114 protein-coding genes and 1 pseudogene (1 of these 115 cut by a window edge) are annotated in these 115,343 nt (G+C 43.3%); 49 read left to right on the top strand and 66 right to left on the bottom strand.

Going from position 1 to position 115,343, the window contains the following annotated elements:
• The 6 genes from LYZ37_RS18960 to LYZ37_RS19000 all read left to right on the top strand — a co-directional run.
• Positions 1-90, top strand: the 3' portion of a protein-coding gene (locus LYZ37_RS18960) for a hypothetical protein (RefSeq protein ID WP_272788353.1). It extends 66 nt beyond the left edge of the window; only the last 90 of its 156 coding nucleotides appear in the window; the start codon falls outside the window, past its left edge; it ends in the stop codon at positions 88-90.
• Between the two features lie 374 nt (positions 91-464).
• Positions 465-1,004, top strand: coding sequence for a hypothetical protein (locus tag LYZ37_RS18965; protein WP_272788354.1), 540 nt, complete (start codon positions 465-467; stop codon positions 1,002-1,004).
• 140 nt (positions 1,005-1,144) lie between these two features.
• A complete protein-coding gene (locus LYZ37_RS18975) occupies positions 1,145-1,408 on the top strand; it encodes a hypothetical protein (protein ID WP_053350853.1) in 264 nt (87 codons plus the stop codon).
• A gap of 148 nt (positions 1,409-1,556) precedes the next feature.
• Positions 1,557-1,961 (top strand): hypothetical protein, encoded by a 405-nt coding sequence (locus LYZ37_RS18985; protein ID WP_272788356.1) that lies wholly within the window; start codon positions 1,557-1,559, stop codon positions 1,959-1,961.
• Between the two features lie 134 nt (positions 1,962-2,095).
• The gene (locus tag LYZ37_RS18995; RefSeq protein ID WP_272788357.1) at positions 2,096-2,773 is read left to right on the top strand and encodes a hypothetical protein; all 678 of its coding nucleotides are present in this window, start codon (positions 2,096-2,098) and stop codon (positions 2,771-2,773) included.
• Positions 2,774-2,912: 139 nt separating this feature from the next.
• Positions 2,913-4,499: a HEPN domain-containing protein gene (locus LYZ37_RS19000; protein WP_272788358.1), complete on the top strand. Its 1,587-nt coding sequence runs from the start codon at positions 2,913-2,915 to the stop codon at positions 4,497-4,499.
• Positions 4,500-4,563: 64 nt separating this feature from the next.
• On the opposite strand, the gene LYZ37_RS19005 is transcribed toward LYZ37_RS19000, so the two are convergent.
• Both LYZ37_RS19005 and LYZ37_RS19010 read right to left on the bottom strand, forming a co-directional pair.
• A complete protein-coding gene (locus LYZ37_RS19005; RefSeq protein WP_272788359.1) occupies positions 4,564-4,923 on the bottom strand; it encodes a hypothetical protein in 360 nt (119 codons plus the stop codon).
• Between the two features lie 4 nt (positions 4,924-4,927).
• Positions 4,928-5,221 (bottom strand): hypothetical protein, encoded by a 294-nt coding sequence (locus LYZ37_RS19010; RefSeq protein WP_272788360.1) that lies wholly within the window; start codon positions 5,219-5,221, stop codon positions 4,928-4,930.
• Positions 5,222-5,449: 228 nt separating this feature from the next.
• On the opposite strand from LYZ37_RS19010, the gene LYZ37_RS19015 reads away from it, so the two are divergent.
• Positions 5,450-6,025: a hypothetical protein gene (locus tag LYZ37_RS19015; RefSeq protein ID WP_272788361.1), complete on the top strand. Its 576-nt coding sequence runs from the start codon at positions 5,450-5,452 to the stop codon at positions 6,023-6,025.
• A 210-nt stretch (positions 6,026-6,235) separates the two neighbouring features.
• Here LYZ37_RS19015 and LYZ37_RS19020 read toward each other — a convergent pair whose 3' ends face one another.
• The gene (locus LYZ37_RS19020) at positions 6,236-6,616 is read right to left on the bottom strand and encodes a phage protein (protein WP_272788362.1); all 381 of its coding nucleotides are present in this window, start codon (positions 6,614-6,616) and stop codon (positions 6,236-6,238) included.
• A gap of 164 nt (positions 6,617-6,780) precedes the next feature.
• Between LYZ37_RS19020 and LYZ37_RS19025 the strand changes: the two genes are divergently transcribed.
• Positions 6,781-7,152 carry a regulator gene (locus tag LYZ37_RS19025; protein ID WP_272788363.1) on the top strand — a complete coding sequence of 124 codons (372 nt, stop codon included), beginning with the start codon at positions 6,781-6,783 and terminating at the stop codon, positions 7,150-7,152.
• A 37-nt stretch (positions 7,153-7,189) separates the two neighbouring features.
• Here LYZ37_RS19025 and LYZ37_RS19030 read toward each other — a convergent pair whose 3' ends face one another.
• Positions 7,190-8,776, bottom strand: coding sequence for a DNA cytosine methyltransferase (locus tag LYZ37_RS19030; RefSeq protein WP_272788364.1), 1,587 nt, complete (start codon positions 8,774-8,776; stop codon positions 7,190-7,192).
• Between the two features lie 309 nt (positions 8,777-9,085).
• Between LYZ37_RS19030 and LYZ37_RS19035 the strand changes: the two genes are divergently transcribed.
• Positions 9,086-10,426, top strand: a complete 1,341-nt coding sequence (locus LYZ37_RS19035) for an MvaI/BcnI family restriction endonuclease (protein WP_272788365.1) — start codon at positions 9,086-9,088, stop codon at positions 10,424-10,426.
• Positions 10,427-10,468: 42 nt separating this feature from the next.
• Here the strand turns inward: LYZ37_RS19035 and LYZ37_RS19040 are convergent, their stop codons facing one another.
• The 11 genes from LYZ37_RS19040 to LYZ37_RS19090 all read right to left on the bottom strand — a co-directional run bounded on the left by LYZ37_RS19040 (position 10,469) and on the right by LYZ37_RS19090 (position 17,116).
• Positions 10,469-10,930 (bottom strand): hypothetical protein, encoded by a 462-nt coding sequence (locus tag LYZ37_RS19040; RefSeq protein ID WP_069666299.1) that lies wholly within the window; start codon positions 10,928-10,930, stop codon positions 10,469-10,471.
• A gap of 296 nt (positions 10,931-11,226) precedes the next feature.
• A complete protein-coding gene (locus LYZ37_RS19045) occupies positions 11,227-11,409 on the bottom strand; it encodes a hypothetical protein (RefSeq protein WP_272788366.1) in 183 nt (60 codons plus the stop codon).
• A gap of 46 nt (positions 11,410-11,455) precedes the next feature.
• Positions 11,456-11,647, bottom strand: coding sequence for a hypothetical protein (locus LYZ37_RS19050; protein ID WP_272788367.1), 192 nt, complete (start codon positions 11,645-11,647; stop codon positions 11,456-11,458).
• 2 nt (positions 11,648-11,649) lie between these two features.
• Complete coding sequence (locus LYZ37_RS19055) at positions 11,650-13,068, bottom strand: zonular occludens toxin domain-containing protein (protein ID WP_272788368.1); 1,419 nt, start codon at positions 13,066-13,068, stop codon at positions 11,650-11,652.
• A 2-nt stretch (positions 13,069-13,070) separates the two neighbouring features.
• Positions 13,071-13,415: a hypothetical protein gene (locus LYZ37_RS19060; protein ID WP_272788369.1), complete on the bottom strand. Its 345-nt coding sequence runs from the start codon at positions 13,413-13,415 to the stop codon at positions 13,071-13,073.
• Positions 13,416-13,423: 8 nt separating this feature from the next.
• The gene (locus tag LYZ37_RS19065; protein WP_272788370.1) at positions 13,424-14,743 is read right to left on the bottom strand and encodes a hypothetical protein; all 1,320 of its coding nucleotides are present in this window, start codon (positions 14,741-14,743) and stop codon (positions 13,424-13,426) included.
• 116 nt (positions 14,744-14,859) lie between these two features.
• Entirely contained in the window at positions 14,860-15,093 is a 234-nt protein-coding gene (locus LYZ37_RS19070) for a hypothetical protein (protein ID WP_272788371.1), read from the bottom strand.
• Positions 15,094-15,103: 10 nt separating this feature from the next.
• On the bottom strand, positions 15,104-15,340 hold the full coding sequence (locus LYZ37_RS19075; RefSeq protein WP_272788372.1) for a transcriptional regulator: 237 nt from the start codon (positions 15,338-15,340) through the stop codon (positions 15,104-15,106).
• A gap of 3 nt (positions 15,341-15,343) precedes the next feature.
• Complete coding sequence (locus LYZ37_RS19080; protein ID WP_272788373.1) at positions 15,344-15,652, bottom strand: hypothetical protein; 309 nt, start codon at positions 15,650-15,652, stop codon at positions 15,344-15,346.
• Complete coding sequence (locus LYZ37_RS19085; protein WP_272788374.1) at positions 15,643-16,899, bottom strand: replication initiation factor domain-containing protein; 1,257 nt, start codon at positions 16,897-16,899, stop codon at positions 15,643-15,645. Before LYZ37_RS19085 ends, LYZ37_RS19080 begins: the two co-directional genes overlap by 10 nt.
• Complete coding sequence (locus LYZ37_RS19090) at positions 16,892-17,116, bottom strand: hypothetical protein (RefSeq protein WP_069666308.1); 225 nt, start codon at positions 17,114-17,116, stop codon at positions 16,892-16,894. Before LYZ37_RS19090 ends, LYZ37_RS19085 begins: the two co-directional genes overlap by 8 nt.
• 123 nt (positions 17,117-17,239) lie before the next feature.
• On the opposite strand from LYZ37_RS19090, the pseudogene LYZ37_RS19095 reads away from it, so the two are divergent.
• Positions 17,240-17,596, top strand: a pseudogene (locus LYZ37_RS19095) (DUF3693 domain-containing protein); the annotation flags it as partial.
• Between the two features lie 226 nt (positions 17,597-17,822).
• Positions 17,823-18,035 (top strand): regulator, encoded by a 213-nt coding sequence (locus LYZ37_RS24330; RefSeq protein ID WP_336314500.1) that lies wholly within the window; start codon positions 17,823-17,825, stop codon positions 18,033-18,035.
• A 684-nt stretch (positions 18,036-18,719) separates the two neighbouring features.
• Here LYZ37_RS24330 and LYZ37_RS19105 read toward each other — a convergent pair.
• The 10 genes from LYZ37_RS19105 to LYZ37_RS19150 all read right to left on the bottom strand — a co-directional run bounded on the left by LYZ37_RS19105 (position 18,720) and on the right by LYZ37_RS19150 (position 25,033).
• On the bottom strand, positions 18,720-18,926 hold the full coding sequence (locus LYZ37_RS19105; RefSeq protein WP_272788376.1) for a hypothetical protein: 207 nt from the start codon (positions 18,924-18,926) through the stop codon (positions 18,720-18,722).
• Positions 18,927-18,928: 2 nt separating this feature from the next.
• Positions 18,929-20,350: a zonular occludens toxin domain-containing protein gene (locus LYZ37_RS19110; protein WP_272787073.1), complete on the bottom strand. Its 1,422-nt coding sequence runs from the start codon at positions 20,348-20,350 to the stop codon at positions 18,929-18,931.
• A 2-nt stretch (positions 20,351-20,352) separates the two neighbouring features.
• Positions 20,353-20,697 carry a DUF2523 family protein gene (locus LYZ37_RS19115; RefSeq protein ID WP_272787074.1) on the bottom strand — a complete coding sequence of 115 codons (345 nt, stop codon included), beginning with the start codon at positions 20,695-20,697 and terminating at the stop codon, positions 20,353-20,355.
• Between the two features lie 8 nt (positions 20,698-20,705).
• The gene (locus LYZ37_RS19120; RefSeq protein ID WP_272787075.1) at positions 20,706-22,043 is read right to left on the bottom strand and encodes a hypothetical protein; all 1,338 of its coding nucleotides are present in this window, start codon (positions 22,041-22,043) and stop codon (positions 20,706-20,708) included.
• Between the two features lie 183 nt (positions 22,044-22,226).
• Positions 22,227-22,457, bottom strand: coding sequence for a hypothetical protein (locus LYZ37_RS19125; protein ID WP_272787076.1), 231 nt, complete (start codon positions 22,455-22,457; stop codon positions 22,227-22,229).
• An 8-nt stretch (positions 22,458-22,465) separates the two neighbouring features.
• Entirely contained in the window at positions 22,466-22,699 is a 234-nt protein-coding gene (locus LYZ37_RS19130; RefSeq protein WP_272787077.1) for a transcriptional regulator, read from the bottom strand.
• Positions 22,700-22,702: 3 nt separating this feature from the next.
• Positions 22,703-23,011 (bottom strand): hypothetical protein, encoded by a 309-nt coding sequence (locus LYZ37_RS19135; protein WP_272787078.1) that lies wholly within the window; start codon positions 23,009-23,011, stop codon positions 22,703-22,705.
• A gap of 108 nt (positions 23,012-23,119) precedes the next feature.
• The gene (locus LYZ37_RS19140) at positions 23,120-24,259 is read right to left on the bottom strand and encodes a replication initiation factor domain-containing protein (RefSeq protein WP_272787179.1); all 1,140 of its coding nucleotides are present in this window, start codon (positions 24,257-24,259) and stop codon (positions 23,120-23,122) included.
• The gene (locus LYZ37_RS19145; protein WP_195876950.1) at positions 24,252-24,476 is read right to left on the bottom strand and encodes a hypothetical protein; all 225 of its coding nucleotides are present in this window, start codon (positions 24,474-24,476) and stop codon (positions 24,252-24,254) included. Before LYZ37_RS19145 ends, LYZ37_RS19140 begins: the two co-directional genes overlap by 8 nt.
• On the bottom strand, positions 24,473-25,033 hold the full coding sequence (locus LYZ37_RS19150) for a 3'-5' exonuclease (RefSeq protein ID WP_272787081.1): 561 nt from the start codon (positions 25,031-25,033) through the stop codon (positions 24,473-24,475). Before LYZ37_RS19150 ends, LYZ37_RS19145 begins: the two co-directional genes overlap by 4 nt.
• Before the next feature lie 175 nt (positions 25,034-25,208).
• Here LYZ37_RS19150 and LYZ37_RS19155 point away from each other — a divergent pair, with 175 nt between their 5' ends.
• The gene (locus LYZ37_RS19155; RefSeq protein ID WP_272787180.1) at positions 25,209-25,565 is read left to right on the top strand and encodes a DUF3693 domain-containing protein; all 357 of its coding nucleotides are present in this window, start codon (positions 25,209-25,211) and stop codon (positions 25,563-25,565) included.
• 153 nt (positions 25,566-25,718) lie between these two features.
• Here LYZ37_RS19155 and yciH read toward each other — a convergent pair whose 3' ends face one another.
• Positions 25,719-26,030: a stress response translation initiation inhibitor YciH gene (yciH, locus tag LYZ37_RS19160; RefSeq protein ID WP_004742716.1), complete on the bottom strand. Its 312-nt coding sequence runs from the start codon at positions 26,028-26,030 to the stop codon at positions 25,719-25,721.
• 6 nt (positions 26,031-26,036) lie between these two features.
• Entirely contained in the window at positions 26,037-26,414 is a 378-nt protein-coding gene (locus tag LYZ37_RS19165; protein ID WP_272787181.1) for a DUF3319 domain-containing protein, read from the bottom strand.
• A 99-nt stretch (positions 26,415-26,513) separates the two neighbouring features.
• Here LYZ37_RS19165 and LYZ37_RS19170 point away from each other — a divergent pair, with 99 nt between their 5' ends.
• Positions 26,514-27,470 carry a tyrosine-type recombinase/integrase gene (locus tag LYZ37_RS19170; RefSeq protein ID WP_272787182.1) on the top strand — a complete coding sequence of 319 codons (957 nt, stop codon included), beginning with the start codon at positions 26,514-26,516 and terminating at the stop codon, positions 27,468-27,470.
• Here the strand turns inward: LYZ37_RS19170 and LYZ37_RS19175 are convergent.
• On the bottom strand, positions 27,467-28,459 hold the full coding sequence (locus LYZ37_RS19175) for a D-alanine--D-alanine ligase (RefSeq protein WP_272787183.1): 993 nt from the start codon (positions 28,457-28,459) through the stop codon (positions 27,467-27,469). The two genes, LYZ37_RS19170 and LYZ37_RS19175, sit on opposite strands and share 4 nt — an antisense overlap.
• Positions 28,460-28,614: 155 nt before the next feature.
• Positions 28,615-29,190 carry an SPOR domain-containing protein gene (locus tag LYZ37_RS19180; RefSeq protein ID WP_272787184.1) on the bottom strand — a complete coding sequence of 192 codons (576 nt, stop codon included), beginning with the start codon at positions 29,188-29,190 and terminating at the stop codon, positions 28,615-28,617.
• Between the two features lie 218 nt (positions 29,191-29,408).
• Between LYZ37_RS19180 and LYZ37_RS19185 the strand changes: the two genes are divergently transcribed.
• The 3 genes from LYZ37_RS19185 (at position 29,409) to arsB (ending at position 33,744) form a co-directional block, all read left to right on the top strand.
• Complete coding sequence (locus LYZ37_RS19185) at positions 29,409-32,090, top strand: bifunctional acetate--CoA ligase family protein/GNAT family N-acetyltransferase (protein WP_272787185.1); 2,682 nt, start codon at positions 29,409-29,411, stop codon at positions 32,088-32,090.
• A gap of 143 nt (positions 32,091-32,233) precedes the next feature.
• A complete protein-coding gene (locus LYZ37_RS19190; RefSeq protein WP_004742710.1) occupies positions 32,234-32,575 on the top strand; it encodes an ArsR/SmtB family transcription factor in 342 nt (113 codons plus the stop codon).
• A 98-nt stretch (positions 32,576-32,673) separates the two neighbouring features.
• Complete coding sequence (arsB, locus tag LYZ37_RS19195) at positions 32,674-33,744, top strand: ACR3 family arsenite efflux transporter (RefSeq protein WP_272787186.1); 1,071 nt, start codon at positions 32,674-32,676, stop codon at positions 33,742-33,744.
• A gap of 51 nt (positions 33,745-33,795) precedes the next feature.
• On the opposite strand, the gene LYZ37_RS19200 is transcribed toward arsB, so the two are convergent.
• The 6 genes from LYZ37_RS19200 to LYZ37_RS19225 form a co-directional block, all read right to left on the bottom strand.
• Complete coding sequence (locus LYZ37_RS19200) at positions 33,796-34,665, bottom strand: EAL domain-containing protein (protein ID WP_272787187.1); 870 nt, start codon at positions 34,663-34,665, stop codon at positions 33,796-33,798.
• Between the two features lie 262 nt (positions 34,666-34,927).
• On the bottom strand, positions 34,928-35,323 hold the full coding sequence (locus tag LYZ37_RS19205) for a GFA family protein (protein WP_272787188.1): 396 nt from the start codon (positions 35,321-35,323) through the stop codon (positions 34,928-34,930).
• Positions 35,324-35,342: 19 nt separating this feature from the next.
• Entirely contained in the window at positions 35,343-36,200 is an 858-nt protein-coding gene (locus LYZ37_RS19210) for a mechanosensitive ion channel family protein (protein ID WP_272787189.1), read from the bottom strand.
• A 158-nt stretch (positions 36,201-36,358) separates the two neighbouring features.
• A complete protein-coding gene (locus LYZ37_RS19215) occupies positions 36,359-36,826 on the bottom strand; it encodes a DM13 domain-containing protein (RefSeq protein WP_004742705.1) in 468 nt (155 codons plus the stop codon).
• A 76-nt stretch (positions 36,827-36,902) separates the two neighbouring features.
• Positions 36,903-38,132: a peptidase T gene (pepT, locus tag LYZ37_RS19220; RefSeq protein WP_272787190.1), complete on the bottom strand. Its 1,230-nt coding sequence runs from the start codon at positions 38,130-38,132 to the stop codon at positions 36,903-36,905.
• 194 nt (positions 38,133-38,326) lie between these two features.
• Positions 38,327-39,535 carry a NupC/NupG family nucleoside CNT transporter gene (locus LYZ37_RS19225; RefSeq protein ID WP_272787191.1) on the bottom strand — a complete coding sequence of 403 codons (1,209 nt, stop codon included), beginning with the start codon at positions 39,533-39,535 and terminating at the stop codon, positions 38,327-38,329.
• Positions 39,536-40,071: 536 nt separating this feature from the next.
• On the opposite strand from LYZ37_RS19225, the gene LYZ37_RS19230 reads away from it, so the two are divergent.
• Together LYZ37_RS19230 and LYZ37_RS19235 are read left to right on the top strand one after the other, a co-directional pair.
• Positions 40,072-40,518 (top strand): exoribonuclease R, encoded by a 447-nt coding sequence (locus LYZ37_RS19230; protein WP_272787192.1) that lies wholly within the window; start codon positions 40,072-40,074, stop codon positions 40,516-40,518.
• A 122-nt stretch (positions 40,519-40,640) separates the two neighbouring features.
• A complete protein-coding gene (locus LYZ37_RS19235) occupies positions 40,641-41,561 on the top strand; it encodes a hypothetical protein (protein ID WP_272787193.1) in 921 nt (306 codons plus the stop codon).
• A gap of 33 nt (positions 41,562-41,594) precedes the next feature.
• Here the strand turns inward: LYZ37_RS19235 and LYZ37_RS19240 are convergent, their stop codons facing one another.
• From LYZ37_RS19240 to LYZ37_RS19255, 4 genes are all read right to left on the bottom strand, one after another.
• The gene (locus LYZ37_RS19240) at positions 41,595-42,320 is read right to left on the bottom strand and encodes a carbonic anhydrase (RefSeq protein ID WP_272787194.1); all 726 of its coding nucleotides are present in this window, start codon (positions 42,318-42,320) and stop codon (positions 41,595-41,597) included.
• A gap of 161 nt (positions 42,321-42,481) precedes the next feature.
• The gene (locus LYZ37_RS19245) at positions 42,482-43,585 is read right to left on the bottom strand and encodes a Fic family protein (protein WP_272787195.1); all 1,104 of its coding nucleotides are present in this window, start codon (positions 43,583-43,585) and stop codon (positions 42,482-42,484) included.
• 297 nt (positions 43,586-43,882) lie between these two features.
• Complete coding sequence (tdh, locus tag LYZ37_RS19250; protein ID WP_004742698.1) at positions 43,883-44,914, bottom strand: L-threonine 3-dehydrogenase; 1,032 nt, start codon at positions 44,912-44,914, stop codon at positions 43,883-43,885.
• Positions 44,914-46,110 carry a glycine C-acetyltransferase gene (locus LYZ37_RS19255; protein WP_272787196.1) on the bottom strand — a complete coding sequence of 399 codons (1,197 nt, stop codon included), beginning with the start codon at positions 46,108-46,110 and terminating at the stop codon, positions 44,914-44,916. The genes tdh and LYZ37_RS19255 overlap by 1 nt, the downstream gene beginning before the upstream one ends.
• A gap of 218 nt (positions 46,111-46,328) precedes the next feature.
• Between LYZ37_RS19255 and LYZ37_RS19260 the strand changes: the two genes are divergently transcribed.
• A complete protein-coding gene (locus tag LYZ37_RS19260) occupies positions 46,329-47,243 on the top strand; it encodes a LysR family transcriptional regulator (protein ID WP_272787197.1) in 915 nt (304 codons plus the stop codon).
• A 29-nt stretch (positions 47,244-47,272) separates the two neighbouring features.
• On the opposite strand, the gene LYZ37_RS19265 is transcribed toward LYZ37_RS19260, so the two are convergent.
• The 4 genes from LYZ37_RS19265 to LYZ37_RS19280 all read right to left on the bottom strand — a co-directional run bounded on the left by LYZ37_RS19265 (position 47,273) and on the right by LYZ37_RS19280 (position 50,555).
• Complete coding sequence (locus LYZ37_RS19265; protein ID WP_272787198.1) at positions 47,273-48,739, bottom strand: PepSY-associated TM helix domain-containing protein; 1,467 nt, start codon at positions 48,737-48,739, stop codon at positions 47,273-47,275.
• Between the two features lie 119 nt (positions 48,740-48,858).
• Positions 48,859-49,224 (bottom strand): hypothetical protein, encoded by a 366-nt coding sequence (locus LYZ37_RS19270; protein WP_272787199.1) that lies wholly within the window; start codon positions 49,222-49,224, stop codon positions 48,859-48,861.
• A 122-nt stretch (positions 49,225-49,346) separates the two neighbouring features.
• Positions 49,347-49,730, bottom strand: coding sequence for a cytochrome b562 (locus LYZ37_RS19275; protein WP_272787200.1), 384 nt, complete (start codon positions 49,728-49,730; stop codon positions 49,347-49,349).
• 81 nt (positions 49,731-49,811) lie between these two features.
• Entirely contained in the window at positions 49,812-50,555 is a 744-nt protein-coding gene (locus LYZ37_RS19280; RefSeq protein WP_272788390.1) for a phosphatase, read from the bottom strand.
• Positions 50,556-50,724: 169 nt separating this feature from the next.
• On the opposite strand from LYZ37_RS19280, the gene LYZ37_RS19285 reads away from it, so the two are divergent.
• From LYZ37_RS19285 to LYZ37_RS19305, 5 genes are all read left to right on the top strand, one after another.
• On the top strand, positions 50,725-53,601 hold the full coding sequence (locus LYZ37_RS19285) for an HD domain-containing phosphohydrolase (RefSeq protein ID WP_272787201.1): 2,877 nt from the start codon (positions 50,725-50,727) through the stop codon (positions 53,599-53,601).
• A 364-nt stretch (positions 53,602-53,965) separates the two neighbouring features.
• Positions 53,966-55,468 (top strand): glucose-6-phosphate dehydrogenase, encoded by a 1,503-nt coding sequence (gene zwf, locus LYZ37_RS19290; RefSeq protein ID WP_272787202.1) that lies wholly within the window; start codon positions 53,966-53,968, stop codon positions 55,466-55,468.
• Positions 55,465-56,181, top strand: a complete 717-nt coding sequence (gene pgl / locus LYZ37_RS19295) for a 6-phosphogluconolactonase (RefSeq protein ID WP_272787203.1) — start codon at positions 55,465-55,467, stop codon at positions 56,179-56,181. The genes zwf and pgl overlap by 4 nt, the downstream gene beginning before the upstream one ends.
• Before the next feature lie 35 nt (positions 56,182-56,216).
• Positions 56,217-57,665: a decarboxylating NADP(+)-dependent phosphogluconate dehydrogenase gene (gene gnd / locus LYZ37_RS19300; RefSeq protein WP_272787204.1), complete on the top strand. Its 1,449-nt coding sequence runs from the start codon at positions 56,217-56,219 to the stop codon at positions 57,663-57,665.
• Between the two features lie 196 nt (positions 57,666-57,861).
• Positions 57,862-58,005: a hypothetical protein gene (locus tag LYZ37_RS19305; RefSeq protein ID WP_004742687.1), complete on the top strand. Its 144-nt coding sequence runs from the start codon at positions 57,862-57,864 to the stop codon at positions 58,003-58,005.
• Positions 58,006-58,053: 48 nt separating this feature from the next.
• Here the strand turns inward: LYZ37_RS19305 and LYZ37_RS19310 are convergent, their stop codons facing one another.
• The gene (locus LYZ37_RS19310; protein WP_171323524.1) at positions 58,054-58,950 is read right to left on the bottom strand and encodes a LysR family transcriptional regulator; all 897 of its coding nucleotides are present in this window, start codon (positions 58,948-58,950) and stop codon (positions 58,054-58,056) included.
• Positions 58,951-59,202: 252 nt separating this feature from the next.
• On the opposite strand from LYZ37_RS19310, the gene LYZ37_RS19315 reads away from it, so the two are divergent.
• On the top strand, positions 59,203-61,359 hold the full coding sequence (locus LYZ37_RS19315; RefSeq protein WP_272787205.1) for a TonB-dependent hemoglobin/transferrin/lactoferrin family receptor: 2,157 nt from the start codon (positions 59,203-59,205) through the stop codon (positions 61,357-61,359).
• 448 nt (positions 61,360-61,807) lie between these two features.
• On the opposite strand, the gene LYZ37_RS19320 is transcribed toward LYZ37_RS19315, so the two are convergent.
• The 4 genes from LYZ37_RS19320 to LYZ37_RS19335 form a co-directional block, all read right to left on the bottom strand.
• Positions 61,808-62,059, bottom strand: a complete 252-nt coding sequence (locus LYZ37_RS19320; protein ID WP_272787206.1) for a hypothetical protein — start codon at positions 62,057-62,059, stop codon at positions 61,808-61,810.
• Positions 62,059-63,777 (bottom strand): SgrR family transcriptional regulator, encoded by a 1,719-nt coding sequence (locus LYZ37_RS19325; RefSeq protein ID WP_272787207.1) that lies wholly within the window; start codon positions 63,775-63,777, stop codon positions 62,059-62,061. Before LYZ37_RS19325 ends, LYZ37_RS19320 begins: the two co-directional genes overlap by 1 nt.
• 77 nt (positions 63,778-63,854) lie before the next feature.
• Positions 63,855-64,088 carry a DUF3389 family protein gene (locus tag LYZ37_RS19330; protein ID WP_054962862.1) on the bottom strand — a complete coding sequence of 78 codons (234 nt, stop codon included), beginning with the start codon at positions 64,086-64,088 and terminating at the stop codon, positions 63,855-63,857.
• A 2-nt stretch (positions 64,089-64,090) separates the two neighbouring features.
• Positions 64,091-64,537 (bottom strand): hotdog fold thioesterase, encoded by a 447-nt coding sequence (locus LYZ37_RS19335; RefSeq protein WP_004742681.1) that lies wholly within the window; start codon positions 64,535-64,537, stop codon positions 64,091-64,093.
• Positions 64,538-64,641: 104 nt separating this feature from the next.
• Here LYZ37_RS19335 and LYZ37_RS19340 point away from each other — a divergent pair, with 104 nt between their 5' ends.
• The gene (locus LYZ37_RS19340; RefSeq protein ID WP_272787208.1) at positions 64,642-65,430 is read left to right on the top strand and encodes a M48 family metallopeptidase; all 789 of its coding nucleotides are present in this window, start codon (positions 64,642-64,644) and stop codon (positions 65,428-65,430) included.
• 41 nt (positions 65,431-65,471) lie between these two features.
• Here the strand turns inward: LYZ37_RS19340 and LYZ37_RS19345 are convergent, their stop codons facing one another.
• Complete coding sequence (locus LYZ37_RS19345) at positions 65,472-66,554, bottom strand: site-2 protease family protein (RefSeq protein WP_272787209.1); 1,083 nt, start codon at positions 66,552-66,554, stop codon at positions 65,472-65,474.
• 253 nt (positions 66,555-66,807) lie between these two features.
• Here LYZ37_RS19345 and LYZ37_RS19350 point away from each other — a divergent pair, with 253 nt between their 5' ends.
• Complete coding sequence (locus LYZ37_RS19350; RefSeq protein ID WP_272787210.1) at positions 66,808-67,365, top strand: alkylphosphonate utilization protein; 558 nt, start codon at positions 66,808-66,810, stop codon at positions 67,363-67,365.
• Between the two features lie 63 nt (positions 67,366-67,428).
• Here LYZ37_RS19350 and pulA read toward each other — a convergent pair whose 3' ends face one another.
• The 5 genes from pulA to LYZ37_RS19375 all read right to left on the bottom strand — a co-directional run bounded on the left by pulA (position 67,429) and on the right by LYZ37_RS19375 (position 78,309).
• Positions 67,429-73,470: a pullulanase-type alpha-1,6-glucosidase gene (gene pulA / locus LYZ37_RS19355; RefSeq protein WP_272787211.1), complete on the bottom strand. Its 6,042-nt coding sequence runs from the start codon at positions 73,468-73,470 to the stop codon at positions 67,429-67,431.
• A 324-nt stretch (positions 73,471-73,794) separates the two neighbouring features.
• Positions 73,795-74,493 carry a DUF1223 domain-containing protein gene (locus LYZ37_RS19360; RefSeq protein WP_272787212.1) on the bottom strand — a complete coding sequence of 233 codons (699 nt, stop codon included), beginning with the start codon at positions 74,491-74,493 and terminating at the stop codon, positions 73,795-73,797.
• Positions 74,494-74,623: 130 nt separating this feature from the next.
• The gene (locus tag LYZ37_RS19365) at positions 74,624-74,815 is read right to left on the bottom strand and encodes a hypothetical protein (RefSeq protein WP_069669505.1); all 192 of its coding nucleotides are present in this window, start codon (positions 74,813-74,815) and stop codon (positions 74,624-74,626) included.
• 286 nt (positions 74,816-75,101) lie between these two features.
• Entirely contained in the window at positions 75,102-76,061 is a 960-nt protein-coding gene (locus LYZ37_RS19370; RefSeq protein WP_272787213.1) for a TerC/Alx family metal homeostasis membrane protein, read from the bottom strand.
• Positions 76,062-76,557: 496 nt separating this feature from the next.
• The gene (locus LYZ37_RS19375) at positions 76,558-78,309 is read right to left on the bottom strand and encodes a bifunctional metallophosphatase/5'-nucleotidase (protein WP_272787214.1); all 1,752 of its coding nucleotides are present in this window, start codon (positions 78,307-78,309) and stop codon (positions 76,558-76,560) included.
• A gap of 231 nt (positions 78,310-78,540) precedes the next feature.
• On the opposite strand from LYZ37_RS19375, the gene LYZ37_RS19380 reads away from it, so the two are divergent.
• Entirely contained in the window at positions 78,541-80,172 is a 1,632-nt protein-coding gene (locus LYZ37_RS19380) for an ATP-dependent endonuclease (protein ID WP_004742671.1), read from the top strand.
• A gap of 111 nt (positions 80,173-80,283) precedes the next feature.
• On the opposite strand, the gene LYZ37_RS19385 is transcribed toward LYZ37_RS19380, so the two are convergent.
• Together LYZ37_RS19385 and LYZ37_RS19390 are read right to left on the bottom strand one after the other, a co-directional pair.
• On the bottom strand, positions 80,284-80,769 hold the full coding sequence (locus tag LYZ37_RS19385; protein ID WP_004742670.1) for a DUF1097 domain-containing protein: 486 nt from the start codon (positions 80,767-80,769) through the stop codon (positions 80,284-80,286).
• Between the two features lie 165 nt (positions 80,770-80,934).
• Positions 80,935-81,840, bottom strand: a complete 906-nt coding sequence (locus LYZ37_RS19390; protein WP_004742669.1) for a LysR substrate-binding domain-containing protein — start codon at positions 81,838-81,840, stop codon at positions 80,935-80,937.
• A 250-nt stretch (positions 81,841-82,090) separates the two neighbouring features.
• Here LYZ37_RS19390 and focA point away from each other — a divergent pair, with 250 nt between their 5' ends.
• A complete protein-coding gene (gene focA, locus LYZ37_RS19395; protein ID WP_272787215.1) occupies positions 82,091-83,539 on the top strand; it encodes a formate transporter FocA in 1,449 nt (482 codons plus the stop codon).
• 118 nt (positions 83,540-83,657) lie between these two features.
• Here the strand turns inward: focA and LYZ37_RS19400 are convergent, their stop codons facing one another.
• From LYZ37_RS19400 to LYZ37_RS19410, 3 genes are all read right to left on the bottom strand, one after another.
• The gene (locus LYZ37_RS19400) at positions 83,658-84,227 is read right to left on the bottom strand and encodes a YceI family protein (RefSeq protein WP_004748099.1); all 570 of its coding nucleotides are present in this window, start codon (positions 84,225-84,227) and stop codon (positions 83,658-83,660) included.
• Entirely contained in the window at positions 84,224-84,763 is a 540-nt protein-coding gene (locus tag LYZ37_RS19405; RefSeq protein ID WP_239824497.1) for a cytochrome b, read from the bottom strand. The genes LYZ37_RS19400 and LYZ37_RS19405 overlap by 4 nt, the downstream gene beginning before the upstream one ends.
• Positions 84,764-84,903: 140 nt before the next feature.
• Positions 84,904-85,152 carry a DUF2164 domain-containing protein gene (locus tag LYZ37_RS19410; protein ID WP_038197765.1) on the bottom strand — a complete coding sequence of 83 codons (249 nt, stop codon included), beginning with the start codon at positions 85,150-85,152 and terminating at the stop codon, positions 84,904-84,906.
• 103 nt (positions 85,153-85,255) lie between these two features.
• On the opposite strand from LYZ37_RS19410, the gene LYZ37_RS19415 reads away from it, so the two are divergent.
• The 4 genes from LYZ37_RS19415 (at position 85,256) to dcuC (ending at position 89,510) form a co-directional block, all read left to right on the top strand.
• Positions 85,256-85,891, top strand: a complete 636-nt coding sequence (locus tag LYZ37_RS19415; protein ID WP_272788391.1) for a hypothetical protein — start codon at positions 85,256-85,258, stop codon at positions 85,889-85,891.
• 77 nt (positions 85,892-85,968) lie between these two features.
• The gene (locus LYZ37_RS19420; protein ID WP_272787216.1) at positions 85,969-86,757 is read left to right on the top strand and encodes a lipase family protein; all 789 of its coding nucleotides are present in this window, start codon (positions 85,969-85,971) and stop codon (positions 86,755-86,757) included.
• A 284-nt stretch (positions 86,758-87,041) separates the two neighbouring features.
• Positions 87,042-87,887 (top strand): EAL domain-containing protein, encoded by an 846-nt coding sequence (locus LYZ37_RS19425; RefSeq protein WP_272787217.1) that lies wholly within the window; start codon positions 87,042-87,044, stop codon positions 87,885-87,887.
• 255 nt (positions 87,888-88,142) lie between these two features.
• On the top strand, positions 88,143-89,510 hold the full coding sequence (gene dcuC / locus LYZ37_RS19430; RefSeq protein WP_004748089.1) for an anaerobic C4-dicarboxylate transporter DcuC: 1,368 nt from the start codon (positions 88,143-88,145) through the stop codon (positions 89,508-89,510).
• Positions 89,511-89,574: 64 nt separating this feature from the next.
• Here the strand turns inward: dcuC and LYZ37_RS19435 are convergent, their stop codons facing one another.
• Together LYZ37_RS19435 and narQ are read right to left on the bottom strand one after the other, a co-directional pair.
• Positions 89,575-90,207: a response regulator gene (locus LYZ37_RS19435; RefSeq protein WP_171323487.1), complete on the bottom strand. Its 633-nt coding sequence runs from the start codon at positions 90,205-90,207 to the stop codon at positions 89,575-89,577.
• Positions 90,194-91,927 carry a nitrate/nitrite two-component system sensor histidine kinase NarQ gene (gene narQ / locus LYZ37_RS19440; RefSeq protein ID WP_272787218.1) on the bottom strand — a complete coding sequence of 578 codons (1,734 nt, stop codon included), beginning with the start codon at positions 91,925-91,927 and terminating at the stop codon, positions 90,194-90,196. The genes LYZ37_RS19435 and narQ overlap by 14 nt, the downstream gene beginning before the upstream one ends.
• A gap of 242 nt (positions 91,928-92,169) precedes the next feature.
• On the opposite strand from narQ, the gene napF reads away from it, so the two are divergent.
• The 6 genes from napF to LYZ37_RS19470 all read left to right on the top strand — a co-directional run bounded on the left by napF (position 92,170) and on the right by LYZ37_RS19470 (position 96,748).
• Positions 92,170-92,652 (top strand): ferredoxin-type protein NapF, encoded by a 483-nt coding sequence (napF, locus tag LYZ37_RS19445; RefSeq protein ID WP_272787219.1) that lies wholly within the window; start codon positions 92,170-92,172, stop codon positions 92,650-92,652.
• A 14-nt stretch (positions 92,653-92,666) separates the two neighbouring features.
• Positions 92,667-92,978, top strand: coding sequence for a chaperone NapD (locus tag LYZ37_RS19450; RefSeq protein WP_004748082.1), 312 nt, complete (start codon positions 92,667-92,669; stop codon positions 92,976-92,978).
• The gene (napA, locus tag LYZ37_RS19455; RefSeq protein WP_272787220.1) at positions 92,975-95,464 is read left to right on the top strand and encodes a periplasmic nitrate reductase subunit alpha; all 2,490 of its coding nucleotides are present in this window, start codon (positions 92,975-92,977) and stop codon (positions 95,462-95,464) included. Before LYZ37_RS19450 ends, napA begins: the two co-directional genes overlap by 4 nt.
• A gap of 72 nt (positions 95,465-95,536) precedes the next feature.
• A complete protein-coding gene (locus LYZ37_RS19460; protein WP_272787221.1) occupies positions 95,537-95,992 on the top strand; it encodes a nitrate reductase cytochrome c-type subunit in 456 nt (151 codons plus the stop codon).
• A 28-nt stretch (positions 95,993-96,020) separates the two neighbouring features.
• On the top strand, positions 96,021-96,599 hold the full coding sequence (locus tag LYZ37_RS19465; protein ID WP_272787222.1) for a NapC/NirT family cytochrome c: 579 nt from the start codon (positions 96,021-96,023) through the stop codon (positions 96,597-96,599).
• Between the two features lie 11 nt (positions 96,600-96,610).
• Complete coding sequence (locus tag LYZ37_RS19470) at positions 96,611-96,748, top strand: TIGR02808 family protein (RefSeq protein WP_272787223.1); 138 nt, start codon at positions 96,611-96,613, stop codon at positions 96,746-96,748.
• Positions 96,749-96,868: 120 nt separating this feature from the next.
• Here LYZ37_RS19470 and galE read toward each other — a convergent pair whose 3' ends face one another.
• Together galE and LYZ37_RS19480 are read right to left on the bottom strand one after the other, a co-directional pair.
• Positions 96,869-97,882, bottom strand: coding sequence for a UDP-glucose 4-epimerase GalE (gene galE / locus LYZ37_RS19475; protein ID WP_272787224.1), 1,014 nt, complete (start codon positions 97,880-97,882; stop codon positions 96,869-96,871).
• Between the two features lie 61 nt (positions 97,883-97,943).
• Positions 97,944-99,839 (bottom strand): diguanylate cyclase domain-containing protein, encoded by a 1,896-nt coding sequence (locus LYZ37_RS19480; RefSeq protein ID WP_272787225.1) that lies wholly within the window; start codon positions 99,837-99,839, stop codon positions 97,944-97,946.
• A gap of 319 nt (positions 99,840-100,158) precedes the next feature.
• Here LYZ37_RS19480 and LYZ37_RS19485 point away from each other — a divergent pair, with 319 nt between their 5' ends.
• From LYZ37_RS19485 to LYZ37_RS19495, 3 genes are read left to right on the top strand one after another with little or no spacing between them, the layout of a single operon-like run.
• Positions 100,159-100,914, top strand: a complete 756-nt coding sequence (locus LYZ37_RS19485; protein WP_272787226.1) for a 5-oxoprolinase subunit PxpA — start codon at positions 100,159-100,161, stop codon at positions 100,912-100,914.
• Positions 100,911-101,618, top strand: coding sequence for a 5-oxoprolinase subunit B family protein (locus tag LYZ37_RS19490; protein WP_272787227.1), 708 nt, complete (start codon positions 100,911-100,913; stop codon positions 101,616-101,618). Before LYZ37_RS19485 ends, LYZ37_RS19490 begins: the two co-directional genes overlap by 4 nt.
• Positions 101,615-102,547: a biotin-dependent carboxyltransferase family protein gene (locus LYZ37_RS19495; RefSeq protein ID WP_272787228.1), complete on the top strand. Its 933-nt coding sequence runs from the start codon at positions 101,615-101,617 to the stop codon at positions 102,545-102,547. Before LYZ37_RS19490 ends, LYZ37_RS19495 begins: the two co-directional genes overlap by 4 nt.
• 20 nt (positions 102,548-102,567) lie before the next feature.
• Here LYZ37_RS19495 and LYZ37_RS19500 read toward each other — a convergent pair whose 3' ends face one another.
• The 3 genes from LYZ37_RS19500 to LYZ37_RS19510 form a co-directional block, all read right to left on the bottom strand.
• Entirely contained in the window at positions 102,568-104,013 is a 1,446-nt protein-coding gene (locus LYZ37_RS19500; protein ID WP_272787229.1) for an FAD-dependent oxidoreductase, read from the bottom strand.
• Between the two features lie 288 nt (positions 104,014-104,301).
• Complete coding sequence (locus LYZ37_RS19505; protein ID WP_272787230.1) at positions 104,302-106,743, bottom strand: ABC transporter permease; 2,442 nt, start codon at positions 106,741-106,743, stop codon at positions 104,302-104,304.
• A gap of 2 nt (positions 106,744-106,745) precedes the next feature.
• Positions 106,746-107,417, bottom strand: coding sequence for an ABC transporter ATP-binding protein (locus tag LYZ37_RS19510; protein ID WP_272787231.1), 672 nt, complete (start codon positions 107,415-107,417; stop codon positions 106,746-106,748).
• Here LYZ37_RS19510 and tesA point away from each other — a divergent pair.
• The 7 genes from tesA (at position 107,416) to LYZ37_RS19545 (ending at position 115,342) form a co-directional block, all read left to right on the top strand.
• Positions 107,416-108,015 carry a multifunctional acyl-CoA thioesterase I/protease I/lysophospholipase L1 gene (gene tesA, locus LYZ37_RS19515; protein ID WP_272787232.1) on the top strand — a complete coding sequence of 200 codons (600 nt, stop codon included), beginning with the start codon at positions 107,416-107,418 and terminating at the stop codon, positions 108,013-108,015. The two genes, LYZ37_RS19510 and tesA, sit on opposite strands and share 2 nt — an antisense overlap.
• Before the next feature lie 77 nt (positions 108,016-108,092).
• Positions 108,093-109,283: an enoyl-ACP reductase FabV gene (gene fabV, locus LYZ37_RS19520; RefSeq protein ID WP_272787233.1), complete on the top strand. Its 1,191-nt coding sequence runs from the start codon at positions 108,093-108,095 to the stop codon at positions 109,281-109,283.
• A 216-nt stretch (positions 109,284-109,499) separates the two neighbouring features.
• Positions 109,500-111,422, top strand: coding sequence for a bifunctional diguanylate cyclase/phosphodiesterase (locus LYZ37_RS19525; RefSeq protein ID WP_272787234.1), 1,923 nt, complete (start codon positions 109,500-109,502; stop codon positions 111,420-111,422).
• Positions 111,423-111,500: 78 nt separating this feature from the next.
• Complete coding sequence (locus LYZ37_RS19530; RefSeq protein ID WP_272787235.1) at positions 111,501-113,156, top strand: ABC-ATPase domain-containing protein; 1,656 nt, start codon at positions 111,501-111,503, stop codon at positions 113,154-113,156.
• 34 nt (positions 113,157-113,190) lie between these two features.
• Positions 113,191-113,742: a GNAT family N-acetyltransferase gene (locus LYZ37_RS19535; RefSeq protein WP_272787236.1), complete on the top strand. Its 552-nt coding sequence runs from the start codon at positions 113,191-113,193 to the stop codon at positions 113,740-113,742.
• A 153-nt stretch (positions 113,743-113,895) separates the two neighbouring features.
• Positions 113,896-114,657 (top strand): ABC transporter permease, encoded by a 762-nt coding sequence (locus LYZ37_RS19540; RefSeq protein WP_272787237.1) that lies wholly within the window; start codon positions 113,896-113,898, stop codon positions 114,655-114,657.
• Positions 114,641-115,342 carry an ABC transporter ATP-binding protein gene (locus LYZ37_RS19545; protein WP_272787238.1) on the top strand — a complete coding sequence of 234 codons (702 nt, stop codon included), beginning with the start codon at positions 114,641-114,643 and terminating at the stop codon, positions 115,340-115,342. Before LYZ37_RS19540 ends, LYZ37_RS19545 begins: the two co-directional genes overlap by 17 nt.
• Position 115,343: the final 1 nt, after the last annotated feature.

Below are 115,343 nucleotides of genomic sequence, written 5' to 3' on the forward strand. Positions count from 1 at the left end.
GCAGCGCTCAAAACCGACATCAACTGGATAAAGAAAGTGCAGCAAGACCAAGAGCAACGGATACGCAAACTGGAGGATCCTCATGGCTAAACGATGTTGTAAGTGCAAAGGCCGTAAACAAAACGGCCAACTCAAGAAAGGGTATACGCTCAAGGGTGGACGGGTCGTGAAGGCCAGTGCCACACGAAAGCGACGAAAAACCAAACGTAGACGCTAAAGAAAACCGCTCAACATTGGGCGGTTTTTACTTTTCTAACACTCAAATTTTGATTCAAAGCATATTATACAGAATTGATATGCACTTTAACGCACTGATTGATTGCTCTAATTTTAAGCTACTGATAGATTGAAGAAAATAGGGCAATGTTAGCCATGGTAGGGCGAAAAGCAGAAGTACTCTATGACTAAAAAAAGAAACTTTCTGGCTAATAATTGTTAGTTTCTTCGAGGGAATTATTGGCAGTATGAAGCGCGATTTTGATTTTGTAATAGAGTTAGTTGAAGAGTTTTTCAAACAAAAACATATACAAAAACGATTTAAACACATTGAGGATAACAAAATAACTGGTTGGGAAATTTGGTTTCAAATCGAGTTTTCTGTATTTATTGATAGCCATATTTTGGTTTCCCAGTGGGATAGAGAGTTTCCGTACTCAATTGATCGCAGATCTGCTCGTCACCGAAAAAATATGTTAATCGACTTTGTTATACGTAAAAAACACGCTGCGCTTGATCAGTATATAGCGTTAGAGATAAAACAAAACCTAAGTGTTTCTTCATGTATTCGCGGGATGATGGAGGATATTTGTAAAGTATGGTTAGTCAAAAGTTCTGAAGACGATCTGAGAAGTATGTGGTGTCTTGGTATCCATCCAACAATTGATGACGATGAACTATTTATTCAGATTTACGACTATGCGAATGAGTTTGGTATCTCATTGCCTAAGAGTTGTATTATGTCCCAAAATATCAAGGGCACGAATTTGTCATTTACACTGCTTTGAGTCCAAAACTAACAAACTGTTTAAGAGTGATTCGCAACGCGTGGCATTTTCACTATGCGTTGCGTTTAGTGTTTAAGGTGGTATGCGGCGGCATTGGTATTGCGTTGCTCACACCTTAACAGGGCGTTATAAGGTATTTGATGATAGAGCTTACAGATAAGGTTATTGGTCCCAAATACAGAATTCTTAATCCAATTCTTGAATTGCTCTTGGAAAGTGGGAATGAAGTCCTTACTGACTATACGTGGAGTTCTAATCCTACTGGTTATCTTTGTATTTTAAAAAAGCCAATAGACTTTGATTTAATTGAAAGCCGATTTGTACTGCCAAAAAGCATCCACTTAAACAAGCAATTTGGTGAAGTGGATTATGGGTTAGGCACAGTAATCATTCGTTGTGCGTAACCTTATAACAAATTGTTCAAGAGTGATTCGGAACGCGTGGCATTTTTACTATGCGTTAGGTTTAGTGGTTAAGGTGGCATGCGGAAGCTTCGGTATTGCGTGCCTCACACCTTAATTGGGCGTTATATGAATTTGACAGGGAGGTTAAATGTTAACCGAAAATAAAATTGTAGATTTGGTATGTAGCCAACTGGAATTGGATGGTCTTACTATCTCCCAGAAACTAGATACTACTCAAACAGGGATAGACATTGTTGCTGTATCGGAAACCGGTAAGAAGTATTTTGTCGAAGCAAAAGGTGCTACTTCTTCAAAGAAGTCGACTAAGCGATATGGACAAGAGTTCAACAAGTCTCAGGTTAAGACGCACATTGGTATGGCGTTAGTTGCTGCATTTAAGGTTAGGGAAGATAACCCGGACCATGAATCAGTTATAGCTTTACCTAATAACCTCTCTCACAAAGAAATAATTGAGAGTATGGCGACTCCTATAAGATCCTCAGGCATCAAAGTTTGGTTAGTTGATGAAGAGCGAGTCGAAAAATTCATATAACAAACTGTTTAAGAGGGATTTGCAACGCGTAGCATTTTCACTATGCGTTGATTTTAGTGATTAAGGTGGTTTGGTGCGGCTTTTGTATTGCGTTGCTCAAACCTTAACAAGGCGTTAGGCTTTACAGGAAGAAAATGAGTAATAGTAAACAGCGGCTACTAGCCGAAATAGCTAAGGACATTCATAGTCAACACGTTGGCTATATAGAGAAATTAAAATTGGGTCACCATGAGCTTCAACGTCCTGACTTTATTTGGCATTTTCTTTTGCAAAGTTTTGCAACAATGGGAAAATCATCAGGATGGAAAGGTCTAATTGGTAACAAATACAATTACAATAAGATTACTTATGAAGCGCTTACCGCGCTAGACCATAATGGAAGAGCCCAAACAGTTAAAGCTGTTTGTCATGCTTCTAAAGTTAGAATGCCAGAGAAGAAAGCTGATTATATTTTGGGTTGCTATGAGCGTGTACGGGACATTGGCGGACTAGAGTCAGCTAAAACACAATTGCTATCTTGCTCAGGACGCGAAGGAAAAATAAAATTTTTGAAGCAATTTCCTGGCATCGGAGAGAAGTACGCACGCAACATTATGATGGACGTGTATCATGAAGATTTCCACAGTAGTATAGCTATCGATATACGAATTAAGTCAATAACAGAACTGCTTGGCCTTTCATTTAATACATACGAAGAGCAGGAAATTTTCTTACTCGAAGTTGCCAAACTGGCTGATCTTAACGGGTGGGAGCTAGACCGCCTAATGTATCGCTTTAAGTCAGACTTCGAATACGAAATACTTTCTGCCTAACAAACTGTTGAAGAGTGATTCGCAGCGCTTATCATTTTTCATTCTATCGTTGGGTTTAGTGTTTACGGTGGTATGGTGAAGTGTTGTAGTAAACTTACTCACTACTTAATTCGGCGTTAGGTGAATATGAGGAGTCCGAATGCCTACAGTAAATGTGCCACATTTTGTGAAAAATATGGGTCATAGAATTGTTTCATATATTCTGAACATTTCCGAAGAAGATGCTGAAAATGTACTGAATTCAAAGTTTGAACTCATGGAGGATAAGGCCAGCATACTTCAGCAATTCATTGATATTTGCAGGCAACTACGAATGAAAGGTATTGATCATGGGGATGTTGATTTCGCAGTTTTCCATAACCTTCCTAATATTTTTGTAAATGACAAGCATATCTTTAACGTTTGGCATGAACAAATGGGTGGGACTGTAGATGTATATGATAGTGATGATCCAATTGTAAGGATAGTAAACAGAGTGGCATCAAAGTTATATCCTCTGTTTCTGATTAAGATAACTGGCAAGCCAGGTTATTTTAATAAAATGCACAATAATATTAGCTCTACAATTTATTCTCTTCCCGAATACAAAGAGCTTTGTAACGCACTGATGAAAGATGATGTTATTTCGTCTATTTTCACTCAAGTAGGCAAAAATGAGATAGAAACGTATGGTTCATATATGACCTCAACAGGTCATGGAGGTGGAATCCAACTAGCCACTTTACCTGCGACGCTTGTAGTGAATTCATTCGAGCTAATGCGAATGAGAGGAGCGCTAAGTCTCAAGGCGTTTTCTGATGCTGCTGAATTTACTGTTGATACAATTCGACGTTGTATGAATGGAGATATCGTGGATGTGCCTGTATTCTTAGGGTTCAATAATATATCGCTGGATGATGTGGGGGAGATTAAAACTGAATGGGGTACTCTTCGCCCGCTTAGCGAAGGTATATCTGATCTAGCGCCAAATAACACATCTACAACAAGTATTGATGAGAAACGTTACAAGCTTGGTTTTGTCTTAGAGTCTTCATACCCATATAAAGTTAACTTTGGAGATGGTGATAAAAAGGACAAATGGCCGAAAGAACTAGATGGCGCAAGGAATCGACTTACTGAAATAACAGAAAATGTTTCCTTATGCTTTTCTTTAGCCTGCCAAAGAACCCCTCCAGTTGGAATGTCGTTAGCATGGACCATGGTTTTTGACCCAATAAGTCAAGGGACAAATCTATCTTGGAATCCTGAGCCAAGATCACCTGTTACTTTTCATATTTTGGATAAAGATGGAGAAAGTGAAGAGGTAATTGATTGGTGCAAACGATTAAAAGAGATAGAAGATACGAAGATTAGGTTAGCGATAAGGCGCGTTCTATCCGCAATAAATCAAAGAAGAGACCCAATAGATGGATTCGTTGACACTATCATTGCTTGGGAAAATCTATTTGGAGGTAATGCAGAACTGAGCTTTAGAATATCGGTCTCTATTGCCAAATTGTTAGGTAAAACAGATGCCGAAAGAAAAGCGTTACGGAAGTTTGTCAATGAGCATTACAACATACGAAGTAAGTTAGTGCATGGTGTAAAGGAATTAACGCCACAGGAGGCGACTGTTTGCAGAGACAGTTGTTTGGACATTGCTCTTAGAGCGTTAAGGATGCTTTATTTGGAAAGGGTACAATTAATAGAAGATGCGAATAGATCAAAAATCTTAGCTCTTTCTTGACTCACCTAACGAGAAGTTTAATAAAGAATATCGCAACTAATAAAGGCCGCGCTTGCGGCCTTTACTATTTTCGTAGGGAAGTCGGGAGCATGAGCAAAATAATGAAGAGGGCGTACAGAAGCGGCAATAGTGAGACTGCGACACCTGCAAACGTCGCTTGACTGTCAAACACATTGGAAAAGGTGGCGATAGTGCCGGCCACAGTGCCCAATCCCCCAGAAACCAGCGCCGTAACCGATACGGCAGAAAACAGTTTGTCTTTAGAGTAAAGAACACTCCCCACACCAACCAGAAGTGACGGAACAAAGACGGTCATAAACGAAGTGACGTCAACGTAGATCTCGACCCCAGCCAGAACCAACAACGTTGAGACCACATACAGAACGGCCAGAACATAGATACAATAGAAATACTGAAACTTCATACCATCACCACCAATAACCATACATAATGCTATCCGGATCTTTGGGTAATCTCATCATAGAATCTCGGTCTTTTAAATATCTATTCTTGAAATTACGTGCTCTTGCTCCAGAAGGCGGTAAATCAGCGATCGCTTCAATCAGTAACGTCATTTGTGGATCCGATAAAGGCACGTTGGACTCTAACGCCTGGTGAAGCGCAGGGACCAGGACTTTATACAAACGATTCGCCTCAAGCTTACTGGACACTCGGCCATACACTTTATCTAATACTTCCACGAGTAAGGATTGAGCTGACATAGGCACTCCAATTTCAGACAAAGCCAACAAACACCACTGAAACAACGACTAAATAATCAGATTGCTTGATTCAGTTTCGTATCTTATTGTTATCGCATCAATTTTCCCTGAGCGGTGCATTATTTCATTTAATTAATCCTGATTTTCTCTCGCGCGAGCCTCGAAAAAGCCCTTAACTTATTCGCGACCTTGTTCGTCACCACCCACTTAATGAAAGGCGCGAGACCCATGAATAAAACAACGCCAGTACAACGTCAGTCGATTGATGTGCAGTTTCTGCAAGATCTCATCAATCAAACCCATCTTGAATTGAAAGTATGTTCACTCAGTGAGCAGAGTTATCGCTCCTTAGTCTCTGACGATAGCCCCGTCTTGGATTGGCTCAATCATTACAAATTATCCTGTTTGTCCGGCCGCGCCTTTCATATTGGCGTACTGCGCTTTAAAACCCCTCGCTCTGGGCTGCTGATTGGTGTGTACGATAGCCGGGTAGGGAGGCAACATACGCTGTTACTAGAGCCGGAGAACGGGCATGCCGCTCAGGCTATGACTGAGCGCTTGATGTCAGTGATCACCTATATTGCGCTGTATTTTCTGTCGACGTATCCCAACAGTGTCGGCGTTTACCTCGTTGACCCGCCCAAAGCGTTTCTGTCGCATTATGGCTTGTACGGCTACAAAGTGTTGGACAGCTGGCACGAGGTGCCGGTGATGTTTGCCACCTTTGACAGTCTGTTTGAACGTCAGCAAGACGTGCTGTTCGAAATGTTGCTCGATGAAGAACTCGACTTGTTGACGCAATAACGAGGGCTCCAAGCATTATGTTAAATCGACGACGCATACGGCTGCAGCCATCGCAAGGCCAGGTCAAACAAGTGTTGCTTAAAACCGCCAGCGTGTTGCTGCAGGATGAACGCTACAAAATCCCCTTAGACGACACGCCTCAACCCAATTCAACCCGAACCACGCAACCTCGCCGGACTTAACGTCCGGCTTGTTGTTGGTCATGTTACGTCATTTTAATTTGCTCGGTACCCAAGGGATCGGTTCAACCCGGCGACCACCACGAAAAGGCGCAAGATTGGGCACCGGTGGCGTCGGACAAGGATTATGCAGTCGGCCATACAATTTGACCAACTGACGATGTTCATCGCGCCAGTAGACGAAATTCTCAAGCTCTTTGGGGTTAAACTCGCGCCGATCGGGCGTAATGAGCGTGGCGCGCTCTTCATGGACGCGAAAGCCGTCCCAGCGAATATCGAGCGGCAGATAACCGCGGGCTTTAATATTAAGCAGCTTTTCCGCGAGTGGATTGACCGGTGTGATGCCTAATATCCAACGTTTGACGGTGACGGGTTGGACGTGAAAAAACGCGGCGGCTTGGTGCAGATCCATAAATTGTTGGTGAACCAGCTGACGGAAGTTGGGTGTGAGCCTGGGCTGGATTTGGTGGGCTTTTCTGATGCTTTAGTGCGCATTATGCGTGTTTATGTTCAATGAAACTTGTATCACTATAATTTATAGATTTATAAACTCTTTCGGTTTTGAGAGAGTGAATCATGAAGTATCACGAAATGACCAAAAACTTTGTTTTTCGTGAATTTGAGTGCGGTTTAACTGTGGAAGAGACTGCCAAACTTTGTTTTAAAAGTGTGAGGGTTGTCAAAGGTTGGGATAATGGTAATGAGATCCCAAAAGAGTGTAAGCGATTAATGCGGCTTGCCAAAGGGAGGCCTTTATCTGAATGCGATGAATGGATAAATTTCAGAATGCATATGGACAAGTTAGAGTTACCTACTGGCCAAATGGTAAGTGCCCAAGAAATTCTAGCAGGTATAGCTTTACTTGATATACAGTCAGAACTTGAACTCAAGACTACAACTAAAATACTTAAGTACGTTAGAGCTATTAATCAGATAAAGCCTTCATAAAAGAATACGGCACTCTTAGAGAGTGCCGTGTCGAATTTTACTTATATTGCAATAACTCTTTGATACTGTTGCCGACAGCTAAAGCCAGTAATGGTGGCACAGCATTTCCTACTTGAGTGTATTGAGGAACTTCAAATTTTCGCATTTGCCCCCCAGTAGTTGCTTTAGACCTAAACACAAAATTGTCTGGAAATGACTGTATCCTAGCCATCTCTCTTACCGTAAGAACCCTCAGCTCTTTAGGGTCATAATGGCAAGCATCGTCTGGTATAGAAAGTGCAGCAGGAGCAGGTAAATCTGGATCTAGTGCCTTTTGTGTTTGTTTCTTTGTAGGGTGTTGTTTTAAGTAAGTTTCAAGCTCAACTTTATCCGAAAACTTAAGCAATTCGCCTTTTTCACATCTAAATTCACTTTCACGAATAGCCTCCCAAGTAGTCGGCTCTATGTGTTGCTTTGTGCCTTTAAGGACAGAAAACACATCTTTTGTTATTGATTTAGAGTCCAATTCTTGCAGTATTTGGTAGATTCTAAAGCGTCGCTTAACAAGCTCACTATTACTTCGAAGGCCATGGTTGATATCTATAGGGTGTGGCTTTAAGAATGAAAAGGTATCATTTAGCTTGTCCACAAATGATGATTTACCAACGTTGTCAGAAGTTTTTAAGTCATCCAAAGCTTCTCTTACAGATACTTCATCGCATTGATAAAGATGCTGCAAAAATGTCCCTTTAATTAGGTTAGCTCCACTTTCTGCCATTGTGTCGATAACGTCAAGATGACCAAATTCTATATCCCCACCAGAAAGTTGAACTTGTTGGTAGAAATTAATGGACTGCTCGAACAACTTGAAAGACTTTTCTGGTAATTGCTTCTCTAATTTGTCCAACATATCTCGGCGTAAAGCAATCATCAAAAATCGAGGTCTATTTTGAGCAACACCTGCATGTCTAGCATTTACGTGTAAACATAATGGGACATAGCCAATGGTTGCGAATGCCTTTGATACTTCATACCAGGCGTGAAATTGCTTTCCTTTTTCGTCTTTGAAAGCACGTAAAATCCCAGTAACATTTTCAAGCAAAACGATTTTTGGCTTTACGTTTTGAACAAATCTCGCAAACTCCCACGGAAGGCTATTCTTGTCACTATCTTTTTCTCGCTTGCCAGCCATACTAAAACCCTGACATGGCGGTCCACCTGATACGAGGTCAAGCCCACCATCTCGACCAAATGCGCCGCTGATCAACTTCTTAAGCTCAGAATTGGACTCAATAAGATTGTTTAATTCTACGATGCTGCCCACAACAAGCTTACCATTTAAGCTATCGACCTCATTGGCTTTGAAATCACTAAACCCAATCCGTTCGCCACCTAGTTGGGGGTATTCAAAAGGGTTTTCTCTTAACCTCGGTTTTAATTCATTGAATTTTGAACTGAGCCATATTGCTTTATGAGGCATCTGTTTCTTGTCTGCTAGATCTTCGAAATCCTCATCAAAAAAATTATACGCAAATGTTTCTGCGGCCATTGGTGATAGTTCATTCGCTAACACTAGGTCAAAACCTGCTTTGTCGAGACCCAGAGACAAACCGCCACACCCGGCAAACAATTCAACGTGGTTCACTTCATTAATACCAAAAAATCAAAATAGGTGATGATTCTAGTGAAATTGAGAACGATTGTCCAGGGGGAATTTTAATTACTTGATCTATAGGTTAAAGATTGAATAGGATATGCCCCTAGGCCGGGATAAGAGAGGCCTTCATTCTTACCCATAGAATCTAAAAACCTCTTCAGGTTCTCTTTGCCAAATCCATACGTGAGGATTTTGCAGTGAGAGCATGATAATGAGTTTCATTACCACAACTTGATGGTGGTAGTGTTTACAATTCCTCGCCGCATTCCTCATGTAAATGAATTAGTGGAATGCAGAATGCCTATTTCAACAAATAAATTACCTTCTCTTAAAAGGCTCAAGCAGAGAGCAAAAGACCTGCGTCGTAAGAATGATATCCCACATGCTGTAGCACTTGACTTGATAGCCAATGAGCATGCGTTTGAAACTTGGAATGCTCTTTGCGCATATGTTGACAATGAAGCATCACGTGATCTTCAAACTGATGTTGAGAATATAAACAGAGAGTTTCTTGTAGAGAAGGGTATAGATTTCTCAGTATTTTATACAACAGAGACGATTCTCGATAAAAGTATCATAGATGCGACCCAATCAGTTCGGGCTTATTTTGCCGAATTAAATTTCCACGATTATGATGCGCAAGGGTTAGGTGCTAAAGAACATGGTAAGTGGACAGAAGCTTACATTGTTACAGAGAAAGCGCTCATTAAGTCCAAAGGTAGTTTTTACAGACCGAAAACTAAAAAGGGTGACCCGAGAATGTGGTTTACCTCTTTACCAAAGTACTCTAGTGCAGGTCATACAATTGCGATTACTTTTCTTGAAGGCGTACCTTATCTTTTAAATCTTTCTGCTATAGATCTAAAGTCTCTTTATAAAGATGAGTCCGGTATTGTTTACCGTGTAGTAAACGAAATTGTTGATTCAAGGTTAGGTGTATCAGAAGAACTTCTGAAGAAACTCAAAGTTATTGCTAAAGAACCTAGAGTGGCATTGAAAGAGGGTGATACTTCTGTTGGATTTACACTAGAGTCACTTCTTGGCCTTGAGGCTAATTCAAGCAAGTTACCAGACTATAAGGGTATAGAACTTAAGTCCGGAAGAAACACGAAAACACGCATGAACCTTTTTGCTCAAGTTGCAGATTGGAAAAAGAGCCCGTTTACAGGTAGCAAAGAGATTTTGAATGCTTTCGGGTATCCAAAAGAGGATGATTTCAAACTCTACTGCACAATATCGTCAGAAAAACCTAACTCTCAAGGCTTATATTTTAAATGTGATGTTGAAGGAGATGTATTAGAGGAATGGCATATCGAGAGAGGTCTCGTAGCGGTCTGGCCGGGCAGCCTATTAAGACAACGGCTATTAGAAAAACATGCAGAAACTTTCTGGATTAAAGCTGAAAGTTATATGGATGAAGGTAAAGAATACTTCTTATATAAGAAAGTTATACACACGCGTAAACCTCTTCAAAGCCAACTATTACCCTTAATAAAAAGTGGCATCATTACTATGGATCATTTGATCAAAACTAGTGGTAAAACTGGAAAAACTTCAGAAAAGGGACCTCTGTTTAAACTGTCTCCAAAAAACTTACACTTACTGTTCCCTGAGCCAATCGAATACGACCTTGTTTGACTTTGATAAGACTTTCACCCCGTATTACTATACGGGGTGCGACTACAGAGCATTACCACTCGTTTTGACTGTTCTTTCCCAATGCTGCTTAACTGAAGCAAACTTTTTAGTTGAGAACGTGTAGTTTTCACTTTCAAAGACAACCTTTACGTCAGCATTGCGCGAGAACTCCTGCTTAACAAAGTCTTTGCCTTTCTGCGAGTTGGGCATCCAGAAGTTGTCACCACCAATACATTGCGAAACGTAGTTTACCCATTGGTACTGAATCTTTACTTTTTTGTAGACTGCGCGAGAGCGGCAGTAGGTGTAGGGTTCGTGAAAAGCCACAATGGATGAATTATTGCCGACGGCTATTAAGTTAGCTGAAAACCGTTTGTTTTCCTTAGACCTAATATAGTGGGCTAGCCCCTCAACATTCCATTGTTCATTTTTGTTCTTTTCGATTATGTCCGCATGAGCCAGATTTGACGCTAGGGACAAAAACAAAATAGCGTATCTCATCATTCTGTTTACCTTGAATTTTGCGCTCTATTCATTGGGTCAGTCGATGTTCTACATGAAAGGTATTCAAATATCAAACCGATTGCACTTCAATATGAAGTAACGCCCACACTGCTATGCTCGCTGCTCAGTCTTCGCGACTGCGCATAGCGTGTGTGGCTGTTTTATGTGAGTTGCAGGGGCGTTAAGCCCCTTGGTTGTCGTAAGTCTTTGCAGGAATATTCTGGCAGGAAGGAGGGGTATTCAATCTCAAGTATCTGCGCATACTAACCGCGCCAGTTGAGCAGGGCGCATAAACTCTAGTCTGTCGAGTGGCTTGGTGCTTCGTCATCGCTTCGCAATTCCTTATCCCTGCGGGGCTTAGACAGTAAAGCCGTGACAACAGCTTGAAACAAAAATCCAGCCGTAACACCTATAAACACATCGATAGCCATCATTTGGCTAATTGCATCCGCAAACATCAATACTTGTTCATCTGTCATTGTGTCACTCCTTTTATTGAAAATTAAACGTCACCAGTGACGGCACTTATTTGGAAGACATAGAGACAAGCTTGCCCGTAGCGATACTTCGAAGCACGTTGATAGTTAAATCTTCGTTGTCGCACATCATTTGCGCGGCTTGTTTCACCTCACAATCTCTATCTTCAGGAACCCAGAGCGTGATTTTCTTGAGTCCCTTATCTTTTTGGCGTTGTTCATATTCTGAATTACGGCTCATGGTTACGCTTCCTTATTGCCAGAGAGATTGAAGATGTCGACTTGTTTAAGCTCTTGCGTCCGGTCGGGGATAGTAAAGTCATCGGGCTTATCCAGTCCTTGTCTTGGTGGGCAGGTCAGCATCTTGGTTGTGTCGCCTAACTTGACTTGGATGAGACACTCATCAAGCTCAAGGAACTCATAGCCATAGCCAATCAGGACAGGGGAGCTGACATAGTATTCACCATCATCTTTATCAATTCGAAAGCGGTAGTTGGTCAGAGTAATGTCTCCCTCAATTCGCTGTCGAACCACACTGGTTAAATACACCGAGCGAGCTTGATTGAAGATAGGAAAATGTCGATAAAAAGGATTTACAGCATCAATAGCAATTTGAGCACTATCTTGATAGCTATCATTGCCAGAACCCAAGCCATTACTACCTTGCGTAGTCGATGTGTTCGCATCCAGATTCTGGCTATCAATCGACGTATTGCTATCTGAATTGGACTCAGTAACTTGAGCAGTTTCCTGAGTTGGATTTTCAGTATCGCCATAAAATAAAGCATAAGCATCCCATACAAATTTAAACACCGCACCGATACCAATCAGCATGGCTAAGATGAACTTCGGTGACTTGAGCATTGTGGTGTCTGATTTAGACTCGTTAAACTTTCCTGTCCCAGTGGACTTATAGAGCGCAAACACATCAACCGGAATTTTCTTTGAGGTGGTGCTTGCCATGTCTTCGCGTGTACTTGGAGCCGTCTTGGTTGCCTTAGTGGAATGGTTGTAAATGCGCGGCTTACGTTTGCGAAACCACGTATCGGTTGAGCGATGGGAATACGCTTCCTGAGCACAACCCCGTAACCAAGTCGGTATCGATGTCCAATCAGGCGTAAGCATGACCACATCCCATTGATATTTACGATGACGCATGAACGCCCCGTAAAAGTGGTCTGGATAGAGCAAACGTCCCTCATCATCAAGCTGTGTTTCGCCCGTATCGTCGATATCACTATCATCTAAAGTCGATTCATCAACCTTTGTCCAACGGCTATGAAACAGGTCAGCAAAGTCATCGGGCAGGTTTGGCAAGAAGTCCTCAAGAGGGCGCTTGTGCGTTTTCTCTTTCTTGAATCCGGCATCAGCGGTGAAGATATCCTGACACTCATCAATCACCACCAAAGCCCCAATAGGCATCCAGCTAAACCAGTTCTGCCACAGCTCAATACCCGTTAACTTACGAGAAAAGACACGAATCAAACGCGCCCCTGGAGGAAACTTTTCACCCAGAATTTTCTCGATACTTTCAAGCTTTCGTAATCCCTCGATATTCGTAATCACTAAACGACCATTACGCAGAGCAGGAAGGATTTCAAACCACACTGCATAAGCGGATTTATACGCCCCATTGGAGCCATGACGAAAGTAAACAGCCATGATTACGACCCCATAATTCGAAGCACAAAAGCCGTAGCGAACGCATCGATAACAATACGTATCCCGTCGACAATCCCAATGGCATGACAAATCGCCCGTAGGTCTGGTGAGATTTGGTTAAACGCAGCATTGAGCACCGTGTACACCTCGTAATTTTGGAGGAGCATAGTCGCAACCTTATAAGCCATTTCCAGACCCCAGAGCTTAAACGTCAGATAGAACTTAGTGGCGAAGTACCAGAAGTAAGTCACGATGTTCATTAAGAACTCAGGAATACCCGTCACGAAGTGTTTAACGTCACTGCCCACACCTGAAAGAAACTCTAATACTTGATAGATGTAATCCATGATCCCCCCTATGAGTTGCGTCCAGAACTCAAGACGATGAAAGCCGCCATAAGTGTGGCGATAAAGATGATGACCCCTTTGATTAGGTCGAGATGTGGCGCGAGCGTATTTAGCAGGTTAAAACCAACTGAAATACGATGACCATGATGGTCTAAATCGAACTGTGTGCCCTTGTAGCTGCCGCTACTAAAGTTCATGGTGCCCATCTTAAGCGGCGATTGAGCGAGCTTAGTTTCGATGTCTTTTTCGAGTTGGGTAATCTCCGTTTTTAAACCCTCAACCCCATCTTTGAAAGGTGTTTTAAATTCAGGTTTAGCAGGCTTGGTAAACTTCTTACCGCTATCCTTAATCCCTTCCAACGTCTCACCAATCCAGTTAGACATCATTTCGTTTGAGCGCTGCAATCCAAAAATACGACCCGTTGTTAACCCTGTCATATCACTGATTTCTGAGAGGTGTTTGTTGGTTGTGGTTAAATCTGTGCCACCATTACCGCCACCACCTGAGCCGCTACCGTTGCCACTCCCTATACATGGGGTTTCTGTACCATTGGTCGGGTCGATAATTTTTCCTGTTTTGGTACAGTCACTAAGAATCTTTATCCCATCAATCAACTCTTTGAGCGTTTTCTCAGTCCAAGGGGTTTGTTTTCGTGTTGACATGACCGCGGTGAGATTAGAGACGCTACTCGTTAACATGCTCAGAGTAGAGCCTGTTTGAACCATATCCCGATGGATTTGGTCATGTTGCTTTTGGTCTTGTGTTAAACCTGCATAAGCGACGTTTTCTAAACGCTCCCAACCACGTTGAATCTGATTATTAATGGCGTTATGACCACCTTTGATTTGAGCTCCTAACGTGCCAAAGCCCACAACGCTGATATTAGGAATGGATGTGTGATTGTTGTCTGGAATCGGCGGCGGTTTGGGTTCAGGGTCAGGGTCTGGAACAGACGGAACAGTGCCACCGGAAAAGTCAGGACCACTGCACGTTGCCCCTGTATATTTCCATTTGCCTGTACACCTTGTACCTACAATCGTTGAACCATTTTCACCAAGTCCAACACATGCCTGGCTACCTGCAACGGACATAGCACAGCGATTTTCTAAACCATCGCCAACACATGCAGCCTTAGGGTCTTGCCCCCAAATGTAAGCATCCCATGACATAGTACGCGTGCCTGACTGAGCACTCAGGTATTCACAGACATTGCGGCATGTTCCATCCGGTTTAAATCCGAATTCACATTGTTGAGCATGGCTAGGAACAGAGAGCATCAGCGTCATTAACAGCAAAACGCCAAGCAGAAAATTGATAGCAAATCGCATAAGTGCACCTATAAAAAAAGGGGCTGATTTAGCCCCTTATCCTGATATGACGCCCGTATAGACCCCGTAGCAAAACACCAGTCCCATCACGGACGCCATACCAACAGAGACCACCATTACTTACGTCCTAGCCAAGAAACGACCATACCCAGACCGAAGCCCAGAGCCGCAAGACCGATGATGCCTGTTGTGGTCATCTCAACCAGTTTTTTACCGCCTGTGATAGCTGCTGTGATTGCCGTTTCATTAGCGGTAGCGTCAGCCAGTGCAGAGCCAGACATAGTAAGAAGCACACCCATTTGAGCGTAACGATTTTGAACAGTTTGTTTAGCAAAGTTGTAGAATTTCATAGTGTTACCTTTATTTTTTACCTAGATATTTAATGACGCGACCCAGAACGTGACCACCTATGAAGGTCAGTAGTAAGTGACCTAAAAAGAATTCGTACAGCGCAGGGTCAAATTGAAAGAAGGACAAGCTAACTTGCCCATTTTCGACCAGTTGAGCCGCTTCCACCTTGGTTAGTAAAAGGTAATCGCACGTTCCATCAGTGGACTTTGCGAGTAAACCGTGAGTGATAGCGACACAAACAGACACGGTTTAGCCTTTGACTGGCTTGATATCGACCACGATGTTTCGCGCAGGGTTCTGCGGGTCTGCATCCAAGTGCAGCTCACACATCATTGGGAATTGGTTTTCTAATTCTTTGAATGCCATCACCAGTGATGGATTTGGATTCATCGCGATTTGTTTCTTGTCCAGACCGACTGCCTGACATTCGCCTTTTTCAGACTTCCAACCTTCGTTAGTGGCTAGATAGTTCACTTGAGCGAAGTTATACGGACGGTCATCTTTTTTTGATAGACCTTGCGAGTGTTCACACCCGATGACGATTACGGTTAATGGCATGGTATTTCTCCAGTTTTTTCTAGATGTAAGTCCCGACCGACTGGAAAGTTAATCCGGTCGGGGATGTCGTTGAGTTCGAGTCCCTTAGTCAGGGTTTCGAGTATCTGTTTATCGTCGTCGTACAGTTGGCGCATGGCGTTGACCAATTTGCCGTACTGAACACGAGCGTGTTTAACCGCGTTTTCAAACGAGGTCATAAATTTGATTTTGGTGGTCGAGATAGCGATAGGCTCGACATCATCAATCAGAGAGGCAAGGGCAGGGTAAGAGCCTGCAAAGTACGGGTCAGGGTCGATTAACACCTCAAGAGGAATGACCCTGTAACGGTTGCCAATCTGAACTTCAAAACGGTTCCAGTTGGGATACTGTTCGCACTTCATCTGCGCGGCTTTATCGTAGGCGCGGAATACCTTGCCGTTCTCACGCGCACCAACATAAAAGGTATGACCTGCATCCGGTACAAAGCCGCATTTCTTGCGGTCTTGTGGTGACATACTTTGATAGCCACGAAATTCACCGGCACTAGGGGGCGTGCCACGAGTAATAAATTGACCATCAAGGTACTTATCTTTGATGTCTTCGATAGAAACGTTACCCTGTAAGTCATCAAGGGCAATATCCACACGCGTCAATTTGGCGCCAACCATTTGCTGTAGTGCTTTATAAAGCGCTTCCATGTTCACAGCCTCGCAGCCTTTACCGGAAAACGACACGTAATAACCGAAGTTCGCCGCACCCCAAGCGACTAATCCAGCTTGAGTGCCATTGCACAGCAGTTTTGCCGAGTATCGATAACCAGAAAAACCACCGCGACGTTCAAGTGTCCATTCGTTTTGCTCGTAGCTGATTTCGTCTGCTAACACCTCTAGAAACGATTCGATTTCGCCATGACAAAGGGTGTCCAACATATCGATGCCGATATTGCTAATAAGACGTTGATAACATTCATTAAAGGACACATCGGTATCAATGCGCACATCGGCATTGATGAGCTCCTTATCCAGAGCCGCAAAGTACAAATCCTTATTAGCAAAGTCTTCAGACTCAATACAGCCAAGCACTTGAGCAAGGTTTTCCCCAAAGTGAGCAATCTTGGTTTGTTCACGTTGAGCAATCGCAACCACATTTTGAGATTCAAACTCATTGATTTGCTCTAAAGCAAAGCGTTGTTTCGCCATGTCTTTACAGCGCTCAAGCAGTAAAGGCGAACCGGAGAAGCTCACGTAGTCAATGACAGTCTTATTCATCGTGAAATACTCGGTCAAAAGCGCCATTGGCACGCAGTTCAGATTCGTTTTCGTGAGTAATTTCAATCAGTTCACGGTCGGACTCACACGCATAGAGGTACATTTCGTGTTTGGTTTTGAAGTATTCAGGCATGCCATCAATCGAACACCAGAAGCCATCCGAGTGGTGTTCAAAGTACACAGGATTTTTGCGAGTGGGTTTCGAAGCGAAGCTCATGGAATTCTCCAAACGGGCTAATTGAATTACGATTTTTCGTAAGTCTAATTACGGAAAATCGTAACTGCAAGATACGAAAATTCGTAACTAATGAGCTAGAATCGAGTTAAAGGAGGAATTGCCATGTACCAAAGTCAGTTATTAGATGCCTATAAAAAGGCTCAAAACTACTTACAAGACAAACAAATAGCGCATGACCTGAATGTTAAGGCATCTAGGATTAGTGAAATGCGCAAAGGTCGTCGCTATATATCTGATGCAGAAGCAGTTTTTCTTGCTGAGAATGCAGGAATAGACCCAGAGCTTGCATTACTAGGTTGTCACGCTGACCGCAACGATAATCCCGACATCAAAGCGATGTGGGAAAGCATTGCAAAAAAGTTTAACGGGCGCGGTTTACAAGGAATATCAATGGCTTGTGGTGGCTTGGTGATGTGGATTGGCAGCCCTAGCGAAGCTATTGCTAAGTACGCATTATGCGACTTTATGTTGAATGAGGTTTCATATCAATTACATATAGAATCCTTTGATCATAAGGATTTGTATGATGCATTATCGAAAAATGAGAAAGAATTACATTTTTCGTGAATTTGAGTGCGGCTTAAGTGTAGAAGAAGTCGCACAACTTTGTTTTAAAAGTGTGAGTACTGTCAAAAGTTGGGATAATGGCAGCCCTATCCCAAAAGAGTGCAAAAGGCTTATGAGAATGCACAAAAGACTAGAGCTATCTCATGCTGAAGAATGGAAAGGTTTCATGATGCATAGAAACTATCTAGAGCTTCCAACTGGGCAACACATTACCCCACAACAGCTTCTTGCAGGGATAGGGTTGCTTGAGATTAATTCAGAATTGGAAGTGCTAACGTCGACTCGTCTGCTTAAACTAGCCAGAGCATTGAGCAAATTAAAAAGGATTTAAAACAATAATAGAATATACTAATTAGTAACTTATCGACATCAATCGAGGTCAGTTTTGCTTATATTCGACATTCTGCTTTTACTAGTCCCTTTAGTAATTCTGTTTTCTTACAAAAGACTAAATAATCGAAACGGCATTAGCATAATGCTGCATATCTACAAGTTATCATTTGCATTTGTTGTTTTGGAAATTGCATATTCATGGTCAGTTAATATCGGCATAACGGAACCACTATTTGATGTTGGAGATTCATTAATCATCGGCAGTGAGATGATAAACACAGCCTTTAGCACTTTCCTCGTATTTTTCTATGTTACGGCTTTGACATATATAGAAATCACAAAAGAATAGTTTCGTAGGAGTTAGACTTTCACCCCGTATTACTATACGGGGTCGACTCGCTGACGCTCAAACACTGGCGCACTACGTTTGCAGAACGTAGAGAAAGGGGAATCAATCTCGACACTCGATTGATTTGCTTTGAGCAATAGGAACGCCCACACTGCTATGCTCGCTGCTCAGTCTTCGCGACTGCGCATAGCGTGTGTGGCTATTTATGTGGGTTGCAGGGGCGTTAAGCCCCTTTGTTGTGACAGGTCTCTGCGAGGGATATTCTGGCAAGAAGGAGGGGTGTTTTTATCTCAAGCGTCAGCGAAGGCTGACCGCGCCAGTTGATAGAGCATTCTAATTTGAGTCGGTCGAGTGGCTTGGTGCTTCGTCATCGCTTCGCAATTCCTTATCCCTGCGGGGCTTTAGCTTGCCGACTGCCTTAGACAACATCCAAGAAATCGAGTCATACATTGCCAAACCAACAAAAACACCGATAAACACATAAAACAATATCGCTTGATTGAATGCCTCGATAAACACCATTAACTGTTCATTTGTCATATTTACGCTTCCTTATCATTATCTGTTAGTTTGAATATATCGATTTGCTCAAGGTCATCAGCTCGTTCTGACAGCGCCTCATCACTTGATGCAGTCACTTGTTGAATCGGTGGACACGTCAGCATACGTAATGTGTTTTCTAACTCCACTTGGATTAAGCAATCGTCGATAACCTCAAACTGATAACCATAACGTCTTAACACCGTAGAACTGATGTAATAACTGCCTTCTTGTTTATCAATACGGAATCGATAATCAAAGGAGGTGAACTCATCATGGTCACGCACCTTAAGAACACTGGTCAGGTACACTGACTCCGCATTGTTGAATACCGGAAAGTACTGATAAAACGGGTTCACACTATCAATAACAACTTCAAAATTACTTTGAGCACTACCATTGCCAGAAGCCACGCTAACACTACTTTTCGTATTGCCTTGGTTTTCATCCACAGATACGCGAGAGCCATTCTCACCGCTCGATGAACTGGCGCTAACTTCCTCACTAACTGCTTCAGTCGTATCATCAGAATTGCTGCTATATAACGCATACGCTTCCCTTACAAAATTACCTAGAGCCAACAGGCCAATAACAACCACCGCGATAAACTTAGGTGATTTTAAGATCGTGATATCTGCTTTTGATTCGTTGAATCCACCTGTACCCGTCGATTGATAAAGAGCAAATACATCAACAGGAATCTTTTTATTCGTACAAGCTGCTAAGTCCTGTTTCGTACTAGGAGCCGTCTTGGTTGATTTGGGGCGGTGGTTGTAGATACGTGGGCGACGCTTACGGAAAAACGTATCGGTCGAGGTGTGAGAAAATGCATCGGTCGCACAGCCTTGCATCCACTTGGGTATCGAGGTGTAATCCGGTGTCAGTAGAATGACATCCCATTGATATTTACGGTGACGCATAAACGCCCCGTAGAAATTATCGGGATACAATAAGCGCCCCTGGTCATCGAGTTGCGTCTCGCCAGTATCATCCGTATCACCTTCATCCAGATTGGACGTATCTGCCATTGTCCAACGTTCGTAAAACAAATCAGCATGACCATCTGGAAGATGCTCTAAAAAATCCTCTAAGGGACGTTTTAACGACTTCTCACGTTTAAAGCCCACTTCAGGCGCAAAGATATCCTGACATTCATCTATCACAACCAGAGAGTTAACAGGCATCCAGTTAAACCAGTTTTGCCAAAGTTCAATGCCTTGCATCTTACGACTGAATATCCGGATAAGCCGCGCACTGACAGGAAACTTTTCACCGAGAATTCTCTCAAGAGATTCAAGAGGTTTAAGCCCCTCAATATTCGTGACCACTACACGACCAGCACGAAGAGCTGGCACAATCTCAAACCAAACCACATAGGCGGATTTATACGCCCCGTTAGAGCCATGTCGAAAATAAACTGCCATGATTACCACCCCATAACACGAAGCACGAACGCCGTAGCAGCCGCATCGATAATGATGCGAATTGCATCGACAATGCCAATGGCATAACACACATGACGCAAATCTGGAGACAGTTGATTAAACGCCCCATTAAGCACCGTATACACTTCGTAATCTTTGAGCAGCATCGTTGCCACTTTGAACGCAAGCTTAATCATTGATAGCTCAAGATAAAGATAGAGCTTAATCAACCACAACCAAGCGTAAGCAAAAACATTCATGATCATGTCAGGAATAGAAAACAAGAAGTGCTTAACATCACTCCCTATACCTGCTAAGAACTCAATCACTGTATAGATATAATCCATCGTTCCCCCTAAGACACGCGACCAGAACTAAGCACAATTAGCGCACCAATCAAAGTAGCCACCAAAATAATCACACCCCGTATCAAATCGATATGAGGACCTATTTTTTCCATCAGACTAAAATCAACAGACACATTGCGACCGTGATTATCCAGAACAAAATGCGACCCTTTGTAAGAGCCATTATTGAAGTGCATTTCACCCATGTTGAAAGGTGATTTAGATAGGCGAGTTTCGATATCTGACTCGATATCTTTAATATCCTTTTCGAGCCCTGACAGCCCATCTTTAAGCTTATCGGTTAACTCAGGCGCTTCCGGTTCCTTGAACGTTTTACCACTCGTTTTAAGAGATTCGATCGCATTCTTAATGGCATTCAATCTGCTAATCTCCTTTGCTGAATTGCCATCAATATTATTACCGAGACCATTAACAGCATTCGTTACCTTGCCCACTGAGTTATCAATATTTTTAAGCGAGGTTTCGCTTTTTTTAGACGCATCATCGACCGACTTTTTCAGTTTGTCGGACTTATCCTCGTTTGACTTTTTGATGTCATCTAACTTGCCGCTCAAGGTATCCAATCGAGTGTTTGAATCGGTCTTCATCCCATCAATCGCTGCAACAACATCTTCGTTACCACTAGGTTTATCAGGGTCAGGGTCAGGGTCTGGTTTTGGGTCAGGGTCAGGGTCTGGTTTACCACCCCCAGTTTCATCACATTGCCAAGTTACATCACTACGAGATTTACAACTGTAAGAGAATTTTCCGCGCTTATTGGTACAAAGAATCATCTTATTGCGTTTGAGCTGATTAAACTCATCTGAAGTACAATAATCTTCACACACACCAAGTGCATTAGGCTTAGAACCATCATTACAAATACAGTTACCTTCTAAGTCTTTTTTCTGACCGACAGGACAAGTGTTACCGTCACCACCGCCGGAACCATCACCACCGCCGGAACCGTCACCACCGCCGGAACCGTCACCACCACCGGAACCATCACCACCACCGGAACCATCACCACCACCGGAACCATCACCGTCTCCACTGTCAGGGTCAACCGCTTTACACTTACCTGTTACAAGATCCATTTGTTGACCTTCAGGGCATGAAGCAAGAACTGTTAGGCCGACTTTACTTTCAAAGTTTTTAAGAAAGACTTTACACTCAGAATCACCCCAACGAGTTCTGAAGTAGGTAAAGCTATCTGGCGTTGTTCCCTTCAAACTATACGTATAGTAATAACCGGAAGACATAGAACAGCCAGAAGGAAACTTACTTAACCATGCTTGTGCTGCTTTCTCAGAATTGGCATGTACAGACGAGTCAAAATTATTCATAACAAAAGCATGAGACGAAAAAGCGAATAGAAACGATGCAAGAAAAAGGAAACGAAAGATATTCATCTAATCAGACCTATAAAAAAGGAGGCCGAAGCCCCCTCTAACCTGATATCACGCCCGTATAAACCCCATAACAAAAGCACAAGGCCATGACGGACGCTAACCCAACAGAGACAAGCATTAGCGTTTAGCTAACCAAGTCACCACCATGCCAACACCAAAGCCAAGGGCAGCAAGCGCAATAACGCCAGAAGTGGTGGTTTGAACCAATGCTTTACCTGCATTGATTGCTGATGTGATAGCCGTTGAGTTGTCGTCAGCCGCCATTGCAGAGCTAGACAGAGTCAGAGCAACACCTGCTTGAGCGTAACGATTTTGAGCGACTTTTTTTACAATGTTCATGTATTTCATACTGTTACCTATTTTTTTCCGAGATATTTAATAACGCGGCCAAGTACATGACCGACGATGAACGTAACCAGAAACTGACCTAACAGCAGTTGGTACAGAGACTGGTCAAACTGAAACAATGAATAATCAAACTGACTATTCACCAGTTGAGTCACCTCGTCCTTAGAGAGCACCATCAATTCACAATCATTGACCGTAGATTGAGTGATAACCCCTTTGACGATTGCGACACAAATAGACATGGATTAGCCTTTGATTGGCTTGATATCGACTACGATGTTTCGCGCAGGATTCTGCGGGTCTGCATCCAAGTGCAGCTCACACATCATTGGGAATTGGCTTTCCAATTCTTTGAATGCCATAACCAGTGATGGATTTGGATTCATGGCGATTTGTTTCTTGTCCAGACCGACTGCCTGACATTCGCCTTTTTCAGACCTCCAACCTTCGTTAGTGGCTAGATAGTTCACTTGAGCGAAGTTGTATGGACGGTCATCTTTTTTTGATAGACCTTGCGAGTGTTCACACCCGATGACGATTACGGTTAATGGCATGGTATTTCTCCAGTTTTTTCTAGATGTAAGTCCCGACCGACTGGAAAGTTAATCCGGTCGGGGATGTCGTTGAGTTCGAGTCCCTTCGTCAGGGTTTCGAGTATCTGTTTATCGTCGTCGATACAGTTGGCGCATGGCGTTGACCAATTTGCCGTACTGGACGCGAGCGTGTTTAACCGCGTTTTCAAACGAGGTCATAAATTTGATTTTGGTGGTCGAGATAGCGATAGGCTCGACATCATCAATCAGAGAGGCAAGGGCAGGGTACGAACCTGCAAAGTACGGGTCAGGGTCAACCAGAATATCTAAAGGTATGACTCGATAGCGATTGCCAATCTGAACTTCGAAGCGGTTCCAGTTGGGATACTGTTCGCATTTCATTTGCGCGGCTTTATCATAGGCGCGGAACACTTTGCCGTTCTCACGCGCACCGACATAAAAGGTATGACCTGCATCCGGTACAAAGCCGCATTTCTTACGGTCTTGTGGTGACATACTTTGATAGCCACGAAATTCTCCGGCACTAGGGGGCGTGCCACGAGTAATAAATTGACCATCAAGGTACTTATCTTTGATGTCTTCGATAGAAACGTTACCCTGTAAGTCATCAAGGGCAATATCCACCCGAGTCAGTTTTGCACCAACCATTTGCTTTAGTGCCTTGTGCAGGGCTTCCATGTTAATGGCTTCGCAGCCTTTACCAGAAAACGACACGTAGTAACCGAAGTTAGCTGCACCCCAAGCGACTAATCCAGCTTGTGTGCCATTGCAAAGAAGCTTTGCAGAATAACGGTATCCTGAAAAACCACCTCGACGTTCAAGTGTCCATTCGTTTTGCTCGTAGCTGATTTCGTCAGCCAACACCTCTAGAAACGATTCGATTTCGCCATGACAAAGCGTGTCCAGCATATCGATGCCGATATTGCTAATAAGACGTTGATAACATTCGTTAAAAGACACATCGGTATCTATGCGTACATCCGCATTGATAAGCTCCTTATCCAGAGCCGCAAAGTACAAATCCTTATTAGCAAAGTCCTCAGACTCGATACAGCCAAGCACCTGAGCAAGGTTTTCCCCAAAATGAGCAATCTTGGTTTTCTCACGTTGAGCAATAGCGACGACGTTTTGAGACTCAAACTCATTGATTTGCTCTAGTGCAAAGCGTTGTTTCGCCATGTCTTTACAGCGCTCAAGTAGGAGAGGTGAGCCAGAAAAACTCACGTAGTCAATCACGGTCTTATTCATCGTGAAACACTCGCTCAAAAGCACCATTGGCGCGTAGTTCAGATTCGTTTTCGTGCGTAATTTCAATCAGTTCACGGTCTGACTCACACGCATAGAGATACATTTCATGTTTGGTTTTGAAGTATTCCGGTAGACCGTCAATCGAGCACCAGTAACCATCGGCATGGTGCTCAAAGTAGACAGGGTTTTTGCGGTCAGGCTTGTTTGAAAAGCTCATTGGTTCGCCTCAATCTGCTTGTTCACTACAGTGATAAGGCGACGAGTCATTTCGCAATCACCCAACGCACGGTGTGCCACTAATCCCGCGGTTTCAATACCTTGTTGCTGACAGGCATTGACCAATGATTGCCATTTGTAGTTACCGTGATAATCATTCCAATCACCAAAGAACTCGGCGTACCATTCCATTGCACATTGACCCTTTATCATGTGCGAGAGATTCAATAGCGGATAATCAAAATCAGAGAGAGATTGAGCGATTAAGCGGTAGTCATAATCAAAGTTGTAGATGATAACTTCACGGTCAAAAAGAAAGGATTTGATGTCATTCCAGACAGTATCGAAGGTTGGCTTATCAGCTACATCAGCATGACCAATACCGTGAACTTGATATGCTTCGTTTGGAATTTCACACAGTGGGTTAACCAATTGATTAACCAATACGTCGCCCGTAGATGCACAAATAATCGAGATTTCAACAATACGCGCATTAGAATCCAGACCCGTCGTCTCAGTATCTAGAATCACAGCGTTATCCAATTTAATCATTTTCATCACAACCCCCTAAAGTTGTCCGAGCGACCGCCCCAGAAGCTTAGGGAGCGACCGAAGCGGTCTAGTACACGAATTTGTGGACATTAAAGCCACTTTTTTGTGGACTGTAAAGCCACTAAAATGTGGACTTATAAGCTAAACTCACATCATTAATGTCATCAAAGGAAGTTCAAAAATGTATATAAACGAACTGCTAGACACGTACAAAGAGAAGAAAAGATATATACAAGATAAGCAAATCGCCCATGATTTAGGGATAAGCCGCCAAAAGATGTCAGCAATAAGAAAAGGCGAACGCTATCTAACTGAAAATGAAGCGCTTTTTATAGCTGAACAAATCGGCATGGATAAAGAAATGGTATTAGTGTATTTAGCCGCAGATAAAGCAAAAACCTACGAGGCGCAAACACTATGGAATAGCATTGCAAAAAAGTTTAACGGGCTAGGTTTATCAAGTATTTCAATGATTTGCGGAACTTTAGTTTTAACTAAATTAGAAGCTGCTAAGTTCGCATTATGTACGTTATGTTAAATAATGTTTGGTATTAAGAAAGGACAGCTGTTGTCCTTTCTTCTCTACTCTATCGTTTTCTAGTTTAAGCTGTGAAATTCAACATAACTAGATTTACCATAAAATACCTAATAATCAGTTCGATAATCAGAGATTAACTCACTGTTTATTGGTTTAGCCGCCAGCGAGTTTTACTGTGTGGCCTTTCTTTTCAAGGTGCGCTTTGATCTTGTCACGTGCATCACCTTGAATTTCAATTGTGCCGTCTTTGACTGAGCCACCGCAGCCACAAACTTTTTTAAGTTCTGCGGCTAATAGTTTAAGTGGCGCATCATCTAAATCGAGCCCAGTAACGATAGAAACGCCTTTACCTTTGCGTCCTTTAGTTTGGCGTTGAATACGTACAATGCCATCGCCTTTTTCGCGTTGAGGCTTTTCTTCTTCAGGTTTGATGCGACCTACGTCAGTGCTATATACAAGAGTCATACAGTTTTACTTCTTCTGTTGCTGTTCAGCTTTTTGCTTAGCGACCAAGTATGCCTCTATGTGCTTCTGAATAGCAAGCTTTCCGCCTTTGATTAGCCTGCCATTAAAGAAGCAGTACCAAGTGTTGGCTTCTCCTGTGTCATTTTTGATGGTGAAGCCATGAAAATTCTCTTGTGCGGGTTGTCCATCCGCTTTCTTTTTGTTTGCCAGAGAGTTGAATTCTTTAGGATCAATGATTGTTGCCGTATCACAAAACCAATCGATGCTCTTCTTCACGGCTGCCATACTTCCTGACAACACGTGTTGTTTGATTTGTACTTGCCAAACTTCAGTCGAATTTCCAGCAGATTTGAGGGTGAAACCTCGGTAAGTTGCAGCAGCCATAGTCATTATTATCTTTGTATTCTGATAGTTTAATAATAATTGTAAATCTCTCATTATCAAGTATATTTATCATACGTTTCGTGGTTATGGTGCGTTAAAATGCGGAAAAATGTTCGCGTCGTCACATGTGAAGATGAGAGAAAACAATTCGTTAATAAGTTATTAAACAATATAACTATCGAAGAGGTAAATGAATTATTGAACGGTGAGTACGCCCGCAATTCTCTATTAGCTATGCGCAAAGATTGGAATCTATTTAACGAATTTTGTTCGCAAAAAGGTGTGAATTCCCTACCCGCAGCATCCACCGCAGTACGTTTGTTCTTAGAGAAAGAGTCTAAGCAAAGGAAGTATTCAACCATTAAACGCTACAGTGTAACATTGGGTTTGTTCCACAAAACGTTAAACTTACCAGACCCTACGTCTAACATTTCCGTTCGAAACTTACTTGCGTTACTGAGAATTGATAAAAAATCCGACGCGAAATCAACGACTTCTTTCAATAGACAGCATTTGGAATCGCTAACAAATCTACTTACGCCTTCTAAGCATGTCAGAGATGTTAGAAACCTAGCGATATATCATCTTATGTTCGAGTGCATGCTTAAACGTTCCGAACTACGAGATCTAGAATTTAAAAGCGTTTGTTTTAATGACACCGTTGTTAGTGTTTTGATAGGCAACGAAGAGTATCGTTTATCAGACGAAGCCTGTGAGATTTTAAATCGATGGTTGATTGTACGCGGTGTTCATAATGGTGCGCTCTTTAACGCAATAGACAAACACGGCAATATAAGTGATGAGGCGCTTAACGATTCGTCAATTTATCGTATTTTGCGCTCGGCCAGCGATAAGCTGAAGCTAGATGTTAAGTTCTCTGGGCTATCATTGCGAGTAGGTGCGGCAAATGAGCTCGCTTCTCAAGGTATGAAAGTCAAAGATATTCAACGCTTTGGGAGGTGGAAAAGTGCTGCTATGCCCTATCAATATATAGGGAATCAATCTCAAGCAGCACTTGAACGCATGGTTTATAAAAGCTTTAAACCGTGGGATTAGAGCGAAGTTTTAACACAGTTTGCCAAGAAGTCGGCAAACGAGTGTCCATTATGCTCTAGCATTTTCGGGAACATCGATATTGGAGTCATTCCTGGGAAGGTGTTAACTTCATTTAGGTAAATTTTCCCATCAGGTGTTAAGAAGAAGTCGATGCGAGATAGATGACGTAAGCGCATCTGAGTAAATACTTTTTCTGAACTTTGACGGATGACTTCAAGCTGCTTTTGGCTGAGATCTGATGCCTCTACCTTGGTTACTGAATGGCTCGAAGTACTGTACTTTTCTTCGTAGCTATAGAAAGCGTCTTCTGGTGCGATGATTTCACCAGGCTTAGATATGTGAAGTTTACCTTCGTACTCATACGCCGCCACTTCAAGCTCTCTCGGTTTCACAGCTTGTTCGACCAATACTTGATCTGAATAACCGAATGCATCATCAAGTGCTTTCTGTAGTTGCGAAATATCTGTTACCTTGTAACAACCTACAGAAGAACCCTGTCTAGCCGCTTTGACGAACACAGAGCCCCACTCTTTAAACGCAGTTTCACTACGCACGTAGGCATCTTGATTGTTCTCAGACAAGAAAATGTAAGGAGTATTAGGGATGCCTAGTGCGTCATACCAAAGCTTAGAGGTAATTTTGTTAAAGCTATTAGTGCTCGCCTCTGGGCCGCAACCTAAATAAGGAATACCTGATAGCTCTAGCATAGATTGGATATCACCCGTTTCACCTGGGAATCCATGAATACATGGAATTACAAAATCTAATTTGGTTGAACTTGAATCCGTATTTATTGTGCCCGCATTGGTATCAAGATAAGCAAGCTCACCGTCATTGGTGAACCAACCATCTGCTTTCATTTCAATGCGAACAACATTAAAGCCTTGAGTTGATTCTAATTGAGACTGCAAGAAATCGGCGGAAACAAGTGAGACTTCATGTTCTGAAGAACCACCACCGCAAAGGAGAAGAATAGTCGTATTTGTCATTAAAAATCTTTCCGTGTGACAACAGGGAGAATCTCAGACCATGATAATAAAAACCGCTATGAGTTACACGGTTTTACCAGACAAAAATCCGTTTTGTCGGCTGAGTGAAGAAAATATAGGCAATAAAAAAGGGGCTGATGCCCCTTCTCTTTCAATTAGTTTAGCTTGTTAAGCGTTGGGTATTGTGAGTTCTTAATGTCATCAATACTTTTAACGAACGGCTTAAGCGTGCGGAATTCTGCAGGTAGTTCTGAAATCGCTGCTTTTGCTTCTGTACGTGTCGCGTAGTCACCGTAAAGAATCGTATACCATTTAGTACCGTTCACAACTTTATAGTTTTCCCAAACTGGCTGGTTGTCTTCGCGAGGTAGTTTACGCGCAAAGTGATCCACTTTAGTTTGTGAACCTACTGCCACTACCTGAATGGTGAAGCCGTAACGTGGGTTCATCGCCTGCTGTTTGGCAGTCGGCGGAATAATAGCAACAGCCGGTTTAGGCTTAGCTTGCATCTTCACGGTTTGGCTCTGCTGAGCAGGTGCGGTATTCACGACCTTAGCAACGTTATCTTCAGAGATGCCGTTAGTCATTCCTTGCTGAGTTACGACAGGTTGCTCAACCTTTGCCGTTTTGTAATCCTCACGATAGCTTTCTGAGCTCACGTCTGTCACATAATCGCTCGAAACACATGCAGAAAGCACCACTGATAAGCCAACTATTGCTATTTTTTTCATGAATTATTCAAATGCCTTAACTAGAAATTACTGTAAATCATGCCGTTAGATAGACTTATAATCAACCCAACATTTTAATTATATATCAATACTCTGTGACACATGGCACAAACTTCGCTCGTACCTCAGTGATCTGATTAAAACAACATCAAAAATGCTAAGTATTAGAGTCCTTTGTTGGTTACGATTATACCTGTCGCCCCTTTAGGAGCCTTGCAATGAGCCACCTTACCCATCTGTTGAGACCACAATCCGTTGCTGTTATCGGCGCTTCTACCAAACCAATGCGTGCTGGCAATATCGTTATGAAGAACTTACTGCATGGTGGGTTTGAAGGCGCGATTATGCCCGTGACACCCAAATATTCTTCCGTGTGTGGTGTGCTCGCCTACTCTTCAATTGAGCAGCTGCCGATTGTGCCCGATGTCGCCATCTTGTGTACTCACGCGAAATACAACGAGAAGATATTCGAACAGTTAGCTGAAAAGAAAGTAAAAGCCGTGATTGTTCTATCGGCGGATATGCACTTTGCTAACGAACAAGGCGAAAGCATTCAAGACGCTTGCTTATCGGTTGCTAGAGATAATGGAATGCGAGTTCTTGGGCCTAATAGCTTAGGTTTGATTCTCCCTTGGGTAAACTTTAACGCTTCTTTCTCTCCCGTTACTGCCATCAAAGGCAAGATAGCTTTTATCTCTCAATCTGCGGCGATGTGTACTACGATTCTCGATTGGGCAAACGATAAAAACATTGGCTTTTCTGCCTTCGTATCGTTGGGAAATGCCCTTGATATCGACTTCGCTGACTTGCTAGATCACCTATGTACCGACTCTCACACAGAGGCGATCCTTCTTTATGTCGATACGATCAAAGATGCGCGTCGCTTTATGTCAGCAGCTCGGGCGGCGTCACGCAATCGACGTATTTTGGTTTTGAAAGGTGGGAAAACATCTGCAGGCAGAATTGCTGCAAGAGCACATACAGGTGGCGACGACACGTTAGATATTATCTATGACTCAGCCATCCGCCGAACAGGTATGCTCAGAGTAAACAATTCACATGAGCTTTTCGCCGCAGTAGAAACACTGACTCATTCGGTACCGCTCCGAGGAGAAAGACTAGCGATTATTACTAATGGTGGTGGCCCTGCGATTATGGCCGTCGACACTCTTCTCCAGCGTGGCGGTAAACTTGCCGATTTGTCAGACGAATCTATTGGAAAACTAAGTGAGATTTTACCTGCCAGTTGGAGCTACAATAACCCTATTGATATGGTCGGCGATGCGGACGAAAAACGCTACGTCAATACACTTAATGCTGTGATGGATGCTGATTGTGCCGACGCCATTCTTATCATGCATAGCCCATCAGCGGTGGCGCATTCAGAGCAAACGGCGAGTGCCATCGTTGAAGCGATTAAATCGCATCCTCGGCATAGGCGTTTCAATTTTTTAACCAACTGGTCTGGAGAATTAACCGCGAAACCCGCGCGAGATATTTTTACTCAAGCAGGTATCCCTACCTATCGAACACCAGAAAGTGCCGTGGTTGCCTTCATGCACTTGGTCGAGTACAGACGAAACCAAAAGCAACTGATGGAGACTCCAACGACTGCAGAACCTGTGCATATTGCAGAGCTCAACGAAGCCAAAAAATGGATTGAAACCAAACTACTGGATGTAAACACAGTGTCTTTAGATACGCACCAAATTGGTACCTTTTTACGCCACTTCAACTTTAAAGTGCTGCCAACTTGGATTGCATCAGACTCAAGTGAAGCCGTCCATGTTGCTGAGCAAATCGGTTATCCCGTGGCTGTTAAACTTCGTTCGCCTGATATTGCGCATAAATCCGATGTTCAAGGTGTCATGCTCAACTTACGTAATAGCAATGAAGTCGCCAGTGCTTCTGAGGCGATACTGGATCGAACCAAGCTCTCCTACCCGTCGGCTAATATTCACGGGCTGCTAGTCCAAGGGATGGCGAAGTTAGCAGGTGGCGAAGAGATTCGAATCAAAGTCAAAACAGACGAAACTTTTGGTCCTGTGATTCTTATTGGTCAAGGTGGTTCTGAATGGGATGAATCAATTGATGCAGCATCTGCGCTTCCACCATTAAATATGGCGTTAGCTCGTTATTTGATCGTACGCGCGATTAAGAGCGGTAAGATTCGCCCACAAAAATTACCGGAGCCTATGGACATTCATGGCTTGTCCGAGCTGCTTGTTCGGGTATCTCAAATGGTGGTTGATTGCCCTCAGGTATATGAGCTGGATATACATCCAGTACTGGCTAATGGTTCCGAATTTACCATTCTCGATGCAGATTTGATTCTTAAAAAATATGAGGGAGATGCGCAGCAACGTCTCGCTATACGCCCTTATCCGGTTGAATACGAGCAGCTCATCACGCTGAAAGATGGAGAAGAAGTATTGTTAAGGCCGATTCTCCCTGAAGATGAGCCACACCACGCCGACTTTATCCATAATGTATCTAAGGAAGACCTTTATAAACGATTCTTTACCGATGTCGGCGAGTTCAATCATGAGGCACTTGCCAACCTCACTCAGATAGATTACGACCGTGAGATGGCCTTTGTTGCCGTTAGCCAGAGTCGTGTGGGAAGCCCAATTATTGGTGTATCGAGAGCGCTGATTAACCCAGACAACACCGATGCCGAGTTTGCGATTCTTATTCGGTCTGATCTTAAAGGTAACGGTTTAGGTAAGGTGCTAATGAAGAAGATCATCGAGTATTGTCAGCATAAAGGAACTAAGCAGATGTCAGGTATGACGATGCCAACTAACCGCGGTATGCTCATGCTGGCTCAAGGGCTCGGATTTAAATTAGATGTGCAGTTTGAAGATGGAACTGCAGATATGGTACTCCCCCTCAACTAGCCTCGGTTGTTTATAATTGAGTCGCTCGCCTTGGGCGACTTGAGCTTTTCGTTCAGAAACTCTTTGGTATTTATCTTGCGTGATGAAATTTGTCGGAGTATTATTAATCGTAATTCGACGATAGACTATGGAGTGAGTAGAAAATGTCTAATCCGTGCAGCAGCGCTAATACAAAAGCTTTCGAATCTTCAGAGCAAGATCTGGCGCTAGAACAGAAGTTCGCCACACAAGCGAAAGCTTTGTCTCACCCTGCTCGCGTACGTATCGTAAAAATTCTTTTGAATTTAGAGAAGTTAGGTGGTTGTTTAAACAGCGATTTAGTTTCAGAGCTAGGCTTGGCACAGTCTACCGTATCTGAGCATCTACGAATCCTTAAACAGGCAGGATTTATTAGCGCGGAATCAATACCACCTAAAGTCTGCTATCGCGTTGATAAAGCGGAAATTGAACAGTTTTCGAATCGTTACGCATCGATATTTAGTTAGTTGTTAGTTTAGCAAGTACATATACGGGAAGAGAGTATCTTCCCATTTTTTAACCTTTTTAAATCGTAATTCGACGATAAACGAAAGAGAGCGTTGCAATGAATCAACAAGTCGCAACAAACCGCACAGCAACATCGGCGGCAAACAATATGTCCTTTTTAGATCGTTACCTCACGGTATGGATTTTTGTCGCTATGGCAGTGGGTATTGCTATTGGCGTCGCTTTCCCTCAAGTGGCAGAGTGGAATGAATCTATGTCAGTAGGAAGTACAAATATCCCACTCGCTATTGGCTTGATCTTAATGATGTATCCGCCATTGGCGAAGGTTAACTATGGCTTGTTAGGTAAGGTTCGAAAAGACAAAAAGGCAATTCAGTTGTCTTTGTTTATGAACTGGATTGTTGGCCCTATCCTAATGTTTGTCCTTGCTCTGGTATTCCTAGGCGATAAACCAGGGTACATGGTCGGTATCATTCTTATTGGTTTAGCAAGGTGCATTGCAATGGTACTTGTTTGGAATGATATCGGTGGCGGAAACAAAGAGTACGGAGCAGCTCTGGTTGCGTTAAACAGCGCATTCCAAATCGTGACATACAGTTTTATGGCCTGGCTATTCATTACCGTTCTTCCACCGATACTTGGCTACCAAGGGTTTGATGTCGATATCTCGATGATAGACATTGCTGAAAGCGTTTTGATCTATCTTGGTATACCGTTTTTAGCTGGTTTTCTCAGTCGTAAATGGTTAACTAAGTTAAAGGGAGAACAATGGTATAACGAGGTGTTTCTTCCACGTATCTCACCGATAACCTTGATCGCTTTGCTGGCTACTATTGTTCTGATGTTCAGTTTAAAAGGTGAAATGATTTTCGAACTGCCGATGGATGTGGTTCGAGTGGCGATTCCATTGGCGATCTACTTTATCGTTATGTTCTTTGTGAGCTTCTTTGTCGGTAAAAAAATGGGCATTGAATATGATAAGAATGCCTCTATTGCGTTCACCGCAACGGGTAACAACTTTGAGTTGGCGATTGCGGTGAGTATTGCGGTATTCGGTCTTAACTCCGACCAAGCCTTTGCAGGTGTGATTGGCCCACTGATTGAAGTTCCCGTTCTGATTGCACTTGTTAACGTAGCGCTAAGAATGAAGAACAAGTATTACGCTTAGTTTAGAATCTTGCCAAGACTAGTTTATCCAACGTCTAGTCTTGGCTTTACTTCATTTGCAGAACGTAAACTGTGAACACACTTGGTCGAACGGCATCGGCTTGTAAAAGTAGTAGCCTTGTATCGACTTTATCCCCAAGCTAGAGATGAACTCTAGTTCCTCGTTTGTTTCTACCCCTTCGACGGTAATCTCCGCACCAGAGAGTCTGACCAAATCAGTGGTAAGACGGAACATTTCTCGACCATTTTTATGACCAATGTTGGTCACTAATGAGCGGTCAATTTTAACCTTGTCATACTCGTAGTTAATTAGGTTTCCAATAGAGGAATACCCTGCCCCAAAGTCATCTAGTGCGATGCTTAATCCGGCACGCTTTAGTTGGGTGAACACTTTCCGCATCTGGTTTGCGTCTTGAATCAGTACATCTTCAGTGATCTCCAGTTCAACTTGGTGATACTGAAGGTTACTTTGGATAATCATCGAAAGAACGGTGTCTGCAAATCCTTTAATTAGGAAGGTTTGCGGCGAGACATTAATCGATATCTTAAATTCTGGATTCTGTGCTAAGGAAGAGACTTCCTGTAGTGCTCTTTTAATTACCCATGTATCAACTTCGGGTATTAGCCCCAACTTTGCAAAGCTTTGTAAAAATGTCGGTGGCGTAATTACCCCTGTCGACGCTTTATGTCTGATTAGAGCTTCGAGTGACGTTATGCAATTTCTCTCTATGTTCATTTGTGGTTGATAGTAGAGAATGAACTCGCCGGATTGTTGAAGCTGTTTAATATGCTGGTAGGCGCGTAGGTCTTCCCCCTGACGTAGCAAGACCCTACTTGCATTAAGTTTTGGGTGTAGTTTGTCGTGGAATAGCCTGTTAGTTTCTTTTGGGATAGCAAAAGGATAGATGACATTTTCGTTCATTAAGGAAATAAGCCAATTGGTTCAAATTACATGACGCTTATTGATGCGTATATGTTGCCTGAAACACAGCGATTCCTTAATGATGTGATTGTATCCTTTTGCTGTGTTTGATCCCTCAGTGATAGACCACTAAGCTCATATCGGCAATTGAGGGCACCATACTCCTTTCTTACACAAAGTTCTAATTAGAAAATTAACCGTGACGACAAACAATAAGTATCAAGAAGTATGGTGATTGATTTAGGTAATTGCCCTTCGGAACTTAACGGTCTGCAGGATGATTTACGCCATCATGCGTGACAATGTCACCTAAATCAAAAGGATTGACTCCTTCTAAACAGCCGACATTAAAGCCATATTCGTCAGGGAATGAGCGCCTTTGATGGTGGGTGTAAATCCCACAGTTCGAACAAAAGTAATGTTTAGCCGTGTTGGTATTAAATTGATACAGCTTAAGCTTATCTTCACCTTTGAGAACGCGAATACCATCTAACTTAACCGACGCGACAATAGCTCCCTTTCTTCGGCATATAGAGCAATCACAGCGGCGGGGCTTCTCAATTCCATTTGGTAGGCTCAGCTCCAATTCAACCGCACCGCAGTGGCAACTCGCCTTATGTTTGGATTGTATTGGTGTGTTCCCTACTTGCTTAATCATTTATCCTCCTGACATTGTCTTATACTTTTTCTAGTTCCTTTTCGTTTGAAAATCGCTCCTCATAGATTTGCATAAAGTCCGCACGAATTTCTTGTTCTAGATGTGTTGCCTTATCCGTTGGGCAGAACAGCATAAAGTGAACAATCTGTTCACCTGTGCTACCGCTAGTAATATGAATGTGAGGTTCTGCGCCCGGTAAATCGACACCTGCGTGCTTTTCAATCACCGTGTTGTAGCGCGTTGCCACTTCATGAAAGTAACTTGTGTGTCCATCGATCTTTTCTAGCATCGTCGGGATCAAAGGATAAAGATTAACAAATTCAGGTACAACGATAGAAAAATCGTGGTACACATAGCGCTTCATAAAGTTGAGGTTTTTTACTGGATAGGTAAAAAACATGCTGTTTGGCAACGTCGCCGTTTTACCCGTGTAATGATACTGGCCGTGATGCAAATCGATTTCTTGGATGACCGTTGCCATCATGTTGTGCTCGATGACTTCACCACAGATTTTCCCGACTTCAATCCAATCGCCAATACGGAATGAACGCGAGCTCGCACGTTGAATCGATCCTGTGAAACAAAGAATAATCTCTTTTGAAGCGACGACGATTGCAACAGCGATAGCAGTCACTGAAAGTGCAAATTCATTAATCTCTGATTGCCACAGAATGAACAGCAGAAGCACGGTAGTGATAAAGGTGCCATTCTTTGTTCGTGACATCCAACTGCGTTGTTCTTCTGACACAAATGCCACATCTCCACGAATCATGGAAAGCACCATTCGGCGAATAATTGAGATCAGAATAACGATTAACGCGGTGAAAACGAGTTTGTGAGTTAGAAGAAAATCGATTACGGCTTGTACTTTCTCCACGCTCTGCTCCTATTATTGAAAAGGGGCAAAAGCCCCTATGTTTAGTTTGTTTTTTGTAGTTTTACATGCGTAAGAGCTAACTTCCCACACATCTTATGAGAGATCTAGTATCGCGATGCAATATTGCAATAGATGTTCTGAACCTAGACAAATTTGAGTTATTTATAACGCGCTGAGGTAATGAACTCGCCAAAAGTCTCGCACCAGACAATAACCGTGTTGTAGTCCTGAATAGCAAAATCTTGAGGAAGATTTACGGTAAATCGATCGAAGCTCTTTACTTCCCCAACCTGCACCATCGTCTGCTTTTGAGCATTAAAATCTGCCTCTGTTTCTACAAACGTTGGTGAAAAGTACAGTTTATAATCTGGCCCTGGAGCCAACTCACCAACAAAGGCCACTTTGTCTGCACTGATCGAGACAGAACCCTCACCCCAGTGGAGAAAGTCACTGTCCTTGCGGTCTTTCTGAAATGAGGCGTTATAAATTGCGTTGTTAGTAACGGTTTGCACGTCACTCATGCTTGGAGATGTAGGTTGAATAAGGATGGGCAACGCATAAATGCCAAGAGCGAAGCCCAATCCAATACACGCACAATGCGTAATGATCAAAAGGAGTTTTTTCATCCTGAAATCCACTGAAGTAATCTATATTAATAAATGTATATGATTTTCAATGAAATATCAGGTTTACGTTAGGTGTTTATTTGTATTTAAGCGCTGTTTTCTCTGCAAGAGTCACAATAACTTTCACCGCTTGCTCCATACCTTCAATTGAAATGAACTCATGAATACCATGGAAATTGTAGCCACCTGTAAATATGTTAGGGCAAGGTAACCCCATAAACGAGAGCCTTGCACCGTCTGTCCCGCCACGTATTGGTTTGATTTGTGGTTCAACGTCACAGGCAATCATGGCCTCTTTTGCCAATTCAATCACATGAGGGAATGGCTCAACTTGTTCTCTCATATTGAAATAGCTGTCAGTCAGTTTGAGTTCTACACGTCCATGTTCAAGCTTTTCATTGAGCTCTGCCACTTTATCAATCATGAATTGCTTGCGCTTTTCTTGAGCATCGCGATCAAAATCTCGAATGATATAGCCAAGTTCACTTCTCGCAACGGACATCTCTGCCGATTTTAGATGGTAGAAACCTTCATAGCCTTCAGTACATTCTGGCGTCTCTTCTGCAGGCATCATCAACTGAAATTGCGCGGCAATGTTCATAGAATTAATCATTTTGTTTTTGGCTGTTCCCGGGTGAACATTGACGCCATAACAAATAACATCAGCGCTGGTGGCGTTAAAGTTTTCGTATTCGAGTTCGCCAACCGGACCACCATCAATAGTGTATGCCCATTCTGCGCCGAACCTCTCTACATTAAACAGGTTTGCGCCACGGCCAATTTCTTCATCAGGTGTGAACCCAATACAAATATCCCCGTGTGGAATATCAGGATTGCTAATTAGATCTGAAATAGCTGAGAGGATCTCTGCGATCCCTGCTTTGTTGTCAGCACCGAGAAGTGTCGTGCCATCGGTTGTGATTAAATTGTGACCATGCAGTTTATGGAGATCTGGGTACTGTATCGGAGAAAGAACTTCATCCCCCTTACCTAATGCGATGTCACCGCCTTGGTAGTCGTCAATGATCTGTGGTTTCACATTTTCACCAGACGCGTCAGGTGCCGTATCCATATGGGCAATAAACCCGATAGCAGGGACAGCATAGTCAACATTGCTTGGTAGCCTTGCCATCAAATAACCATTCTGGTCTAGTGAAATATCCGCTAAACCGAGCTCTTCAAGCTCCCTCTTTAAAAACTGAGCAAACGTCAGTTGCCCTTCACTGCTCGGGCAAGCTGTATTTGCTGGGTTTGATTGGGTGTTAAAAGCCACATAGCGCAAAAAGCGTTGAACTAATTCATTCATAGCAAGATCTCTTATAATTCTGACACTAAAAACGTTGAACTTAGAACATCCTACGCCTTCTAGTTTGGAAAATTTTGCTATAAATCAGGTTTTAAGCAATCAGTGCCATACATGATGTCATTTTAAGTTTGCGGATTTTGGGTATAAAAAAACCGAATAGTCTCCTATTCGGTTTTTAAGCGAAATGATGCGAATTAAAGCAAGATAAAGATCCCTGCTAAACATGCGCTCATCAGGTTAGCTAAAGTACCGGCCAGTACAGCCTTAATACCTAGATTAGCAACCTCAGCACGGCGCTCTGGGGCAATCACGCCAATAGAACCGAGCTGAATGGCGATCGAACCAATATTAGCGAAGCCACATAGTGCGAAAGTGACAATGACCTGAGTATATTCAGACAGCATCGCTTTATGTTCAACGAAGTCAATAAAGGCAACAAATTCATTCATTACAATCTTTTGGCCGATGTACGATCCTGCCATCAACACTTCATTTGAAGGAACGCCAATTAACCAAGCAAGCGGAGAAAATAGGTAACCAAATAGCGCTTGAAGAGTCACACCAGTAAATCCAGCTACTTCGCCTAAGCTCTCAAGGCCCGTGTTAACCATTGCTATAACACTAACAAACGCGATCAGCATGGTACCAACAGCGACAGCCACCTTCATACCGTTCATCGCACCGCTTGCAAGCGCATCAATCACATTGCTCTCTTGCGCTTTGTCCATCTCAATATCGGATTGGTCGATAGGTGTTTCACGTTCAGGAACGATGATTTTTGCCATCATTAAACTACCCGGTGCGGCCATAAAACTAGCAGCAATCAGGTATTTCAGTTCTACGCCTAAACCTGCGTATCCACCGAGTACACTACCGGCGACTGACGCCATACCACCTGCCATTACCGCAAATAGTTCAGAACGAGTCATTCTAGAAAGGAATGGACGAACAAGAAGTGGAGACTCGCCCTGAGAAAGGAATATGTTACCCGTCGCTACAAGAGATTCAGCTTTACTTGTCCCTAGGAACTTTTGGATACCACCACCGATAAACTCGATGACTTTCTGCATTATGCCTAGGTAATAAAGCGCAGAGATAAGAGCGCTGAAGAAGATGATAATAGGAAGAACGCGAACCGCGAAGATAAAGCCAGTATTGGCAAGGTCACCGAACAAGAAGCCAATACCTTCGTCAGCAAAGCCCAGTAAGCTAGAAACACCACTACTTAGACTCGTCAGAGCGGCTTGCCCCCACGGGAAGTAAAGAACCAGAGCGGCGAAACCGACTTGAAGTAACAGCGCGCGTGACACTGTTTTCCAGTTAATTGATTTACGACTTTCAGACAGTAAAACCGCACATAGCAATAATGCGATGACACCGATTAAGCCAAACAAAACATTCATTAAAGATTACCTCTACAAGCATTGAATAGGTAGCTGGTCCGGTCCGTGGGGTCATTCACTATTCCTTGTGACGGCTTGTATTGGTAGAGCTGTTACTCTCAACCGGGCGGAAAGTATAGCGCCCGATATGAGATATTCATCACATATTTTTACGCAAACGTTCAACCGTTCACTCAGTAACCAAACTAATGAGTGATCAGCGATTGATTCGTTGATTCGAATTATTTTGTTCGCCGGACTATATGAACACAATTGCTATAAAACATTGAACTAAGATCACAAAATAAGTCAATATACATTACAAATCTAATCATAATGTTTGCGCTTCTAGGTAAAGCATCTAATTTTAAGTAAGAATTCTTAACGTACTTTTTGGTAACGACAATAAATTCTCTAACAACGTCAATGGCTACTAGCAAACACAACGAATATTGCCCCGCTGATCTGGCGGGGCTTTTTTGTATAGGGTTTTCGAGTAGTAATTATTGTTGAAAGCGTTAGAATACCTCCCCATTTACTTTTGCCAGACTACTAGCATGCAACGCGATTACACTTATCACTGCTTATCTCAAATGCCACGAGAAGAGTTAGAAGAACTTAGCTTGAGAATGGTTCACCGTTTGGTACCAGAAGAATCTATGACTGAGCTTTTCACTTTTGATTTAGATGAGGCAGAAGACGAAGACAAGCTTCAAGAAGCCCAGTTTGATGCGATGTTGCGCATGAGTGCAATCGCGCTTAGTGAGCTCCCTGCTTTATTTGAAGCGTCGGAAAGCAAAGAGCAAAACATCCAACGTATGCAACGTCTGTTATTGTGGCATTTCTACTCGGTTTCTTTTCATCTTGAACGAGCGATCCCACTTGAGACACACTGCAACCACGTAGAAATCATAGTCAAGCAGGCACCACAGAATGCTCTTGAATGGGTAACCACACTGACCGATCTGCTACGCCAATACTCGCAGATAGCACAAAGTTCTTAACCAAACCGCCAACCATTTTACGGTTGGCGTTATAAAACTCTCACTTGGATTCGTTAAAACATTGACCATTTGAATGTGTTTTAGACATACTCAAACTCTAAGCCTCAGAATGTATTAATGAATTGCGTTATTTAGTTCTATTCTCGACCTTCTTGTCTGCTGCAACGTACGCCGATGGAGAAATCGATTACTCCGATTGCCATAATCAGCCAGATAGCGCAGAGATCCTCGACTCCGCTTTTAACTATGTGAATACTAAGCTTTGTGAACCTGCTATTTGGTTTGATAGTTTTTTCGTTGATGAGCGAGTAGACCAAGACGCACGTGCTGGCAGTACTGTTCGTTGGAGAAATGATTTCTCTTATGTAGAGGGTGAAGGCTATAAGTTTAAGACTCGATTCAAAGCGCGCTTTCACTTACCTAAGGTAACCAAACGACTTAAGGTTGTTTTCGAATCGGATGAAGAAGATGATTTATTCGACTTGTTCCCGCAATCGAGCGAAGATGCCGAAAATACGTTTGGTCTTAGATACGATTGGCTAAGTAAAGAACGCTATAGTTTCAACGTTAAGGTCAATGCAAGACCTGGTATCGAAGGACGTTTTCGATATACATACCCTATCAATGATGAATGGTTACTGCGCGTTACTCAGAAGTTGTATCAGAAAAAAAGCGTAACGGGTGAATCTACCGATATTGATTTAGATTATTTAATCAACCGCGATTTTTTGCTTCGCTGGAGCAACTACGCTCAGTGGGAAAGCGATATCAAAGGTTGGGAAGTGGGTACAGGGTTTACACTCTATCAGCATGTTTCCGACCATCAGGCTCTTAGCTATCAATTAAGTACCACCGGAACTAACCGACCTTTTCATTACATTACCAATACTCACGTCTCCGTGACTTATCGACAGAATGTATGGCGCACTTGGCTGTTTTACGAGTTGATCCCTGAGTACAACTGGAATCGTGAAGAAGATACACAAAGAGAAGGTGAAGCAAAAATGACGTTTAGATTAGAAATCCTGTTCAATAATATTTAGCGCCAGAATAGTTGCTGGCGCTATGAGTTTTTACTATTCGTTTTCTAGCACTACACGAGCGTTTTGTGCTTGAATAGGCCGATTGTTTTTCCCCATTACTTGTTTAAATAGTTTCGTTTGCTCCTGACTTAGTGTCTGTGCTTGTTTCAAAACGAACCAGCGCACGCCTTCCGAGCATGGCGGCGTTGTTAGCGAGCCGTTAAAGCGATAGTAATGCTCGGTATCGGGGATCATATCCGCTATTTTAATAGAATGATTCAAAGAAACCGTTTCACCTGACTTTGGTAACGTCTCTAATAGAGTGGCGATTTCACTATTGTTAGTTGGAGACGTGTTATACATAACAGCCAGTACTGCTAGGTTGCCATTACTATCCGCGTTTACGAAATGAGCTTCGAGCGGGAAACTTTGGCTCTTGATTAGGTTTTCTGATGGTGTATGAAAGTGAAACTGAACGAGGTTAAACGCCTTGCCATCAACAGTGAAAGTATTATCTCCTTCGACCACGCCTTGTAGCGTATGTCCATTGTTGGTCAATGCAGTGACCTTTCCTGAATAATCTAAATTTAACTCTGCGATGTTTGCCGTAACTTCATCTTTAACGTCGATTGGGCTTTGATTCTTTCCAGATTGGCACTCTGCACCAAACTCCCCCCAGTGCTCTGGTCCTGTATCTCCTTCATAACTCCATTGCGCAGAATGAGCTGTAGTACCGAATAATGCTGTTGCTAAGCCAATTGATAATAGTGTTTTGTTCATTTTTATTCCTATAGGTCACTAACGTTGACGGTCATAATACGTTGGTGAGAAATGCCATGAACAGATAGAAAACTATGATTACCTACAATAGTTGGAAGCAGGTGCAAAGGAATTGAAATCTACATAAATATCAACAGATTGTTATGAGAGTTGACGCTATTTTAACTTTGCTTGGCAAGCATATATCGAGTGCTACGTCCGGCACCTGATTTTACTAAACATCCCTGCTCTACTAATGCAGTCAAATGTCGAGTCGCTGTTGGTTTACTGACTTTCGCTACTTTGTGATATTGAGAGGTATTAATACCATCAACAAAGTCACGATCAAGCATTCGATTAAGAACCTTTGCTTGCTCTGACGTCAATTGAGTCTGATCTACGTCTCGCCAGAAATTGGTTTTAAATACCGTTTGTTGGATCTCTTTTAAGACTTCATCGAAGGTTTCATTCAAGACGTCAAGAAACCATACTACCCAGTCGGTAATATCGACATCGCCCTTCTGCGTTTTTTTTAGAATTTGATAGTAGCTTTTTCGATTCGCCAATATACCTACTGACATCGCATAGAAACGAACTGATTGCTGATCCGCTTGAGCTAGAGCCAGATCGGTTAACAAACGCGTGATTCGCCCATTGCCATCATCGAGTGGGTGCAGAGTAACAAACCACAGGTGTGTGATGGCCGCTCGAAGCAATGGATCCAAAGTCGTGTTTTGCTTTGAATGATTGAACCATGCCAGGAACTGGTCGAGCTCCGTATCAAGCCTCTCTCGCCCCGGTGCTTCAAAATGAACAACTGGTCTATCGATTCGTCCAGACACTACCTGCATAGGTGCAGTCCCTCTGAGTTGACCGCCAACAACGGGGTTGAACAGCGTGTAACCTTCAGGGAAAAGCCTATCGTGCCAATGTAGGATTCTTTCTATAGTAAGAGGTGCATCAAGGTTATCGACAGCATCAAGCATAATCTCGGCAAGCCCATCTGTTTGCTCTGTCGTTGGGAAAGGTCGCTCTTCTGTCAAACCGAGTTTGTTCGCGAGCGAAGAACGAACTGAAAATGCATTCAGCTTTTCACCTTCAATCGCACTAGAATGGACTATGTTGGCTAACAAGGTATCAAGCATACTTTTGTTCTGATCTTGAGGCTGGCTAGTCATCCTACCCAGTAAGATACCTTGGTTTAGTCGCGTCTTCCTAAGCAACGGATCTACGACCGCTTCATCCCAACAAAAATGAGGCCAATTTGTTTGCTCCCAGATCCACATAACAACACCTTGATTTGAAAATTGCCTTATTCAACTCATATTATGATTTGATTATGCAAATTATTCAACTCACATGGTGATGTGATTAAGTTCCTTATTCGAATCATCCGTTAACTAGAAAAAGTAAAATCTACAAGGCCTAATTGCTGGATACAAAAAAGACGCCTCGAAATTAGTCGAGGCGTCACACAGTTCTTGGGGTATTTCTAAGTGCAAATCAAGGCAATTTTACTATTCACTGTCCGGATAACCGGCAACCAGTTAACTAGCACAAGCCTCAATTAACTAAGTATTTCCCTACTCCCAATCTAGGATAACTTTTCCAGACTTACCGCTACGCATAGCATCAAAGCCTTGTTGGAAATCATCAATCTTAAAGTGGTGAGTGATAATTGGCGTTAGATCTAGACCTGACTGGATTAGTGAAGCCATCTTGTACCATGTCTCAAACATTTCACGACCATAGATGCCTTTGATCACCAAACCTTTGAAGATTACTTGGTTCCAATCGATACCCATATCTGATGGTGGAATACCTAGTAGTGCGATACGGCCACCGTGATTCATTGTTTTAAGCATCGAGTTGAACGCAGAAGGTACGCCAGACATTTCAAGACCAACATCAAAGCCTTCTGTCATGCCAAGCTCTTCCATAACGTCTTCAAGTTTTTGCTCAGCAACGTTTACTGCGCGAGTCACGCCCATCTTACGAGCTAGATCTAATCGGTATTCGTTAACGTCAGTAATGACAACGTGACGAGCACCCACGTGTTTAGCGACTGCTGCCGCCATGATACCGATAGGACCAGCGCCGGTAATTAATACGTCTTCGCCAACAAGATCAAAAGACAGTGCCGTATGAACAGCGTTACCAAACGGGTCGAAGATAGAGGCTAAATCGTCAGAGATACCTTCTGGGATCTTAAATGCGTTAAAAGCTGGAATAACAAGATACTCAGCGAATGCACCTTCACGGTTAACACCTACACCGACCGTATTGCGACATAAGTGTGTACGACCACCACGACAGTTACGACAGTGACCACAGGTAATGTGACCTTCACCTGATACGCGGTCACCAATTTCAAAACCACGAACTTCTTGGCCAATGCCTACCACTTCACCCACGTATTCATGGCCGACAACCATAGGCACAGGGATTGTGTTTTGCGACCACTCATCCCAGTTATAGATGTGTACGTCAGTACCACAAATCGCCGTTTTCTTAATACGGATAAGAAGATCATTGTGACCAAGCTCAGGCTTGTCCACTTCTGTCATCCAGATGCCTTCTTCAGGCTTAAGTTTTGATAGTGCTTTGATTTTCATTATTTGATGATCTCCATGTCACGACCTACTTCGATAAATGCATCGATCGCTCGGTCTAGCTGCTCACGTGAGTGTGCTGCTGACATTTGTGTACGGATACGAGCTTGACCTTTTGGTACGACTGGGAATGAGAACCCAATAACGTAGATACCTTTTTCAAGAGCACGCTCTGCAAACTCAGCGGCTGCTTTAGCGTCGCCAAGCATAATTGGAATGATTGCGTGGTCTGCACCACCCATAGTGAAGCCTGCCGCTTCCATACGCGTACGGAAATGCGCTGCGTTTTCCCATAGTTGGTCACGTAGGTCACCACTTTGCTCTAGTAGGTCTAGAACGCGGATAGAAGCATTAACAATTGCCGGAGCAACTGAGTTCGAGAACAAGTAAGGACGCGAGCGTTGACGTAACCAATCGATAACTTCTGCCTTACCAGATGTGTAACCACCTGAAGCGCCGCCCATCGCTTTACCTAGCGTACCTGTAATAATGTCGATGCGGTCAACAACATCATGGTATTCGTGTGTGCCCGCGCCAGTTTTGCCCATAAAACCAACAGCGTGAGAATCATCAACCATAGTCAATGCGCCGTACTTATCTGCAAGGTCACAGATAGCTGGTAGGTTTGCTACCACACCGTCCATAGAGAACACACCGTCAGTCACGATAAGAATATGACGAGCACCCGCTTCTTTAGCCGCGATAAGTTGCTGCTCTAGCTCTTCCATGTTGTTGTTCGAGTAGCGGAAGCGCATTGCTTTACACAGACGAACACCATCAATGATTGAAGCGTGGTTAAGAGCGTCAGAAATGATCGCATCTTCTTTACCTAGAATGGTTTCAAACAGACCTGCGTTCGCGTCGAAACAAGAGGTGTAAAGGATAGTATCTTCTTTACCTAGGAACTTTGACAGTTTTTGTTCTAGTTCTTTATGGATGTCTTGAGTACCACAGATAAAACGAACAGAAGCCATACCAAAACCGTGCACGTCCATGCCCTGCTTACCCGCTTCAATTAGCTCTGGGTGATTCGCTAGACCAAGATAGTTGTTTGCACAGAAGTTAAGCACTTCTTCACCAGTAGAGATCTTAACAGCCGCTTGCTGCTGAGACGTGATTACACGCTCTGACTTGTAAAGACCTTCAGCCTTTACTTCTTCAATTTGGGTTTGAATCTGTTCGTAGAATGCAGAAGACATTTCAAATTCCTTCCTAGTTATTTTACTTATTGTCGGGCTCTAGCCGATTGCTAGAGCCAAAATCTGATGTTGTAAGTGTAATTCAAGCACGTGTTTTTCATTATCCCGTTAGTTGGAAAAACATTATTGAATCTAAGGCACAAATAACGACTTTTAATGATGACCGTCACATTTATAGGGTATAAAATGGCTATAAATAGTTATTTGAAGCCATTGAAATGAAGAATACGAAGTTGATTGCGCTACTTCCCGATCTAGCGAGTTTTATTCTGATCGTTGATGAAGGGAGTTTTACTGCTGCAGCTAAGATTCTCGATGTGACCCCTTCAGCACTAAGCAAATTGGTTACGCGACTAGAGACATCCCTTTCCGTCAAATTGTTCGAGCGTACTACGCGTAAGCTGATTATCACCCACTCTGGTCAACAGGTATATGACCAGGCTTTAGTGATGGTTGATGCAGCAAAGCGAGCAGTAGAACTCTCGACGACAGACCATCAAGATATGTCTGGAGCGTTAACAGTTGCAGCGCCTGAAGCATTCTTAAACTCAGTATTACAGCCCCATGTTGTGCCGTTTTTACAAAAGTACCCTGAAATACAGCTAAAACTGCGCGCGGCAGATGGTGAAATCGATCTAATCCGAGATGGGATTGATGTTGCATTTAAACTGACGGATAAGCCTGACGAGAACTTGGTTCTAAAAGAGGTCAGTAAAACCAACTTAGTTCTTTGTGCCAGCCCCGACTACATTGCCAAACGCGGGATGCCTAAACACCCAACGGAACTGACTGAACACGATTGCCTCTATCTCGCAGAAACAGACAGCGATCATATATGGGATTTCTTCAAAGAAGACGAGTATCACTCAGTGGGAGTCTCAGGTCGTTACGCGGTCAACCATTCACAGATGCGATTGACGGGCGTTAAAAATGCGCTAGGTATCGGCATTTTTCATGACTTTGTTGTCTCAGAGGCAATTGAAAACAACGAAGTGATTCCTGTACTTGCTGATTGGACGATAAAAAGCAATTATCATGGCGCGATCGCCATGCAATATCCGCAAAACAAATACATGCCAGCCCGATTGCGTGGATTTATCGATTACATGACAAAACAACTGAGCGCAAAATAAGAACAAGCCCCGATTTCGGGGCTTGTTGTTTATGACAAATAGGCTTTCAATTTTGGACTTCTTTTTACCAACAATGTATCTAGGATTAATACGCTAATGATGGTCACGCCAGCCAAAGGGAAAAGAACGCTCACCAATATTATGGTTGCGGCGCCAACCTTCCAAATACCGTCTTGTTCGAAACGGGCTGGTACCCCCAACTTATTCTGATTGGTCGGGCGACGCACCCACCACATCAAAGCCCCAGTAACTGAAATAACGATAAACGCTAAACAGAAGAAGACATTCAGCAGCTTATTTACAATGCTTAAATCACCTTGGTGAAGTGAAACCCCAGCAGCCATAAGCTTAGCGACAACATTGTAGTCATCCCAAGTTACATCAACGAGCACTTCTCCAGTGTATTGGTCAAAGTGGGTGGTCCTATCTTTTCTTGGGTCAGTAACATCACCCGCCATTGAGTTAGCAGATACCGTGTAAACGCCAGTCTCAGATTGAGGTAAATAGACTTTAAATTGGGTGAAGCCGAGTGATGTCGCTCTGCGTACTATGCTATCGATTCCGACACTCTGTGATGTATCAAAAGGTTGATCAGAATGATGCTCGTGATGCCCTCCATGATGCCCTTGCGATTCAGGCACTGCAGCGAGTTCTAAGTTCCAAGGCATTTCTTCCTCGCTACCGTGATTTAAGTCTGAGTGAATTAAAGTAGATTCCGGTTTCTCACCCCATGTGTAATAGGTAGGAAATGTGTTCCAGCCTTGAACCATTTTCGCGCCCCATACCCCTGCCCATGCGAGACCTGAAATTAGAAATAGCAGTAAAACGATTGAAAGTGTTCCCCCTAAATTGGCGTGAAGATCTCGCATTAGAATACGTGAACCGCTGCGCATACGTACTTTGAGAAAACCCGCCTTAGTGGCGTTATCTTTTGGCAACCAGAGGTAAATTCCGCTCACCAACAGCAGAATGCCTAAACTCGCAGACACTTCAATCAAGTAATCTCCCCAGTTACCAATCAACAATGTTCCATGAATATCATTCGCAAGTTGATACCAACTGTCACTGCGATCGATTTCACCCAAAACTTCACCGGAGTATGGATTGACTGTCACTAAAACAGACTTACCATCTTGATGTCTGACGTTAAATCTATTCGCTTTTGTACTTGATTCAGAAGCTACAAATTGTGTGACTTGCGAGTCGGGATACTTTTGCTTGACCGAACGCAGTTGAATGGAAGGTGGTAGAGTTTGCGCCTGCGGAGCAACTGTGATGATCTCACTGTATCTTGCTTGTTCAATTTCGTCATCAAATAGCATCACAAGCCCAGTAAGACTTAACATGAGCATAAATGGGATAACGAAAAGACCGGCATAAAAGTGCCAACGCCAGGTGAGAAAATAGCGTGCTTTTGCTTTAACTTTATTTGAATCGTCACTTTGAGATGAACGTAGTGATCCCTTAGGTTGAGTCTGAGACTGACTACCCAACATTACAATTTCCTTTTTTGAGCGCACAGCAAAAATCTCGAAACAAATTCGAGTCGTTAGTGCTGAGCTTTACTTTACGAAGTGGCTTATAGGGTCAATTGCCCTAGCCTTTGTTATTTGATTTATGTGAAGTTATATAGAAGTAATGTAGGCGGAGCTCGGGGAATAGCGAGCTGAAATCGTTCACTTAGAGCCAAATAAGCGTACGAGTCGAATGTCGCTATCGATGTTCTTCTAGAGTGAGTGGGTGTTGGAAGTGTGTCTTGGTGGAAACTTGAGAAGTGACTAAATGGACAAGGCTTACTGTGCTGAGTTTCAACCTTTCCCTCTTCGACTTGAACTAGCTCAAAGCCATTGATCGTACAAAGTGTCGCCCAAACGCCTGCACTGGCACCATGAGCGTTGATTACAGGCATCAAAGTCACAAGCACCCAACTTAGGGCACTTGCGATTAGCATAGTTCGCTTGAAGCTTGATGTCCGTATCATAGTCACTCTCAATTAATTGAGAGTAAATATATAACCTTTTACTAACAAACTCAGTAAGGCTCGCTAAAAAACCTAACAAAGATCATGGTATTAGCATTGCCCATTCGAAATTTGCTGACTTATTAGCCGAACAGCTTGCTCCAAATACTTGGGTTACGTTTATCGTGGTATTCCACTCGAAGGTCATCGACGGTTTTTAGCTCAGCTTTTGCCGCTTCTAGATCGCCCGAATCGAGTTTCTTCTCAACGGAATCAAGCGCAACGGAAAGCTTACTAAAGCCCTCGAAATAGATATCAAATTTTTCTGGTGGGTAGTTACCGCGCTTAGACTGCTCAACTAACTCAGAAAGGTTATTAACAGCAGACTTCATATCACTGACTTCAGTGGCTTCAGCGGCATGTTTAAACTCTACTTTCATCTGCTTCATTGCCGCTTTAAGATCAAAATCGCTGGCAAAAGCTTGTGCTGACATGGCTAGGGCTAAAACTGGGATTAACTTTCTCATTATATTTTTCTTGTGTGTGGGACTAGGAACAGGAAGTGTACTGAATTTACTCAGCACACTAGAAGCGAATATTGTATCAACTTATAAATGCTGATACTCAGAAATGGTTGAATGACCTCGACGCGCCAAGAACGCTAAAAATTGCTTTACACTATGCGTAATGACTTGAGAGTTATCCACCCCGACTTTATCTAAAAGATCAGAGACTTTTGAAAGGTTGCCTACGTCCTGGCAAAAGTGAGCGTCACTGCCTGTTGTGAAGTAAACCCCAATCTCTTTACCGAGCTTTGCAATCTCGGCACAACGTTCAACACTTCCTAAGCGACTATTGCCTTTTAAGGTGGTGTTATTAATTTCTATGGCGACGTTATGCTCTTTCGCACATCTCAACACTGGCTCATAATCAAAATCGAAGTTTGGATTACCTAGGTGGCCAAGTGCATCTACCTTGCCACTCTTAATCGTGTTCAGTAGAGCGAGCGTATGGGACTGTTTATCACTTGGTTTGAATACAGGCTCATGAAAGCTAGCTATCACCCAATCGAGGCTTTTATAAGAAGTCGGATGGACATCCACTTCCCCTTCCGTATTAAGAATGTTTGACTCTACGCCTCGGATTACCGCAACACCTTCGATGAACCTTGGTAAGACACGTTGGTTGGAAAAAAACCAATAGTGCGGAGCCCCTGGCATTGATTCGGCATGATCGGTTGTGCAGAACATATCTAGACCATTTTCTTTCGCCATACGAGCGTTTTCTATCAAAGTGCTGTAGGCGTGACCACTGGCGTATGTGTGGGTGTGGGTGTCGATAACGAGGTTCATAGTTCTATATAGATAGTGATAGTTGCCTGTTATGTTATCAGCCAAATTAGCTTCTTGCTTGTAATTCGTGCACTTGTTTACGTTATTGAATTTAGATGACAGATCTTGAAATTTTGCAGGATTCAGGAATTGTTCGATACTTATTAGGTGTCATGCTTATGGTCGAGCTATGAAAAAACGCCGTTATTCTTTAAGTATTCATATCACTACTCTGTTTCTTGTTCTGACTACATTAGTAGGCTCGGTACTGATTGCTATTAGCTATAAACATGCGCAAGAACTGCTTACTGGCAGTGCAAAAGAACTAAGCCAAGAGAACAGCCGCAAGCTTGAATCCACATTTCAGGTCAAAGCTGGACCGATATTAACCACTCTCGATTTTATGTCGCTGAGCCAAGCCATCGATAGCCACAAATCGCCTGTTAGGCACATCCGATTTTTAACTTCACTGCAAACCATCTTCCAACGAAATCCGGGCGTCGTAGCACTCTACTATGCTAATGAGTCTGGTGATTTTACTTTGGTTAGAGCATTAAGAACCAATGCCGATCGTGAGAGGTTTGACGCCCCAAACAAAGCATCACTGATGATTAATACCACGCGTGTTTCTGGCTTAAACGAGTTTTACTTTTTAGATGGTGCCTACCGCAGTTTAGGTCACCGTAAAACTAAAGATAATAAGTTCGACCCTAGAGTGAGGCCGTGGTTTATCAACGCTGACAAAGATGGCGTTATTAGGCTAACAGAGCCATATTTTTTTTACTTCCTTAAAACCAATGGCGTGACATTGTCACGTAGATCACCCGACGGTACCAAAGTAGTTGGAGCGGATTTCACCCTTACTTCACTTTCCGACCAGATCAGTCAGATGGGCTACTCTGAAAACACCAAACTTGTCTTGTTTGACAACCAATTTAAGGTATTGGCTCGGCATAATCTGGATGGCGTGACAGAAACGGATGGCGAAATCACTTCAGATGCTTTAAAAGGCACTGTTTTCGAAGGTGTAATTAATCGCAGTTCAAGCCAAATCATTTACGAAACGGTTGAAGCCGACAACAAAAAATGGTCGGTAACATTAACGCCTGTGAACCTTAACAAGCAGACACGTTTGCTACTTGCAGAGGCGACGCCTCAAGACGATCTGCTCGCTACTCTGCTTTCAATGAGGGACAAACAAGTCAGCGTCGCCCTTGCCATGCTACTCATGAGCTTTGTTATTGTTTGGCTCGTAGCAAGACGCTTAGCCAATCCGTTACATGCATTAATGCGCCAAACCGATAATATTGCTCGTTTTGATTTCAAGAAGACACGTTACTCGAAGAGCGTAATTAAAGAAGTCGCAAACCTGACTGAATCGATAGAGCTCATGGAGCATACTCTTTATGATCTATTGAGACTATTAAGGGACACAGCTAGTAATACTGACTTTTCAGTTTTGGCAAAAACCATCGCACACCAAAGCTTCTTAGTCACAAGAGCAGAAACGATCGTACTTTATATTAAAGACGAAAAAGAGAGTGGCTATACCGTCGCTGCAAACCACGCCATCATTCCATTCAAAATAGATGTTAACGAGCTCGTAGCACATACCGCATGGGTTAGTACTGACCTCGCCAAAGGCGAAATCGTCCACTTAAACCGCGAAGACAATGCGCTAGCAAACTATAGAGAATCCCTCTTTAATTCGGATGTTTACCTGTTTCCTTTGCACAACCGTGATAATCAATTAGTCGGAATTTTACTTTTAGGGTATGAACGAACAATCACTCAAGCGCAAGCAGACAAACATGCCTTCCTAAAAGAGCTGTTGAGTTTTGCTGAAATCGCCAAAGAGAATATCGACCGAATTGAGCAACAAAAAGAGATGCTTAATGCGTTTGTCGAACTGATCGCTTCTGCGATTGATACCAAATCACCCTACACAGGAAGTCACTGTCAACGCGTTCCTGAGTTAACCAAAATGCTTGTGCAGGCCGCAGTTGATGACGACACTCATTTCCCACTCTTCAACATGTCAAAAGAACAGTGGGAAGAATTACATTTGGCTGCGTGGCTGCATGATTGCGGCAAGGTTACCACGCCAGAATACGTTATCGATAAAGCCACCAAATTAGAAACCATCTATGACCGTATTCATGAAGTACGCATGCGGTTCGAGTTGTTGAAATCACAGGCTGAGGTCGAATATTGGCAAGGCGTTGCCAATGGTGGAGACAAACAGCAGCTTAAGGACGCTTTAAAACAGAAACAACAACAACTAGATGACGACTTCGCATTCATCGGTGAATGTAATCTTGGCGGTGAATCGATGAGTAAAGAAGCCCTCGCCCGCCTAAACACCATCAGCCAGTACAAATGGACAAGAACTTTGGACGACCAAGTTGGTGTTTCATGGGTAGAGAAAGCGCGATGTGCGTCTACACAACCTCTTCCAGTAGAAGAAACACTGCTATCGGATAAGCAGGTTCATCAAATTCACTGGGATATTAATGGCAAGCCTCAAGATTTCTGGCAGGAAGAGTTCGTGCTAAAACCCAGTGATTTGAAATACAACCGTGGCGAACTGTACAACTTATCGATCGAGCGCGGTACCTTAAACTCAGAAGAGCGCTTTATTATCAATGATCACATCATTCAAACCATAATGATGCTCAAGCGGTTACCTTACCCAGAACATTTGAAAAACGTGCCTGAAATCGCTGGCGGGCACCATGAACGGATAGATGGTCGCGGATATCCTAAGGGGTTATACGAAGAAGAACTGTCTCTACCGGCAAGAGTCATGGCAATAGCCGATGTCTTTGAAGCGCTCACTTCAAGTGACAGGCCATACAAAAAGGCGAAAACACTTTCCGAGTCCATTGAAATCATGACTGATATGGCGACCAGTGGTCATATTGATCCTAAGCTTTATTTAATTTTCCTTGAGCAATCGATCGACCAAGAGTATGCGCAGCGATTCCTCGATAACTCACAAATAACCGCTATCGATCGCGAGGATCACATGAGGAGAGTAAAAACCTTTATCAAGTCGCACTTCTGATCCTACCAGTTACAGCTATATTGGAATGTTAGCTCTAATTTAGAGCCATACCGTATAAATTTGCTACACCATTTATTTTCAACAACTTACGTTAACCACTAGTCAATATTTAATCGATTGCCTTCTCAAAGGTTGATGTATGTCAAATAGTCATAGACAATACGCTGCCGTCTGTGAATATCACCGTGACTTGTTACTAAACCAGTTGCAATTAATAATTCAAATGGCATGAATTTTTGGTTTTGCCTATCAATACAATAGGTACGACCTATTTTATAATTTGAGGTGTCGTTGATACCGTTGGCAAACTTTAGTGCCAACAACTTAGGCACATGCTAACTACCTCGTTTCTAAGGGAAAGATGATGGTAATACCAGAAAACAGCAGCATCGTTATTTTTGGTGCTTCGGGCGACTTAACCTATCGCAAGTTGATCCCTGCTTTATATCACCTTTACTCAAACAAACAGCTACCAAAAAACTTCGCCATTTTAGGTGTAAGCCGAACTGAGTACAGTGATGACTCTTACCGAGAAAAGCTAAAGCGTTCACTCCAAGAAATGGAGAAAACAGAGCCAGCTACTCTTGATGCTTTTATTAATCATCTGCATTACCAAGCCATCAATACTTCAGATACTGCCGACTACGCTAAGCTATCAACCCGTCTTAACCAGCTATCTGAGCAGTACAGTTTCGAACAACGTAACACCCTATTCTATTTAGCTACACCTCCTAGCCTTTATAGTGTCATCCCGGCAAGCCTTGCCGCTCATGGACTAAACAGCGAAGAAGACGGTTGGAAGCGCCTGATCATTGAAAAGCCATTTGGTTATGATCTTGCGTCTGCACAAAAACTAGATAAAGAGATCCATGATCACTTCCAAGAACATCAGATCTATCGCATTGACCACTACCTAGGTAAAGAAACGGTACAAAACCTTCTTGTATTCCGCTTCTCTAACGCAATGTTCGAACCTCTTTGGAACCGCAACTTCATTGATTATGTAGAAATCACTGGTGCTGAATTCCTTGGTGTTGAAGAACGTGGTGGATATTACGACGGTTCTGGTGCGGTTCGTGACATGTTCCAAAACCACTTGCTACAGGTTCTAGCAATGGTTGGCATGGAGCCACCTGCACAGATCAACGCTGATTCTATGCGTGATGAAGTCGTTAAAGTCCTTCAGTGTTTGAAACCGCTAGAAGAAGATGATTTACGAAACAACCTTGTGTTGGGTCAATACACAGAATCTGACGTTCGTGGCGAGTTCCTACCAAGTTACCGTGATGAGCCTGGTGTTGCTGAAGACTCTCGTACAGAAACTTATGTCGGCCTTAAGGCGTACATTAACAACTGGCGTTGGAACGGCGTACCATTCTACGTACGCACAGGTAAACGTCTGCCGACTCGCGTAACTGAAGTTGTCATCCACTTTAAGCAAACACCTCACCCAGTATTTGGCCAGAATGCTCCGGAAAACAAATTGATTATCCGCATTCAACCAGATGAAGGGATTCAGATGAGCTTTGGCCTTAAAGAGCCTGGCGCAGGCTTTAATGCTAAAGAAGTGAAAATGAACTTCCACTACGCGTCTCTACAAGAAACGCAAATGCTAACGGCATACGAGCGTCTTCTACTTGATGCACTAAATGGCGATGCAACGTTGTTTGCACGTAGCGATGCTGTTGAAGCGTGTTGGAAGTACGTTCAACCGATTCTAGACTTCAAACAAGACCCGCAAGCCCTATTTGGATACGCTTGTGGTACGTGGGGACCAAAAGAGTCTGACGATTTGTTACAACGTGACGATCGTGCATGGCGATTCCCATGTAAAAACCTAACAGATACGGATTATTGCGAACTATGATCAATCACAAGATTTTTCAAACAGCTGACCAAGTTGTAGAAAGCCTAGCTAATGATATGAAAGCGTTCAGCGAGCTTGACCGCCCTGTTCACATTTCACTGTCTGGTGGCAGCACACCAAAGATGCTGTTTAAACTTTTAGCGCAGGCACCTTATGCCGAAGGCATTCAATGGAACAACCTACACTTTTGGTGGGGAGACGAGCGTTGTGTTGCCCCTGATGATGCTGAAAGCAACTACGGTGAAGCTAACGCACTACTGTTCAGCCAAGTTAATCTACCTGCAGAGAACATTCACCGTATTCGTGGTGAAGATGAGCCAAAAGTTGAAGCTGAGCGTTTTGCTAAAGAAATGGCATCTGTAATCCCTGCTGAAAATGGAACACCAGTATTCGATTGGATACTTCTTGGTGTTGGCGCTGACGGCCACACGGCTTCGCTATTCCCAGGCCAAACAGACTATCAAGATGAGAACTTATCAGTATTAGCTTCTCATCCAGAATCAGGTCAAATCCGCGTATCTAAAACCGCTAAGGTATTAGAATCCGCGAAACGTATCAGCTACCTTGTACTTGGTGCGGGTAAAGTTGATATCGTAAACGAAATTCATACCACTCCAGCGAGTGAGCTGCCTTACCCTGCAGCTAAAATCCAGTCTAAAGCTGGTGAGACGGAATGGTACTTAGATTCAGACGCAGCAGCAAAAATCGCTTAGTGCGAGCGTCCAAATAGGAAAATTGGAGAGAAATAATGAAAGGTGATATCGGTGTAATTGGCCTAGCAGTAATGGGTCAAAACCTTATCCTAAACATGAACGACAACGGCTTCAAAGTTGTTGCTCATAACCGTACTGCTGCGAAAGTAGACGAGTTCCTAGAAGGCCCTGCAAAAGGCACTAACATCGTTGGCGCATACTCTCTAGAAGAGTTAGTTGAGAAGCTAGAAACGCCACGTAAAGTAATGCTAATGGTACGTGCTGGCGCAGTTGTTGATACGTTTATTGACAATCTAATCCCGCTTCTAGACGAAGGTGACATCATCATTGACGGTGGTAACACTAACTACCCTGACACAAACCGTCGCGTAGCACATTGTCGTGAAAAAGGTATTCACTTCATCGGTACTGGTGTCTCTGGTGGTGAAGAAGGTGCACGTTTTGGCCCTTCAATCATGCCAGGCGGCGCAGCTGAAGCTTGGGAAGCGGTTAAGCCTATCTTCCAAGGTATCTCTGCAAAAACTGACGCTGGCGAACCTTGTTGTGATTGGGTTGGTAACGACGGTGCTGGTCACTTTGTTAAGATGGTACACAACGGCATCGAATACGGTGACATGCAACTTATCACTGAAGCTTACCAGTTCATGAAAGATGGTCTTGGTATGTCAGCTGACGAAATGCAAGCCGTATTCGCTGATTGGAACAAGACTGAGCTAGATAGCTACCTTGTTGAAATCACTGCAGACATCCTTGGCTACAAAGATGAAGACGGTGAGCCACTAGTAGAGAAGATCCTAGACACTGCTGGCCAAAAAGGTACCGGTAAATGGACAGGCATCAACGCGCTAGACCTAGGTATTCCACTAACGCTTATCTCTGAGTCTGTATTCTCTCGTTGTCTGTCTGCTCTTAAAGATCAACGTGTTGAAGCTGAATCTCTATTCGGTAAGACAATCACGCCAGTTGAAGGCGATAAGAAAGAATGGGTTGATGCACTTCGTCAAGCACTACTTGCTTCTAAGATTATCTCTTACGCTCAAGGTTTTATGCTAATGCGCGAAGCATCTAACGAGAATGGCTGGGATCTAAACTACGGTAACGTAGCACTTATGTGGCGTGGTGGTTGTATCATCCGCTCTGCGTTCCTAGGCAACATCCGTGATGCGTACGAAGCAAACCCAGACATCGCGTTCCTAGGTTCAGACGAGTACTTCAAAAACATCCTACAAGGCAGCCTAGCTGCATGGCGTAAAGTAGCAGCGAAATCTCTAGAGTCTGGCATCCCAATGCCATGTACGATTTCTGCGCTATCTTTCCTAGACGGTTACACAACTGCACGTCTACCAGCTAACCTGCTTCAAGCGCAGCGTGACTACTTCGGCGCTCACACTTACGAGCGTACTGACCGTCCTCGTGGTGAATTCTTCCACACTAACTGGACTGGTACAGGCGGCGACACGGCTTCTACTACCTACGACGTGTAAGAATTAGCTGAAAGGATGAGACTGAGGTTTATTAATACCTGAGTCTACTTCTATAATTAAGCTGTTATGGAGGATGTTAACTAAGTTAACATCCTCTATTTTTTGAAACCTACAACATGGAATCTTCATCAAGCGATGACGATTAGGTGAATTGTCTAACCTGGATGGTTACAACTGTAAAATAGAGGTTCTTTCGATGACTATTAATAAGTACTTTGTTTTTGTTCCACAACAAGAAGAACGTGGGATGAATAAGGAACATAAAGTGGAAAACGAACAGGAAACTCAACGTCAGGCTTTAGTAAAACAAGCACAGCAGCAAGGTGGTGTGCAAGGCTAGGTTTCTAAACTAGAAGGGAGCGATAAGCTCCCTTTTGTTTTACTTGGTTTAAATCTTAGATGTCGCTTTAAAATGCTTGATTAAGTATTGAATACACCAAGACTTAGCTTCACCAATTTTATTACGTTTCCAAGCTAAGATGATCTCAATCGGTTGAGATTCGGTGTCGGTTATCTGCTTTAAGTCACCGCTCGCAATAAGTTGAGTTGCTAACTCTTTTGGCAAGGTACCGATACCTAAGCCTGTCTTTAGCGCCTCTACTTTTGCTGAAAAGTTGGTCACGGTTAGTCTCGGTTGTCTTTGAGTTATGTTGACGCTGATTGCTGGCTGCTCGCGGGCCGTATCCGCTATTGCAATAACGCGATATTTTTCACGCGCTTTTTCGTCGAATACCCCACTGCGTTTATGTACGTAATGATCCGTCGCTGCTACCCAGATCATTTCCATTTCACCAATGGTTTCAGCTTTTACATCTTGAGGTAGCGTTTCCATTCTTGGACAGACCAATAAATCTGCTCGCCCTGAACTTAACGCTTCCCAGCAGCCTGCGAGTATTTCTTCTTGGAGCTTAATCCTTGTTGAACTGACATTACTTAAGTCATTAACAAGGTTGAAGAAATTAGCAACTGGGATAATACCATCAAAGGCGAGTGTAATATCCAGTTCCCACCCATTGGCCAGTACACTTGCATCATTTACAAGCTTGTCTGTTGCTAGCAGTATGTCCCTTCCTCGTTCAAGAATCAGTTTACCTGCTTCCGTAAAATTAGCTTTGTGCCCAGAGCGATCAAAGATCATAATATCGAGATCTTGTTCGAGCTTCTGAATTTGATAGCTCAGTGAAGACGGTGCCCTATCGAGTTCGTTTGCCGCAGCAGCAAAGCTTCCACGCCGGTCAATCGCATCTAATATATGTAGCGCTTCAAGTGTTATTGGGCTCTGCAATATTATCATCCTTATTAATAACAATTAACGACATAGTGATCATTATCACACTATTAATTGACAAAGTGAACCTTTACAAATGTAAACAAAATGTTTAAGCACTTGTAATATTTGAATTTTATTCAAGTTCGCATACGGGTAGAGCAAAAAAACCACCACTTTTCGAAATGCAAACAATAGTAATTATCATTTAGATCCAATAGAATGCCGTTCGTTCAAAGAAAACCTATATGGATCAAAGGTAATTATAAAATGTATAAGAAAACTTTCCTGTCAGCTTCAATTGTTTTGGCCCTTGCGTCAACTGCTCATGCCGAAGAATATGCCCTCTTCGACGAAGTTGTTGTTTCAGCGACTCGTACTGAACAAAGTAAAGCCGATGTTAGCTCTTCTATCGAAACCGTTTCATCTGAAGATATCGATAACACCCTTTCGACAGATGTAAAACAAGCGCTTAAATATACTCCTGGTGTTAATGCTCAAGGTTCAGGCCGTTTTGGTATTTCAGGATTCAACATCCGTGGTATGGAACAAAGCCGAATTAAAGTTATGGTTGATGACGTTCAGCAACCTGTACCTTACAACTCTGGTGGCGGTACTCAGGCAAAACATCAAAACACATTTGAAATCGATACGCTTCATAGCATCGAAGTCAATAAAGGCGCATCGTCATCCTTATATGGTTCTGATGCACTTGGTGGTACTGTACTGCTACGTACTAAGAATCCGGACGATATCCTCATCACTGATGGCGATGAACACCGTTTTGGCATTAAAACTGGCTACACATCTGCTGATGAGACATTCAAAACGACCGGAACGTGGGCAATGCGCAGAGACAAGCTAGAAACGCTGTTAATGCTTACCTACGCAGACGGAAATGAGACTAAAAAGCATGGCGACGGAGCCGATATTGAAGGTGATGATCGTGGTGCAGCCAATCCAGCAGACAAGAAAGTTCAAAACCTTCTAGCAAAAGCTTACTACCAGTTAAATGAACAACATCGCTTGGGACTAACAGTCGAGCATCATGACTTCAAGTACGAAGAAACGGATCTAGAAAAGCTATCGTCGACTCCACCTTATAACTACAGTAACGCTTTCAATGACGACAATAACAAACGAACTCGTGTGACATTGGAACATGAGTGGATGCTTAATGCTGCTATCGCCGATCAGCTAAACTGGTCTTTATCTTACCAAGATTCACAATCCGTTAATGATAATGGCGATACTACAGATGCTAAAGGCAAACGAGTCCGTGTTCGCGATACGCAAGACAATTCAATCCAGTTTAACTCACAGTTGAACAAAATCATCGAGAATGACTCTTCAACACACGAAGTGACTTATGGCCTGAGCTATATTAAAAATGACTTCGAGCTGAGTAATACTGATTACTTCCTTGACTCAGGTACGTCTGCACCGAGCACTAAAGGTACAAGTCCGAACGCGACTCTTACGCAATGGGGTGCTTTCGTACAAGACAATGTCTTCCTAATGGATGAAAAACTGGTTGTTACAGGCGGCTTGCGATTCGATTCATTTGAGTCAAATCCAGAGCAAACGCCTAGCTACACAAACACGGTATCTAAGAACAGCGATTCTGCCATTACAGGTAATATTGGTACTGTGTACCACCTGACTGACAAGTTCTCTACATTCGCTAAGATCAGTACAGGCTTTAAAGCGCCAACCGTGTATGACTTGTACTACTTGTATGATGAGGGTGCGATAGTTGAACCTAATCCGGATCTAAAAGCCGAAAGCAGCATTTCTTACGAAGTGGGCTTTAGAGGCAACAATGAGTTTGGTCGCTTTGAGCTAGCCACTTACTTCAACCAATACGATAACTTTATCGAAACTGTTGCTACGGGCTCTAATGGTTCTAAGACTATCTACACCAACAAGAATTTAGACAAAGTAGAAATCTACGGTGCCGAACTATCTAGTACCCTGCTTATGGACAAGGCTTTTGACTTACCAGAAGGTACATATACCAAACTATCTATTGCATACTCTGAAGGTAAGGACAAGAAAACTGGTGAAGCGATTAACAGCGTTGCTCCACTCACTTCTATTGTCGGTATGGGCTACGATAACCCTAACCAAACATATGGTGGTGTTATGAACATTACTATGGTTGCTGCTAAGACAGATTGGACGTCAATGACCGATCGAATGGGCAATTCTGTAGAAAACGTTGATGTTAATGGATATACCGTCGTTGACCTAACTGCTTACTACCGTCCAATGCAAGATTTAACATTGCGAGCAGGTCTGTTTAATGCTCTAGATAAGAAATATCATTTATATGATGACTTATCAGGTAAATCTAGTGTTTCAAACATGGACTACTACTCTCAACCGGGTCGAAACTGGGGTGTGAGCCTAGATTACCAATTCTAATTTAGAACTTTAAAACCAAAGCCAGCTATCAAGCTGGCTTTTTTTAGTTAATCACCTACTTAAATCATAAATATCAGCAAGTTAAAGGTAATAAAAAAGCCCCTAAACTAGGAGCTTTCTTGGGTATATTCATCAAAAATTATAGAAAAAATGGTATGAATAGACCGATTATTTAGCTGCTGCCATCTCTTTCTTAACCATTACAGCTGCTGCAACGATGAAAGTGATGATAAGACCTAGCTCCATTACAAACCCCTAAAGTAAAGTTGGAAAAACCGAAAAGAAACTGCGGCTATTCTAACACCATTAAAAAACAATGATACCCCTTAACGAGATTTTTACGTTTTATATCGATTGAGATCAAATATTGCGTCGTGATGTCTATTTTCTACAATCTTACTAATCAATTAGTTTATAAAATGGTTTAGAGAATTGTTCTAATGCGAAGCTATTTCATAGTAACTTTGCCACCGATTATTTTGTAAGCAGGAGTGCCTCTAATCAAAGTCTCTCGGGCAAATTCACCACCGCACTGAGGGCAAATACAGGGCTGTTCGGTGTAATCAGAAACAATTCTTTCCTTAAAACATTTCACAAGAGACCCTTTGCCCCCTTTTCTGTACTTAAATAACTGGATTTTACATTTTGCGCAGTAAATCTCGACCGTTTTAGACGGTTGTTTCTTATTAGGTTTCGCCACTACCCTTCCTCTTGATGCGAATTTGTTGCCTCAGCTATTTCAGGTTTGACCCAAACTTTGCTGAAATCAAACCATCCAAGCGCATTACATTTCGCATTTTGTAACGAACCACAATGGTCTTTACTCACCCCTAACCAACAGTGAAACATGGGAATGAGCTGCATCTTTTCTACTAAAGATTTTCCAAGCTCTTGTGCAGGGAAACTAGCATTTTGTGTTGCTTGCCACTCTTGTACGACTTTAGTCCAATGTTCGAAATCCTCTTCACGGCTAAGTGCCTCAATATCGCTATTATTGAGTAGCCACCCTGCTAGTGAATCATCCCTGTTTGTGGTGATTCCCATCGGTTTAACCCAAATGTCCACTTCTGAAGTATCTTCAACGGTCAAGTCATAGTTAATAAAGTTAACGCTCAATCCATCCTCTTTAAGCAAGCCTTCAATACATTTGACCAAGGTTGGGAACATTGGGTGCTGACCGTGGTAAGCAATAGTGACTGAACGATAGGAAGGTGGTGACGTATAACCATGCCTTGTATGGTGATACCAACCTGGCTTTAAACCATGCGCCGGAAGTACACCTAGTTCGACGATTTTCTCTTGAGGTAGATGCTGGAATAAATTTAATGTGCCCAACTTCTGGGTGAAGTAATTCGCCCAATCATTGGCCGCCGCTAGTCCATTTTTTCGGTTGAGTAGTAAATAGGTGCAACCCGGATCGAGGTCTACGCTATCGGCATAGTTGGCCACTTCAGGCTTAAGGGGTTTAGATAAGCTCGGGAAAATCATCGACGAATGTAGGTCATCAATCACCCACACTTCGATTCGATCTAACAGGGGCCTAAAACCAAAGTAACCGTCAAAGGCTTGTAAAACGAGGCGTTTATTGTCGTTTTGAATGACTCGGTAAGGCCCTGTACCAACAGGGAATAGATCATAATCCTCAGCTCTATTCTCTTGCGGCAACATAATTTTCGCGCAAGATTCAGAAAGCAATAGCGCCAATTGATAATCATCGCGTGAAAGTTTTACATCAACGATTAAGTGACTTGGAGAGCTCACGTCTGCGATATGTGAAAACAGCTTCTTCTGTTGAAGTGCCAATAAGTTATCAACGACCGTTTGAGAAGTGAGCAAGTCTCCATTGTGAAACCTAACACTCGGGCGAATGTAAAACCGCCAATGACGAGGAGTGAGCATTTCCCATGAATGGGCCAGATCAGGTTGAAGTTCTTCACTGTCATCGATGTAAGTTAAACCACTGAAAATCTGCTGGACGATATGCAGCTCAGAACGGCGAATCGGCAACGTAGGATTTAACGTAGAAAGTGCACGGTAATATGGCAGCCTGACAACTTGCTGGCCTTCTTGATGAACAATGCCAAGATAGCTTTCAACCACTTGAGCAAGTTTTGCCGTATCTTGATCTAATACTTTTAGCGCTTGGCCAATCTTCCCTTCTTCAAGATATCGGCGCGCTAGATTTTCGCTGACATCAGCTCGGCTACGCTTAAAGATTAACTGAGATAACTTTCCTCGACCGGGAGCTGGGTGCCATTCCAACCACCCTTCTTCTTCCATTTTATTCAGAACAATTCGAGCGTTACGACGAGTACAAAACAGTATCTCGGTGATATCTTCAAGCTGGACACCGCAATCTTGCCCCTTGTAATGCTCAAACAAGGTTTCAAACTGAACTCTAAGTCTTGGGCTGCTCATAAAGAGGAAATCTCATACTAGTTAACCTAGCTCTAAGTTTCCTCATTTAATATTCTCGAATCAAGATAAAAACACGATTATTGGACTTGGCTGCCGATTTGCTCGGCAATCTGTTGGATTTGTTGTTCATTGTCCAATTTTATCGACCACTTGGTTTCGCTGCCGTTAGCGGCAATAACATTCGCCCCTCTCCCAATCAGAGTGATAGCATCGGTTTGCGCTTGAAGCGTCACCATGTGCTCACCGGAAAGCTTTACCACCACTTCGTGGTTAGTCACAATGATTTTTCCGCTTTTAAAAGGAATCATCATCGTTATAGTCCTTTGTCTGACGACGCAGATTTTTTATGTTTAACAGCGATGGTCAACCGACTCGTACACACCAAACGTTCACGCTCATCGGTAATATTAATTTGCCATACTTGAGTGGATACCCCTAAATGAATGGGCTTAGCTGTACCAATAACGGTGCCGCTTCTCATTGAACGTACATGGTTGGCATTAATGTCGAGGCCCACACAGTAACTTCCTTTTGGGACACAGAAATTAGCCGCAACTGAGCCAAGCGTTTCGGCCAAGACAACAGACGCACCACCGTGCAGCATACCAAGCGGTTGGTGAGTAAACGAACAAACAGGCATAGTGGCCGTTATAAAATCATCACCTACCTCGGTATAAATAATGTTTAGGTGATCTATCAAAGTATTTTCTGACGTCTTATTAAGGGCTTCAAGGCTGATCGATTTTTTCCAGATTGTCATTATGCATTCCACTACTGAATGTGATTACCAAGAATTGTACGCTAATGCTATGATGTGTATAGCTAAATAGTAAGTTTAATATTGCGATTGAAACGGAGAATTCAATGCAAACGTGGTTTAAATTCGTCACTCTCACTGCCGCAATGGCAATGACAGCCTGTACTTCTTCCCCAACAGGTCGTAACCAACTGCTTCTTTTTTCAGATTCAGATATGAGTAGCTTGGGTGCCCAATCGTTCGAGCAAATGAAGAAAGAACTCAAGATTAGCTCTGACGCTAAGACAAATGCTTATGTTCAGTGCGTAACAGATTCGATTACTCAACATGTCCCGAAACAACCAGGATTTGATAGCTGGGAAGTCGTCGTGTTTGATAGTGATCAAGTCAATGCGTTCGCGTTACCAGGCGGCAAGATTGGTGTCTATACCGGTTTACTTAAAGTAGCGGTTACTCAGGACCAGTTAGCGACCGTTATTGGCCATGAAATCGCACATGTCCTCGCTGATCACAGCAACGAACGACTGTCTCAATCTCAAATTGCCAATGCCGGACTTCAACTGACCAATATTGCGCTCGGTTCTTCCGAATATGCACAGTATCGAGGAGCAACCATGGCAGCGCTTGGATTAGGCGTACAATATGGTGTTTTAATGCCCTACGGTAGAACTCAAGAATCGGAAGCGGATATTGTGGGGTTAGAATTGATGGCGAAGTCTGGCTTTGATCCTAACCAGAGTGTCGATCTTTGGAAAAACATGGCTAAGGCTTCTGGGGGGGCTCAACCGCCTGAACTGCTCTCAACGCACCCTTCTCATGGAACTCGTATTCAGGATCTATCCGCTAAGATACAGACATTACCCGAAAACAATGTAAAGCGCCCGAACTGTATTTAGACATTAACAAAGGGAGCAAAAATGCTCCCTTTGTCTTTAATTTATGTGCCTAATATAAGCAGTGGTAAGCTTAACAATTGATCGCCAGTTGAAGCAAAGAACCAAATAATTCCAATCAATGAAGCAACAAGCCCAATGTACCAAACTGCAGCGACAGCTTGACCGTATCTATCGAGTGGAAGTAAGTGGCTATGATGTCTTCCTCTCCACTCAATCACGATTTCCAGCATGCCCATGATAAGCAGGAAACCAAACAATGTAAGCCCTAGTGAGTAGCTTAACACCACGCCACCAGCGGCCGCTGCGGTACACAAAACTATTCCCGCCACACTGTTCATCGAGAAACTGATACTCTTTAATACATGCCCGCCGTCGAGTGGCAATATCGGTAGTAAGTTGAATAGATTTAGAAATGCATTAAATACCGCTAACCCTGCAAAAAACATCTCGCCAGTGATCAAGTAAGCAATGAGCAAGATGACAGACAGAATTAATCCAAACATCGGCCCCATGATCGAAATGACGACATCTTGCCAACGGGTATTTATCTTTTCGTCGCTTAAAGCTAACCCACCAAGAAACGGCACCAAGTAGATGCCTTTTGTCTTCATACCGAAGTACTTCATCGCGCGAACATGGCCATATTCATGAAAGACCAAACACGCAATCAAAGCCAACGCAAATTGAAAAGAAAACAACCATGAATACGCCGCTAAGCTCGCCGACGCAAGCACTACTTTAATCAGCTTTGCACTCTTAAGCGCTTTCATCCCAAGCGATAAAAGACCAATAAGGCTAAACTTTCTTTCTGGTTCCGGCTTAGTAAACGGTGTTTGCTTTTCTATGTCCTTAGTATTGCGACTTCCTTGCTCAATGACTTGGCTATCGACTGTAGCAACATACTCTAAGACAAATGGTTGCCATATCAGATTAGTTTCTAGTTTACATGACAGCTCTTGCTCACCATTGAGCAGAGTAAACTCATGGTAGGATTTTTCACCACGGTCAGCATTAGCATCAAGCTGAGACACGAGTTGATTGTTCCAAAACAGCTGTTGCCAACCCGCCATAGAGCCTTCGAGTCTAAGTGGTTTACCCAAAAACTCGATTGATAATAATTCCAATGTCTAACCTACTAAATTGATATAACAACGAGTCTGATTATGCCAATCTAGACTAGATAGGTAAAGGAATTGCTATTAATGTGACATTGTCACTATCTATAAAGCATTGATTGTTCGAATTATGTTGTTCAAATTTCTTATGAAAAGTAAGAATTCGTTGATTTATCGATTTGTATTCGGATTACGCTTTATTTTTGACAGATAAAGTGGATAATAGCCGGCGTTATTAACACCTATAAAATGTGAGTCCATTATGTCTTCTGAAGCAACTATGCTAGAACGCTGCCAATCAAAATGTGAATTATGTGCTGCTGATGCACCATTAACGGCATACGCTGTTCCCCCTCACAGCCATGTGACAGTGGATTACGGAATCATGGTTTGTGACAAGTGTCTTGGTGAGATCGAAGAACCAACAGACATCAATCACTGGCGTTGTCTAAACGATAGCATGTGGAGCCAAGTTCCTGCAGTTCAAGTTACTGCATGGCGTCAGCTTACTCGCCTAAACACAGAAAGCTGGGCACAAGACGCACTAGATATGATGTACATGGAAGAAGAGCAAATGAACTGGGCAATGACTGGCATGTCTGCAGACGACAAACCATTCGATTGCAACGGCGTTGAACTTAAAAAAGGTGACGACGTAACGGTTATCAAAGACCTACCAGTTAAAGGTACTAACCAAGTCATCAAGCAAGGCACTGTTATCCGTGGCATCAGCATTGGCGACGATCCTAAGCTAGTTTCTGGTAAAGCGAACGGCGGCCAATCTATGTACGTTATCGCTGAATACTGCCGTAAGAAGTAATTAGATAAGCTTCGAAATAAGAAAGGCGCTCTATTGAGCGCCTTTTTTGTTAGGAGTTGATTGTTACTTGAGAAGAAGCAATCTACCAGTCAATGGAGGAACTTCAACAGCTCCATTGACAGACTGAACATTGATAGTTTCACCTGTCATTAGATCAACAAACTCTGTTGCGGATTTAACACGTGATAAATCGACGTTTAGCGTTCGTTGGCTCTCTCCCGTATTCAATACATAGATGATCTGCTGATCGCCATTGACTTTAAGATCCGCGTATAACGTATCGTCTAGCCAAAGGTTTCTTCGCTCACCATTGTATAGCGCTGGATGTTCGCTTCGAGCTTTCATTAGCTTAGCGACGTAAGCTTTCAGATCACTCTGCTCTGCGTTAAGTGTTGTTGATGTCACTCCTTCCACTTTTGCACTTGAGCGAGCAACGTGGTCATCGCACATGCCCTGCGTAACGCAATCAGAAGTAACTTTCGCTGCAAAGTTTTCAACTTCATCACCAATTTCCTCTCCATAGTAGAAAGTAATTGGCCCTGAGTACGCTGCTAAGAAACTGTATGCCGCTTTATGGCGTGGGAAGTAATTATTCAGCCCTCCACGTTGGATCAGATCACCAAAACGAACCAGATCGTGGTTACCAATCATTAAGTTTGGCATTGCATGATAAGGCGCTTTTGTTCTTGAGTTCCAATCTGCGTCGAGTGCACGTGCATTACTCTTAGCTCCAGACTCTTCAACAGCAAGCGCCTGAACTAAACCATAACGAAGCGGGAAATTAAACGCTGATGAAAGCCCTGGTTTGGCATCGCTACCATAGACAGTACGAGTAATTTCATCCGCACTGCTCCATGCTTCACCTACCATGTAACCCAGAGTGCCCCATTTCTTACCTGCGATAACATTTTCCATCGATGCTTTTTCAACAGCCGTTCGGATATTGCGCCAGCTATCAAGCGGGACTTGGTAAGCTTGGTCCAGTCTCCAGCCATCAATGCCATACTCTTTAATCCAGTATGTAGCGACTTCAGTGAAGAAGGCTTCACTGTCAGCGTTCGGATAGACAACATATTGGCCTGGATAACCTGATTCCTTTCTCAAACTTGGCACTTTACCGGTCGGTGACGGTTTAGCACCACTAATATGAGTATGACCAAACACACCGTCTAAGAACACATACAGCCCTTTCGCATGAGCGGTATCAATGAGCTCTTTTAGCTTCTCGTTGGTGCCGAATTTAGGGTCTACATTAAAGAAGTCACAGGCAAAGTAGCCCGTCGCATCGAGCTTATCATCACCACCTTGACCGGCACATGAATCAAACACTGGCGTTAACCAAAGCGCATTCATGTTTAGGCTCTTAATATAATCAAGGCTGTTAATGATTCCTTGAAGATCCCCTTTATGATGAGAGTTTCCGTAACCTACGCCATAGTCATGATTCGAATCTCCATCAACAAAGGATTCAACCATGACTTGATAAATGCGTAGATCACAGGCCGTGTTGTTATCGCTATAACATCCGTAATCGAGACCAGTATCTTTCACGGTAACAACTAAAGATGACTTATCTTTCGCATTTAGACTAAAGTCATAAACACCTTGGTTAGTGACCGTAACCTTAATGTTTCCATTACCCGCATCTTCAAGCGTTATAGAGCCATTGGCAACCGAGAATGAACCAAAGCCAAGGTTAAGTGTGCTCCAATCTGACGAAGCAATCTTAAACTCATACACACCAGGCGTTAGATACCCATTAAATGTATAAACACCATCGCCTTTGTACTGCATTTCACTACTCGTGTTCCAACCGTTCATAGAGCCGCGTACATACACCTTGGTCGTCCCATAAGGCGCGACATCAACTGGCTTGTTATCAACAACGAGTCCTTCACCTTGACCTCCACTCTGCGGCAAGACAAATACAGCTGCGGTCAGTGGAGGAACCGTAAAGTTCTCGTTGGCGAACGTCGCTTGTTTAACGATAGGATCATTTGAATTTCTCAACGCATCATGTAGAACAAAATCTTTTGCCCCAGCTACTTTGAGGGTTTGCTCAGAAGTATTGGCATTGATTACGACCATTAATGCATCATTGTTGCTATCGAGATCAGCACCTACAGAAATACCATCGTTAACTGACATAGCAATTAAGCCCGGTAAGGCGTTGCTTCCCGTATTGTGGAATCGTACGCGATCGACCACCTCTTTTTCAGAAACTAGCTTGAGAAGAGGCGTTGAAGAACGAACTTGCAATAATGCTTTAAACGCACTGTCTGTCCATTCGATATCTTTAGCCGACGCAACGGTATTTGGGTTGCTGATGATAGATTTAATCGCATTCCAGTTAGCTTGGTCTTTGTCTGCTCTTGGTAAGCCGATATTCCAGTTATTCGTTTGTTTGCTGAAATCAACCTTGTTATACCAATCACCACTGTCGTAACTATCACGCTCCATTGATTTAGAGCGAAGTAGTTCTGAGCCCATATGAAGGAATGGTACGCCTTGACCGAGCATCACCGTCGACAAACCAACAATCTGCATTCGAGCTCGTTGCTCTGCCGTCATATCTGCAGACGCTTTATATTGGTTAAAGTCCCACAAGGTCTGGTTATCATGCTTAGAGACATAGTTGATCGACTCTTGAGGGTCTAAAGTATAGGCTGCGCCTTGACCACCATATTGGTAGTCTTTGCCATACACTACGCTGCCACTATAGGTTTCAAGAGGGTAATTTTGTAGGTTACCTGTCATGCCATAACGGATTAGATCCATTTTCGACTTCAATGCATCATCAAACCTGTCTCCAGCGTTTGCAAAGCCAGGAGTCTTCAGCAGTGCATCGCCACTATCGAAAGGACCGCCACCGCGCACTCCATCACGAAGCCTATCGTTATAGGTGCCGATTCCTGTGCCCGCCATTGGCCATTGTGTTGCGTTTTCACCACGTTGACCATTTGCAACTTCACCAAAGTTCCAACCTTCACCATAGAACCAAGTGTCTGGGTCAACTTGTTTCGTCTTATCATAAACATGCAGCATGCTCGACTTCATCAAGTGGCCCATTAAATCAAAACGGAAACCATCAATCTTGTAGTCTTGAGCCCACATCATTACGCTATCTGCAACTAGCTTTTCAAACATGCGGTTTTCTGATGCTGTGTTATCACAACAAGTCGAATTTTCTACCGCCCCGGTAATCGGGTTTAGGCGGTGGTAGTAACCCGGAACGGTTTTATCGAGCACAGATTTGTCGTAAAGACCGGATGAATACGTATGGTTATACACCACGTCTTGAACCACGCGGAATCCCATTTCATGCAGTTTTTTGACCATTTCTCGATATTCACGAATACGGTTTGTGCCGTCTTTTGACACTGCGTAGCTACCTTCCGGCGCACTGTAGTGAAACGGATCGTAGCCCCAGTTGAAACCATCAAGTGGCCTGATGTCAGCAAGAAGGGCTTGTGCCTCACCGGTATTAGGATCGGTCTTTTCTAGGAGGGAAAAGATCGTCGAACTGTGGCTGGTTCCATCTTCACACAATTTCGCTTTAGGATTGACTGAACATAGTTTACCCACCGTATCATTTAGGTTGACCGTTTTAGATTCCTGTTCCGGAATAGAAGCAAGGTCATAGCTTGGCAACAAGTGAATCGTTGTTAAACCAGACTCCTTCAACGACTTGAGTTGCTTAACGCTGTCACGCTCATCTTCTAAGAAAGCGGTATACTTACCGTTCCTTTCAGGCGTGCCATGCTTGTCACTAACGCTGAAATCACGAATGTGCAATTCGTAGATGATATGGTCTTCTGGATTTTGCAATACCGGGACATCGTGCGAATCCCATCCGTTTGGCTTAGTTTGCGCAGAATTTAAGTCCACAAGTTGAGAATGTAAGCTATCTGTACTCAGAGAAAGTGAGTAAGGATCGGTACTCATCATCCATTCAACGTGATCCGTTTTCGGGTGGTAGGTTTTGACGCGATAACGGTAGAAGATATTTTCTAATGAAGAGCTGCCTTGGTAACCCCATACACCTGTGTCTGAGTTCAACGTCATCTTAATCGGTGACGCTTGCACAAGCGCTTTGTCACTATCGTATAGATAAAGCTCCACATCTTGAGCTGTTGGTGCCCAAACCGCGAAATTAGCTGTATCACCGTCAATCCAACTCCCGAGCTTCGCTTCATCGGCATCGTTTGGTCCACTGGTGTATAGCGTATCTATCACTCCAGGAATCTGAATGCGTGTCGCGACCAAAGGTTTGCCTTGTTCATCAAGAGCAACGGCAATTAATTGCTGCTTAAGTAATGCCTTCGCCTCGTCCGCGGTTACAGCCAGATTGAACTGAACTCGACCTTTAAGGTGTGGAAATTTGGCATTATCGACTACGCCTGCTAGCCCTAGATCACGTTTAGTAAACATCTCAGGTTTGGTTATATCACCCGCTCCCGCTGAGGTAGACCAAAGCTGGTAACTTTTCGCTTGTGAATGATCAAACCAAGCTAAATTATTTAGATCTAACCAGTGTGCTGCAGCGCCAGAAAGTTCAACAACCGTTTGTTCGTTAGGAGAATACTTAAGAGTTGAACTACCGTGAGTGGTATAGAGTGTGTTGCCTTTGGTAAATTCAAGTTTAAGATCGTCACCACCCAATGCCTTATCATTGCCTTTATGCACGATAAAGTTCATACATGTGCCGTGCGCATCTTTAAGGGATACAACAAATTTAGCGCCGAACTCAGGGTCAATTTCCTTCCAAGCAAGCGGGTTCGCCCAATCGACACCATTCAACGCATCATCACTTACTGCATCACAGCTTCCATTGTTCCAAAGATGCAGTCCCCAATCGGCGTAATTGCCGTCTTCGCGCTTGTAATAGATAACCGCTTCTTGATACGTTGGCGCAGGTTCGGTAGACGTATTATCGGGGCTCTTAGGGTTAGGGTCGATGGAATCAGGTATCCCGTCTCCATCATCATCACTTGATGCAAAGTCCCCTAGACCATCGCCGTTAGTGTCTTTACTTTCAAGTCTATCCTTTGGAAATGCATCACTGTTATTAGGCGCACCATCACCATCAATATCCGTGTCTTCTGAATCTGCAATCCCATCTCCATCATAATCACTTGGCTTACTTTCTGCTGAGTAGGGATTGCTTCCCAGACGTTCTTCGTCAACATTGCTCCAACCATCGCCATCGATGTCAGGGTCTAGACTGTCTGGGATTTTGTCTCCATCAAGATCGGCAGGTTGACTAGAAGCGCTGTAAGGATTGGTGCCTAATTCACGCTCCACTTGGTCTGAGAATCCATCATTGTCATCGTCTGTATCACGATGGTCACCAATTCCATCATTGTCACTATCAACGGACTCTTGAATATCGTGGGGGAAAGCATCTACGCTGTCTGCAACGCCATCGCCATCTGAGTCCAAAGTCACTATTGGATTACCGCCATTCAGTGCCAGTGTTATGCCTTCTAGTGTTCGGTTACCGCGTTTCTTTTCTTCACCTAAGGCCTTTGTACCCTGCTCTATTGTGTCTAAAAGTGGCTCTAAAGTTTGCTCTTCAATAGAGTCAGGTAAGATTTGACTTAGGGCTTTCGCACTTCTTGCTACAAGCGCATTGCCATTTTCAATGTAATCGGAATCTAGATCGAGATGGGGCTGCTTTAACTGACGACGGAGTTTTTTCAGTGCTCTCTTTTCACTTTTCCCATCCATCATTTGTAGCGATACATAAGTCGACAGTGGCGTAATGTAACTGTACTCCGCTGGAGCGAGCATAACATACTCACGTGCTGCTGTTACGCCGGGAATATCGCTATCAATCGACTCCCCTCGTTTTACTTTCGCAATCAGGTGCGCGTTTCTATCACGCTTAGAGAGCCCACTGATATCAAGTACCGCATAGCCTTTCTCGTCTGTGATAGACGAAGGCTCATCGCCATCTTGCTTGTAGTTTCCATTTACGTCTAGCCAGACTTCGGCTTTTTCAATGTAGCCATCCATCACTTGTACTTCTAGCTGATCATTACAGCCAGCTAGTAGCCCAAGCGACGCCATGGCGATGCTGAGTTTGGTTGGTTTGATGTTCATTTTTATATCCATTTTAAATTCACGTTCTAAGGTCAAACTTGTTGAAATAAAGTCACAAAACCTCAGGTTTACGTTATATTTGGATATCAAAATCTCACCTCATCCTATAAAACCTCTCTCATAGGCGTAGACAAAAAGGAGTAGAACTGTTTTTGGATTGAATCTCACATAGCTAAGGCTGAATTCGATCGGAACATTACACTCATGTGGCACATAGAGTGAGGAAAGTGGCACTTTGTAGCAGTAGATGGCCGATTATCTGTAGGATTACAACAATGTGCCTCAAATATGAGAATTATGATCTTGTACGTGTTCTAGTGAAAGTTACTCTATCTTGCCAGCAACCGTCTGAATACGATTAAAACTTCCGACTGGAGTAATCCAAGCAGCTACGGCGTCAATATCGCTTAAATTCCCTTCATAAGTAAAAGTCCAATGGCCTTCTGAAGAGCGAGCTTGTGATCGGCTTACTGCGATAAAATCATGCTCTAATGTTTTTCCACGATTTTCACCTGCTCTAATTTGAGTGGTTTGATTGTTTGAAAGAAAAATGATTGTCGCATCTAGCGTAGAATCATCGTCATACTTCAGTTGGAAAGCATTATCCTTTCTTACTAAGGTCAAGCGTTTTGCCGCAGTTTGCTCGTTTTCAGGCAACTTCCTATTTACCCAATTGAAAAAGCCTCGCCACTCTTTACCGTCGACGACAAAACCGGGAGTGTAAACACTTCCCACTACATCATAAGCGTTATACAGGCGTTGTAATTGGGAGAACTCTGGCTTAGCAAACTTATCTTTCCATCCGAGATAATCCCAATAATCTACGTGATAAACCACAGGGATAAACTCGTCCCACAAGCCACTATTATTTTCAAATTTAGAGATGTATTTGTCTGCTGGTGGGCAGCTAGAACACCCTTCAGAGGTAAACAGTTCTACTACCTGAGCTGGCTGTCCTTCGTTAACCCAGATTTGGCCCGCGGATACGGTAGATACAACGGAGAGAGCGATCAAAGCGGTCATCATCAATTCCTTTCTGTGATACTTTTACTTATCTGAAGAGATTGACCGCCTGATGTTCGATTTAATTTCCTGAAAGCAAAAAAAAAACGCTAGCGTTCTGCCAGCGTTTTAGTGAAATCTGAAATCGCAATTAACGATAAAGACCAATATCTTTCTGCATATGACCCGATAGATCACTCGCATAGTGAGCGCGAGGTTCACTGTTGTCAGTGAAAAGAATATCTAATAGGTGTGCAATCAATCCTTTGAAAGAAACCGCGTAGGTTTTTTTATCCATAGAGATAGGAGCTTCGATGTTACCGATTTGCATTGCTTGTGCCATGATTGCCTCTCTATAAACTGTTTAATTCGTTTTGATGCGGCAATATTAAGCAATAATTTACTGCTCAAAAAATGACTATTTTTGTCTTTTCGGATTAGTTATTCTTATAAAACAAGCCATTAACAACCCACCTCGTCCATTATGCATGCGGAGTGAATAGTATTTCATTAAAGTCTGGTCTTTCTGAATTATTATTTTTTAGGCAATAAAAAAGCCGCCCTAAGATCACAAATATTTTACAACATATTTGGTTTTAGTAGCGGCTAGTCAGTTTTAGATTATTAGTTTATTTATCAACAACTACATTAGTTTTCATTGACTCATTTCTCTGATTTATAACAGATGCGATAACCGCAATTGTCATCGTCGTTAGCAGAACCAATAAAGAGACGACCGTCGGGATTTCCCACTCTGAACCAACAAGCATCATCTTGATACCGATGAAAACCATGATGAAAGACAGAGCTGGTTTAAGATAGATAAACTTATCCATCATACCTTGTAAAACGAAGTACAGAGAGCGTAAACCCAGCAATGCAAATACGTTAGCTGCTAGCACTAAGAACGGCTCTCTTGTTACCGCAAATATTGCTGGAATTGAATCAAGCGCGAACATGACATCCATAAACGCGATAACCGCAATCACAATGAACATTGGAGTCGCAATACGTTTGCCCTGCTCTACGATTGTTAGAGCGTTGCCTCTATAGCTTTCACTTACCGGAATAAAACGGCGAATGAGTCGTTCAGGTAGTGGGTTGATTTCCTCATCCCCTTTATCTCTCGCAAGCTGAATACCTGTCCAGATAAGGAACAACGCAAACACGTATAGTACCCAGTGGTACTGAGCAAGCAATTGAGCTCCTACAGCAATCATTATCGCACGTAAGATCAGCGCACCTATCACACCCCATAGCAAAGCACGTGGGCGTAAGTGTTCAGGAACTGCATACTGATGGAAAATAATCGCGAACACGAACAGGTTATCGACACTCAACGATTTTTCTAACAAATAGCCAGTGATAAATGAAACGGTTGCTTTCTCAGCCGTGTACTCACTACCCGGTGCGTAGAAATCCCAGAATAAGTAGATGGTAGCTGCAAACAAAAACGCCAAAGCGAACCAAAATACGCTCCAAACCGCTGCTTTCTTGATCGTGATTTGTCCACCGCGCGTTTGCCATATATCAAGCGCAACAAGGACTAGTGTCAGTATGCCGAAACTAAAGTAAGTAATTGGGGTCATAAATCCTCCAGAGGCGGAGGGATCGGATATGTTGAATTGTGACGATCCCTACCGCAAACAAACACTCTACCCCAATGCTTATAAGCACTGGTGTAGCATTTGATTACGTTGGTCTCGTCGAAATACTGCCTGATAGTGATTATCAGCAATACTTATACTTACCGGATAGAACTACGTCTAACGAGATGACGATAAGTAAACCAGAGGCGACTACTCCCCAAACATGGCGAATACTATTCCTAAATTGAGAGTGAGTCCATAATTAAAATCAAAAAGGAGCAAATTATTTGCTCCTTTTCCACTGCGTTCCTGCGGTGATACTTGTGACGGTAACATTGACCTTTATGGCCTTATACTCCACCAACAGGAATAAAGTAGACCAGTGCAGACCACACGCTAACCCAGCTAACGACGACGGCAACATCTATCCAATCTTTACTCCACATAATACCCTCCTTTGAGTACTATTTATTCGTAGCACGAACCCATGGAGTATTTAGCAACCTTTATGCCATCGTTGGATAATCACATCACTCACGTCACGGTTTAATACTTCTGGTTGATCTGTGAGTAAGTTGATAAAGCAATCAGCCATAGAATGAGTCGTGACGACACCTTCGTCTTCCATATTGCTGATAGCTTCATAGCCTTCTTTGCCCTTCATGGTATAAGCGGACGATGTTCCCATATAGAGGCGCTCGCAATCCAATTTTTGCCATTCTCCAGCTTCGCTTTTCAGCTCAAGGTGGGTGACTCGCTGACCTTTAGGGTTTGACGGTTGATATTCAAAGCGTAGATTATGAGTGTAAGGATAAGAGCCGTCTCCTGTCCCTTCTATACCATTATTGAGCGCATTATCTAACGCGCCTTCAAGGATAAGCGGCAAGTATTGACCTTTAATCGTGTATACACCGATAGGAACGGCAAAAGGCAGCAACTTACCGGCAACATCCGCTACTGAGATATTGCCAGGGTTAACTGAATTTCTTACACCGCCCGCATTATGAATCGCAAAATCAACGTTAAACCCGCATTGCTTCATTGTGTAAGTAAAAGATTCAGCGACAAGAGGCGCGAGTTCACTGGCACCTTGTTCATCAGGCACTCGTATATGACGCAGTTTTCTATCCGCTTTCGCGATGATCTTGCGCTGTAATTCACGTACTTGCGTGGTGTATTTATCGTTGAGAATATTTTGAACGGAGATGTCTTTTTTACACACAACCACATTCGGGTGATTATCTATAAAACTTCTCGCAACGTGGTAAGGAACTTCATTATGAGTTTCGTTCATGCTTGCATCGATGAACAATCTTCGCCCTAGTAATAAATCATTTTGACCTTTAAACGAGACCAAGGCCCCTTGCGCATCGAACTCTAAGTCACAATGGCCAATTGACAACGCGTGGAATCCCGCTTGAACAACATGAGTTTGGTTCACTTTAATTCCGTACTCATCTTCTTTAGCAAGGCCTAACTGACTAAAGTCACCCTGTAACCTATGACTATGCCCACCGACAATAACGCTGATCCCATCAACATGCTTTGGCAGTTCCATATCCGCCTCGTAGCCCATATGACTGAGCAAAATGATTTTGTTAATCCCTGCTTTATGGATCTGTTCTACCGTATTCTTGGCGGTTTCAATCGAATTAATAAAAGGCGTATCCCAATCTGGGTTTGAGATATCTGCCATCTTATCTAAAGCTAATGAGAATATAGCGACGCTGTCATCGCCAACCTGTTTCTCTATCCAATTGGCAGATTTGTTTTGCGAGTCGAAACTAACGATGGCTGGGTTATCTGATAGTCGATACGTTTTATCACGCAGTTCCTTGCTCAGATCCCAGTTGCCCGCAAGCAATGGAAAATTGATTTGCTTGGCAAATTGCGCGACGGGTTCATTACCCATATCTAACTCGTGATTTCCGAGAGCCATGGCATCTATTTGCAGCTCATTGAGCATAGTGGCGTTGGCTTCCCCTTTAAATAGGGAGAAATAGAGTGTACCTTGGAAACAATCACCGGCATGTAAAAATAAGAACTCTGAGCCTCTTTCTTGCGCCTCACTTCGCAGCTGGTTAGTACGTGTCTTTATACGAGCAAAGCCACCAGCACTGACAAAAGGCGAAAGCACTTGACCGTCGACATCAATGGTTAGTTGCAATGAAGTGGGTTCGAAATAGGAATGGGTGTCGTTTATGTGAGCTAATCTTAATTTAGTTGTTTTATTGTTTTTATCTGTCATATCTTCTCTCTCTTTTCACATTATCCTACCGCATTCCATATGACAGAATCATTATATTTCACACTTATTTTAAATATGGCGTTCTATATACATGATTTTCTGAGAGGTTTGTCATTATTGATTAAGAGTTAATCACAAACGAAATTATGCTTTGGATTGTGACCTAAACGTCTGCTGACACACAAGTTTTCGATTATGCTTAATTTAACTACAGCGTAATGGAGCCACTCTATGAAGCTAGAGCGAATAGAAATATCTGGTTTTCGCGGCATAAAACGTCTTTCTATTGCATTTGATGAATTAACCACGCTTATCGGTGAGAACACCTGGGGCAAATCGTCGTTATTAGACGCATTATCTGTTGCCCTTCCCCCTGAAGGTATTCCTTACAGCTTCGAGTTAACTGATTTTCATGTTGATTACTCGATCGCCCACCCGCAAAGTCAACACCTACAAATCGTGCTTAGTCTCGTGTCGACAGATAAGAACGAAATCAATTCTGGTCGATATAGGAAGATAAAACCAATATGGGTACAAGACCCACAAGGAACAAACCGAATCATCTATCGTCTAAGCGCCTCTAGAGATCAATATGATATCAAAACTAACTACACCTTCCTCGATTTAGATGGTAACCCGATCCCTCTTCATCACTCTGAGAAGCTTGCGCAAGAGTTAATGACGCTACACCCAGTAATTAGACTACGTGATTCAAGACGATTCGAGCGCCCCATCGCTGATGCCAAAGACGTTAATGCACGTGTAGAGAAGCGAATTGATAATACTTGTCGCCGATTAATGGCGATCCCCGGCCATGTTAATAAAGGTGAGATGCGCAGTAGCCTTAACTCAATGAATGCCTTGGTCGAGCACTATTTCTCGTTTAAATCCAACTCACGCAAGAACCTACGAAAACAACGAGACGGTATTTTCTTTAATGCTTCACCTGGCTCAAAGAGTATTTCTCAAGTTGTCGAAGAAACCAAAGACAAGCAGACACGCTTACTGTTTATGGGCTTACTAAACGCGTATCTGCAAGCCAAAGGGCCAACCACATTGAGGCGTTGTGCCCGACCTCTATTGATCATTGAAGATCCTGAAGGTCGACTCCACCCGACCCATTTAGCACGCGCATGGGGTTTATTGCAGCTGCTACCTATGCAGAAGATACTCACCACAAATAGTGGCGAATTACTTGGCCAAGTGCCACTTGCCAGTATTCGCCGCCTTGTTCGTCTATCTGACCGAACAATCACCAAGTACATTCCCGACCAAGGTCTTGGTAAAGACGAGTTAAGACGCATAGGCTTTCATATTCGATTCCATCGTTCTGGTGCGCTATTTGCCCGCTGTTGGTTGCTGGTTGAGGGCGAAACGGAAGTCTGGTTGTTTAATGAGTTGGCAAATCAATGTGGCTACAACCTTGCTGCTGAGGGCGTACAAATCATTGAATTTGCCCAATCGGGGTTAAAGTCTCTCATTAAAGTAGCAAAAGCATTTGGTATCGATTGGCACGTGGTAACTGATGGAGACGCGGCGGGTAAGAAATATGCCGCAGCGGTGAAGGCACAGCTAGATAACGATCAACAGAGGCACCGACTCACTGAATTGCCCGATCGAGATATCGAACACTACTTATATAACAATGGATTTGAACCATTTTTTAAAAACATGGTGCGTATTCCATTAGACCACCCAATCCCCGCCAAAAAAGTCGTGACTAGAGTGCTTAAGAAGTTCGCTAAACCAGACCTTGCTCTAGCGATTGTCTCGTACTGTGAGAATCAAGGTGTTGAAGGAATACCACTCTTACTTCGTTGGACGTTAAAACGTGTCGTAACTATGGCTAACGGTAACACATAAAAAAGCGGCATCTATACAATAGATGCCGCGTATCAAAAATGCTGCTGATACAAATCAATCGGGGGTAATCCTAAACAACTTCGGTAATGTCGCTAGGATGAGCATCAAAGGCTAAGAGCGCGTCTGTAAACGTCCATTAGCCTGAGATTGAGTCGACTTTTGATGAACCCACATTCCACTCGCTTTCATTAGGTAACCAAAAATACCGCCTAAAATCAGCGAAGGAATTACGAGCTTCCAATTACCATCTGCTGCGAAAGTCGCACATGAACCAATGAAAGTGCCCGGAATGTAGCCTAACCAAGATTGCTTAGCTTGCACGCACATGAAGAACGCAACAACAGCTGTAATGACATAGCCAAGGATCTCAAGCGAGGCAAATTGCGAAGCATGAATAATCACCATCGCCCAAAATACACCACTCATATTCGTTATCAAACTTACTGATAGCCCTTTTAAACCATCATTTGGTGAAGCAAAATAGCTGGTACAGCCTAAGAAACCCGCCCAAGATAGCAGCCCTAAGGAGATAGCGACCCATCCCCATAGTCCAGATAAGATACCGGTAGTCAGTGAAATTGCGACAAGAGTGCTCATTACGCCTCGCTCAGTGTGTGGTTTCACACATCAAAAGTACAAGTGCGCATAATAGGTAAAATATCGCCCCATAAGTAATACTTTGATCACACTATTAAAGTAACAACAATTCAATAGATCATAGTTATTGTGATGCAATCGATATTTCAACAGTTTTAGTAAATACTAGAGGACTGATGGTTTCCCTTTCATCATTCGTGCCCCCTCTCTCTTAATACATTCTACTAGAGGGTTTTCGACCATATCAGCTCGCCATACAAATGAGAGCGTTCGTTCCATCGTAAGCTCAGGAACATTAAGAGCCACTAACTGACCACTTTCGATAGAGCGTTCAACATCAAGATACGGTAAACAAGTAAGATACTGGCCATTTTCGACCATGCTACGCAAGACAGGAACGTGTTCATACTCACGCCAAACATCTAAGTCTTCAATAAGGTGGTGAATAGAACTATCAAATATCATTCTTGTGCCACTACCATGCTCTCTTAAGACCCAACGTGCTTGTTCAAGCTGCGCAAGGCTTACGGTTTCGTGGCGTGCAAATGGGTGATGGGCCGCGGCAACTACCGTCAAATGATCTCGACACCACACCTCTTGGTTTAATCGGTTGTCGTCACAGCGACCTTCGATAATCCCAATATCATATTTATAGTCAAGTACACCCTGTAAAACGCTGTCAGTACTTTTCACTTTGAGTGAAATACGCATCTCTGGAAATGAGTTATCAATAATACTGATAAGGTCTGGTACTAAGTGTTCCGCTGGGGTCTGGCTTGCGCCTAGCTTTAAATGCCCACTTAATAAGTGTTGCTCATAAAACCCCATTTCGATTTGCTGAGCGTCCTGGAGCAAACGTTTTGCTTTTGGCCGTAACCACATTCCCCAATGCGTTAGCGCCATTTGCTTACCTTGCCTTTCAAACAACGGCCGGCCAAGCATCTTTTCAAGTTGAGCGAGCGACATACTGGTCGCCGATTGCGTTAACGCAAGCTTATCGGCGGCCATACTTACACTTCCCGTATCAGCAACAGCATCAAAAACTGCGAGCTGTTTTAATGAATATCGCATAGCGCTCCTATCCTTGTATCCTTTATTGAGTTGTTCTCTGTAACACTCTGATCTCTCGCAAATTGTACTTCCCAATAAGCAAGTCGTTTCATTTTACCTATCAAAATTTCCTTATCAATATTTTTGATGTGGTTTTTAAAAATTATCAATTTTACCTGTAGTAGTCAGTTTCCTATTCTGATTTGGCAGCGAACATGACGTCGCTGAATTTGTAAGGAGGTTTATATGAAATTTGCATTTGGGAGTGGGTATGGCGTCAGCACAAACGAATAATCAATACTTTTCGCCCATCGAGATGATGGCTGAAGCTGAAAAATTTGCTCTCAGTAAAGCAAAGAAAAGCAGCGGAATGACGTTAAGTCTTGCCATTATGGCAGGCGCATTCATCGGTCTCGCGTTTTTGTTCTACATTACGGTCACAACGGGTAGTGCCGAAGCTGGATGGGGATTAAGTCGCTTAGCGGGCGGGCTCGCTTTTAGCATGGGACTTATTCTTATTGTGATTTGCGGTGGAGAGCTGTTTACCAGTTCCGTCCTATCAAGCATTTCATGGGCGAACAAACAAATTAGCTTTAGCAAGATGCTTTCTATTTGGGGCAAAGTTTACCTTGGTAACTTTATTGGAGCCATGTTGCTACTCGTTATCGTTTCTGCTGCTGGCCTGTATCAAATGGATCACGGTCAGTGGGGTCTCAATGCTTTAAACATCGCGCAGCATAAATTACATCACACGCCTGTTCAGGCTTTTGCTCTGGGCGTTCTGTGTAACTTACTTGTTTGTTTGGCTATTTGGCTCACTTTCAGCAGTGCCAATGCGATGACAAAAGCTGCGATGACCATCATGCCTGTTGCCATGTTTGTTTCTAGTGGTTTTGAACACTGCGTCGCCAACATGTTCATGGTGCCACTGGGTATCGTTATTCAGAACTTCGCACCTGAAAGTTTCTGGCAACAAATCGGAGTCGCATCCACTCAATATGCTGACCTCAACATTCAACAATTTGTCTTCGCCAACCTTATTCCTGTCACATTAGGAAACATCGTCGGCGGCTCTGTACTCGTCGGATTGGCTAACTGGGGAATCTATCGTCGCCCACAGTTAAAAGCGGCAAATGTACACGCAATCACTACAACAACTCAGATTAATTCGGCTAAGGAAATCACTATGAACAGCAACATTACTGCATCAGCAATTATGAACCAGCAACCTCTAGTACTACGTGCAGAAATGCCAACGTCAGTGGCGATCGATACTCTACTAGACAACCATCAAGTCAGTGCACCGGTTTGTGACGTTGAAGGCCGATTAGTTGGGTTCTTCTCAGCTCATGACGTCATGGTAGATCTTTGGTGCCAAGATTACATTCCAGCTCAAGACCAGAAAGTGGTCGATATTATGTCGCGCGACGTAGTTGCTATCGATGCTAATGACAAGTTGGTCGACATTGCTGAGTTCTTATGCATTGATAAAGAGCAGCTTTACCCAACGACTAGCATGGGGATTGCCACTCAATTCACGACACTTTCTTTAGAAGAGCGCGCAAAAGCAATGAAGGTAAGTAAACCGCATGTGCTGCCAGTGTTAGATAACGGCGCATTAGTTGGTGTGATTGCACGTGAACATGTATTAGTTGCTCTTCGCCCTATCTATGGTGAGCGCGTGAGTGCCGTAGAACAACGCGAACTTGAATCAGCATAGAGATAAAACCTAGCAACGATCAACGATACGGCTAGAATTTTGGTTAGGAAATAAGTCGCTTGACCAAAAAGCCCCCAACGCAAGTTGGGGGCTATTTTGTCGTTAAGCAGTAAATGGATTACTTCTTGATACCTTCTACGTGTAGTTCCATATCAACGTAGCTTGACGCACCCATCACTGGGATATTGAAGTCTGCAAGTTCTAGGCGAGTTGAGCCTAAGAAACCAGCACGTTCACCACCCCAAGGGTCTTGACCTGCACCAATGAAGGTCGCATCAATAGTAATTGGCTTAGTTACACCATGTAGGTTTAGGTCGCCATTAACTTCAAGCTTACCATTGCCTTTGTCGACAACACTTGTACTAGTGAATGTCGCAGTTGAGTACTTAGACGCATCAATAAAGTCGGAGCTACGAATGTGCTTGTCACGCTCTGCATGGTTTGAGTCTAGGCTTGTCGTATCTACATTAACCGTTACTTTTGATGCTGCAACATTGGCTGGGTCGTAAGAGAATTCGCCATCAAATGTGTTAAAACGACCTTGAATGAAGCTGTAGCCTAAGTGACTAACTTTAAAGTTAACCGAAGCATGAGCACCTTTTGTATCGATCATGTAATCCGCCGCGCTTGCACCAAATGGTAATGCCATTACCATTGCTAATCCGGTAGCAAATAACGTTTTTTTCATTTTGAAGCTCCTATCATTTTGCGTAGCGTGTTGTCTTTATTAATAAAGTGGTGTTTCAAAGCCGCAATAGCATGCACTGCAGCAATAATAATCAGTGACCAAGCAGCGTAAAAGTGAACTTGACCTGCGATGTCAGCTTGGTTTTCAAACAAGGCACCTAAGCTTGGTACTGTAAACCAAGTGAATACATCGATGCCTCGTCCATCTTCAGTAGAGATTAAATACCCCGAGGCAAAGAGTGCCAAAAGTATCGCGTACATTCCTAAGTGAGCAAGTTTAGCACCGATGACCTCATAGGCTGCCCCTTCAACTTTAGGTGACGCCGTCACTATTTTCCAAAAGAGTCTAAATAGGGTTAATCCCGCCAATAACAAACCAATGGATTTATGCCAATGAGGTGCTGTGCGGTACCATTCACTGTAGTAAGACAAATCAACCATCCATAGACCTACAGCAAACAAACCTATAATCACTAATGCAGAGACCCAATGAACCCCTCTCGCGACCAAGTTGTAGTTTTTTACTTCCGATTTCATCTGACAGTCCTAAAAGTTAATGACTCTTGTTTTAATTCAGAGTACATATCTCATCTTTCTTGCAACAGATTATTTACCATTCTTTACATAAGCGAAATGTCTTTAGCTTGATTAAGTCGTTCGAAAATTTTGAAGGAACTTTAAAACTCACTTTCTTGTTCTATTTCATAGATTTCATCTGCGATATCAATAATTTTCCTTTCAATAATAGACTGCGCATCGGAAAGACCTTTATTGTAAAAAGCAGCACCAAACTTGCTAACAATAAAATCAAAAAGAAAGTCAGCATCAAACTGACCTATTTCTATATCGAGCTCTTCTTCTATATAGCTTTGAAGTTCTCTCGACATCGCCTGCTTTTGTTGTGATGTAAATTCAATCTTAGACATAAACCCTTCAAGTCCCATATGATTTTGCCGATTAAGTGTAACGAAAGTTAACGAGCGCGTGTTAGGCTAGTGTCGCATATTGCTCATTATGGAGAGATGGATCTTGTTATTGGATGTGCTGGTTCAAAGTGTTAATGAATTTCAAGCCGACTGTATGGCGTTGTGTGAAAAGCACTATCCGACCATTCATAATAAGGGTATGAGTGAACATCACTTGGGGTTAGCATTTGCTCGACGATTATCACGCACGCTCACAGAGTTTGGGCATGATTACGACTATAAGCCTTTAGACAGTAATCCGAGTGCCGATTTCCCACACCACTATCGAGTTAGTTCTGAAATTGGAACGGTATGGGTACTCACCTCTCACCTAGTCAGTGCCGGGCCATCATGTAGAAAAAAACTGTTTAGAACGATCGCTCAGTGGCAAGAAGAATACGGATATGCTGTTCAGCCCAATGATCTTTTACTCCTGTTGACTGATCACTGGATTACCCGCAATAAGCAAAGCCGTGAGTTACTTCATTGGTGGACTGGGCAACTACCCGATGAGATTGACGAATACCGTATTCAAGGCATTACGCTTTATGAAAGCGAATCGCTACTCGCCCAGTCTCTGGAGCAACATTTCAACATCAGCCCCTACTTTGTGAAATTTACTCACCCATTAAAAAGAGCGACCGATAAACAGCTTGTTAGAAAGTACATTCAGCTATATTCGGTTATCCAATTGAGTTAATTCAATCGCAATGTCACAACAGGTTCACGGTTTTCTATCATACTAGTAAAGGTATAGTGTCTACCAAAGAGAGTCGCGTGAAGGCATTAAAGCGTTATCAATATGAAAGGTATGCCGTCTTATGTAACCTTGCTTACCAACCAGCCCTTCGTCAAACCCAGTATGGTTTTTCAGCCAGGGGACAACGCGTTATCTGCAATCGTTTTGGTCAACCTATGATTCGCGTACTCTGGCATGAAGATAAAGAAGAGGCAATTGTCGTTATCAAAGGCTCTCACAATCCTTATGACTGGCTGCTAAATCTCGCATTATGGCGGCGCAGTGGCCAGCAGTTAGACCTCCCTTACTCTATCCATGCTGGGTATTACTTTTTACTCCGCCAAGAGAGCCTACCTAACCGAAATGATGAATCATTAGGCACTAGCGTAATCGACAAACTGTTTACGACGCTCGATAAATTAGTGTCTGACGGTAAGCGAATCACGTTTACAGGACACTCTTCAGGTGGAGCGTTAGGCTGCGTGCTTGCCGATAAGCTTGAAAGGCAAAGCCCTAAAAGCGTTAAACGGGTTGTTACCTTTGGCCAACCTGCAATTGGAGGTTCTCAGTTTAGCCGTCACTACCTTCTTTGTCACAAGACATACCGTATTTGCTGCGACTTAGATATCGTCACTTTCTTACCTCCCATACCTGTCATCTATTCTCACGTTGGTAAAATGTTGTGGTTGTACAATGGCAAAATACACGAGAATACACCGACATGGCGAAGGCTATCACTATCAATAATATCCTGGATCATGCGGCCCTTCTCGTACCACTTAATGTCTAAATATATTCGCAACAAAGATTTCTTTGATGAACGTTGATGAGAGCTTCGCCCAAAAATCGAACTGGACAATGAAAGCGGTGTTTTTTTACGCCTCAAAATAATATAACTTGGATCAATAGCATTTGACGTTATTGATATTACACCTATTAAAACTTACTGGTAGTTAACAGTGTATAGTTCGATTTTGAGCCTAGTTCAAAACTTTAGCCATCTAGAAGTAAACAACCATTGACAGCAATGTGCCTATGTCAATATTATGTCAAAACTTTGCACTATCCCATGCGGAATAATTTGTTTACACACTAGAGGTCGGTAGTACGTATGATTCTCTCCACTAAGCAACAGTTTGTGGATTGCCTTTCGATAAATGAGGATTCTCAATACATTGGTACTTACAAGAGTCTGACACTCAATAGCGTTTTTCAACCCATTGTCGATTACTCAGACAACATCATTGGTGTTGAAGCTCTGGTAAGGATTCAGGACTCTGTAAAGGGCACCATTCGACCAGATCATTTTTTTCATAATGAGAGCGTCAACTTTGACGATAAAATTAATGTCGAGCGCCTAAGCCGAGTCATCCATATCAGGAACTTTGCACGCTCCAAACATCGTCATCTGAAACTGTTTCTTAACGTCTTACCGTCTGCTGGTGAATACCTTGCGCTCGAAAACATTGATTCCAGTTTACTTTCCCAACGCTTACAAGCACTCAATATTGCCAATTCGCAACTCGTCATGGAAGTTGTCGAGCTAGACGCGTCTAATGAAGAGAATCTCAGATTAGCGATGGAAAAGCTTTCAGAGTGTGAGTTTAATATTGCCGTCGATGATTTCGGTGTTAACGCTTCTAACCGCCAACGCGCTGAGCAGTTGAAGCCCGATATCATTAAGCTTGACCGCTCATTGCTACTCTCCTTCATGGCAGGCGAACCATTTCCGCTAATGTCGGGCATTAGACTGGCTAAAAAGCTTGGCTCTAAGGTCGTGGTAGAAGGAATAGAAACAAAACAGCAGCTAGAGTCAATGCGCGCACTCGATGTCGACCTATTCCAAGGTTACTATCTTGCAATGCCACAACCACTGTCCGCAATTTATGACGATGAAACTAACGATTTTAGCTCGTTAGGCGACCCAAGTATCGTCTATCGCCAATCTTTTCGATAAATCACCGACTCAACCATTCGTTTTATCTATATATGATCTAGTTAATAGTTCTAAACGCTCACCCACCATAGATATTTACATCTTAAAAACGAATTAACTACACGATCTTGTACGACTATTAATACTATTATTGATTTTTTGTTCTAGATCATCAGATGCTTAACTATCGCTCGTGCCACAGCATAGAATTCTGTACATTCCTTTACATAGTTTGAAACAGTTTGTTTATATTTTTAATATCTTGAGGAGATTTCTATGCTGGAGCTCTTAATTGGCTTAGTCGTCACTGTTGCAGTGGGCTATTTCATTGTTAAAGGCTACAAACCCGCTGGCGTACTTTTGACCGCAGGTGTGTTACTGCTCATCCTTACTGGCTTAATCGGACACACAGTGCTTCCTGCTAAGGTCGCATCAACAGGTAACATGTTCACTGATGCGCTTGAGTACGTTAAATACATGCTTCAGTACCGCGGTGGCGGCCTAGGTATGCAAATCATGCTACTTTGTGGCTTTGCTTCTTACATGACGCATATTGGCGCTAACAATGTTGTAGTAAAACAGTTTTCTAAGCCACTATCCTTCATCAAATCTCCTTACGTTTTGCTCGTTGCTGCCTACATCGTAGCCTGTTTGATGTCTCTTGCAGTAAGTTCAGCAACAGGTCTGGGTGTTCTTTTGATGGCAACGCTATTCCCTATGATGACGGCAATGGGTATTTCGCGCCCTGCCGCAGTTGCCGTCTGTGCTTCACCAGCTGCCATTATCCTTTCACCTACATCTGGTGACGTAGTTATCGCAGCAGAGAAGTCAGGCCTAGCGCTAGACGTATTTGCGGTTCAAACCGTACTTCCTGTATCGATCTGTGCGATTATTGTTATGTCTGCAGCTGCTTTCTTTTGGAACAAATATCTTGATAAGAAAGACAACTCTCCGATGGAACGCGTAGACGTTTCAGAGATTGAAGTGAATGCACCAGCGTTTTATGCGGTACTGCCGTTTCTACCAATCATCGGTGTTTTCTTGTTTAACGGTCGCACCATCCCTGGTCTATCTTTAGACATCTACACCATCGTTGTTCTTTCAATCTTTATTGGTGCCTTGGTTAACTTTGTAGTTAAGCGTTTTGACGGACAAAAAACACTCGAAGATCTAGAATCTTGCTACCAAGGTATGGCAGATGCTTTCAAAGGCGTTGTAATGTTATTGGTTGCGGCAGGTGTGTTTGCGCAGGGCTTGATGTCTATTGGTGCTATCGATAACCTACTTCACCTTGCTGAGACAGCAGGCGCAGGCGGTATTGCACTAATGCTTATCCTTACAGGCTTAACCGTTGCGGCAGCTATCGCGACAGGTTCAGGTAATGCACCTTTCTATGCATTCGTTGAGCTAGCGCCTTCTCTGGCAGCTAAAATGGGGCTAAATCCAGCATTCTTGATTATCCCAATGCTACAGGCGTCTAACTTGGGTCGTACCATTTCACCAGTATCAGGTGTTATTGTTGCGACGTCTGGCATGGCGAAAATCAGCCCATTTGAAGTAGTAAAACGTACCTCTGTACCCGTACTTTGCGGTTTAGCAACCGTTATCATTGGCACGCTAGTACTAGTACCAATGTCAGCATAAATTCCGAAATCTATATACGACAAGGGCGCTCATCTGAGCGCCCTTTTTTGTAATGAGTATGATGCTATTTAATTTCACCGTATCGCTCAAGATAGAGCACGGTTGCCGCTGTACGTGAAGGAACCTGTAGCTTTTTGAGTAGACTCTTCATATGGACCTTAACGGTAGATTCAGAGATAAACAGAGTATCGGCGATTTGCTTGTTTCTAAGCCCTTTAGCGACTTCTTTGAGGATCTGCATCTCACGGTCAGTGAGTTCGTCAAACACGGTTGTGCTGTTTTCTCTATCTGCTAAGTATTTGGCGACTTCTTTACTGTACGATTTGTTACCTTGTAATGAGGATTTTAGTAGCTCAATTAGCTCGTCTGGCTCAGTATCTTTCAACAAGTATCCGTCTGCACCTGCCTGAACAATCGCTTCGATATCTGCAGGGCTATCAGAGACGGTCAAAATAACAATCGTCGCATCACAGTCATCGGCGCGCAGCGCGTTTAAAGTATCTAAACCCGACATCCCTTTCATGTTCAGGTCAAGTAAGATTAAGTCTGGCTTATGTTCATGATTTTGAGCGACTGCTTCTGCCCCGTTACTGGCTTCTGCGACTACGTTAAATTCATCTTCAAAACTCAATAATTGGTTGATACCGCGGCGCATCAATGGATGGTCGTCGACCAATAAAACTCTACACTCTGTCAATGTTTGAATCCTTTATCTTTGGATACTCTAAATATACTTCGCAACCTTGATTAGGATTTGCGGAAATACTCAACTCACCATTTAGCCTAGAAGCCCGCTCTTGCATGATGCTTAAACCGTAATGATTGGCTTTTTCCGTGGTTGAGTCAAAGCCTATGCCGTCATCTCGAACCGCGACTTTGATATGGGTATCACTTTCGTTGCACTCTATTGTTATTATCTTGGCGTTCGCATGCTTGATCGCATTAGTTGTGGCCTCACGAATCAGTTGCAGCAAATGCACTTGCTGATTAGTATCGAGCTCGATTGAAGAGAGCTCATTGGTTAATTTAATTTCAGCGTCTGTTTGATCAGAGAGTTGCTCTGTCATCGTGTGAAGCGCTGAACCAAAGCTGCCTTCTTTAATTGACAGTCTAAATGTCGTCAGTAGCTCTCTAAGCTGGGTGTACGCAGCAGACAAACCTGTATCAAGCTCGGCAAGGACAGGCGTTGTCTTAGCAAGCTCCGGCGTTTCAGGAAGCTTTTTCATACCTCGTTTTAAGATAGAAACTTGTATTTTTAAATACGAAAGCGCCTGAGCGAGCGAGTCATGCAGCTCTCGTGCAATTGTGGCACGCTCTTCCATCACCAATAACTGCTCCGCTTGCCTTTGAGCCTGATTGTAATATACCGCACGGGATAATATCTGTACAAAGTTGTCAATCAATGCTTGATCTGGGCACGGTAATGAGACTTTCCAATACAAGGTACCAAGATCAATGCCATCTAATGACAATGTCTGACTTTGGCACTGCTTAGTGCATTTCTTACATCCGTTACCTTCAGTCAATAAGATCGGCCTTTCTCCGGGCTCATTGATTTCTAAGCGTACTGAAGTAATCCCTTCTAGGCTAACAATATGCTTTAAAATTGCTGAGAAATTATCTTGTGTAATTCGCGAAGCCGTTAGTTCTTGGGAAGATTGATAGAGCACACGTAGTGAGTCGTTAGCATGTTGCAGCTTTTGAGTCTTTTCATTGACCGCCAGTTCTAAGCCGCGATAGAGGTTCCCAAGATCTTTCGCCATGTTATTGAAAGCCTTGGACAATATCCCCATCTCGTTATCACTATCAATGTTTAGCTCTATATTAAATGAACGTGATTGAATTTGTTCGCTGGCAATGACTAATGAGTTTAACGGCTTAACGATATGCTTACGGGTGTAATGGACGATGAAGATACTGATCAACAATACTCCACCCAGACCTAAACCGCCGACCCAAGCTAGGGAGATAAGCTTCTTTTCAGAGTAGTCTTGTAGCTTGAAAACAAAGGAATCAATTTGGTTTACAAACCCCGCTACCAGTACCAAATAACGCTCTCTATCTTGCCCTTTTAGTACATGCTTAAGTTCGTGCCAACGAACGATCAATCGATAGTAATCATGGGTAATATCTTCAGGGACCGCCCAGTTTTGCAGCGCTTTCATCGAATCAGAGTAAATCGAGCGTTCAAACTGAATAATATGCGTCGAATAATCGACCGATTCTGATTGGATATCATGCGCCAGTCGGTAACTCTGCATTCGCATCGAACCCGCAACATTAACCGCTTCCGCATCGTTCAAACTTGAAGCTAGAGTAAAAATTGCGAACCCGGTCGTAGTTACAGACAAAAGCAAAATTAGCACCATTGCTTTAGCAACCGTTGTGGTTACAGAGCTTTTCACATTTTTTAACACTCGAACATTCAAACCTTAAATAGAAAACCTGCGATTAAATACTAAGCTTATTAGTAATTGCCGCGACAATATGTGATCACTCACGCGTAAGTTTGTTGATCTAAAACAATTTTAGTCGGCATTACCCCCAAGGGGGTATTTATACAAATATGTCAAAAACTACAATTCATGTAAGGATAAATTACAAGTTATGAACAGTTATTTAGCCATAAAAACAGTATCTAACAAACTTGGGTAAGAGAGTGGTAGACCTTACTAAAAGACGACTATTTTCAAAACGTCTCGTTGACGATAACACTATTCGTCTACCTTGGCTCGTGAACAGCGCTAATTTCACTGACTTGTGCACTCGATGTGGCAAATGCAGTGAAACCTGCGAAACAAATATAATTATTAAAGGTGATGGTGGTTTCCCTCAAGTGGACTTCTCTCGCGGTGAATGTACGTTCTGTTATCAGTGCGCTGATGTTTGCCCCGAACCCTTGTTTGCCGATGAACAATCTTCACCTTGGAATGCTAAAGCCTTAATCAATGAGGCATGTTTAGCGAAGCAAAATGTCGAATGCCGAAGCTGTGGCGATATGTGTGACACCATGGCAATTAAGTTCAAACTAGAAATAGGCAAAGTCGCACAACCCAATTTAGAACTTGATGAATGTACAGGATGTGGCGCTTGCGTAGCAGTTTGCCCTACTTCATCCATCAATGTGAGCAATTTAGTTTAATACGGAAGAAGTTTATGTCACTGAACGAAGTGCATATTTCGAGCTTAGTCGTGCATTGTTCGCCAGAACATCTCGGTGAAGTGAAATCTCAAATTGAGCAGTATGACAATGCTGAGATCTACGGAGACAGCCCTGAGGGTAAAATCGTAGTGGTATTGGAAACTGAGAACCAAGGTTTTATCACCGACACGATCGAAACCATCAATAATCTCCCAAATGTGTTGAGTACGGCTTTGGTTTATCACCAAATCGAAACCGGTCTCGACGACGAATCACAAAATAACAACACTGGAACTCAATATTCCCAAACCGAGGGTGAAGTATGAAGATGACAAGACGAGCGTTTGTTAAGGCAAACGCAGCAGCATCAGCGGCAGCAGTTGCGGGCATCACCTTGCCAGCATCTGCTACGAATCTGATCGCTAGCTCAGACCAAACTAAAATCACATGGGACAAAGCACCTTGTCGTTTCTGTGGTACTGGCTGTTCAGTTCTTGTAGGTACGCAAAACGGCAAAGTTGTTGCGACACAAGGTGACCCTGAAGCACCTGTCAACAAAGGACTAAACTGTATCAAGGGCTACTTCCTGTCTAAAATCATGTACGGTCAAGACCGCTTGACTCAGCCGCTACTTCGTATGAAAGATGGCAAGTACGCTAAAGACGGTGACTTCACTCCAGTTTCTTGGGATGTAGCTTTTGACACTATGGCAGATAAGTGGAAAGAAGCACTTAAGAAGCAAGGTCCTTCTGGCGTTGGTATGTTTGGTTCAGGCCAATGGACGGTAATGGAAGGTTATGCTGCTGCGAAAATGATGAAAGCGGGCTTCCGTTCAAACAACATCGACCCTAACGCACGTCACTGTATGGCATCTGCGGTAGGTGCATTCATGCGTACATTTGGTATCGATGAGCCTATGGGTTGTTATGATGACTTCGAGAATGCGGATTCGTTCGTACTTTGGGGTTCTAACATGGCAGAAATGCACCCAGTACTTTGGACTCGTATTACTGACCGCCGTTTAAGCCACCCTCACGTTAAGGTAAATGTACTTTCTACGTACTACCACCGCTCTTTTGAATTGGCTGACGAAGGCTACATTTTCGAACCGCAAACAGACTTGGCAATCGCTAACTTCATTGCAAATTACATTATTGAAAATGATGCGGTTAACTGGGACTTCGTTAACAAGCACACCAACTTCAAACAAACCGCAACCGACATCGGTTACGGCCTGCGTGACGATGACCCACTACAAAAAGCAGCGGCGAACCCTAACTCAGGTAAAATGTCTTCTATCTCATTTGAAGAATACAAAAAGTCAGTGGCACCGTACACACTAGAAAAAGCATCTGAAATGTCAGGTGTATCTAAAGAGAAACTGATCGAACTTGCTAAGCAATATGCCGATCCAGACACTAAAGTTATGTCTCTTTGGACTATGGGTATGAACCAACATACTCGTGGCGTGTGGATGAATAGCTTGATCTACAACATCCACCTACTAACAGGTAAAATCGCGACTCCGGGTAACAGCCCATTCTCGCTAACTGGTCAGCCATCAGCTTGTGGTACTGCTCGTGAAGTGGGTACATTTGCTCACCGTCTACCTGCCGATATGGTCGTCGCTAACCCTAAACACCGTAAGATCGCTGAAGGTATTTGGAACATCCCAGATGGTGTTATTCCACCTAAACCTGGCTATCACGCGGTACTTCAAGACCGTATGCTTAAAGACGGTAAGCTAAACGCTTACTGGGTAATGTGTAACAACAACATGCAAGCGGGCCCAAACATCAATGGCGAGCGTTTGCCAGGATACCGTAACCCAGAAAACTTTATCGTTTGTTCTGACCCGTACCCAACCGCGACTGCGCAAGCTGCTGACTTAGTCCTTCCGACAGCAATGTGGATTGAAAAAGAAGGTGCTTACGGTAACGCAGAGCGTCGTACTCAAGCTTGGTATCAACAAGTGGGTACTGTCGGCGAGGCCAAGTCTGACTTGTGGCAAGTCATGGAGTTCTCTAAACGCTTCAAAATGGAAGAAGTGTGGACTGAAGAGCAACTTGCTATGGCGCCTCAATACCGCGGTAAAACCATGTATGACATGCTATTCGCAAACGGCGTTATCAACAAATATCCTATCGAAGAAGCACGTGAGCTAAACGACGATGCGCACCACTTTGGCTACTACGTTCAAAAAGGTTTATTCGAAGAGTACGCTGAGTTTGGTCGCGGCCACGGTCACGACTTAGCACCATACGACGTTTACCACCAAGTTCGTGGTCTTCGCTGGCCTGTTGTTGATGGTAAAGAGACGCTTTGGCGCTACAAAGAAGGCTCAGATCCATATGCGAAAGCGGGTTCAGGTTGGGACTTCTACGGTAAGCCAGATGGTAAAGCGCTTATTATCTCAGCACCTTATGAAGCTCCACCGGAAGCACCAGATTCTGAGTACGATATGTGGCTATGTACTGGTCGTGTTCTTGAGCACTGGCACACAGGTACTATGACTCGCCGCGTACCTGAGCTTTACAAAGCGGTACCGGATGCAGTGGTTTACATGCACCCTGCTGATGCCAAAGCTCGTGGTGTTCGTCGTGGAGAAGAAGTTCTTATTGAAAACAAACGTGGTGAAGTTCGTGTTCGCGTAGAAACTCGCGGCCGTAACCGTCCACCTGAAGGCTTGGTATTCGTACCATTCTTTGACGCACGTATTCTGATTAACAAGCTGATTCTTGATGCGACTGATCCTCTGTCTAAACAGACAGACTTTAAGAAGTGTCCAGTTAAGATCACTAAGATCGCTTAATTATGAATACTCTGGCTGCCCTATTTAGGGCGGTCAGAATCAAGAATTTAGCCATTAGGCGGAGAATGAATAATGAAAAAATTTCTAATTGCACTGTTATCGGTAGGTGCTCTAGTAAGTGGCGCTGCAGTAGCTGAACTCGAAAACCCAGGCGGTATTGGCGGTCTAGAATCACTACGTGGAGCAAGTGAACTTGAAGCGACACGCGTAGCTGATGATTTTAAAGACTTCCCTAAAGATCAGATCGTAGCTGATAGCTTTGTATATCAACCACCATTGATTCCACATAGCATTCGTAATTACGAAGTGTCTCTTAATGCGAATAAGTGCCTAGCCTGCCACAGTTGGAAAAATGCTAAGGAAGCTGGTGCAACTAAGATCAGTGTAACCCACTATGTTAACCGCGAAGATGCTGTATTAGCAGATATGTCTCCTCGCCGTTACTTCTGTCTGCAATGTCACGTTCCTCAAACTGACGCTAAGCCTTTAGTGAAGAATGATTTTGAGGCTGTTGATTCGCTTCAGTAAGTGAAAAAAGAGCATTAAGAGGTTACTTATGAAAATACTTAAAGCATTTTGGAACAGACTCAAAAGCCCAAGTAAAGCAGCGGCTGGCGTTGTTTTGTTCCTTGGCTTTGCTGGCGGGCTTCTATTTTGGGGCGCTTTCAACACCGGTATGGAAGCAACCAACACGGAAGAGTTCTGTTCTGGCTGTCACGCACCAATCGTTGCTGAGATTCAAGAAACAATACACTACTCTAACCGTTCAGGTGTTCGCGCTATCTGTTCAGATTGTCACGTTCCTCATGAATGGACAGACAAGATCGTTCGTAAAGTTCAAGCGTCTAAAGAGCTGTTTGCACACTTTGTTACTAAGACGATTGACACGCCAGAGAAGTTTCAAGCTCGACGTGCGCACCTAGCTGAACGTGAATGGGCGCGTATGAAAAAGAACGACTCTCTAGAGTGTCGTAACTGTCACGAGTTTGACTTTATGGATTACTCGCAACAAGGCAAGCGTGCCTCGGCACAACACTCTACTGCCCTTGCATCAGGTGAAAAAACATGTGTAGATTGTCACAAAGGCATCGCGCATAAACTACCTGACATGCATGGCGTAGACGGCTGGCAGTAGGAGAATAGACAATGAGTACATTAGAATCTGTTATTTGGCATATTCTTGGCTATAGCGCTATGCCTGTCATCATCTTGTCTGGCTTTGCAGTCGTTGCAGCCGTTTCGGTGTGGTTACTGTCGCTAGGAAAAGATAAAGAGGCTGAGTAGCCCTGATAAATTTAGGGGGAGTGGTCTCCCCCAGTAAGCTTCGGTTCAATTTTTGCCTATTTTGTATCGAACATAAAAAAAGCCACCTTGGTTTTACTAAGGTGGCTTTCTTCTTTTAGATTACTCTGGGTAACCATTAGGGTTATTCGATTGCCAACGCCAAGTATCTTCTGTCATTTGCTCTAAACTGCGTACTGCTTGCCAGTTTAGGTCTTGTTTCGCTTTGGCAGGGTCTGCCCAACATTCCGCAATGTCACCAGGTCTGCGTTCAACCACTTTATAAGCAACGGTTTTGCCTGAAGCTTTTTCAAATGCTTTCACCATTTCTAAAACACTAGAGCCGTTACCTGTTCCGAGGTTATAGATGTGCAGACCTGACTTATGCCCTACTTTGTTTAACGCGGCAATATGCCCATCCGATAGATCCATAACATGGATGTAATCACGTACACCAGTACCGTCAGGTGTCGGATAGTCATCTCCAAATACAGACAAACACTCTCTGCGCCCTACCGCTACTTGAGAAACAAACGGCATCAAGTTGTTTGGAATACCCTGAGGGTCTTCACCTAACTCACCCGATGGGTGTGAACCAACAGGATTAAAATAACGCAGTAAGGTGATGCTCCAATCTGGATTAGCCTTTTGGAAGTCAGTCAAGCACTCTTCCACCATAAGCTTACTGCGACCATAAGGATTGGTTGCGCTTGTCGGGAAGTCTTCACGAATAGGGACTGAAGCAGGGTCGCCGTATACCGTTGCAGAAGACGAAAAGACCAGTGTTTTGACATTCGCTTCACGCATTGCGCTAACAAGTACTAGGGTTCCGTTGACATTGTTGTCGTAATACTCAAGAGGCAACTCTACGGATTCACCTACCGCTTTTAATCCAGCAAAATGAATAACAGCACCTACACCATGCTTTTGTAAGACATCGACAAGGGGTTGCTTGTTGCGAATATCGCCTTCGATAAACTCAGGTCTAATTCCTGTGACTTTCTCGATTCGGTCTAATACCGATTGCTTACTGTTGTAAAGATTGTCGAAAATGACAGGAGTCATTCCCGCTGCAATCATCTGAATACATGTGTGGCTGCCTATGTAACCCATTCCACCAGTTACTAAAACTTTCATGTCGCTAACCTTTTAAAAACATGCTCTTATGCTAATTCATAATACGTCTCAGCCAAAGAGGCTAAATGACTTTTGTTTCGTTTTTCTCAAGATGGATAACATATTGTCCCTTTCCACTTGTTTTTGCATGATACATAGCGGTGTCTGCGGCTTTCAACAATTTATCGGTATTTACATCTTGGTACTCGGTGTATTGAACGCCGACGCTCGCACCTACCTTTAATACTTCGCCTTTGTAATCAATTGGCTTCTCTAAGCACTCAATGATCATACATGCTACCGAATCTATGGATTTTGGATTGATGCAATTTGTTACTACAACGAACTCATCACCAGAAAGTCGAGCCACCACATCATTATCATCAGCCATCGACACAAGTCGTTTGGCGACCTGCTTCAACACTTCGTCACCAGCATCGTGGCCGTAAGTGTCATTTACCGATTTAAACCCATCAAGATCAATATAGAACAGCGCCAATCCACAACAGCTTCTTCGCTCAGATCTAAGCATAGCTTCAAGTACACGGTAGAGCTCCGTTCTATTCGCCAAGCCTGTGAGTGAGTCATGATGTGCTAGGTAATCGAGCCTTTCCATTTCTTTGTCGCTTGAAAGATCACTCAGCAAATAAACGAAATCATATTCATCTTGATTTTCACTGCTAGCAATTCGCGATACTTTAACAAATAGGGGGACTTTTTTATGACCTAGCTTATGACGCTCCCATACTTCACCTTGCCATTGACCATGTTCATTAACTGCCTTCTTAATCGTCGGCATCAAAGATTTAAACTGTTGCCAATCGAATATCTCATCCGGCCGTTTGCCTAATAGAGCCTGTTGAGAATGACCGAGAAGCTTCGATACCGCAGGGTTTGCCATCGTAATCTTATCGAATGGATTAGTGACAATGAGTCCGTCCTGGCTATTCTCAAATACACCTGCTGCTAGTCTCTGCCTGCGCTGAGCAGCATCCGCTTCAGTCACATCTTGAATAGCGAACAGCACTTGATCTTCCTTGCTCAGTCGCGTGGTCGCAATACTCAACAGTTGATGGTTACCAAACACATCTTTGACCCACAACTGTCTGTCTATTATCTCAGCATCCTTTGTCATCGCTTCCGCTATGATGAACTGACCACCGACCCCGAGTAACTCAACAAGTAATGTGCCTTTCAAATATCCTGGCGTTCGACGGAAGATGGCACAGGTTGCCGCATTAAAATGGACCACTTCACCATTAGCATTCATCACCACTAGCGCGTGTTTGACTGTCTCTACTACTTCATTGGCGAATGCCTTTTCTTGTTCTAGTTTAGTCAGCGTATTGGTGACTTGCTTATCTCGCTCTTTAAGCCTTTCTAACATGGTGTTGAACGCTTGTATCAATCCACCTATTTCGTCATCTGCCGCATGTGTAATGTTAAGTGTTTCGCGTTTATTCTCTATGTAAGACCAAATTCCAGAGCTGAGCCTATAAACAGGTTTGATAATGTACATCTCTACCATCAGGTAAAGTACAAGTGCTGACACGGCGAGAAGAATCAAATAGTTGATGCTATTGGACATTGCATCTGCGTAAATCGCGTTAAGTGATTGCTTAGAAAGCGTAATACGCAGATGGGCGATTACATCTGCGCCACTTTTAATCGGGACTAATAAGAAGATGTGCTCGTCACTGATGGCATAGCGATTGTGGCGGATCTCAGCACGCTGCTTTTCTGTTGGAACGGGTGCGATTGCGCCCTGCTTTTCATACATCGCGAACAGTTGGCCATTGGTCATGTAGAGCTTCACACGCACGACATCTTCATCGGCTGAAAATGCAACCAGTATTCTTTCTGCCGTCTTTTTATCACCAGCAAGAATGACGGTTTGCAGGCTGTGCGCGACACCTGTTGCCAAGACATCCGCTCGATTTAGGAGGTTGTCTTTTTGAGTGATATAGGATTGAAGCAAGGAATAACCTTGAGAAAAGACAAAAACAATCCCAGTAAAAACAACTATTGGTACAAATAGCTTACTCTTTAGAGATAAATGACTAAATGGTATCAATCTCACTCCTAGACTACTGACGTTTGGAAAATGTGCACAGTTACATTGTTATAGCTATCTTGTAGCGGATACTCCCTACAAACGATAGACACTTAGTTCAGGGACAGCGCAGCGATTTGAACTGTTTTTATTAATTATTCACCAAATAATGAGTTTGATCACTGTTTAGCTAAAGTAATTGAAACATCTTAGTAAATGATTTAATTAAGGAAATTTTTCGTCAATGGAAAAACGTTCGATCTGTCTTAATTGTGATATGGGTGAAAGCTTCGGAGCATGGAAAATGGGCAACGATGAGTCTGTGATGCCTCATATCCACATGGCGAATATCGCTTGCGGGTTTCATGCATCCGATCCGCAAGTAATGAATGAGACAATAAAACTAGCGATCAAACACGACGTTCAAGTTGGCGCTCATCCTAGCTACCCTGATCTACAAGGCTTTGGTCGGCGCAGTATGGTTTTGTCTCCTGATGAAATCACCAACATGTTGATTTATCAAATCGGCGCCATCAAAGGGCTCGCGGATAGCCATAACAAAGACCTTAGCTATGTTAAACCTCATGGCGCTCTCTACAATGATATGCTGAAAGACCTTACTATTTTTGAATCAGTGGTAGACGCCGTTTCAAGCTTTGGTTTACCGCTAATGACACTTGCCGTTGCTGATACCCAACCCTACCTTGATATCGCCGATCGCTACGACGTCCCCCTACTTTTTGAAGCCTTTGCAGACCGCAGTTATCTCGCCAATGGATTCTTAGCTCCACGTGGACAAGACAAAGCGGTATTAACCAACCACGAAGACATTTTAAATCAGGTATTACAAATAGCACGCTATGGCAAAGTCCGAACTATTGATGGATTTTCAATTGCGCTTGAGGCCGATACCATATGCGTTCACGGTGATAATCAAGAAGGCGTCGCCATGATCAAACAGATTCGTTCGCTGCTTGATAAGGAGAGTCAAAGTACATGATTATAGATACCTCTATCGACCCTGTTGCCGAGTGCTCGATTTTGATTCGCTTTCACAGTGCCCCCAATGATCACCTTTCTTGGGTGATTGGTGAGATTAGTCATTACCTCACCAATCAGCTCGGAGCCTGGGTAATGAATGTGACCCCTTCTTTTGATTCGATACTGGTTGACTACCTTCCACACCGTATATCTATTTTCGAGTTTGTTCCCTACCTAGAAAAATTAGTTACTCAAGCCCTTCTTAACATGCCAGAAGCACATGTTCCTGATGTCATTGAGTTACCAGTCTATTACGATCTCTCGGTAGGCCCTGACCTCAAACAATACTTAGATTCCGGTCAATCTTTAGAGTCTGTCATTAAAGCCCATTCACAAACCGAATACACCGTTGGCGCGATTGGGTTTACCGCAGGGTTCGCATTTCTTTCTGAAGTTGATGAAGCCATAAGGCGACCTAGAAAGCCAACCCCAAGGGTAAAAGTCCCTAAAGGCAGCGTTGCCATTGCTAATAATCAAACTGCAGTCTACCCAAGTGAAACACCTGGCGGCTGGAACATCATTGGCAATTGCCCTGTTGAACTCTATCACCCAACAAGCTCAAAAATTCTACCCTTTACTATTGGCACCAAAATTAAGTTCACAGCGATAAGTGAGAAAGAGTTTTTAGCACTTGGCGGTCAAATCAATGAGGGTTGGCAATGACAATTGAAAACTACATAGAAGTCGTGAAACCCGGTCAGCAGACTCTTATTCAAGATTTTGGTCGCTTTGGTTTAGCCCATTTTGGTATTGCGCAAGGCGGACCAGTTGATGATTACGCCTATAGCTGGGCAAACCATCTGTTGGGTAATACCATTAACATGCCCACGCTTGAGATCACCTTGGGCCAAGCTGAATTTTTGATACACCACTCTTGCGAACTCGCTATCGCCGGTGGTGACTTAAATGCCAAGTTAGATGGTGAAAGTCTTGATAATTGGTCGACATTTCGCGCTTTAAAAGGACAAACGTTAACCTTCGCCCTTCCTCGTAACGGATTGCGTGCCTACCTAGCAATTAAAGGCGGATTTAGTATACCAACACAGTTAGGCAGCGCCTCGACCGTAGAACGAGACCAATTAGGCGGCTTAACACATGGGACGCCGTTACAAAATGGCGACATTTTACCGTTCGACCAACATGCCATATCCTCTAGCAGTGTACAGATGACATTTAGATACAAGCCTGACTATAACTTGCCATTGGAGCTACGCGTTATTGAGGGCTACCAAGTCAATGACTTCTCTCGTGACGCCGTCGATTCGCTCTATACCCAAGAATTTGAAGTGAGCCAGCTCGTCAATCGTATGGGATATCGACTGTCTGGTTCAAAGGTTAAAGCCCCTAAGAAAGAGTATTTGAGTGAAGGGATTGCTCTTGGTTCAATTCAAATCACACCAAGTGGTGAGCCGATCGTGCTGTTAAATGACAGGCAAACCATAGGTGGCTATCCGAAAATAGGCTGTGTAGCTCGCATAGATTTGCCAAGGTTAGCGCAAGCAAAACCAGGACAAAAAGTGAGATTCGTTCGTGGGGATTTATTGGGGCTACAAGACGTCTGGGGTCAATGGGCTCGATTTTTTGGCTATTAGGGCGACAAAGTCGCCCATCTTTAACTTAAACAACCATAGTATTTAGCTAATTGCTCAGGGTAAGCTCTCTCTACTGCGAGTTGTCGTGCTTTTGCTTCTATAATCTCAGCTGATAGGCTCATCATCATCGGATGAAGCGACTCAATATTGATATCTTGATAATCGTGTAATCGCCACTCTTTCACCAATTTAATAGCCGCTTCATAGGCAGACGATCCTTTTACTACTTCTACCCTAGCATAATGCTCACCTTCAAAAGTCACATCTGCGGCTCGTAGCGTATCGTCTCTACCCGGTATCTGCTGCGCACCAAAAAGTGGTGTGCCATACTCGTTGGCTTGATGGTAATCGGGAATAAAGCGAGCCATATGGTCAATCGCCTTTCGACTTCTTTCCACAATCACATCTTCATCCCAGCCTATTTGTATTTTACGCTTTAATCGCAAAGGTAAATGTGGCTGCGATGTCGATTGATTAGACGCCACCAAACCATCATCAAACAGCGTTATGTCTTTGGTCATACCATGTAACTGAAATACCCCATCAGGATAAGGTGTTAGCTGCGCCATTCCATTTGGAGTCCCTCTCGGTCCGTGGAATATCACTTCAGGCCAAAGCTCATTGCACTCACTCCATTTGGTCACATAGGCCGCTTTAAACTCTACTAGCCTTTCACGCGGTTTATTTGCTAAATCGTCGATAGAGCCAGTCTCATAGCCGCAGGCATTGACAAGAAAATCGAATTCTAAAATCTGCGGCTCATTGTCCTGACTGACACACTCTATCATCCAGCTATCGGCACGCTCTTCTACCCCAGTGACCTGCGTATTGGTCATTAAGGTGCAGTTAGGAATCGCTTCTAATGCCAACGTCGCAGATGCAGCAATTCGGAACACACTCCACCCATGCTCCTCAACTGCAACAACTGGGAACTTAAGTGCGTCTAAATCAGTATGCTTGGCGAAAGGAATCATCCACTCATCGATAGATTTGGGTTGAGATGGCTGTTGCTGCTCAATCAGTTCTTCTAGATCTTCTCGGCTGTAGAATTTGTAGTAGTCACAAGGCTCGCCCAACACTTTGTTCGCCAGGTCTTCCGCGACTAGCTCAGCGTAGCAAGATTGAATGGTAATCAGCCTTTCATACAACTCTTCAGGACTACCACCATCAGAATAAGGTACAGCAATGACAGTTGGTCGACGATTGATTGTCTGTGGATAAAGGCGTGCCGTATCTATAGATTGCTTAAGTAACTCGATACACTGCTCAGTAGAGATTTCTCTGTACAAATTTCCACCAGCATGTAGATGACATATTGGCGGACCACTGATCAGCCCATTTCCTTTTTCAATAAGGTGGACATCTAAACCTAATTCGGCCATGTGAACTGCAGCTGTAGCTCCAGCAATACCACCGCCAATAATTGCGATTTTTGGTGAACTCTTCGTTTGGGTTTTAGATAGCATTTATATGGCTAATTCATTCATTCTCAGTGCATTTTACTGGTAATACTAAATGAATAAAATCACAAATTTTTCATGGAGAATTTATGACGTTTTTTCGAAAAAAAAATGAAAAAAACTGCTTGACTCAAAAATGCAGAAGGAACAAATAATCACTTTTGTGAATAACAAATCTTTGCCGAGCTACGCATAATCGGGGCTGCGAGAAAATTAAAGTTATCTACAGGCCAAGTTATCCCAAACTTTATCCACTGTTTTTGTGGATAACTGAATAACTTGACCTGTGTATTATCAGCTAAACGCTTTATTGATAGGGGTTAAGAGGCGTTTAATCAAACTGTTCACAACTAGAGCAAGTGTGAAAAAAGTACCAATAGGTAGCAGTATCCATAGCATCCAATGCATCTGTGGTTGCAGTTCAAACCCGAACACCATAATAGCGCCAACAACGATTTCTGAGCCGATAATCGCTATCACGCCTGCGACCAGTGCCATTAATCCATATTCGGCCCAGATGGTTTGCTCAACCCTCTTTTTGCTGGCTCCTAGCGTCCGATAGAGTTGAATTTCTTCTTGGCGTTGACCCAAACTCAGACGAAGCAACGTGAATATCAACAGCAACCCGGATAGAACGCCTATCCCAGCTAACAGAGTAATTGACCAGACTATCTGCCCTAACAGTTCTTGAATCTTCGCTCCCATCACTCTTATATCCATCAAGCTCACAGTTGGGTGCTGGCGTGACAACTGATTTAACAGCGCGTCATGCTCATCTTCAACTTTAAAGCTCACTAAATAGGTTGCTGGGATGTTCTCTAAGACATCAGGCGTAAAGATGAAGTAAAAGTTTGGCTTCATATCGCGCCACTCTACATGCCTAATAGAGTTAACCTTTGCTTTAACTTCAATACTATTGATAACAAATTCAAGTTCATCACCAATTTTTAAGCCTAAATCGTTTGCTACATCGGCTTCCACCGAGACACCATTGGTTGGCGTCCACTCTCCTGACAACACTTCATTATGTTCTGGAATACCCGTTGCAAACGTAAAGTTAATTTCACGTCTTAACGCATCGCTGCCCTCTTCACCCTTGGCTTTACTTTTCGCATCGACCCCGTTGATGTTCGCAACACGACCGCGAATAATTGGGTAGTCTTCTGAGCGTAAAATACCCGCATCATCAAGAACCTTTAGATAGGCATCTTTCTCATAAGGGGCGATATTCAAAGCAAAGGCATTGGGAGCATCTTTCGGTAGCGTACGTTGCCAATCTGTCAGTAAGTCTGTTCTAACGAGCCACATAGTAGACAGCAACATTAAAGAGAGCGCTAATGCTCCAAACTGAATGCCTGTCGCGATTGTTGAGCGGTTGATCCTACTTAACGCCAGTTTGAGCGCAGCGCTAAACGGAACTTTACCTAGAGCGCGAGTTGCCAATACACTCACAAACGCCAGTATTGCGAACAACGAGACAATACCGCCTAGAACGATCCATACGAGTAGGTTGTCATAATAGGCTAACAGCATCGGAATTATGGGTACTAAAATCAGCCAGTATCTGCTCTTTGAGCCATTAGTTTCGGCTTGTGGCTGCATCACATTTACAGCACTCACATTGGTTAGCCCGACCAGTGGAATTCCAAGTGCTGGAACTGCAATAAGAATACTGGTCATGACAGAAATAACGATGGGTTTTAAGCCATAGCTAGGTAATGGATTGGGCAATAATTCGACCAATGGGATGCGCAGTAGGTATTCAAGTACTACGCCCAACGAAACACCCAGTACGACTGCGGCGACAAGTAGAATTGAAACTTGAGTCAGCAACCAACGCACAATCCATTTTTTACTCGCACCTAAGCTCTTGAGCATTGCGATCGTCTTGCGTCGGGTCGTGACATAGTGTTGGCAAGTTAACACTAAGGTCGTTGCTGCCATGATCACCACAATGGCTACCGTCAGTGAAAGATATTGCTCGGTACGTTGGAAGACCTCGTTAGTCCGACTTGCGCTATTTTGATCTCGCCAGCGATCACTTGGCGTTAACTCGATATTTGACTTTAAGCGTTCAATATTCCCTTCATCGCCATTGATGAACTTACTGTAACGAACGCGACTACCTAACTGAACAGCTCCAGTTCGGTCAATATCATCACTGTGAATAAAAGCGGAAGGCATTTGTTGAAACGGATTGAAACTCAGTCCCGGCTCTTCAATTATACGTCCGGTTACAATGAAATCGGCATCACCTAGCGTGACCGCGTCACCAACAGAGACATCGAGCTGCGAGAATAGACGTTCATCAAGCCAAAGCTCGCCTTGTTTAACGTGGCTGTAGTTCTGCTTGTCATCGGACAGTACCATCTCACCTTGCAGCGGATAAAGACTATCGACCGCTTTAACCGTGATGAGTTTCATGCCGTTATCACTAAACGCCATGGTTCCAAATCGGGTTTGAGTCGATGTAGTCAACTCGTTTTCCGCAGCTAGCGTCTCAAATGATTCACTAATAGGGTTCGATGATATGAACACCGTATCTGCGGTTAACGCCTGTTTACCTTGCTTAACAACCACCTGTTCCATACGTTCTGCAAGGGCTGTTAACGCAAAAATACAGGCAATGATAAGGATTAAAGCGATAGTGACAGGCCAAAGTTGCCCTTGCCTAATCTCACTTGTACTCCATTTTACCAGCCGCCTGTTCAAAGAAGCCGAAGCTGAATTAGACATGATTAATCCTCCAACTTACCCGCTTTCATTTTAAAGGTTCGGTCACAGCGCTCAGCCAATTTTGAGTCATGCGTAACCAAAACGAGTGTCGTGCCATGTTCTTTATTCAGAGAAAACAGCAGTTCCACCACGGTTGATGCGGTTTGTTGATCTAAATTACCCGTCGGCTCGTCTGCAAAGAGAATTTTTGGTTGAATCATAAATGCACGAGCTAAAGCGACACGTTGCTGCTCACCACCCGAAAGTTGGGAAGGAGAATGGTGGATACGGCCACCAAGCCCAACAGACTCTAACAAACTAATGGCTCGCGTCTTGTCTTCAGGCTCACCTTTTAATAGACAAGGTAAGGTGACATTGTCTAATGCAGACAGACTTGGGATCAGAAGAAAGCTTTGAAAAACAAAACCAACAGACTCACTACGGATAGCCGCACGCTCTTCATCAGTCATACTGTGAAGTGGTTTACCTAACAGATCAACTTCCCCTTGTGTCGGTGTATCTAATCCCGCGAGTAGAGTCATCAATGTCGATTTCCCCGCGCCAGATGTTCCGACGATAGCCACACTCTCCCCTTCTTTGATGTCTAGATTTACATCATCAAGGATTGTTAATTGCTCTTGTTTGGTAGAGACTACTTTAGACAATGATTGTGCTTTGATTACGGATGTTTGCATGTTTCGACTACTTTCCCTTGTTCTTCTACTTTTGTCTGTAAGTCCTGCTTACAGCAAAACCCTTATGATTTTAGGTGACAGCTTAAGCGCTGGTTATCAAATGCCTATCGAACAGGCTTGGCCTTCTCTTCTTACGGATGATCTTGCTAAAAGCGGTCAACAAGTCTCGGTCATCAACGCCAGCATCTCTGGTGATACGACAGGCAATGGTCTGGCACGACTTCCTCAATTGCTCCAACAACATAACCCAGAATATGTCCTGATTGAGCTAGGCGCTAACGATGGATTACGCGGCTTTCCAACTGATATCGTACAAAAGAATCTGTCTAAAATGATTGCTATGATTAGAGATTCAGATGCAACGCCACTACTTATGCAAATTCACATTCTGCCAAATTATGGAAAACGCTACACTGAAGCATTCGCCTCTGTCTACCCGAAAGTGTCACAAAACCTTGATGTCCCTCTGCTGCCTTTTTTCCTTGAAGGCGTCATCATAAAACCCGAATGGATGATGTCCGACGGTTTGCATCCTAAGCCAGAAGCTCAACCTTGGATTTCTAGTTTTGTTGCAGATGAGTTAATAAATCACTTCTAATTGCTTTAGCTCAATAAACTTTACAAAGCTTTACGCTAGCTTGGATTAGTTGCCAATCGTTGGCTAAAGGAGACTGTATGATTATTGAGCCCATCATCGATGGTGTTGTCGCACGAAGTGCCCATCCACTCGGCTGCGAACAATCTGTATCTAACCAAATAGCGTATGTAAAGTCTGCTAATCCCATCAAGCAAGGACCAAAGAGAGTACTCATTATCGGCGGCTCTTCAGGTCTTGGTCTAGCGGCAAGAATCGCTCTGACTTTTGGTGGAGCTAACGCAGACACCATTAGTGTCTCATTGGAAAAATCACCGACCGAGCAAAGAACAGGGTCTGCTGGGTTCTATAACAACTACTACTTTAAAAAGGCTGCTGAGCAAGAAAATAGAATCGCCATCAACATTCACGGCGATGCTTTCTCGAAACAGCTCAAAGACGACGTAATTGAAGCGATAGAGACTTATTTCGAAGGTGAAGTTGACCTTGTTATTTACAGTCTAGCCAGTGGTGTTAGGCCAAACCCAGACAATGGTGAACTGTGGCGTTCAGCCATAAAACCGATTGGAGAGTCTGTCTCCGGAGCCACTCTGATGTTAGAAACTGATGAATGGCATCAAACGACATTACCACCAGCAACAACAGAGGAAGAAGAATCAACACTTAAAGTGATGGGTGGTGAGGATTGGGAAGATTGGATCAACGCCTTAATCAATTCAGAGTCAATTGCACAAGGTTGTAAAACCATTGCTTTTTCCTACGTAGGGCCTGAATGCACTCACCCTATTTATCTCGACGGCACGCTAGGCAGGGCTAAAATCGATTTGCACCAAACTAGCCATTCGTTGAACCTCAAACTCGCGAACTATGGCGGTGGCGCTTATGCCACGGTATGTAAAGCTCTAGTGACCAAAGCGAGCGTATTTATTCCTGCACTTAGCCCTTATATCATTGCGCTCTACAAAGTCATGAAAGAGCAAGGAACGCACGAGGGCTGCATCGAGCAAATGCAACGCTTATTTGCGACCAAGCTTTATCATGCTGAGCAGCCCCCATTGGATTGCGAACGCTTGATCCGGATGGATGACTGGGAACTCAATCAAACCACTCAACAACGGGTCAGTGAAATTCTTGAGCAAATCAATGAATCTAATTTTAAACAGCTTGGTGACTACGCTGGGTTTAAGCAAGAGTTTCTTAATTTGAACGGATTTGGTTACGAAAACATTAACTATTTAACTGACATTGCTATTGATAATTACATCAAATAAACCTATTGTTTAAAAACACCATCTCACTTTTGAGACGCACATATAGACAGAGCCCTAAACAATCGTTTAGGGCTTTTTTTTACCGGATCCATGATGCATGCTAACTCTCAAGTTTGCGTCAATTACTTAATCTTTGTTTCAATGACTGTTTCTACGACTATTATTAAAGAGAGCACGGAATGCTCGGATTGGTACACTAGCCCACAGGGATCAAATATGTCTAAGTTGAATACAGGGACGATTACTATTCCTGAAGACATGAGTGACAATTGGCAAACAATCGTCAATCTACTCGCAGAGATAGTTAACGTTCCTGCAGCATTGATTATGAGAATACATAAAGAGCATATTGAAGTGTTCTCAGCCAACAATAACCGTACGCACCCTTACCATATCAGTGATAGTGAAACTCTAGGCCAAGGTTTGTACTGTGAAACTGTCGTGAATGAAAATAGACAGCTTGTTGTACCCAACGCCAGTGCGGATGAAAAATGGTGTAACAACCCAGATATGAAATTTGGATTGTTAGCTTATTGCGGCTTACCTGTACGTTGGCCTAACGGAGATATGTTTGGCACAATTTGTGTGCTAGATGATCGAGAAAATCCTTTCGATGATACTTACCAGCAACTGCTGATTTCATTTCGAGATTCTGTCGAAGCTCAACTGAAAACACTTTATCAAAACCACTACCTTCAGCAGCTAAATCTAGAGCTTGAATCTAGAGTCAGTACTCGTACTCAAGATCTGGTTGATCTCAATTATTCTCTCAACTTAGAAATTGATAAACGCCGAGCTGCTGAGCGTAAAGTACGTTATCAGCAACTGCACGACTTAGGTACTGGCTTCTTAAATAGAAGAGCTTTAGAGTCTGAAACACAGCAACAGCTCGATACTTTGCCCTTAGAAGCTCATCTAGACGACCATTTTAAAGTGGGTCTTTTGCACATAGGATTTACAAACGGACGACGAATTCAAGCCAAATATGGTTATGGTGCTTGGGAAGATGTCCTTAAGGAGTTCCGTCAACGCCTAGTGCAGCACACACAGTTAAATGTCATTACAGCAAGGCCATCATCAACGGACCTCGCGTTTGTATTCAGAACGCATCATTACGAAGACGACATCAATACCTTGTGTCGCGAACTCGTTGACGTTAGCCAAACCGAATTTATACTCGAAGGCGAGCATCTACATCTTCACAGTTATATTGGCGTCGCGAGTTCAGATGATACCCAGTCGGCAAAATCGTTGCTTAAGTACGCAGCAGAAGCGATGCAGTCATGTAAAGACTCTGGGCATAAGTTCAGCTTCTATTCTCAAGACATTTCAGATACGCAAAAAAACATCAGTCAACTAGAGAGTTACTTGCTTCAGGCCGTGCGTAATGACGATCTATTGCTCTACTTTCAACCTAAAGTATCTCCTTTGACCCACCGCTGGATTGGTGCCGAAGCCTTACTTCGTTGGCGACACCCTATTCTTGGTGATATTTCTAATGAAACACTAATCCACCTAGCCGAACAAAATGGATTGATTTTCGAGGTCGGAAGCTTCGTCCTTCGCTCTGCAATACAAAAAGCGGCTGAATGGGCAACCCATGTCAACGATTTTGTTGTCAGTGTTAATGTCTCAGCAGTTCAGCTTCAGAGCCCACAGTTTGTCAATCAGGTGCAAGACTTGTTAGTTGCTTACCAGTTGCCTGCGCGCTACTTAGAGCTAGAGGTGACAGAAAGCGGCTTGATAGCAGACGAGATTGTAGCGCGTAACACTCTGATTTCTCTTAGCGAACTTGGCGTGACATTGTCACTTGACGACTTTGGTACAGGTTATGCCTCGTTTAACTATCTGAAGAAGTTTCCATTTGATGCCATCAAGGTCGACAAGAGTTTCGTTCATCAGTTATCTCACAGTGATGATGACAAAGAAATTGTCCGCTCTATTATTTCAATCGCCAAAAAGCTTAACCTTAAAGTCACGGTGGAAGGCATCGAAAACAGCGAACATGAGTCCTTTATCCTAGCTGAAGGTTGCGACATCGGTCAGGGCTTCCTCTACGGTAAACCCATGCCATATGATGAGTTTGAAATGCATCTGTTAAACCAGAACAACTTATCTCCTAAGTACTCATATTCTTAGTTAATCCACAATTGCTTTACTCCGAGACGAGCGATTTCTATAATCCTCGTCTTTCTTGTTCCCACAATAGAGATCAATATGGATCAACTCTCAGCTACACTCAAAAAAATAGAAAAGCAAAACTACCACGCCTACCAGCAACTCAAAGGCGAGTATGATTTTGGCGACTATACATTCCATATTGATTATGTTCAGGGTGACCCATACGCCTCTGCTTCACGTGTTCGTGCCATTCGTCCTTGGTCAGTTACAGGATTAGCTTGGCTGCGCGATACATCCCCTTCTTATCAAATTGCAGCCCGTGATTTTATTGCGCGCAGCTTCGCCCAATTTGCCAAGCAAGAAGCAAGCGTCAGTATTGCACTGACAGGCCAAACTGTGTTGGATAACACTGCTGTGCTATTCACAGAACAAGGAATAGAGTTACGATTTAGAATCAATTTACCTGCTGAAGGTCGTTCAGTTCTTGGTAAGAAAGCAGACAACATACTTACCTTCCATCTGCCTAAATTTATTCGCAAAGCGACATTAGAACGCGAACTCGATCAGCAAGCGCTGATCAAGCACTGCCAAGTGATTGAGGATCAGACAGCGCTACGTAGCCAGTTAGAAAGCAAAGGGCTGCTTGCGTTTGTCGGTAACGGTTCAGTCTTACCTCGAATTTCAGGAAACTGCGACTCGCCGATGAAAGAGGCCGTTGAGTTTGTTGCTCCTCAAGCACTTGAAGTAACTTTAACCACCCCAAATAGTGGAGAAGTTAAAGGTTTAGGTATTCCTAAAGGAATCACGTTAATCGTCGGCGGTGGCTTTCACGGCAAATCAACTTTGCTCAACGCCATTGAGCGCTCAATTTACGATCACATCCCGGGCGATGGTCGTGAGCGTATCGTAACAAATACGCTTGCGATGAAGATAAAAGCCGAAGATGGCCGCTGCGTTCATTCGCTTAATCTATCGAATTACATCAACCATCTGCCAATGGGTAAGGATACTTCAGATTTTTCTACCCAAGACGCTTCGGGCTCTACATCACAAGCCGCTTGGCTACAGGAGTCCATTGAGTCCGGCGCTAAGGCCATTTTGATTGATGAAGATACTTCAGCAACGAACTTTATGATTCGAGATGAACGCATGCAGGCGCTAGTGAGTAAAGGTGATGAACCAATCACGCCTTTAGTAGACCGAATTGCTCAGCTTAGTGAACAACTCGATATTTCAACTATCGTCGTTATGGGCGGCTCTGGCGACTACTTGGATGTTGCTGACACAGTCATTCAAATGCATGACTACCAAGCAATTGATGTGACGGAAAAAGCCAAACAAGTCGTCGAATTACACCCTACGCAAAGACAGAATGAAAGTGAGTCTAGCCTAGAGTCATTCCGCCCACGAGGATTTAACTGTACAGCGCTACAGAAAATTTTGAGCGAAGGTAAATTTAGAATCGCCGCCAAAGGGCGTGATTCATTGAGGTTTGGTAAAGAGTACACAGACCTAAGTGCTTTGGAGCAATTAGAAACCACTAATGAGCTTAATGCACTTGGTTGGGTTTGGTTCCAGTTTGCTCAGCAACCAGGTTGGTCTAAGCTTCCAGCCAAGGATATTGAGCGCTATTTAAGTGACGATTGGTACACTACCATGCCAAATCAAGGTGACTTAGCCAAACCGCGTGTACTTGATGTTCTAGCGGCCCTTAATCGCATGCGTAAGTCTCAGTTTCGACCTTCCAAATGAGGTTAAAACGGTAATCTGATGTATAAAGCGCCTATTGATTGGGCGCTTTTCTTCTCTACCGACTATGAACTTCACTATTACCACTTCAAATCTCATTCTTCGTGACTTCACTCCATCAGACGTGAAACATTACGTCGATCAGTGCCAAGATCCTAAATACCAACGCTATTACAGCGAAGAAGATTGCTCGTTAGAGAAAAGTACCCTTCTTGCCAATATGTTTATTGAACAAGCTTTAGAGTTGCCACGAATTCAGTACCATCTTGCAATTCAGTGTAAGTTCTCGGGACACTACTTAGGTCTTGCAGCGCTACGGCTAGAACCACAAAACCAAGCCTCAATCGGCTGCGGCTTGGTAAGAAACAGACAAGGAAAAGGCGTTGCTGAAGAAGCGATGCTCGCCTTGATTAACTATGGGTTTAATCAACTCGATGTAAAACGTGTCTACGCCGAGACACTCTCTAGCAACAAAGCGGCGATAAGGCTTTGTAAACGTGTTGGTATGTCGATTGATTGCGAACGCACTAATGACCGATTCTTCAAAGATAAATGGTGGACCACGACCGTTTTACATATGACGCGTTAACCTTTGTTTCCCTCTTTGCTTAGATTCATCTTTGGTCTCATACGGCTCCCCCAAACAACTCCAACACCCAATTTACGCTCACTTATAGTTTGACATAAAACTTAAGTTTCATTATTGTGCGTGGCACCTAAGAATAGTTATCATTTTTAATCAATGAACTTAAGTTCTCAATCTTCTCGGACTTATTGGTTAAAGTCTCTAGTTGTCCCTACCCTTATCGTAACCGTATGGCACTTAGCTACCACCTATGGTGATATCAGTAGCTACATCTTACCATCACCTATTACGGTCGTAACTGCATTCACGGATATGTTGATGAGCGGTGAACTAGCCGAACACATACGTGCCAGTCTTCATCGAGTTGGTATTGGGTTCGGTACAACAGCTGTATTAGCGATTGCATTCGCCATGCTATTTGTTCGCTTTCAAGGTCTATACGATTACTTCGAATTTCTATTTGAATGTCTGCGCGCAATCCCAGCTTTAGCGTTCAGCCCTTTATTTATCGTTTGGATGGGAATTGGTGAAGCGCCAAAGTTGATGATCATCTTGTTTGCCTCTTTTTTCCCCGTGTTTCTCAACGCATATGGCGGCTTACAAAATGTCGATAAGAAATACCTAGAGCTAGGCCGAAGCCTTGAGCTTAGCCAAAGTGAAATCATTAGACACATTCGCTTGCCTGCGGCACTGCCACAAATCATTACCGGGCTTAGATTAGGGTTTGGATACAGTTGGCGTGCCTTGATGGGCGCAGAACTCATTGCCGCGGCGTCAGGTTTGGGGTTTCTCATTGTAGATGCCGAAGAATTGGCGCGAACCGATAAAGCGATGGCAGGGATCATCGTTATTGGCATCCTTGGCTTTTGCTTAGATTTCATCTTTAAGAAGGTTACCGCACATGCTATCCGTCACTAATTTATCCAAGTCATTTGATGATCCGCAACAAGGGAAATCTTATGTCCTTAAAGGCGTCAATCTAAGCGTCGAAGCGGGAGAATTTGTCGCCGTCTTAGGTAAAAGTGGTTGTGGTAAAAGTACGCTGATTAAATGCTTATCAGGTATGCATGATGCCTGTAGTGGGCAAATTCAAGCTGCAGAAAACTTGGTTTCAGGTTACGTATTCCAAGAGCCTCGCTTGTTACCTTGGTATACCGTCAAACAAAACCTTCAATTAGCGTTTAACAAGCAGCTACGAAACTCTGACGAGGCACTTAAGGCTATTGAAAGCGCGTTAACGTTAACAGGCATACTCGACAAAATTGACGCCTTCCCGAATCAACTTAGCGGTGGGATGGCTCAACGCGTCGCCATAGCCCGTTCTTTGTGCCGGAAGCCTAATCTTCTGTATATGGATGAACCCTTCAGCGCATTGGATGCTTTGACCCGTCAGAACATGCAGACCGAATTAAAACGTATCCATCAGAAAACACAATGTAGCGTTATCTTTATAACTCACGATGTTCGAGAAGCAGTAGCACTCGCTGATCGTATTTTGGTGATTGAAAATGGCGTATTTAAATTTGAATACGACGTAAAACAATCAAGTTTAACTCGTGAACAGCTAACACAAACCATTATCCAGCAATCATTCAACCATTAGG

The sequence above is a fragment of the Vibrio tubiashii genome, assembly GCF_028551255.1.
In the GTDB taxonomy this organism is placed as follows: domain Bacteria; phylum Pseudomonadota; class Gammaproteobacteria; order Enterobacterales; family Vibrionaceae; genus Vibrio; species Vibrio tubiashii_B.

What these genes read in the sequence shown, in the direction of transcription:
- LYZ37_RS18965 (WP_272788354.1), top strand. Translation starts at nt 465, where the DNA reads ATGAAGCGCGATTTTGATTTTGTAATAGAGTTAGTTGAAGAGTTTTTC.
- LYZ37_RS18975 (WP_053350853.1), top strand. Translation starts at nt 1,145, where the DNA reads ATGATAGAGCTTACAGATAAGGTTATTGGTCCCAAATACAGAATTCTT.
- LYZ37_RS18985 (WP_272788356.1), top strand. Translation starts at nt 1,557, where the DNA reads ATGTTAACCGAAAATAAAATTGTAGATTTGGTATGTAGCCAACTGGAA.
- LYZ37_RS18995 (WP_272788357.1), top strand. Translation starts at nt 2,096, where the DNA reads ATGAGTAATAGTAAACAGCGGCTACTAGCCGAAATAGCTAAGGACATT.
- LYZ37_RS19000 (WP_272788358.1), top strand. Translation starts at nt 2,913, where the DNA reads ATGCCTACAGTAAATGTGCCACATTTTGTGAAAAATATGGGTCATAGA.
- LYZ37_RS19005 (WP_272788359.1), bottom strand. Translation starts at nt 4,923, where the DNA reads ATGAAGTTTCAGTATTTCTATTGTATCTATGTTCTGGCCGTTCTGTAT.
- LYZ37_RS19010 (WP_272788360.1), bottom strand. Translation starts at nt 5,221, where the DNA reads ATGTCAGCTCAATCCTTACTCGTGGAAGTATTAGATAAAGTGTATGGC.
- LYZ37_RS19015 (WP_272788361.1), top strand. Translation starts at nt 5,450, where the DNA reads ATGAATAAAACAACGCCAGTACAACGTCAGTCGATTGATGTGCAGTTT.
- LYZ37_RS19020 (WP_272788362.1), bottom strand. Translation starts at nt 6,616, where the DNA reads ATGGATCTGCACCAAGCCGCCGCGTTTTTTCACGTCCAACCCGTCACC.
- LYZ37_RS19025 (WP_272788363.1), top strand. Translation starts at nt 6,781, where the DNA reads ATGAAGTATCACGAAATGACCAAAAACTTTGTTTTTCGTGAATTTGAG.
- LYZ37_RS19035 (WP_272788365.1), top strand. Translation starts at nt 9,086, where the DNA reads ATGCCTATTTCAACAAATAAATTACCTTCTCTTAAAAGGCTCAAGCAG.
- LYZ37_RS19040 (WP_069666299.1), bottom strand. Translation starts at nt 10,930, where the DNA reads ATGATGAGATACGCTATTTTGTTTTTGTCCCTAGCGTCAAATCTGGCT.
- LYZ37_RS19045 (WP_272788366.1), bottom strand. Translation starts at nt 11,409, where the DNA reads ATGACAGATGAACAAGTATTGATGTTTGCGGATGCAATTAGCCAAATG.
- LYZ37_RS19050 (WP_272788367.1), bottom strand. Translation starts at nt 11,647, where the DNA reads ATGAGCCGTAATTCAGAATATGAACAACGCCAAAAAGATAAGGGACTC.
- LYZ37_RS19055 (WP_272788368.1), bottom strand. Translation starts at nt 13,068, where the DNA reads ATGGCTGTTTACTTTCGTCATGGCTCCAATGGGGCGTATAAATCCGCT.
- LYZ37_RS19060 (WP_272788369.1), bottom strand. Translation starts at nt 13,415, where the DNA reads ATGGATTACATCTATCAAGTATTAGAGTTTCTTTCAGGTGTGGGCAGT.
- LYZ37_RS19065 (WP_272788370.1), bottom strand. Translation starts at nt 14,743, where the DNA reads ATGCGATTTGCTATCAATTTTCTGCTTGGCGTTTTGCTGTTAATGACG.
- LYZ37_RS19070 (WP_272788371.1), bottom strand. Translation starts at nt 15,093, where the DNA reads ATGAAATTCTACAACTTTGCTAAACAAACTGTTCAAAATCGTTACGCT.
- LYZ37_RS19080 (WP_272788373.1), bottom strand. Translation starts at nt 15,652, where the DNA reads ATGCCATTAACCGTAATCGTCATCGGGTGTGAACACTCGCAAGGTCTA.
- LYZ37_RS19085 (WP_272788374.1), bottom strand. Translation starts at nt 16,899, where the DNA reads ATGAATAAGACTGTCATTGACTACGTGAGCTTCTCCGGTTCGCCTTTA.
- LYZ37_RS19090 (WP_069666308.1), bottom strand. Translation starts at nt 17,116, where the DNA reads ATGAGCTTCGCTTCGAAACCCACTCGCAAAAATCCTGTGTACTTTGAA.
- LYZ37_RS24330 (WP_336314500.1), top strand. Translation starts at nt 17,823, where the DNA reads ATGCACAAAAGACTAGAGCTATCTCATGCTGAAGAATGGAAAGGTTTC.
- LYZ37_RS19105 (WP_272788376.1), bottom strand. Translation starts at nt 18,926, where the DNA reads ATGACAAATGAACAGTTAATGGTGTTTATCGAGGCATTCAATCAAGCG.
- LYZ37_RS19110 (WP_272787073.1), bottom strand. Translation starts at nt 20,350, where the DNA reads ATGGCAGTTTATTTTCGACATGGCTCTAACGGGGCGTATAAATCCGCC.
- LYZ37_RS19115 (WP_272787074.1), bottom strand. Translation starts at nt 20,697, where the DNA reads ATGGATTATATCTATACAGTGATTGAGTTCTTAGCAGGTATAGGGAGT.
- LYZ37_RS19120 (WP_272787075.1), bottom strand. Translation starts at nt 22,043, where the DNA reads ATGAATAATTTTGACTCGTCTGTACATGCCAATTCTGAGAAAGCAGCA.
- LYZ37_RS19125 (WP_272787076.1), bottom strand. Translation starts at nt 22,457, where the DNA reads ATGAAATACATGAACATTGTAAAAAAAGTCGCTCAAAATCGTTACGCT.
- LYZ37_RS19130 (WP_272787077.1), bottom strand. Translation starts at nt 22,699, where the DNA reads ATGTCTATTTGTGTCGCAATCGTCAAAGGGGTTATCACTCAATCTACG.
- LYZ37_RS19135 (WP_272787078.1), bottom strand. Translation starts at nt 23,011, where the DNA reads ATGCCATTAACCGTAATCGTCATCGGGTGTGAACACTCGCAAGGTCTA.
- LYZ37_RS19140 (WP_272787179.1), bottom strand. Translation starts at nt 24,259, where the DNA reads ATGAATAAGACCGTGATTGACTACGTGAGTTTTTCTGGCTCACCTCTC.
- LYZ37_RS19145 (WP_195876950.1), bottom strand. Translation starts at nt 24,476, where the DNA reads ATGAGCTTTTCAAACAAGCCTGACCGCAAAAACCCTGTCTACTTTGAG.
- LYZ37_RS19150 (WP_272787081.1), bottom strand. Translation starts at nt 25,033, where the DNA reads ATGAAAATGATTAAATTGGATAACGCTGTGATTCTAGATACTGAGACG.
- LYZ37_RS19155 (WP_272787180.1), top strand. Translation starts at nt 25,209, where the DNA reads ATGTATATAAACGAACTGCTAGACACGTACAAAGAGAAGAAAAGATAT.
- yciH (WP_004742716.1), bottom strand. Translation starts at nt 26,030, where the DNA reads ATGACTCTTGTATATAGCACTGACGTAGGTCGCATCAAACCTGAAGAA.
- LYZ37_RS19165 (WP_272787181.1), bottom strand. Translation starts at nt 26,414, where the DNA reads ATGGCTGCTGCAACTTACCGAGGTTTCACCCTCAAATCTGCTGGAAAT.
- LYZ37_RS19170 (WP_272787182.1), top strand. Translation starts at nt 26,514, where the DNA reads ATGCGGAAAAATGTTCGCGTCGTCACATGTGAAGATGAGAGAAAACAA.
- LYZ37_RS19175 (WP_272787183.1), bottom strand. Translation starts at nt 28,459, where the DNA reads ATGACAAATACGACTATTCTTCTCCTTTGCGGTGGTGGTTCTTCAGAA.
- LYZ37_RS19180 (WP_272787184.1), bottom strand. Translation starts at nt 29,190, where the DNA reads ATGAAAAAAATAGCAATAGTTGGCTTATCAGTGGTGCTTTCTGCATGT.
- LYZ37_RS19185 (WP_272787185.1), top strand. Translation starts at nt 29,409, where the DNA reads ATGAGCCACCTTACCCATCTGTTGAGACCACAATCCGTTGCTGTTATC.
- LYZ37_RS19190 (WP_004742710.1), top strand. Translation starts at nt 32,234, where the DNA reads ATGTCTAATCCGTGCAGCAGCGCTAATACAAAAGCTTTCGAATCTTCA.
- arsB (WP_272787186.1), top strand. Translation starts at nt 32,674, where the DNA reads ATGAATCAACAAGTCGCAACAAACCGCACAGCAACATCGGCGGCAAAC.
- LYZ37_RS19200 (WP_272787187.1), bottom strand. Translation starts at nt 34,665, where the DNA reads ATGAACGAAAATGTCATCTATCCTTTTGCTATCCCAAAAGAAACTAAC.
- LYZ37_RS19205 (WP_272787188.1), bottom strand. Translation starts at nt 35,323, where the DNA reads ATGATTAAGCAAGTAGGGAACACACCAATACAATCCAAACATAAGGCG.
- LYZ37_RS19215 (WP_004742705.1), bottom strand. Translation starts at nt 36,826, where the DNA reads ATGAAAAAACTCCTTTTGATCATTACGCATTGTGCGTGTATTGGATTG.
- pepT (WP_272787190.1), bottom strand. Translation starts at nt 38,132, where the DNA reads ATGAATGAATTAGTTCAACGCTTTTTGCGCTATGTGGCTTTTAACACC.
- LYZ37_RS19225 (WP_272787191.1), bottom strand. Translation starts at nt 39,535, where the DNA reads ATGAATGTTTTGTTTGGCTTAATCGGTGTCATCGCATTATTGCTATGT.
- LYZ37_RS19230 (WP_272787192.1), top strand. Translation starts at nt 40,072, where the DNA reads ATGCAACGCGATTACACTTATCACTGCTTATCTCAAATGCCACGAGAA.
- LYZ37_RS19240 (WP_272787194.1), bottom strand. Translation starts at nt 42,320, where the DNA reads ATGAACAAAACACTATTATCAATTGGCTTAGCAACAGCATTATTCGGT.
- LYZ37_RS19245 (WP_272787195.1), bottom strand. Translation starts at nt 43,585, where the DNA reads ATGTGGATCTGGGAGCAAACAAATTGGCCTCATTTTTGTTGGGATGAA.
- tdh (WP_004742698.1), bottom strand. Translation starts at nt 44,914, where the DNA reads ATGAAAATCAAAGCACTATCAAAACTTAAGCCTGAAGAAGGCATCTGG.
- LYZ37_RS19255 (WP_272787196.1), bottom strand. Translation starts at nt 46,110, where the DNA reads ATGTCTTCTGCATTCTACGAACAGATTCAAACCCAAATTGAAGAAGTA.
- LYZ37_RS19260 (WP_272787197.1), top strand. Translation starts at nt 46,329, where the DNA reads ATGAAGAATACGAAGTTGATTGCGCTACTTCCCGATCTAGCGAGTTTT.
- LYZ37_RS19265 (WP_272787198.1), bottom strand. Translation starts at nt 48,739, where the DNA reads ATGTTGGGTAGTCAGTCTCAGACTCAACCTAAGGGATCACTACGTTCA.
- LYZ37_RS19270 (WP_272787199.1), bottom strand. Translation starts at nt 49,224, where the DNA reads ATGATACGGACATCAAGCTTCAAGCGAACTATGCTAATCGCAAGTGCC.
- LYZ37_RS19275 (WP_272787200.1), bottom strand. Translation starts at nt 49,730, where the DNA reads ATGAGAAAGTTAATCCCAGTTTTAGCCCTAGCCATGTCAGCACAAGCT.
- LYZ37_RS19280 (WP_272788390.1), bottom strand. Translation starts at nt 50,555, where the DNA reads ATGAACCTCGTTATCGACACCCACACCCACACATACGCCAGTGGTCAC.
- LYZ37_RS19285 (WP_272787201.1), top strand. Translation starts at nt 50,725, where the DNA reads ATGAAAAAACGCCGTTATTCTTTAAGTATTCATATCACTACTCTGTTT.
- zwf (WP_272787202.1), top strand. Translation starts at nt 53,966, where the DNA reads ATGGTAATACCAGAAAACAGCAGCATCGTTATTTTTGGTGCTTCGGGC.
- pgl (WP_272787203.1), top strand. Translation starts at nt 55,465, where the DNA reads ATGATCAATCACAAGATTTTTCAAACAGCTGACCAAGTTGTAGAAAGC.
- gnd (WP_272787204.1), top strand. Translation starts at nt 56,217, where the DNA reads ATGAAAGGTGATATCGGTGTAATTGGCCTAGCAGTAATGGGTCAAAAC.
- LYZ37_RS19305 (WP_004742687.1), top strand. Translation starts at nt 57,862, where the DNA reads ATGACTATTAATAAGTACTTTGTTTTTGTTCCACAACAAGAAGAACGT.
- LYZ37_RS19315 (WP_272787205.1), top strand. Translation starts at nt 59,203, where the DNA reads ATGTATAAGAAAACTTTCCTGTCAGCTTCAATTGTTTTGGCCCTTGCG.
- LYZ37_RS19325 (WP_272787207.1), bottom strand. Translation starts at nt 63,777, where the DNA reads ATGAGCAGCCCAAGACTTAGAGTTCAGTTTGAAACCTTGTTTGAGCAT.
- LYZ37_RS19330 (WP_054962862.1), bottom strand. Translation starts at nt 64,088, where the DNA reads ATGATGATTCCTTTTAAAAGCGGAAAAATCATTGTGACTAACCACGAA.
- LYZ37_RS19335 (WP_004742681.1), bottom strand. Translation starts at nt 64,537, where the DNA reads ATGACAATCTGGAAAAAATCGATCAGCCTTGAAGCCCTTAATAAGACG.
- LYZ37_RS19340 (WP_272787208.1), top strand. Translation starts at nt 64,642, where the DNA reads ATGCAAACGTGGTTTAAATTCGTCACTCTCACTGCCGCAATGGCAATG.
- LYZ37_RS19350 (WP_272787210.1), top strand. Translation starts at nt 66,808, where the DNA reads ATGTCTTCTGAAGCAACTATGCTAGAACGCTGCCAATCAAAATGTGAA.
- pulA (WP_272787211.1), bottom strand. Translation starts at nt 73,470, where the DNA reads ATGAACATCAAACCAACCAAACTCAGCATCGCCATGGCGTCGCTTGGG.
- LYZ37_RS19360 (WP_272787212.1), bottom strand. Translation starts at nt 74,493, where the DNA reads ATGACCGCTTTGATCGCTCTCTCCGTTGTATCTACCGTATCCGCGGGC.
- LYZ37_RS19365 (WP_069669505.1), bottom strand. Translation starts at nt 74,815, where the DNA reads ATGGCACAAGCAATGCAAATCGGTAACATCGAAGCTCCTATCTCTATG.
- LYZ37_RS19370 (WP_272787213.1), bottom strand. Translation starts at nt 76,061, where the DNA reads ATGACCCCAATTACTTACTTTAGTTTCGGCATACTGACACTAGTCCTT.
- LYZ37_RS19375 (WP_272787214.1), bottom strand. Translation starts at nt 78,309, where the DNA reads ATGACAGATAAAAACAATAAAACAACTAAATTAAGATTAGCTCACATA.
- LYZ37_RS19380 (WP_004742671.1), top strand. Translation starts at nt 78,541, where the DNA reads ATGAAGCTAGAGCGAATAGAAATATCTGGTTTTCGCGGCATAAAACGT.
- LYZ37_RS19385 (WP_004742670.1), bottom strand. Translation starts at nt 80,769, where the DNA reads ATGAGCACTCTTGTCGCAATTTCACTGACTACCGGTATCTTATCTGGA.
- LYZ37_RS19390 (WP_004742669.1), bottom strand. Translation starts at nt 81,840, where the DNA reads ATGCGATATTCATTAAAACAGCTCGCAGTTTTTGATGCTGTTGCTGAT.
- focA (WP_272787215.1), top strand. Translation starts at nt 82,091, where the DNA reads ATGGCGTCAGCACAAACGAATAATCAATACTTTTCGCCCATCGAGATG.
- LYZ37_RS19400 (WP_004748099.1), bottom strand. Translation starts at nt 84,227, where the DNA reads ATGAAAAAAACGTTATTTGCTACCGGATTAGCAATGGTAATGGCATTA.
- LYZ37_RS19405 (WP_239824497.1), bottom strand. Translation starts at nt 84,763, where the DNA reads ATGAAATCGGAAGTAAAAAACTACAACTTGGTCGCGAGAGGGGTTCAT.
- LYZ37_RS19410 (WP_038197765.1), bottom strand. Translation starts at nt 85,152, where the DNA reads ATGTCTAAGATTGAATTTACATCACAACAAAAGCAGGCGATGTCGAGA.
- LYZ37_RS19425 (WP_272787217.1), top strand. Translation starts at nt 87,042, where the DNA reads ATGATTCTCTCCACTAAGCAACAGTTTGTGGATTGCCTTTCGATAAAT.
- dcuC (WP_004748089.1), top strand. Translation starts at nt 88,143, where the DNA reads ATGCTGGAGCTCTTAATTGGCTTAGTCGTCACTGTTGCAGTGGGCTAT.
- LYZ37_RS19450 (WP_004748082.1), top strand. Translation starts at nt 92,667, where the DNA reads ATGTCACTGAACGAAGTGCATATTTCGAGCTTAGTCGTGCATTGTTCG.
- napA (WP_272787220.1), top strand. Translation starts at nt 92,975, where the DNA reads ATGAAGATGACAAGACGAGCGTTTGTTAAGGCAAACGCAGCAGCATCA.
- LYZ37_RS19460 (WP_272787221.1), top strand. Translation starts at nt 95,537, where the DNA reads ATGAAAAAATTTCTAATTGCACTGTTATCGGTAGGTGCTCTAGTAAGT.
- LYZ37_RS19465 (WP_272787222.1), top strand. Translation starts at nt 96,021, where the DNA reads ATGAAAATACTTAAAGCATTTTGGAACAGACTCAAAAGCCCAAGTAAA.
- LYZ37_RS19470 (WP_272787223.1), top strand. Translation starts at nt 96,611, where the DNA reads ATGAGTACATTAGAATCTGTTATTTGGCATATTCTTGGCTATAGCGCT.
- galE (WP_272787224.1), bottom strand. Translation starts at nt 97,882, where the DNA reads ATGAAAGTTTTAGTAACTGGTGGAATGGGTTACATAGGCAGCCACACA.
- LYZ37_RS19485 (WP_272787226.1), top strand. Translation starts at nt 100,159, where the DNA reads ATGGAAAAACGTTCGATCTGTCTTAATTGTGATATGGGTGAAAGCTTC.
- LYZ37_RS19490 (WP_272787227.1), top strand. Translation starts at nt 100,911, where the DNA reads ATGATTATAGATACCTCTATCGACCCTGTTGCCGAGTGCTCGATTTTG.
- LYZ37_RS19495 (WP_272787228.1), top strand. Translation starts at nt 101,615, where the DNA reads ATGACAATTGAAAACTACATAGAAGTCGTGAAACCCGGTCAGCAGACT.
- LYZ37_RS19500 (WP_272787229.1), bottom strand. Translation starts at nt 104,013, where the DNA reads ATGCTATCTAAAACCCAAACGAAGAGTTCACCAAAAATCGCAATTATT.
- LYZ37_RS19505 (WP_272787230.1), bottom strand. Translation starts at nt 106,743, where the DNA reads ATGTCTAATTCAGCTTCGGCTTCTTTGAACAGGCGGCTGGTAAAATGG.
- tesA (WP_272787232.1), top strand. Translation starts at nt 107,416, where the DNA reads ATGTTTCGACTACTTTCCCTTGTTCTTCTACTTTTGTCTGTAAGTCCT.
- LYZ37_RS19510 (WP_272787231.1), bottom strand. Translation starts at nt 107,417, where the DNA reads ATGCAAACATCCGTAATCAAAGCACAATCATTGTCTAAAGTAGTCTCT.
- fabV (WP_272787233.1), top strand. Translation starts at nt 108,093, where the DNA reads ATGATTATTGAGCCCATCATCGATGGTGTTGTCGCACGAAGTGCCCAT.
- LYZ37_RS19525 (WP_272787234.1), top strand. Translation starts at nt 109,500, where the DNA reads ATGTCTAAGTTGAATACAGGGACGATTACTATTCCTGAAGACATGAGT.
- LYZ37_RS19530 (WP_272787235.1), top strand. Translation starts at nt 111,501, where the DNA reads ATGGATCAACTCTCAGCTACACTCAAAAAAATAGAAAAGCAAAACTAC.
- LYZ37_RS19540 (WP_272787237.1), top strand. Translation starts at nt 113,896, where the DNA reads ATGAACTTAAGTTCTCAATCTTCTCGGACTTATTGGTTAAAGTCTCTA.
- LYZ37_RS19545 (WP_272787238.1), top strand. Translation starts at nt 114,641, where the DNA reads ATGCTATCCGTCACTAATTTATCCAAGTCATTTGATGATCCGCAACAA.